General features: G+C 35.7%; 100 protein-coding genes, 4 tRNA genes and 1 riboswitch (1 of these 105 only partly in view). Of the genes, 28 read left to right on the top strand and 76 right to left on the bottom strand.

Annotation, left to right across the window (positions count from 1 at the left end):
* The 3 genes from N2Z72_06215 to N2Z72_06205 all read right to left on the bottom strand — a co-directional run.
* Positions 1–597, bottom strand: a 597-nt coding sequence (locus tag N2Z72_06215) for a Plug domain-containing protein (GenBank protein ID MCX7697272.1), incomplete at its 3' end; no start/stop codon positions are given.
* A complete protein-coding gene (locus N2Z72_06210) occupies positions 594–1553 on the bottom strand; it encodes a T9SS type A sorting domain-containing protein (protein ID MCX7697271.1) in 960 nt (319 codons plus the stop codon). The genes N2Z72_06215 and N2Z72_06210, both read right to left, overlap by 4 nt.
* The gene (locus tag N2Z72_06205) at positions 1550–2299 is read right to left on the bottom strand and encodes a hypothetical protein (protein MCX7697270.1); all 750 of its coding nucleotides are present in this window, start codon (positions 2297–2299) and stop codon (positions 1550–1552) included. The genes N2Z72_06210 and N2Z72_06205 overlap by 4 nt, the downstream gene beginning before the upstream one ends.
* Positions 2300–2350: 51 nt before the next feature.
* Positions 2351–2553: riboswitch (cobalamin riboswitch) on the bottom strand.
* A gap of 143 nt (positions 2554–2696) precedes the next feature.
* Between N2Z72_06205 and N2Z72_06200 the strand changes: the two genes are divergently transcribed.
* Positions 2697–3059, top strand: a complete 363-nt coding sequence (locus N2Z72_06200; protein MCX7697269.1) for a CoA-binding protein — start codon at positions 2697–2699, stop codon at positions 3057–3059.
* On the opposite strand, the gene rpe is transcribed toward N2Z72_06200, so the two are convergent.
* The 15 genes from rpe to rbfA form a co-directional block, all read right to left on the bottom strand.
* Positions 3045–3701 (bottom strand): ribulose-phosphate 3-epimerase, encoded by a 657-nt coding sequence (gene rpe, locus N2Z72_06195; protein ID MCX7697268.1) that lies wholly within the window; start codon positions 3699–3701, stop codon positions 3045–3047. The genes N2Z72_06200 and rpe overlap by 15 nt on opposite strands.
* Positions 3698–4351, bottom strand: a complete 654-nt coding sequence (gene elbB, locus N2Z72_06190) for an isoprenoid biosynthesis glyoxalase ElbB (GenBank protein MCX7697267.1) — start codon at positions 4349–4351, stop codon at positions 3698–3700. Before elbB ends, rpe begins: the two co-directional genes overlap by 4 nt.
* 117 nt (positions 4352–4468) lie before the next feature.
* Positions 4469–4909 carry a lipocalin family protein gene (locus tag N2Z72_06185; protein ID MCX7697266.1) on the bottom strand — a complete coding sequence of 147 codons (441 nt, stop codon included), beginning with the start codon at positions 4907–4909 and terminating at the stop codon, positions 4469–4471.
* Positions 4910–4946: 37 nt separating this feature from the next.
* Positions 4947–5384, bottom strand: a complete 438-nt coding sequence (locus N2Z72_06180) for a lipocalin family protein (GenBank protein MCX7697265.1) — start codon at positions 5382–5384, stop codon at positions 4947–4949.
* 71 nt (positions 5385–5455) lie between these two features.
* Complete coding sequence (locus N2Z72_06175) at positions 5456–6400, bottom strand: DMT family transporter (protein MCX7697264.1); 945 nt, start codon at positions 6398–6400, stop codon at positions 5456–5458.
* Positions 6372–7796 carry a DUF5106 domain-containing protein gene (locus N2Z72_06170; GenBank protein ID MCX7697263.1) on the bottom strand — a complete coding sequence of 475 codons (1425 nt, stop codon included), beginning with the start codon at positions 7794–7796 and terminating at the stop codon, positions 6372–6374. Before N2Z72_06170 ends, N2Z72_06175 begins: the two co-directional genes overlap by 29 nt.
* Before the next feature lie 10 nt (positions 7797–7806).
* On the bottom strand, positions 7807–8325 hold the full coding sequence (locus N2Z72_06165; GenBank protein MCX7697262.1) for a DUF5063 domain-containing protein: 519 nt from the start codon (positions 8323–8325) through the stop codon (positions 7807–7809).
* Entirely contained in the window at positions 8312–9475 is a 1164-nt protein-coding gene (locus N2Z72_06160) for a CapA family protein (protein MCX7697261.1), read from the bottom strand. The genes N2Z72_06165 and N2Z72_06160 overlap by 14 nt, the downstream gene beginning before the upstream one ends.
* Positions 9472–10899 carry a T9SS type A sorting domain-containing protein gene (locus tag N2Z72_06155; GenBank protein MCX7697260.1) on the bottom strand — a complete coding sequence of 476 codons (1428 nt, stop codon included), beginning with the start codon at positions 10897–10899 and terminating at the stop codon, positions 9472–9474. The genes N2Z72_06160 and N2Z72_06155 overlap by 4 nt, the downstream gene beginning before the upstream one ends.
* 10 nt (positions 10900–10909) lie before the next feature.
* The gene (locus tag N2Z72_06150; protein ID MCX7697259.1) at positions 10910–12073 is read right to left on the bottom strand and encodes a hypothetical protein; all 1164 of its coding nucleotides are present in this window, start codon (positions 12071–12073) and stop codon (positions 10910–10912) included.
* The gene (locus tag N2Z72_06145; GenBank protein MCX7697258.1) at positions 12070–13605 is read right to left on the bottom strand and encodes a hypothetical protein; all 1536 of its coding nucleotides are present in this window, start codon (positions 13603–13605) and stop codon (positions 12070–12072) included. Before N2Z72_06145 ends, N2Z72_06150 begins: the two co-directional genes overlap by 4 nt.
* A gap of 92 nt (positions 13606–13697) precedes the next feature.
* Positions 13698–15029 (bottom strand): flippase, encoded by a 1332-nt coding sequence (locus N2Z72_06140; protein MCX7697257.1) that lies wholly within the window; start codon positions 15027–15029, stop codon positions 13698–13700.
* Positions 15030–15097: 68 nt separating this feature from the next.
* Positions 15098–15526 carry a 23S rRNA (pseudouridine(1915)-N(3))-methyltransferase RlmH gene (locus N2Z72_06135; protein ID MCX7697256.1) on the bottom strand — a complete coding sequence of 143 codons (429 nt, stop codon included), beginning with the start codon at positions 15524–15526 and terminating at the stop codon, positions 15098–15100.
* Between the two features lie 13 nt (positions 15527–15539).
* Entirely contained in the window at positions 15540–16787 is a 1248-nt protein-coding gene (locus N2Z72_06130) for an FtsX-like permease family protein (protein MCX7697255.1), read from the bottom strand.
* Positions 16784–17125 carry a 30S ribosome-binding factor RbfA gene (gene rbfA / locus N2Z72_06125; GenBank protein MCX7697254.1) on the bottom strand — a complete coding sequence of 114 codons (342 nt, stop codon included), beginning with the start codon at positions 17123–17125 and terminating at the stop codon, positions 16784–16786. Before rbfA ends, N2Z72_06130 begins: the two co-directional genes overlap by 4 nt.
* A 96-nt stretch (positions 17126–17221) precedes the next feature.
* Here rbfA and N2Z72_06120 point away from each other — a divergent pair, with 96 nt between their 5' ends.
* The 3 genes from N2Z72_06120 to N2Z72_06110 all read left to right on the top strand — a co-directional run bounded on the left by N2Z72_06120 (position 17222) and on the right by N2Z72_06110 (position 20052).
* Complete coding sequence (locus N2Z72_06120; protein ID MCX7697253.1) at positions 17222–18355, top strand: DoxX family protein; 1134 nt, start codon at positions 17222–17224, stop codon at positions 18353–18355.
* Positions 18352–19419 carry an ABC transporter permease gene (locus N2Z72_06115; protein ID MCX7697252.1) on the top strand — a complete coding sequence of 356 codons (1068 nt, stop codon included), beginning with the start codon at positions 18352–18354 and terminating at the stop codon, positions 19417–19419. Before N2Z72_06120 ends, N2Z72_06115 begins: the two co-directional genes overlap by 4 nt.
* Before the next feature lie 300 nt (positions 19420–19719).
* Positions 19720–20052: a DUF6150 family protein gene (locus N2Z72_06110; protein ID MCX7697251.1), complete on the top strand. Its 333-nt coding sequence runs from the start codon at positions 19720–19722 to the stop codon at positions 20050–20052.
* Between the two features lie 2 nt (positions 20053–20054).
* Here N2Z72_06110 and N2Z72_06105 read toward each other — a convergent pair whose 3' ends face one another.
* From N2Z72_06105 to N2Z72_06095, 3 genes are read right to left on the bottom strand one after another with little or no spacing between them, the layout of a single operon-like run.
* Entirely contained in the window at positions 20055–21062 is a 1008-nt protein-coding gene (locus N2Z72_06105) for a DUF4837 family protein (GenBank protein ID MCX7697250.1), read from the bottom strand.
* Entirely contained in the window at positions 21059–22552 is a 1494-nt protein-coding gene (locus tag N2Z72_06100) for a LysM peptidoglycan-binding domain-containing protein (GenBank protein MCX7697249.1), read from the bottom strand. The genes N2Z72_06105 and N2Z72_06100 overlap by 4 nt, the downstream gene beginning before the upstream one ends.
* Entirely contained in the window at positions 22549–24249 is a 1701-nt protein-coding gene (locus N2Z72_06095) for a glutamine--tRNA ligase/YqeY domain fusion protein (GenBank protein MCX7697248.1), read from the bottom strand. The genes N2Z72_06100 and N2Z72_06095 overlap by 4 nt, the downstream gene beginning before the upstream one ends.
* Before the next feature lie 27 nt (positions 24250–24276).
* On the opposite strand from N2Z72_06095, the gene N2Z72_06090 reads away from it, so the two are divergent.
* Positions 24277–24645, top strand: a complete 369-nt coding sequence (locus tag N2Z72_06090) for a dihydroneopterin aldolase (protein MCX7697247.1) — start codon at positions 24277–24279, stop codon at positions 24643–24645.
* Here N2Z72_06090 and N2Z72_06085 read toward each other — a convergent pair.
* From N2Z72_06085 to N2Z72_06055, 7 genes are all read right to left on the bottom strand, one after another.
* Positions 24632–26458: an ABC transporter ATP-binding protein/permease gene (locus N2Z72_06085; GenBank protein ID MCX7697246.1), complete on the bottom strand. Its 1827-nt coding sequence runs from the start codon at positions 26456–26458 to the stop codon at positions 24632–24634. The two genes, N2Z72_06090 and N2Z72_06085, sit on opposite strands and share 14 nt — an antisense overlap.
* 3 nt (positions 26459–26461) lie before the next feature.
* Entirely contained in the window at positions 26462–27025 is a 564-nt protein-coding gene (gene frr / locus N2Z72_06080) for a ribosome recycling factor (GenBank protein MCX7697245.1), read from the bottom strand.
* The gene (locus N2Z72_06075; GenBank protein ID MCX7697244.1) at positions 27022–27303 is read right to left on the bottom strand and encodes a 2TM domain-containing protein; all 282 of its coding nucleotides are present in this window, start codon (positions 27301–27303) and stop codon (positions 27022–27024) included. Before N2Z72_06075 ends, frr begins: the two co-directional genes overlap by 4 nt.
* 52 nt (positions 27304–27355) lie before the next feature.
* Complete coding sequence (locus N2Z72_06070; GenBank protein ID MCX7697243.1) at positions 27356–27715, bottom strand: hypothetical protein; 360 nt, start codon at positions 27713–27715, stop codon at positions 27356–27358.
* 61 nt (positions 27716–27776) lie between these two features.
* Complete coding sequence (locus tag N2Z72_06065) at positions 27777–28223, bottom strand: hypothetical protein (protein ID MCX7697242.1); 447 nt, start codon at positions 28221–28223, stop codon at positions 27777–27779.
* Positions 28224–28250: 27 nt separating this feature from the next.
* Complete coding sequence (locus tag N2Z72_06060) at positions 28251–30281, bottom strand: OmpA family protein (GenBank protein MCX7697241.1); 2031 nt, start codon at positions 30279–30281, stop codon at positions 28251–28253.
* A gap of 12 nt (positions 30282–30293) precedes the next feature.
* On the bottom strand, positions 30294–31349 hold the full coding sequence (locus tag N2Z72_06055; protein MCX7697240.1) for a tetratricopeptide repeat protein: 1056 nt from the start codon (positions 31347–31349) through the stop codon (positions 30294–30296).
* An 84-nt stretch (positions 31350–31433) separates the two neighbouring features.
* Here N2Z72_06055 and amrB point away from each other — a divergent pair, with 84 nt between their 5' ends.
* Complete coding sequence (gene amrB, locus N2Z72_06050; GenBank protein ID MCX7697239.1) at positions 31434–32912, top strand: AmmeMemoRadiSam system protein B; 1479 nt, start codon at positions 31434–31436, stop codon at positions 32910–32912.
* Here the strand turns inward: amrB and rnc are convergent.
* The 5 genes from rnc to N2Z72_06025 all read right to left on the bottom strand — a co-directional run bounded on the left by rnc (position 32904) and on the right by N2Z72_06025 (position 40920).
* Positions 32904–33599 (bottom strand): ribonuclease III, encoded by a 696-nt coding sequence (gene rnc / locus N2Z72_06045; GenBank protein ID MCX7697238.1) that lies wholly within the window; start codon positions 33597–33599, stop codon positions 32904–32906. The genes amrB and rnc overlap by 9 nt on opposite strands.
* Positions 33600–34847, bottom strand: coding sequence for a beta-ketoacyl-ACP synthase II (gene fabF, locus N2Z72_06040; GenBank protein ID MCX7697237.1), 1248 nt, complete (start codon positions 34845–34847; stop codon positions 33600–33602).
* An 8-nt stretch (positions 34848–34855) separates the two neighbouring features.
* Positions 34856–35098 (bottom strand): acyl carrier protein, encoded by a 243-nt coding sequence (locus N2Z72_06035; protein MCX7697236.1) that lies wholly within the window; start codon positions 35096–35098, stop codon positions 34856–34858.
* Between the two features lie 65 nt (positions 35099–35163).
* Positions 35164–36696: a glutamine synthetase family protein gene (locus N2Z72_06030; protein ID MCX7697235.1), complete on the bottom strand. Its 1533-nt coding sequence runs from the start codon at positions 36694–36696 to the stop codon at positions 35164–35166.
* 213 nt (positions 36697–36909) lie between these two features.
* Entirely contained in the window at positions 36910–40920 is a 4011-nt protein-coding gene (locus N2Z72_06025) for a gliding motility-associated C-terminal domain-containing protein (protein ID MCX7697234.1), read from the bottom strand.
* 133 nt (positions 40921–41053) lie between these two features.
* Between N2Z72_06025 and rho the strand changes: the two genes are divergently transcribed.
* Genes rho through N2Z72_06010 form a run of 3 tightly spaced genes read left to right on the top strand, consistent with a single transcriptional unit; the run spans position 41054 to position 44398 of the window.
* Entirely contained in the window at positions 41054–42661 is a 1608-nt protein-coding gene (rho, locus tag N2Z72_06020; GenBank protein ID MCX7697233.1) for a transcription termination factor Rho, read from the top strand.
* Between the two features lie 31 nt (positions 42662–42692).
* Positions 42693–43802 carry a glycosyltransferase gene (locus tag N2Z72_06015; GenBank protein MCX7697232.1) on the top strand — a complete coding sequence of 370 codons (1110 nt, stop codon included), beginning with the start codon at positions 42693–42695 and terminating at the stop codon, positions 43800–43802.
* Positions 43793–44398, top strand: a complete 606-nt coding sequence (locus N2Z72_06010; protein MCX7697231.1) for a sigma-70 family RNA polymerase sigma factor — start codon at positions 43793–43795, stop codon at positions 44396–44398. Before N2Z72_06015 ends, N2Z72_06010 begins: the two co-directional genes overlap by 10 nt.
* On the opposite strand, the gene N2Z72_06005 is transcribed toward N2Z72_06010, so the two are convergent.
* From N2Z72_06005 to N2Z72_05985, 5 genes are read right to left on the bottom strand one after another with little or no spacing between them, the layout of a single operon-like run.
* Positions 44395–45432 (bottom strand): type I asparaginase, encoded by a 1038-nt coding sequence (locus tag N2Z72_06005; protein ID MCX7697230.1) that lies wholly within the window; start codon positions 45430–45432, stop codon positions 44395–44397. The genes N2Z72_06010 and N2Z72_06005 overlap by 4 nt on opposite strands.
* Positions 45425–46195, bottom strand: a complete 771-nt coding sequence (locus tag N2Z72_06000) for a TatD family hydrolase (protein ID MCX7697229.1) — start codon at positions 46193–46195, stop codon at positions 45425–45427. The genes N2Z72_06005 and N2Z72_06000 overlap by 8 nt, the downstream gene beginning before the upstream one ends.
* Positions 46182–47009 carry an alpha/beta fold hydrolase gene (locus N2Z72_05995; GenBank protein ID MCX7697228.1) on the bottom strand — a complete coding sequence of 276 codons (828 nt, stop codon included), beginning with the start codon at positions 47007–47009 and terminating at the stop codon, positions 46182–46184. Before N2Z72_05995 ends, N2Z72_06000 begins: the two co-directional genes overlap by 14 nt.
* A 41-nt stretch (positions 47010–47050) precedes the next feature.
* On the bottom strand, positions 47051–48679 hold the full coding sequence (gene groL / locus N2Z72_05990) for a chaperonin GroEL (protein ID MCX7697227.1): 1629 nt from the start codon (positions 48677–48679) through the stop codon (positions 47051–47053).
* 26 nt (positions 48680–48705) lie between these two features.
* Positions 48706–48975 carry a co-chaperone GroES gene (locus tag N2Z72_05985; GenBank protein ID MCX7697226.1) on the bottom strand — a complete coding sequence of 90 codons (270 nt, stop codon included), beginning with the start codon at positions 48973–48975 and terminating at the stop codon, positions 48706–48708.
* A 139-nt stretch (positions 48976–49114) separates the two neighbouring features.
* On the opposite strand from N2Z72_05985, the gene N2Z72_05980 reads away from it, so the two are divergent.
* The 5 genes from N2Z72_05980 to ahcY all read left to right on the top strand — a co-directional run bounded on the left by N2Z72_05980 (position 49115) and on the right by ahcY (position 54133).
* On the top strand, positions 49115–49369 hold the full coding sequence (locus N2Z72_05980) for a DUF2007 domain-containing protein (GenBank protein ID MCX7697225.1): 255 nt from the start codon (positions 49115–49117) through the stop codon (positions 49367–49369).
* Positions 49359–50108 (top strand): biotin--[acetyl-CoA-carboxylase] ligase, encoded by a 750-nt coding sequence (locus tag N2Z72_05975; protein ID MCX7697224.1) that lies wholly within the window; start codon positions 49359–49361, stop codon positions 50106–50108. The genes N2Z72_05980 and N2Z72_05975 overlap by 11 nt, the downstream gene beginning before the upstream one ends.
* A 63-nt stretch (positions 50109–50171) precedes the next feature.
* Positions 50172–52307 (top strand): elongation factor G, encoded by a 2136-nt coding sequence (locus tag N2Z72_05970; GenBank protein MCX7697223.1) that lies wholly within the window; start codon positions 50172–50174, stop codon positions 52305–52307.
* A gap of 18 nt (positions 52308–52325) precedes the next feature.
* A complete protein-coding gene (locus N2Z72_05965; GenBank protein ID MCX7697222.1) occupies positions 52326–52709 on the top strand; it encodes a VOC family protein in 384 nt (127 codons plus the stop codon).
* Positions 52710–52720: 11 nt separating this feature from the next.
* Positions 52721–54133, top strand: coding sequence for an adenosylhomocysteinase (gene ahcY, locus N2Z72_05960; GenBank protein ID MCX7697221.1), 1413 nt, complete (start codon positions 52721–52723; stop codon positions 54131–54133).
* Here ahcY and N2Z72_05955 read toward each other — a convergent pair.
* The 22 genes from N2Z72_05955 to N2Z72_05850 all read right to left on the bottom strand — a co-directional run bounded on the left by N2Z72_05955 (position 54108) and on the right by N2Z72_05850 (position 79064).
* The gene (locus N2Z72_05955) at positions 54108–54713 is read right to left on the bottom strand and encodes a sugar transferase (GenBank protein ID MCX7697220.1); all 606 of its coding nucleotides are present in this window, start codon (positions 54711–54713) and stop codon (positions 54108–54110) included. The two genes, ahcY and N2Z72_05955, sit on opposite strands and share 26 nt — an antisense overlap.
* On the bottom strand, positions 54697–55917 hold the full coding sequence (locus tag N2Z72_05950; protein MCX7697219.1) for a DegT/DnrJ/EryC1/StrS family aminotransferase: 1221 nt from the start codon (positions 55915–55917) through the stop codon (positions 54697–54699). The genes N2Z72_05955 and N2Z72_05950 overlap by 17 nt, the downstream gene beginning before the upstream one ends.
* Before the next feature lie 42 nt (positions 55918–55959).
* Positions 55960–56436 (bottom strand): hypothetical protein, encoded by a 477-nt coding sequence (locus tag N2Z72_05945; GenBank protein MCX7697218.1) that lies wholly within the window; start codon positions 56434–56436, stop codon positions 55960–55962.
* A gap of 20 nt (positions 56437–56456) precedes the next feature.
* Complete coding sequence (locus N2Z72_05940; GenBank protein MCX7697217.1) at positions 56457–57173, bottom strand: hypothetical protein; 717 nt, start codon at positions 57171–57173, stop codon at positions 56457–56459.
* A 335-nt stretch (positions 57174–57508) separates the two neighbouring features.
* Entirely contained in the window at positions 57509–58888 is a 1380-nt protein-coding gene (rlmD, locus tag N2Z72_05935; protein ID MCX7697216.1) for a 23S rRNA (uracil(1939)-C(5))-methyltransferase RlmD, read from the bottom strand.
* Between the two features lie 3 nt (positions 58889–58891).
* Entirely contained in the window at positions 58892–59677 is a 786-nt protein-coding gene (gene cdaA / locus N2Z72_05930) for a diadenylate cyclase CdaA (GenBank protein ID MCX7697215.1), read from the bottom strand.
* 69 nt (positions 59678–59746) lie between these two features.
* A complete protein-coding gene (locus tag N2Z72_05925) occupies positions 59747–62272 on the bottom strand; it encodes an adenosylcobalamin-dependent ribonucleoside-diphosphate reductase (protein ID MCX7697214.1) in 2526 nt (841 codons plus the stop codon).
* A gap of 237 nt (positions 62273–62509) precedes the next feature.
* Positions 62510–62944: a pyridoxamine 5'-phosphate oxidase family protein gene (locus tag N2Z72_05920; protein MCX7697213.1), complete on the bottom strand. Its 435-nt coding sequence runs from the start codon at positions 62942–62944 to the stop codon at positions 62510–62512.
* A complete protein-coding gene (locus N2Z72_05915) occupies positions 62937–63803 on the bottom strand; it encodes an RNA polymerase sigma factor RpoD/SigA (protein ID MCX7697212.1) in 867 nt (288 codons plus the stop codon). The genes N2Z72_05920 and N2Z72_05915 overlap by 8 nt, the downstream gene beginning before the upstream one ends.
* A gap of 51 nt (positions 63804–63854) precedes the next feature.
* Positions 63855–65981 carry a polyribonucleotide nucleotidyltransferase gene (gene pnp / locus N2Z72_05910; GenBank protein MCX7697211.1) on the bottom strand — a complete coding sequence of 709 codons (2127 nt, stop codon included), beginning with the start codon at positions 65979–65981 and terminating at the stop codon, positions 63855–63857.
* A gap of 36 nt (positions 65982–66017) precedes the next feature.
* Complete coding sequence (gene rpsO / locus N2Z72_05905; GenBank protein ID MCX7697210.1) at positions 66018–66287, bottom strand: 30S ribosomal protein S15; 270 nt, start codon at positions 66285–66287, stop codon at positions 66018–66020.
* A gap of 95 nt (positions 66288–66382) precedes the next feature.
* On the bottom strand, positions 66383–66976 hold the full coding sequence (locus N2Z72_05900; GenBank protein ID MCX7697209.1) for a DUF4294 domain-containing protein: 594 nt from the start codon (positions 66974–66976) through the stop codon (positions 66383–66385).
* A gap of 16 nt (positions 66977–66992) precedes the next feature.
* Positions 66993–68213, bottom strand: coding sequence for an ATP-dependent Clp protease ATP-binding subunit ClpX (gene clpX, locus N2Z72_05895; GenBank protein ID MCX7697208.1), 1221 nt, complete (start codon positions 68211–68213; stop codon positions 66993–66995).
* Complete coding sequence (clpP, locus tag N2Z72_05890; protein MCX7697207.1) at positions 68210–68890, bottom strand: ATP-dependent Clp endopeptidase proteolytic subunit ClpP; 681 nt, start codon at positions 68888–68890, stop codon at positions 68210–68212. Before clpP ends, clpX begins: the two co-directional genes overlap by 4 nt.
* Positions 68887–70236 (bottom strand): trigger factor, encoded by a 1350-nt coding sequence (locus N2Z72_05885; GenBank protein MCX7697206.1) that lies wholly within the window; start codon positions 70234–70236, stop codon positions 68887–68889. Before N2Z72_05885 ends, clpP begins: the two co-directional genes overlap by 4 nt.
* A gap of 13 nt (positions 70237–70249) precedes the next feature.
* Positions 70250–70334 (bottom strand) — tRNA-Leu (locus tag N2Z72_05880).
* A 15-nt stretch (positions 70335–70349) separates the two neighbouring features.
* Positions 70350–71015, bottom strand: coding sequence for a putative DNA binding domain-containing protein (locus N2Z72_05875; GenBank protein ID MCX7697205.1), 666 nt, complete (start codon positions 71013–71015; stop codon positions 70350–70352).
* Positions 71016–71059: 44 nt separating this feature from the next.
* Positions 71060–72520, bottom strand: a complete 1461-nt coding sequence (locus N2Z72_05870) for a T9SS type A sorting domain-containing protein (protein ID MCX7697204.1) — start codon at positions 72518–72520, stop codon at positions 71060–71062.
* 12 nt (positions 72521–72532) lie between these two features.
* On the bottom strand, positions 72533–75307 hold the full coding sequence (locus tag N2Z72_05865; protein ID MCX7697203.1) for a T9SS type A sorting domain-containing protein: 2775 nt from the start codon (positions 75305–75307) through the stop codon (positions 72533–72535).
* Positions 75308–75372: 65 nt separating this feature from the next.
* The gene (locus tag N2Z72_05860; GenBank protein ID MCX7697202.1) at positions 75373–77043 is read right to left on the bottom strand and encodes a C69 family dipeptidase; all 1671 of its coding nucleotides are present in this window, start codon (positions 77041–77043) and stop codon (positions 75373–75375) included.
* A gap of 39 nt (positions 77044–77082) precedes the next feature.
* Positions 77083–77169, bottom strand: a tRNA-Ser gene (locus N2Z72_05855).
* A gap of 38 nt (positions 77170–77207) precedes the next feature.
* A complete protein-coding gene (locus N2Z72_05850) occupies positions 77208–79064 on the bottom strand; it encodes a polysaccharide biosynthesis protein (GenBank protein ID MCX7697201.1) in 1857 nt (618 codons plus the stop codon).
* Positions 79065–79126: 62 nt separating this feature from the next.
* On the opposite strand from N2Z72_05850, the gene gcvT reads away from it, so the two are divergent.
* Entirely contained in the window at positions 79127–80233 is a 1107-nt protein-coding gene (gene gcvT, locus N2Z72_05845; GenBank protein MCX7697200.1) for a glycine cleavage system aminomethyltransferase GcvT, read from the top strand.
* 122 nt (positions 80234–80355) lie between these two features.
* On the opposite strand, the gene lipB is transcribed toward gcvT, so the two are convergent.
* The 4 genes from lipB to N2Z72_05825 form a co-directional block, all read right to left on the bottom strand.
* Positions 80356–81060: a lipoyl(octanoyl) transferase LipB gene (lipB, locus tag N2Z72_05840; protein ID MCX7697199.1), complete on the bottom strand. Its 705-nt coding sequence runs from the start codon at positions 81058–81060 to the stop codon at positions 80356–80358.
* A gap of 1 nt (position 81061) precedes the next feature.
* Positions 81062–81136 (bottom strand) — tRNA-Thr (locus tag N2Z72_05835).
* A 3-nt stretch (positions 81137–81139) separates the two neighbouring features.
* Positions 81140–81212, bottom strand: a tRNA-Pro gene (locus N2Z72_05830).
* Positions 81213–81236: 24 nt separating this feature from the next.
* Positions 81237–81665, bottom strand: a complete 429-nt coding sequence (locus tag N2Z72_05825; GenBank protein ID MCX7697198.1) for a DUF2141 domain-containing protein — start codon at positions 81663–81665, stop codon at positions 81237–81239.
* 61 nt (positions 81666–81726) lie between these two features.
* On the opposite strand from N2Z72_05825, the gene N2Z72_05820 reads away from it, so the two are divergent.
* On the top strand, positions 81727–83424 hold the full coding sequence (locus N2Z72_05820; GenBank protein MCX7697197.1) for a C10 family peptidase: 1698 nt from the start codon (positions 81727–81729) through the stop codon (positions 83422–83424).
* On the opposite strand, the gene N2Z72_05815 is transcribed toward N2Z72_05820, so the two are convergent.
* The gene (locus N2Z72_05815) at positions 83421–83813 is read right to left on the bottom strand and encodes a DUF4296 domain-containing protein (protein MCX7697196.1); all 393 of its coding nucleotides are present in this window, start codon (positions 83811–83813) and stop codon (positions 83421–83423) included. The two genes, N2Z72_05820 and N2Z72_05815, sit on opposite strands and share 4 nt — an antisense overlap.
* A gap of 88 nt (positions 83814–83901) precedes the next feature.
* On the opposite strand from N2Z72_05815, the gene gatE reads away from it, so the two are divergent.
* The 5 genes from gatE to ychF are packed head-to-tail and all read left to right on the top strand — an operon-like array spanning position 83902 to position 90800.
* A complete protein-coding gene (gene gatE / locus N2Z72_05810; protein ID MCX7697195.1) occupies positions 83902–85884 on the top strand; it encodes a Glu-tRNA(Gln) amidotransferase subunit GatE in 1983 nt (660 codons plus the stop codon).
* Complete coding sequence (gatD, locus tag N2Z72_05805) at positions 85877–87262, top strand: Glu-tRNA(Gln) amidotransferase subunit GatD (protein ID MCX7697194.1); 1386 nt, start codon at positions 85877–85879, stop codon at positions 87260–87262. The genes gatE and gatD overlap by 8 nt, the downstream gene beginning before the upstream one ends.
* A gap of 4 nt (positions 87263–87266) precedes the next feature.
* On the top strand, positions 87267–87917 hold the full coding sequence (locus N2Z72_05800) for a hypothetical protein (protein ID MCX7697193.1): 651 nt from the start codon (positions 87267–87269) through the stop codon (positions 87915–87917).
* Entirely contained in the window at positions 87904–89700 is a 1797-nt protein-coding gene (locus tag N2Z72_05795) for a putative porin (GenBank protein MCX7697192.1), read from the top strand. Before N2Z72_05800 ends, N2Z72_05795 begins: the two co-directional genes overlap by 14 nt.
* 5 nt (positions 89701–89705) lie before the next feature.
* On the top strand, positions 89706–90800 hold the full coding sequence (gene ychF, locus N2Z72_05790) for a redox-regulated ATPase YchF (protein MCX7697191.1): 1095 nt from the start codon (positions 89706–89708) through the stop codon (positions 90798–90800).
* On the opposite strand, the gene N2Z72_05785 is transcribed toward ychF, so the two are convergent.
* Genes N2Z72_05785 through N2Z72_05770 form a run of 4 tightly spaced genes read right to left on the bottom strand, consistent with a single transcriptional unit; the run spans position 90797 to position 94486 of the window.
* Positions 90797–92065, bottom strand: coding sequence for a replication-associated recombination protein A (locus N2Z72_05785; protein ID MCX7697190.1), 1269 nt, complete (start codon positions 92063–92065; stop codon positions 90797–90799). The genes ychF and N2Z72_05785 overlap by 4 nt on opposite strands.
* Before the next feature lie 2 nt (positions 92066–92067).
* The gene (locus N2Z72_05780) at positions 92068–93066 is read right to left on the bottom strand and encodes an OmpA family protein (GenBank protein MCX7697189.1); all 999 of its coding nucleotides are present in this window, start codon (positions 93064–93066) and stop codon (positions 92068–92070) included.
* Between the two features lie 53 nt (positions 93067–93119).
* Positions 93120–93872, bottom strand: coding sequence for a 3-deoxy-manno-octulosonate cytidylyltransferase (gene kdsB / locus N2Z72_05775; GenBank protein ID MCX7697188.1), 753 nt, complete (start codon positions 93870–93872; stop codon positions 93120–93122).
* Positions 93869–94486 carry a deoxynucleoside kinase gene (locus N2Z72_05770; protein ID MCX7697187.1) on the bottom strand — a complete coding sequence of 206 codons (618 nt, stop codon included), beginning with the start codon at positions 94484–94486 and terminating at the stop codon, positions 93869–93871. Before N2Z72_05770 ends, kdsB begins: the two co-directional genes overlap by 4 nt.
* Positions 94487–94601: 115 nt before the next feature.
* On the opposite strand from N2Z72_05770, the gene N2Z72_05765 reads away from it, so the two are divergent.
* Positions 94602–96368: a hypothetical protein gene (locus N2Z72_05765; protein MCX7697186.1), complete on the top strand. Its 1767-nt coding sequence runs from the start codon at positions 94602–94604 to the stop codon at positions 96366–96368.
* Between the two features lie 28 nt (positions 96369–96396).
* On the opposite strand, the gene N2Z72_05760 is transcribed toward N2Z72_05765, so the two are convergent.
* Positions 96397–97071 (bottom strand): hypothetical protein, encoded by a 675-nt coding sequence (locus N2Z72_05760; protein ID MCX7697185.1) that lies wholly within the window; start codon positions 97069–97071, stop codon positions 96397–96399.
* A 40-nt stretch (positions 97072–97111) separates the two neighbouring features.
* On the opposite strand from N2Z72_05760, the gene N2Z72_05755 reads away from it, so the two are divergent.
* The 3 genes from N2Z72_05755 to N2Z72_05745 are packed head-to-tail and all read left to right on the top strand — an operon-like array spanning position 97112 to position 99923.
* Positions 97112–97834: a (Fe-S)-binding protein gene (locus tag N2Z72_05755; protein MCX7697184.1), complete on the top strand. Its 723-nt coding sequence runs from the start codon at positions 97112–97114 to the stop codon at positions 97832–97834.
* A gap of 22 nt (positions 97835–97856) precedes the next feature.
* Entirely contained in the window at positions 97857–98897 is a 1041-nt protein-coding gene (locus tag N2Z72_05750; protein ID MCX7697183.1) for a hypothetical protein, read from the top strand.
* A 9-nt stretch (positions 98898–98906) separates the two neighbouring features.
* Positions 98907–99923, top strand: coding sequence for a CNNM domain-containing protein (locus N2Z72_05745; protein MCX7697182.1), 1017 nt, complete (start codon positions 98907–98909; stop codon positions 99921–99923).
* A gap of 23 nt (positions 99924–99946) precedes the next feature.
* Here the strand turns inward: N2Z72_05745 and N2Z72_05740 are convergent, their stop codons facing one another.
* The 4 genes from N2Z72_05740 to N2Z72_05725 all read right to left on the bottom strand — a co-directional run bounded on the left by N2Z72_05740 (position 99947) and on the right by N2Z72_05725 (position 105315).
* The gene (locus N2Z72_05740; protein MCX7697181.1) at positions 99947–100429 is read right to left on the bottom strand and encodes a ferritin; all 483 of its coding nucleotides are present in this window, start codon (positions 100427–100429) and stop codon (positions 99947–99949) included.
* Between the two features lie 70 nt (positions 100430–100499).
* Complete coding sequence (locus N2Z72_05735) at positions 100500–101699, bottom strand: mechanosensitive ion channel family protein (GenBank protein MCX7697180.1); 1200 nt, start codon at positions 101697–101699, stop codon at positions 100500–100502.
* A 10-nt stretch (positions 101700–101709) separates the two neighbouring features.
* The gene (locus N2Z72_05730) at positions 101710–103086 is read right to left on the bottom strand and encodes a C1 family peptidase (protein MCX7697179.1); all 1377 of its coding nucleotides are present in this window, start codon (positions 103084–103086) and stop codon (positions 101710–101712) included.
* An 87-nt stretch (positions 103087–103173) separates the two neighbouring features.
* Positions 103174–105315: a SurA N-terminal domain-containing protein gene (locus N2Z72_05725; protein ID MCX7697178.1), complete on the bottom strand. Its 2142-nt coding sequence runs from the start codon at positions 105313–105315 to the stop codon at positions 103174–103176.
* A gap of 131 nt (positions 105316–105446) precedes the next feature.
* Here N2Z72_05725 and N2Z72_05720 point away from each other — a divergent pair, with 131 nt between their 5' ends.
* Both N2Z72_05720 and N2Z72_05715 read left to right on the top strand, forming a co-directional pair.
* Positions 105447–106334 (top strand): hypothetical protein, encoded by an 888-nt coding sequence (locus tag N2Z72_05720; GenBank protein ID MCX7697177.1) that lies wholly within the window; start codon positions 105447–105449, stop codon positions 106332–106334.
* Between the two features lie 66 nt (positions 106335–106400).
* Positions 106401–107609, top strand: coding sequence for a methyltransferase domain-containing protein (locus N2Z72_05715; GenBank protein ID MCX7697176.1), 1209 nt, complete (start codon positions 106401–106403; stop codon positions 107607–107609).
* A 6-nt stretch (positions 107610–107615) separates the two neighbouring features.
* Here N2Z72_05715 and N2Z72_05710 read toward each other — a convergent pair whose 3' ends face one another.
* Together N2Z72_05710 and N2Z72_05705 are read right to left on the bottom strand one after the other, a co-directional pair.
* Positions 107616–108878 (bottom strand): nucleoside permease, encoded by a 1263-nt coding sequence (locus N2Z72_05710; GenBank protein ID MCX7697175.1) that lies wholly within the window; start codon positions 108876–108878, stop codon positions 107616–107618.
* Positions 108879–108884: 6 nt separating this feature from the next.
* Positions 108885–109478 carry a bifunctional nuclease family protein gene (locus N2Z72_05705; protein ID MCX7697174.1) on the bottom strand — a complete coding sequence of 198 codons (594 nt, stop codon included), beginning with the start codon at positions 109476–109478 and terminating at the stop codon, positions 108885–108887.
* A gap of 184 nt (positions 109479–109662) precedes the next feature.
* Here N2Z72_05705 and N2Z72_05700 point away from each other — a divergent pair, with 184 nt between their 5' ends.
* Positions 109663–109976, top strand: partial view of a YaaA family protein gene (locus N2Z72_05700; protein MCX7697173.1) — the 5' end (the start) only. The gene runs 466 nt beyond the window's last position; 314 of the gene's 780 nt are visible here — the first part of the coding sequence; it begins with the start codon at positions 109663–109665; its stop codon lies off the right edge, out of view.

The raw sequence follows: 109976 nt of genomic DNA, 5'->3' as shown, positions 1-109976 counted from the left end.
ATTGGGATCACCAAAAGCATTATTGATGAAATGATAGTCGTTATTAGATCGAGAAAAACTAAATGAAGGTGCTGTACGATGTTTTTTCCACTTATTTTCCCATTTGAGTAAAGTTCTCATCGTTTTATATGAGCCATACTCTATTACAAAAGCTTTTTTAGTTGAACTTCTTTCATCTAATGCTAATATAGCTCCAGGTCCTCCGGGGAAAATGGCAGCCGATAATGAACCTGGAAACAATGCAGATTTTCCTACTTCTAAAAGCCCTAAACCATAAATCAAAGGTTGACCCAAAAAGGAAGAATTAATGGGAAAACCATTCCATAGCATAAGAGTGTGATTACTACCTAGGCCATGAAAGGAAAAAGACACGTTCCCTCCTGGATTATATGTCTTTAAGTGCATGGGCGATGAAAGTTCAAGCTGTTGAGTAAGAAGAACATTGCTTGTGGTATCAGTTGGTTGTATGTTCCACATACCAATTTTAGACTTTGCTTCAATGATATTAATTTCAGGTAATATGAAACTGGTATCTTTTTGGGAAAAGCATTGACAGTAAATTACAAGAAAAACGGTAAAAAAACAAATTTTTTTCATTTTTTTATAAGCAAAGTTGACACTTGATCATTAATTTGCATAATGTAGGTTCCGGGCAAAAGCTTAGAAAGATCAATTCGACTAGGAGGTTGGGAGTAAACAATTTCTATTCTGCCAGTTAAATCAAAAAGTTCTATTTTTTCCGTGTTGATTTTTAAAAATATATAATCTGTGACAGGATTTGGATAAAAAAGAGTAGAAGTATTTATTTCAGGCAAAAAGGCGAAGCCATGAATAATTCCTAAGGCATCGAGGTCAAAACCACAGGAAGCGAAGGGGGTAGGAAAAGGATCATTGATCAAATTACCGAAGGCATCTTTTGTTCCAAAAGAAGAATCTATAGATCCACCTACATCAATAATTCGAACGTATTTGATATGTTGTTTTTCGTCTCTGGGCATATCGGTAAGATCCGATAGGTCAAATGGAGTACCATAGAGAGCTCTGTATTTGCCAGCCAAGTTGTTGATAAGTCTAGCGTCCAGGGTGTCGAAAGGCCCCACCTGGGTGATAGTTTGGGTGAGAGAGTGCGCAGGAAAACGATAAAAATGTTCACCATCTGAGCTTACTTCAACCAATGCAAGTTCTAAAAAACTGTTCGAAAAACCATTTTCAAAAATGGCAAAGTCAAATCCTGGTCCATCAAAAATCTCAAAAGGGTAAAAAGTCAAAATAGCCACACCTTTATCACCCAAACTCACCACTTGGTTGTCGGCTTTCCCAAGAGCGTTTTCGGGCGTTCCGTAAGATGCTCGATTAGAGCCATTGGCAGTCGTTGTTGTATCATTTATGTTGATATAACCTCGTAACACCTGACATGAGGTTGCCCACCCAATAAAAATAGATGAATCTGCATGAATGGCTGTTGATCCTAATTCACCAGCTGGTGGTGGATATTGTGCCCTGCCACCCTGGGCAACCCACCAACAAAAAACAAAAAGTACGATTTTTTTCATTTTTGAATTAAAATCAATTCACTGTAAGGAACTTTTCCTTCTATCCATCGAAAAATAACGGGTCCAGTTTCAAAATTTTCGATGTCAAAAACATGATTGTTAGGATAAATTTCCCCGATTTTTCTTCCATCTAAAGAAAAAACATCAATTCTGGACACATTGTGCTTAATAAAGCCTTTTTCTTTTAAAGGATTAGGATGAATATAGGATCGAGGTACTTTGAAGCTTACAAGGGAAGCAGGATTATTTGCAGGTACTGGGTTTTCTGGAAGGTAAACCGGTAAAAAATTTGAGTCCCATGGTGTGAAAGAAGCGCCAAACCATAGAGAATCCTTAAGAATTTCACTCAAACCACTGTTCATAATCCAATTACCAAAAACCTTGGGTGAATTGAAAGTAGCAAAGTAATAATTGTTGGTACCTCCGATGGCTTGATGCGAACCGTAATAGGCAGACATAAGAAATCCGCCTTGAATGATAAAACTCAGTCCCGCATCTACAGAGTCGATGTCATGGAACATGTCTTCAGCGTCTGTGTTAGTAGTGTCATTAAATCGATAACCCCATACAAAACATTCAGGTTGGAGATTGTCATTAAAGTCTACAACAAGAGCTGCTTTGTATGGCCCGTTGCCTATCCAGAAGGTGATATCACTAAAACTAAAATTGTTTTGAGAAAAGAATTTGTGGGGCATTGTAAAAAATAAAATGCCTACCATACGTACGAGAAAAATGCTTTTTTTCATAGTTAAAAATTTTTTTGATTGACTTTTCTGTACCTTTTGACCCCGAAAGGTAGCAGACGAACATGAGCTGGCAGGTCTTCTGGCTTGTCCCAGCTTAGACGCCTTCCCGTTCTTACGAACAGTGGCAAGGAGAATTTGCCTAAGCTACGTTTAGGGACTCACAGCAGCGGGCACTGCTCGGGATTTTCACCCGATTCCCTCTTAGCTCTCCTTCCTTGATAAAGAAGAAGAGAACCAACCCGTGCAAAAATAAAAAAAATTGATATCATTAGAAGTAAACGGAAATAATTCTTTTGTATAGATATTACATTTTTTTAAAAACTAATATACATATTTGACTAACAAGATCAATTTGCATAAAGGCCTTGAATTTATTATATTTACAAAAAGAGGGGAGATGGAAAAAGTTACAGTGATCATTGGCGCCAGTCCCAATCCTGATCGATATTCTTATATTGCAACTTTGCTTTGCATACAGTATGGCATACCTATTTACCCTGTAGGTGTTAGAGACGGAATCATTGGAAATATACCTATTGTGACTTGTAAAACAAAATTTGAAAAAGTTCACACCGTATCCTTGTATATATCTGAAGAAAAACAGAAAGAATGGTATGAATACATCTTTTCCCTTGAACCCCAGAGAATTATATTCAATCCTGGTACTTATAATCCCGAACTTGAAAAACTAGCCTACTCCAAAGGCATAGAGTGCGTGTTAAATTGTATGATAACCATGCTTCATTCAGGTACTTACTAGAGTTTTAATAGCTTGAATATATTGAGCTTTATTTTTTTGAGTAAAAAGAGCATTGCCTATTACCAAGATGTCAGCTCCATGTTGTACGAGCAAGGAAACATTTTCTTTACTGATTCCTCCGTCTACTTCAATGAGGGTGGATGTTTTTAGATCATCGATGAGATTACGAAGCTGTTTGACTTTTGTAAGTGAATGGGGAATAAATTGTTGACCTCCAAAACCTGGATTGACCGACATGACAAGAACCATATCAGCATCGCAAAGAGTAGATTCTAAAACAGAAACCGGTGTATGAGGATTGATTACCACACCAGCCTTGGTTCCATTTTTTTTAATGAGCTCTATTACTCTGTGCAGATGGTCTTGTCCTTCGTAGTGAATACTAATGAAAGCTGGTTTGTATTCTAAAAATTTTTCAATGTAACGTTCAGGTTTGTAAATCATGAGATGAATATCGAGAGGTTTTTTGGCTACGTTAGCAATAGCATCAATGACTGGAAAACCTAAAGAAATGTTGGGCACAAAAAGCCCATCCATTACATCGATATGAATGAAATCAACTTCGCTCTGGTTTAATTCTTCGATTTCTTCTTCTAATCGGAGAAAATTTGCTGAAAGAATAGATGCAGAAATTTGTATCATGACATAAGCTCAAATAATTCTTTTATGGCCTTGTAAGCTCCTTCATATATTTCACTAATGCGAGAAGCTAACATGTAGCAAGGTGTGGTTACTATTTTATGGTTCTTATCAACTACAACACCAGTGGCATTAGTTTCGACGTGTTTTGCTCCAAATTGATTGATGTGACCAGCAGTATTTTGATCGGAACCTATGGTAACTTGAACATCTTGTCCAATGATTTTGGCAATAACTACGGGTGCGATACATAAGGCTGCAATAGGTTTTTTAGCTTTGTAAAAAGCTTTAACTATGTTTTCAAAAACTGGATCCACAGAGAAGTTTTCGCCTTTAAAAGCGTAATCTGATAGGTTTTTGGCAACACCATAACCACCGGGAATGACCAGGGCGTCAAAGTCGTTTGCACTTAGATTTTCCAAAGGTTGGATCTTTCCTCTAGCAATACGAGCTGCTTCGACCAGTACATTTCGTGTTTCTTTACTTATTTCTCCGTTCAAGTGATCAATAACGTGTGCTTGATTTTTGTTAGGTGCAAAGAGGGTGTATTCACCTCCCAGTTGATCAATGGCTAACATAGACATGATGGCTTCATGAATTTCTGAGCCGTCAAATACTCCACAACCTGATAAGATAACTGCTACTCTTTTCATGGTTTTTTTGTATAAAATTAAATAAGAATTAATAATTGGAATTGATTTTGTGTCAAAACATACTATAACGGAATAAAAAAACCCGCCAATAGGCGGGTAAAAAAGTTCATTATTGTTTTAATAACTTACATAATATTCCTTGTAACGATTGTTGTTCTCGTCTTTGTATTCGATCCATAATTCATTGTTCTTTAATCTCAAAATAGTGAAAGTTGTCTCATAAGAGTAAGGTACTCCCATGTAAACGCCTGTGTACTTAACTTTAACCTGAGAATAATTGTCGATTTCTTCCCATGTACCTGTTAATGTAAATGATACAGATCCATCATAAGAAACACTTTCGAATGTGTTGTCTTTCTTAAATTCAATGTATCCCTTCTTTTCATCTTCGGAAAGAGTCTGTTCTTGATCGTTGAAGAAATGCTTCTCAATTTTCCACTTATTAACTAATCTAGCCTTCTTAGGGAGAAAGCTGATAGCAGGGCCTTCTTCGTATTTACCACAAGAAACCAGGGTAAATAGGATCATAATTGTTACGATAGACAAATAATTTTTCATGTTATTATTTTTTTGTATTACAAAGGTAGAAAATTTTTTAATAGGTTACCAAATGATATTCATAAGTCTCGTTATTTTTCACTTGTTTAACCCATAGTTCATTGTTTGTTAGCCTTAGGATGATGTATTCATCTTCTAGTGTGACGGGAAAGCCCAAGAAGGTTCCACTAACTTTAATTCTGACTTTATTATAATGATCTACTTCTTCCCATGTTCCTGTAAAGGTATATGTTAAACTACCCGAGTAAGAAACTACTTCAGCTGTATTATCGTTTTTTAAATTCCAGTATCCTTTTTTCTCATCTTCACTCAAAGTTTGTTCTTGGTCGTTTATAAATTTCTTTTCCATTTTCCATTTATTGACGAGGCGAACCTTCCTGGGAATAAGACTTACAGCCGGTCCATCTTCGTAGCTGCTACACGAAAAAAATGTACATAAAACTAATGCTAATGAAATAAACACTTTCTTATTCATAATTTTTTTTTGATAAGCAAAAATAAAAAAATTCGAAGAATTATCTTAATTTTTTGTGATGAAAAGAGTTTTTAAGAACCGTTTTTATTTGGATCATAGTATTTATTTTTCATAGAAATGAAAAGGAAACCAATGATAGTAAGGAGGCCACCTATTGTTTGATGAACCAGGGGAAGTTTATGTAAAAAAATAAAAGAAGCAATAAGGACAAACAAAGAACGAACTGATGAGAGAAAGGAATACGTACTCATTTTGAGCAAAGAGAGAGCTTTATATCCAGCAATGGTAGCAAGAAAAGGGCCAAAAAAAGAAGCTAAGAAGATCAAGAAAGCTTGTTCGAAAGGAATTGAAAGGTTATATTTTTTTGGCTCTAGCATCAAAAAGATGATAACAAAGCTCAACAGAAAGAAAAGTCTATTAACAGCGAAAGCTACTGGATGGAAAGAACTTATCCTATACTTTAAAATGGTTTTACCAGCTTGACTTATAAGTGAAGAAATTAAAATTATTCCAGCATTCTCAAACATAAACCCATGAACAGTTATATTTTTCTGGTAGGAAATCATAATAAGACCGGCAAAAGTAATGACCATTCCTATAACTTCAAGCAATTTGAAACGCTCTTTATGAAAGATATATCCTAAAATCAAGGCATAAATTGGACTCACGTTGGTCATAAAAGATACGATGCTGGGATTAGGAGTAGATTCAATAGCTTTGAACCACATAACAGTTGCCACAGCGTCTAAAAATCCAATCGAGAACATAAAAAGTGGAAAACGAAAAATATCTATGATTGATTGATAAGTCTTTGGATCAAAAAAAACGATGAGTAAATTCCAAAAAAAACCTGAAAGGAACCAGTAGAAACCAAATACAGGGAAAGATAAATTGTTTAGCAAAAGCTTGGTCGATAGATATACGACTGTAAGAGAAAGTATCTCTATAAAAACAAAAAACACACCAACTTGTGAATAAGGTAATGCGTCAATCTTTGAAAAGAGGCTTTTTTTCATAGAATTTCAGAAAAGAATCAATCTGTTCTACAGGTATTCGTTTAGCTATAATACGCTTTCTATGATCAAGAATATATACGACAGGAGTTGAATAAATATCATAAGATTCGTGAAAATTACCATACGCTGTTCGAGTCCCATTAACATTGATAAAATCACCCATTTTTTTCTCGATAATGCCTTTTTTCCAGCGGGTGAGGCTTGAATCGGTACATACCGCATAAACTTTGATATTCAAACTGTCTTTAATTCTTTGAAAATATTCAATAAGTTTTGGTGTTTCCTTTGCACAATGACCACATTGGGGATCCCAAAAATATAGAATCACATATTTGGCTTTGATTGAGTGCAAAGATACGAGATTGTTGTTGGTATCGATTAGAATCAATTCAGGAGCAATTTTACCAATTAAGTTGGGTTTTATTTTATCAGCTTTTTCAATCATTTTTTTAGTTGTTTTCTCAGAAACCCAATAGGCAAGACCTGGCCTATAAATTTTATCAACCAAATAAACAAAAACAGCATCCATACCCATAACCTGGGATGTTTCTGAGGTATAGGTAAGATACCAAACAGTATATTTGAACAATTCTTTGTTACTTTTTACCTTTTCAATAAATGCATCTGCCTCCTTGATGATTGTGTCGGGGATTTGAGGTATGACTTTGGTAAAATATGTTTCCAACTTGTTGTGAAAAATGGGAGTTCGCAATAGTCTATCATCTGCTAGATCTACGTTGTCCCAAAAATGTTTACGATAATACATGTAAATGAAAAGAGAATCTTTTTTGCCGTTTTCAAGAACAGGTACATTTTTAGGTTCTTCAGGGTCCTTCGATGCTATAAGTGTTTTAGTAAGTAGGCTTTGAGGATATTTTTTAATCAAATCAGTCTTGTAATTAATGACTTCTTCATTGAGCTTTTTGATTTTTTCTTCAAGCAATTTCAAACTATCTGATTGAGAATTTCTTTCTTTCAAAGATTTGTATTTTTTAGATAAATTCTCCGCATCTTTTGCTTTGCTAGTAACATAACGTTGGTAGTTATTAAATACTATGTTGTCTTCAGATCCTTTGATTTTAAGAGTATTAATAAAATCTGACGTATCGGCTTCGAAACGAATGTTTCTATCTTTATCGAGAATAAACTCAAAATACTTTTTGTCAGGAAACACAAAGAAATAAATGCCGCCTTTGACAGTATCTTTTTTCTCGAACGTAGCAAGACCTGTTTTGTCGGCTCGGGCAGTATCAAGTACGTACTGATACTTACCATAATAGTATCCGATCAAAATGTTGGTATCTTTCCAGTTGGTTTTAAGATAGATTTTGTATCCCTGTGCACTTAACTGCAAAGTAAACATAAACCCAATCAAGAGATAAATTATCTTTTTCATATGTTTTGTATTATACTTCACGCTGATAAGTATTAACGTACCATTGATGAAAGGCTGGCAAAACCTGTACAATTCGCGTGCCAATTCGTTCTATGAACCAAAGATGAGCATATTTTTCTACTGAGATTTTTTCATGGGTCAATCCTCGGTTAAAGGCTAAAAGTAAATCCTTGATATCTTGGTAAATGTCAGTCAATGCTTCAGCTATGGATATTTTTTCTGGCTCTTTTAACTCAGGATTGTAAATGTAATGAGGTTCAAGTGTTTGGACTTTTTCACGTACTTCGTTGAAAACAATCTCATAATCTTCTTCGCTGACATATCGCTGAATAAAATCGTCGTCAGTAAGTTCAGAAAAGGGTATCATACTTGCTTTAATGTAAAGGTAAGGCAGAATTTTCCTTACATAGTCCAGAACATCATGGACTTCTCTAGAAGATATTTTTTCTAAAAAGAAACAGTATTCTTTGCCTACGAAAAGAAATTCTTCCAGTTCGGGGAATACGATTTCGTTATTAATTTCCTTCATGAGTGTATTCGCTTATATTTTCAGTTAAAGTTTGTCGTCGTATGTATTCTATGACATGATAAAATGTTTTTTTGTCTTCATATGTAAAACCGTATTGGTTTAATTGATTGCTATCTGCAAAGGAAGGAATCAGGTAATAACCGGGAGGAATCTTATTTTTAAATCGCCACAGGGGAAGCACCTGGACTTTTCCAATTTTTGCTTGGTTGTTGGGATAAAAATATATTGTAGCAAATAGCAACATGGCTCCATCGGTGTATATAGATTTTTGATTAGAGATAAAATTACCCATAGACCAAGCTACTAAGTGTTTTTCCATATCACCAGGAGGAATGAAAAACTCAACGGGTTGGATTACGTGAGGGTGACTGCCAATAATGATGTTAACACCATGTTTAAGCAAAAAGGCAGCAATTTGCTTTTGATTTTCATTAGGTTGGATCTGATATTCTTCGCCCCAGTGGATAGCGCATATGATCAAAGCAGGATTAGCTTGTTTAGCTTTTATAATGTCATTCAATATTTGAAAAGTGTCGATGTAATTCACCACATATCCGGCAGGTGGATTTATTTTATTCGTGCCGTACGTGTAGTTCAATATTGCAATTTTCCATTGACGAAAAGGTATAATGAGAGGATATTTTTTGTTTCGTTCTTCAGAACTTTTGTAAATGCCAGCATAATAAAGCCTATTTGATTCAGCATAATTGATGTTTCCATCCAATCCAACTTTACCTTTATCACATGCATGGTTGTTAGCATATACAAAAATGTTAAATCCAGTACGTCGGATAGCATCAGCAAATTCAATGGGTGCACTGAATCTGGGAAATCCAGAATAAGGTTCGCCACCCAGAGTGGTTTCAAAATTGACCATAGCAAGATGGGCAGATTTGACGAGAGGTCTGATCAAGCTAAAACAGGAATCAAAACGAATGGTACCAGTCAATGGATCTGTAGCCATCTTAAGCTGTGGGAGATGCATCATGGCATCTCCTGTGGCTACGAAGATTAAACTGTCTTGAATTTCGTTTAAATAGCCAATAGATGTCTGATGATCTTGCTCAGAAAAATGTTTGAAGACCCATCCTCCTGCAAACAGAGCAAGAATAGAAGGTATAGAAAAAACGAGAAATTTTGTTTTCTTCATTTCTGCAAAACTATTGAAAAGTGATGAATTTGTTTGCCACAGAATAAATTAGCAAAATACAAACCATTGGGGAGTTCATGAATTTGAAGAGTGTACAAAGAATTGTTTATATTGGATCGATATACGGAATGGCCATATATATCATAAAGAACAAGTTCACCTTCTTCGCACCCCGAGAAGTGTATAGTTCCATTTGTGGGATTAGGAAAACAAAAGATATTTTGGGTCGAAATAGAATAAGGCTGTAAAGATGTATAATGTTGATGGTCAAGGTCATTGTACGAAAGAATGGTCTTGTGTAGTTTGATAAGTATGATGGAACGAACAGTAGGAAAGTAGTTTTCGGTGCTTCCGACCATGACCACAGCGTTGTCTGGACTTAGATCAATGGCATAACCCCAGTCGTATTGGAGAGCCCCGTAATAACCCATACGATCATAGGGAACAGAATCAACCCACAAAGCAACATCATAATTACCGAAACCGAAACTTTTGATGGTGTGCCCGACAATGTAAGAATTATTAGTTGTTCTGTCAATAACCCCATCGTTTGCAGTAATCATATAATAATCCCAAAACATAATATTTGAATTACTTGTATTTAAATTTAACCGCCCAATAAAAAACCTTGTTTCATTTAAGTAATATTTTTGGTGAAATCCATAGAGAACAAGCAAATTGAGGGTATCGATTACAAAGCCGTTCAAGTGAATTTGCATGGTGTCGGATGAGTAATTGATGGTTCGGACAGAATCAAGATTTTGTAATAATTGAACAATATGACTTGAGTAACCCAATGAGTCACTGGTAACCATACAAATACCAAGCGTATAATCATATAAAGTATCTATGAATGTTGCTTCTTGTTTTTCTTGCCAAGCAAAGCGTCGATGTTTAATTGGCAAACCATCATCACCAGAAAGTTTAACAATCATGACATCTTGAGTGAGAGAATCATTTCCCAACATGGTAAATGCAGCGTATACATAACCGTCTTTTCCTTCACAAACAGTATTTCCTTCGTTCCACTCATAGGTGATGTGATCATAATTCCATATGATCTGCCCTGAAGGTGACATTTTATAAACAAATCCTGAGTATTGATTGTTTTTAAGACCTGTCCCTATCACCAAAAAATTCCCATCTTTAGTCTTTCGAAGCTCGGATACACTACTGAGGTTATATTGATCGATATATTTTTCCCAAATAATTTTTCCTAGGCTATCCACTTTGAATATCCATGCCCATGAGTAACCTTGAGGAGATACTCTGTTTCCGGCTATGATGTAAGTTGTATCAGGTAAAGCCAAAATGTCAACACCTTCATTATTAAACCCGCTTATTCCGTATGTTCGAACGTATGGGTGTTGCCCGAATACCATTAAAGCCATTAACTTTGATAAAATCCAAATCTTGAATTTCATGCGATTATTTTTAATTGAATATGTATTGAAATCCAAGGGAAAAGGCATAACCAAGATACGAGGTCTTAAACATTTGAGAAAGAGTAGGAAGTGAAAGGTTTAATCTAAGTTTATTTTTAAAAACAATTTGCGAAGTCATACCTACTGTAAAATTATTAAACCCCCCATATCTGATGATTGGACCCAAGGAAACCCATTCAACAGGTTTCAAAGAGTAAGAAACAGATATTTGAGGGATAAAGGAAGGAATCGGAGTGTAAAACATCTGAACTTTTAACTGGCCATTGAATAAATACTGCTGAAAATAACCATGAAGTATAAAAGGAAGAATTTTTACTTTAAAGCCAGTATCATGTTTTACTGTAAGTATTTCATCTATAGAAGATGGTAAGGAATCTTCCTGATTAGCTAAAGCTTTGATGTCATCATAAGTAAATCCGTAAAAATGAAGAGCACTGTCGAAATAATGTATTTTGGCTTGTCTAAAAAGCAAAGCGGGTCCTATATTAAAAATACTGATACCAGCTTGTTCTGAGGCATTGTCCCAGGTTAATGATATATCCATTCCCAAACCCATCCCTTTGAATGTTGCGTTTGATGAGGTAGTTTCTATAAAACCGTCAATTCTAGCAAATATTGTGTCGATATTTTCAGAAAAAGAAAGTTTAGTTCTTGAGAAGTCAGCAGAAGTTGCGTTTAGGATAAAACTTAACACCCCACCAGTTTGCAAGGTAAATGAACCTTTTCGGACAATTTTACCTCCTCCAATTGAAGTAAGATGCATATAATATTGGGCAGTGCTATTTAGGGTAAAGGCTGAATCTTCAAAAGATTTATTACCAATAAAGATCAGTTCAAAAAGATTTTTATTGAATTGTAAGCTTCCTCCAAGTTGATGGGAAAATAAAAAATATAGTGAAGAAGAATCCTTCAAAGGAAATAGTGCATTGACTCTGGAATATGCATATGCACCAATAGTGTTGAATGTTCCCATTTTTTTCAAAGTTTTTTGTTTCAGAACAGAATCCAGATATTGTCCTTGATAAAAAGCATTAAAGAAGTTTTTAGAAAGCCAGCGGCTTCCAAGATCCATGTGGTTGTATAAACCCACCTCTGCTTGAGCTATGAGAAATGTAAGCGAAGTAAAAAAAGAAAACAATGAAAATATTTTCATTCCACACGCAATTTTACCAACAATTTGATTTTAATATCAATATAACTTTCAGGAGTGATATGAACTTTGTTGTAGCCTTGACACGTAGAAAAGATTGCTTTAAGCATTAATTTACTGCCATTCAATAAGTGTTCTATCTTTTCTTCAGGAACTGATATAATAGAGAGGCTATGTTGGGGGGCGACTACAAATCCACTGGAATTGGTAAAGGCTCCTGAAATTGATGTAGAAGTTATCAGGCTATCCATCAATTGATTTTGTGAATCGAGAATGTACATGTTTAAGAAAGCATCGATCGGAAAACTATTCCAGCAATTCAAAACGAGCTTGAGTTCTTCAATATTAAATCTGTCGAGTTTTGGCATTTTGAAGTCGAATGTATCTTTAAGGGTAAGATTGGAAAAAGCCAGGTTAAGAGGTATTTCTGCATTTAAGTGAAACTTAAGTCCATTACCATAATAGACGAAATCGTTTCCATTTGAAATGTTACCGAGCGGATTAACGTGACCTCGTACTCTGAATAGTATTTGAGAAGGTAAATTTTCGATGAATTCCTCTAAGTTACCTTGCGATAAGTCGATCGTAAATTCACTTGGGATCACCTGCCCAGAAAAAGGAGGATTTTCCAGAGCGCGAGCCAAATGAATAGGTTTACCTAACCAGTCGTTTTGAAGGGATATGGTTTGCTTTCCAATACCTGTCATATAGTCAATAGAGAAAATTGCGTCGGCACCGATGTAATTTGAAAGAGTTAGTTTCATCTTAACATTACTCAGGTCTAAAAAATCTACACCAAGGTCTTTAAAAAAAGAAAAATAGGAGCTTTCTATAATGTCTATTTGAGTTGAGCCAAAATATCCTCTGGCATAATCAATAATTATATCACGAAATTCAATTAGAATGTTAATGCTATCTCCATAATTGACTACGACATTAGTGTCTGCATACGGATTGGCATAAATTTTTATAGTAGACCTGATGGAATTTTTATGCCTATAGGACTGGGTTAAATCTAAGAATGTACCATCTATGGGAATGTACTTTTCGAGATATTTCCCCGTTAGTGGATAGCTAGGCATGAGACCTGTTAATTTAACAGGGGAGCCGTTTTTGTTAGAACTTTCAATGGTATACTCAATTAATGCTTGATCATGTACATAATTATAGGCACGGATATACAATTTTCCACTCTTGATACGAAGTTGGGTGAGTTCGGGCCCTCCAAGATCGTAGTATTTACTTTCTGTTTTCTGAAGCACTAGTGTGTTTGGTGGTACTACGACACCAATGGGTAGAACATATTTTAAATAAAACAACGAATCAGGAAGGGAAATGAAACTATCAGTAGTTATAGAAATTAAATCCTTATCAATGACAAGAATAGCGGTATGATTTGTGTCTTCGTCAATAAGAGAATCTACTACCAAATCTGAAAGAGTTAGTTTATCATTGAAAAGAGGAATTTCATATTCAGTATGCCAAGACGGGTCTTTTCGACATGAAGAAAGAATTAAAATATATAATACAAACATGATTTTAACAATAAACGAAAAAATATTTTTCATATACACCTTCGTCTCACATTTCATTTACAAAATTATAATTAAAGAACAGATAAACATGCTTATAAATGTTTCCTTTTAAAAAGCAAACTTTTTATTTGATAAAAGTCTTTCAGAGAAATGAAAAAAACATTTATTTTTTTTAACTTACCTACGCACATCAAACTTATAAAAACCACCAAAAAAATAACCAAATAAGTCAACAAAGTTGCAAAAGCAGCACCCTTTAATTGATATTGACGAACTAGAATGACACTTAGAAAGACATTTGTAACTAAGCCAATAATAGTTCCATATAAATTATATTTAGATTGATTAATAGAAAGTAGGAATGTGGCCATAATTTTTGTTTGTGCTGAAAAAACCATCCCCCAAATAAGAATGTTGAAAATTTGTACTGATGGGATAAACTCACTTCCATACAAAAAAGGAATTAGTAATGATGAAACACAAAAAACCAGCAATGCTATGGGTAGAACAAGTGAAAAATGTAATCGTGCAAATAAAACGAAAACATCATTTTTTTCAGCTATATTTTCTTTGTTGCTCAAGTATGGAAAAAGCACCTGTGATAATGGATTTGACAAGAAGGTAGCAAGAATACCTAACCCCAAAGCAAGAGAAAAATATCCCACTTCTTCAGGTGTTAAATAGTATGAAACAATCCAGATAATCAGTCGATAGTTAAAAAAATTAATTACGATGGAAATGTGATTTGTTAACAAATATGTAAAAAAGTCTTTGAAATGGATGTCTCTTCGAAAGTCTGCTTTAACTTCAGGCAAAAAAATGTTTTTAAAAAAGTAAACGTTGAGGAAGAAAATCAATAAATTAATACATACACTTATAAGGATAACTTCAAAAAATTTAATTTGAATGTTGTAATTCTTAAATAAAACATAAGCCGTAAGGTAACATATGAAATTCAAAAAGCTATTAATTAATGTTATTTTATTTACGGCATTAAAATTTTGTATACCTTGAAAATATGCAGTATAAACAGTGTTTAATTGAGTTAGAATTAAGACAACAAAAAAAGCAAAATAGATTTCTACATCGAAATCTTTATGAAAAATGATATGTAGGAAAGGGGTAAGATTCAGTATTAAAAAAGCAATCAAACTCAAAATCAAGGTAGTTGCTGTAAAGATTAAACTGTATTTGTTAATTTTTCTGAAAGAAACATTTTGAGCTATAAAATAAATAAGAGCAAGATTGACACTAAATCCTAAAATTGTTGTGAATAATCCAACGTCTGATTGGAATATAGCATAAAGACCTCTATCGTAAGGACCTAAAAGTCGTGTTAAGAAAATGCCTGCCAAGATCGAGATAATTTGAGAAATGACCTGGGTTATGAATGTATAGAAAGAGTTTTTAAATAATGAGATCATTCAACAAAATTATTAATTAAATGATTTCATTCTTTATTCGTAGCTACTATAAGAAACAGTTTGGTGGCTTAGTGATGATAGGGGTGATGATGCAAAATGGTAAGTGCCCGATAAATTTGTTCAATTAATATGAGTAAGGCTAAATGTTGATTGAAAGTAAGCAAAGAAAGAGATAGTAAAGGATAGTTTTTTTTTATTTTTTCACTGAAGCCATAAGCATTACCTACTACAAAAATGAGATTTTTCTTGCCAGAGTTGAACCAATATTGAATCTTTTGAGCGAAACATTTTGAGTCCATGAGTTCTCCGTCTTCACTCAAAAGTACCACCTGGCAATTCTTTTCTTTCATTTTATCGAGAATTTTTTCTTCGTCGTCATCTGAACGCAAGTTATGTTCTTTTACTTCTATTGGAAAATATGCCTTGATTCGTTTAATATAAATATTTAGTCCGTTCTGAATATAATCTGGTGGTTTCGAGCCAAAATTTATTATCATGATTTTCATAATTCTACGATGCTGGCGTACGAAGCTGAAAGTCTTTTACATTGATTTGCTTGCTTGCTAGATAGGATAAAATAAAGCCAATAAACATTACAATACCGGAAATATAAAAATAATCATGTAGGTAAATTTTGACTGGATAGACATTTGAAGCAAAGGTATCACTAGTAGTGCTAAAGGTGACGAAGCCATATTGTTGTTGTAGCATCAAAATAATTGATCCTGTGATCAAACCAACTGACAATCCGAAGATTGTAATGATAAGTCCTTCGAGAAAGAAAAGTTGTCTGATCTTTTGAATGGTTGCTCCCATGGCCCACAAGATAGAAATGTCCTTCATCTTGGTGAGGATGGTTAGTGTTATAGCAGTGATCAGGGTAAATGAAGTAATTAAAACTATAAAAGAAAGGAGTAATGATACAAATATTTTTTCGGTTTGAATAATTTTAAAAATTGCTTCTTCCTGTTCAAAGCGCGTTTTTACGATCCATCGATCCCCCAATTTTGATTGAAAAAACTTTTTGGCTTTAGTTTCAGTAACATCAGGTGAGATGAAAATTTCGATAGCAGTACACGTGGAGGGACGTTCGAATAATTGAATTGTAAATGAATATGGAGCGATTATGTAGAGACGATCATATGTTTGCTGAGCTGAAAAAACGGCCACAGGTAAAATTCTTAAGCTCTTAAAATCGGTTGTAAAAAGAGATGATGGAGAAGTCTTGGGGTGGGGAGCAAAAAGTGTTAAGGAGTTAGAATAGTGAGTTAATGATATGTTTAATTGATAAAAGAGATCAAGACCAACCCAACAGAAGTTTAATGAATCTCCTTGTAGAATGGGAAGACCATCTAAAAGAAGATCTTTAAAATTCTCTTCATATCCCTGATTGGGCCTTACACCTTTAATCACGACCACTTTCTGATATTCACCGTATTGGGCAATAGCCATGTCTTCATAAACAGGACTCCAGCTGCTACAATAGGAAGATGTAAAAAGAGAAGTATCAATTTCTGATAATGTAAAATATTTGCCTTCTTTAGGTTCTATTCGTAAGGATGCATGAAATTGTTTGATCGAAGTAGTGATGAGGTTTTCCAGGCCATTAAAAGCAGAAAGAATAATAATCAATGCAGCACTACTTATAGCAATTCCCCAGAAAGAGATCGATTGAACGATCTGAATGATGCTATGTGCTTTACGTGCTTTCCAAAACTTAAATGCTAGCCACCATGTCCACAAGAAAAATTTTTTCATTTCTTTTTCAAAGCTTCATCTATGCGTTCTATGAAGTCTAAGCTGTCATCTATATAAAAGCGCAACTCGGGAATAATTCGGAGATGCTTAGCTAGGCGTAATCCTAATTCTTTTCGTATTTCTGAAGTATAGATTTTAATATCCTCGAGGACGGAGTTTTTATCTGTTGTATTGTAAATGCTTACGTAAATTTTAGCGATGCTCAAATCAGCGGTCATCCTGACGACAGTCAAAGTCACCATGGCATTGCCAAACCAGTTTTTTCCCTTTTTCATGAAGATGTTGGCTAGTTCTTGTTGGACTAGTCGAGCTACACGCTTCTGACGAATAGATTCCATGTTTTTTTGCAAAAGTAATACAAAACTATTAAAGGATTCCTGAGGTGGATTTGAAAAGTACAAAATCTCCCCAAAATTTATATTTTTGAAAAAAAAATGCGTATACAAATAGCCAGAATTAGTAGATTTTTGTTGGGTTTGGTGTTTATATTTTCGGGTTTTGTAAAGGCTGTCGATCCATGGGGATCGCAATTCAAGTTAGAAGATTACTTTTTTGCGTTTGGATGGGATTGGGCTGTACCTTATGCGTTAGTATTAGGAATTACTTTAAGCATGGTGGAATTTTTGATAGGCATATGTTTTGTCTTTGGGTTAAGACCAAAACTATCGCTATTAGGTGCCATTTTACTTATGCTAATTTTTCTACCACTCACTCTTTATCTTGCTATAACTAACGTGGTTACAGATTGTGGTTGTTTTGGTGATGCTATTAAAATGACCAATTGGCAAACTTTTATTAAAAATGTGGTTTTCACCATTATGCTTATACCCATTTATCTTGAGAGAAAAAGATTAAAACCTGTATTACATTCACGCATTCAATGGGTTATTATTGTAATTTTTGGTTTTTTTATTCTGGGAATTTCTGTATACTCTTTGAGACATTTACCACTTATAGATTTTCTGCCATACAAAGCTGGTTTATCTTTGAAACCAGATTCAACTGTCAAAGATCAATATTTTGTAACTTATAAAAACAAAAAAACAGGTCAAATAAAAGAATACCCTGCTGATAATTTCCCGTGGAACGATAGTGTTTGGATGTCAGAGCACGAATTTGTAAGTCAACGTATTGTTCCTGGGAAAAAACCACCATATATGTTTAGTGTTTTTAATGATATGGACCTTGATGTGAGTAATCAGGTTATTAGCTATCCTGATTATCAATTCATGATTGTAAGTTATGATTTAAGAAAGGTTCCCAAGAAAGCTGTAGAAAAGATCGAGCTATTCATCCATACATCTGAATCTAAAAACATTGCTACTTGTATTTTGACAGCAAATGAAAAATCTGAAGCCGATTCCCTTAAACATGAATATCAGTGGGAAGCACCCACGTATTTTTCCGATGATGTTGTATTGAAAATGATGGTGAGAAGCAATCCTGGAATTGTTTTAATGTATGATGGAGTTATTCTGAAGAAATGGGCTTGGAGAGACGCTCCAGATTTGAACAAGTTGGACATAATTTCTCTTAAAGATAAGTACATAAAGTCCAAATCTCCATGAGGTTTTTTCTGAAACAATCGATTCAGGGATTACTCATTTTATGGGGAACAGCGACGATCCTTTTTTTCATATTTCACGCTTTACCTTCCGATCCAGCTAGGTTACTCTTAGGGCAAAGGTCCGATCTCAAGACTGAAATGGCGATAAGAAAAGAATTAGGTCTGGATTTGCCTTTATGGAAACAGTATATTTTATATTTGAACGATTTGTCTTTTCTTGGATTTAGTTCGGTTGACGAAAATTCCCAATTATTTCGGGTTAAAGAGGATGAGATTTTTATTCTTTTGAAACTAGGAAAGCTAAATTTCATTTTAAAAAAAATAAATTTAAAAAATTCGTATCAAACAGGCCGTCCTGTTTTAAATACTATTTTAAATTTTTTTCCTGCAACGTTATGGCTTGCTGTTTTTTCGCTTACGCTTGCATTTCTCATAGGTGTTCTGTTAGGCGTTCTTGCTGCATACAACAAAGATACGTGGATGGATCGTACTATTATTGCTCTAAGCGTGACAGGTATGAGTGTTCCGTCTTTTTTTGCAGCCTTGCTCATATTGTACGTTTTTGCATATGTGTTAGGAGACATCACTGGTCTTCCCATGTTTGGTAATTTGTATGAAATAGATTTGGCGACTGGAGAATCTCGTCTGTCATTGTTGCATATAATTTTGCCAGGAATCACACTTGCTATTCGTCCTCTTGCTATTTTTGTATCTCTTACGCGGAATGCAGTTCTCGAACAAATGCCCCTAGATTATGTAATATATGCACGTTCTAGAGGTCTCTCTGAGCGAACTATTTTTTGGAGGCATATTTTGAAAAACTCGCTTAATCCGGTGTTGACTCATGCAACGGGATGGTTTGCTTCTATATTAGCAGGATCAATTTTTGTCGAATATGTTTTCGATTACAAAGGAATTGGTTTTTTGATAGTTCAAAGTTTGGAAAAATATGATCTTCCTTTGCTTATGGGCTGTTTGCTTTTTGTTTCTTTTTTTATGATCCTGATTAACTTTGCAATGGATTTGGTGTATCGTGCTCTGGATCCCAGAATAGAATTGAAATAATAGAAATATGCTTTTACGGATTTTATTGATAATTGTGGGCTTATATGTTTTTTTTCTCGTTTCGCTAAAGTGGATATTCCCATGGCTGATCCGTATGTATGTAAAAAAATCTTTATCTAAAATGGGTCTAAATAATCCATCACAAAAGCAATACAAACGCGTTTTTATTTCCTTTAGAAAAAAGAATCGCTTTAATTTTTCAATAAAAAATAATGAAAATATCGTCGACGTCGATTACGAAGAAGTAAAAGATTAGTATTTTTTTGGCATAATCATTGCTCTCTACGAAAAACTTTTAATATGAAAAATTTAATTGTTGTCCTTATTACGTGTTTTGTAATCCATGTTTTTCCTCAGAAAATTTTTATCGTTGACTCTAAATTCGATGCTGATTTTAAGGTCTATGTCGTAAATAGTAAATTTGATGCAGATTTGCTGGTTTTCAAGTGTGAATCAAAATTTGATGCAAAAGAAAACAAAGGTTTATGGTTTTTTGTTGATTCAAAGTTTGATGCTGATAAGAAAATTTACTTTGTTGACTCCAAATTTGATGCTGATTTAACGATTTACTTTGTGAATAGCAAGTTTGATGCAGGATGGAGAAATAGAAGCAAAATGCATTTGCTCTATTAGGGCTACTCCTTGTCTGCAAGTGTGAAAGATTTGAGAATGGCTTCAATTTGTAACATGAGTTCTCTTTTATCATGGTTCGGATAATAAGCATATCCCTCGATAGTAATGATCGTTGACTTTGAAGAGTCGAGAAATGTATAGCTAAGAAAAGGTCCGCCCATGTAATCATTAACAGTTTTCCATAAATGACGTATTTCAATGGCTTGAATATTTTTAAATTTAACCGTGCAAACTTCAGGTTCGAATTGGTCTTCTGTACTCATGTAGGATCCTTCAAGTTGGCCAGGAATATGCTTTTTTGTCATCAGGTTTCTATATGAAATGATGCTATCAGAAGTAAGTTGAGAACTGTCTTTAAAGTCTCTTGTATAAACCAGAATTCCTATGGAATAGTCTCGAGGTTCAAATCTAAGCCAGGCAAAATTATTGCTTGTTTTAGCTATGTAAAAACTTTCTTGCATAGTGAGGTAAAAGCCAAATTGATCAGATAGCTGCTTTTTGATCTTTACGTTCATGTGCTCCTTGAAGACTTCTTGAAGGCGCGTTATTTCAGTTTCTTGAAAACTTGTTATGATTTTTTGCCCGAATTGTTTGATGGATTCGATGGCACTAGTGTCGTCGGTTGCATATACGTCAACTAAAAGTTGAGGATGTGAGTGGAGGTCTTTTATGAAGAGAATTCTGTTTTTTTTGACTGTGTCGGCAATCGTAACACGAAGGATTTTTCTGAAAGTTAGATAAATGCCATCAAATTTTTGAGGTTCGATATGACGTGGAATAAATATGGGTTCTGAAGCGTTAAGACCTTTGAAGTCTTGTTGTAACAGGTTTTTAACAAAAGAACCCACTTGTGAATTCCATAAAGATCCTGGCATAATGACAAGAACTTCTGCCATAGTTCCAGTACTTACTGGAAGTTTTTTTTCCGAAGGTTGATTACATGCAAGTAAGAGAAGAAATATCACTAATGCTTTAAATGTAAAAAAAAATATTTTTCTTAAAGATTTCATGGCTTAACTATTTTTAACTTTTGTCCAACTTGAAGTTGATCAGAGCTAAGATTATTAACTTTTTTTATATCAGCAACTGAAACACCGTAAAGCTGAGAAATCTTCCATAATGTTTCTCCCTTTTGAACTGTATGATAAGTGATTTTGCCTGTAGAAATTTTGATGGAGGGTTGGTTTTGGGAAACATAAGTTGTCGTTGGTTCATAGTTGGAATAAATAATTAGTTTCTGACCGGGATAAATGTAGTTGGAAGTCAGATTGTTCCAGCTTTTAATTTGGCTAGTTGTAACTCGGTATTTTGTGGCAATCATACTCAATGTTTCACCTTTGCTTACTGTATGAGTTCTTTTTTTACCAGTAGGAATAGATGAAGAAAGATCTTTTTCAAATGGCTTAAGATTTTCGACCAGGTCGGTGTCATTGAGCTTAAGTTTGTTAATGCTGTCGTATAATTTAGCTTCTTTTTCTACGAAAAGAAGAGAAGCTTGGCGTGGAATTCTAACGATGAGAGGTACATAAGATGAGCCAGGGATTACACCTTTAACGTACTGGGGATTCAGAAAAGTTAAATCTTCTTCGTCAACTCCAAGAAAATATGAAAGCAAGGAAAAAGTAACTTTTTCGCGAATAGTAATGGTATCAATGTTTTGATCTGTATATTTAGGCTGAAGAGGAGTGATTCCATGCTCTCTATAATAGGTCATAACGTAGCTAGCTGCTATGAACGCTGGAACATATTGTCTGGTTTCACGTGGAAGAAGATGCTTGATTTTCCAATAATTTGTTTCACCACCTGCTTTAAGGATAGCTCGATTGATGGATGCGGGGCCTGCGTTATAGGCAGCTAAAACCAAAGCCCAATCTTGGTATATGGTATACAAGTCTTTTAAATGCCTCGCAGCTGCATCTGTGGCTTTAATGGGATCAAATCTTTCATCGACGTAAGAAGTAACATTAAGGTCGTATAAAATACCAGTTTTATACATAAATTGCCATAATCCGGCAGCACCAGCTCTTGATTTTGCCACAGGATTAAGTGCAGATTCAACAATAGCAAGATGTTTTAATTCAAGGGGAATTCCGTATTTATCGAAGGTTTCCTCAAATAAAGGATAGTACAGTAAGGATAATCCCAGCAAACGGCTAATGAAATAAGGTTTTGATAAGTAAAAATCTATCCATTTCCTTACATCTTCTCCATATTTGTATTCAAAAGGTGAATGTAAATTTAAATACTTAATTCTTTCAATGATGATACTATCATTGTAGGGAATGATTTCTGTCATTGAGTTTGATGGCTGACGTGAGGGAAAGAAGAATTTTTCGTTAACCATTCGTTCAAAGAAATAAGCAACATTGGTATTTTCAGGATTTATAGAATCTTTCTCCTGAGCAAATGTCATTAAGAAAAAAAAGAAAAACAAGAAAAAAAAATAATACCTCCTCATTTCGAGATTAAAAATAATAAAAAAATTTATACTCGTTCTCATGAAGTAATTTTGGCGATAATTTTCTTCCAGCTATCTTTTAAAGTAACAGTGCGGTTAAAAACAAGATGATTAGGCCTTGAGTCAGGGTCAAGGAAAAAATATCCTATTCTTTCAAATTGATAATATGTTTCTGGCTGAAAAATAGCATTTTGCAATGAGGGCTCAGCAAAAGCAGTCTGAATAATAAGACTATGAGGATTAAGATAATCTAAAAATGTTTTTCCTTCTTCCTGAATGTCGGCGGGATTAGGTACAGTAAATAACATATCATATAGTCGGGTTTCTATGGGAATGGCATGAGCAGCACTTACCCAATGAATAGTTCCTTTTACTTTGCGACCGTCGGGACTACTTCCTCCTTTCGATGCTGGATCGTACGTGGCATAAACCTCAATAACTTTATCATTTTCATCTTTTTTAAAGCCAGTACACTTTATAAAATAACCATATCGAAGCCTGACCTCTTGACCTGGAGAAAGACGAAAATAATCTTTCGGTGGATTTTCCATAAAGTCTTCTGCTTCTATAAGCAATTCACGTGAAAACGGGACCTCTCGTCTTGTGCTGTTTGGATCCTCGGGATTGTTGATAGCAGGAAGCCATTCCACCTGATCAGCTGGATAGTTGATAATGATGAGCTTGATAGGATTCATGACAACCATCCGTCTTTCACTGATCTTATTAAGTTCTTCGCGAACACAGTGTTCTAGGAAAGAGAGTTCAATAATATTTTCGCGTTTAGCAACTCCAACTTTTTCGGCAAAAGAACGTATAGCTGTTGGTGGATACCCACGTCTGCGCATGCCTCGAATGGTAGGCATTCGTGGATCGTCCCAGCCATTAACTATTTTTTGCTGAACAAGTTGGAGTAACATGCGCTTACTCATTACGGTGTAACTTAAATTGAGTCTAGCAAATTCAATTTGTTGAGGGGCATGTATGTTTAATTGTTGAATAAACCATTCGTATAAAGGTCTATGAACTTCGAATTCAAGGGTGCATATAGAATGTGTTATTCCTTCAATAGAATCAGACTGACCATGAGCCCAATCGTACGTGGGGTAAATGCACCATTTGTTTCCCTGACGATGATGAGGTGCGTGAATGATTCGATACATGATGGGATCGCGCATGTGCATGTTAGGACTATTCATGTCTATTTTAGCTCTCAAAACCATGCTTCCGTCAGGGAACTCTCCTTTGCGCATTCTGCGGAAAAGGTCAAGGTTTTCTTCTATGCTTCGGCTACGATGTTCGCAAACTATGCCAGGTTCGGTGGGAGTAGTACGGTTGCGACTAATAATTTCCTGAGAACATTCACAGACATAAGCTTTGCCATCTTTGATAAGTTTTTCAGCCCATTCATATAGTTGTTCAAAATAGTCGGATGCATAATATTCTCCATCCCACTGAAAACCAAGCCATCTAATGTCTTCTTTGATAGCTTCTACGTATTCGACATCTTCGGTGAGAGGATTAGTATCGTCGTACCGAAGATTGCACTTACCATGATATTTCTTGGCAATGCCAAAATTTAAACATATACTTTTGGCATGTCCAATATGCAAGTAGCCATTAGGTTCTGGAGGAAACCTTGTATGAACGTATGAAAATCTTCCTGTTTTTAAATGTTCATCGATAATTTCTTCAATAGAATTTTTTGTATCCTTTTTTTCTTCTTCTTTTTCAACGTACATACGTATTTTTGCACAAAGATACAATATATGACAGAACTTGCCTTACAAGGTATGAAATTCAGGGCTCCTGTAGGTTGTTTTCCTGAAGAAAAAATGATTTTTTCTAATATCGAAGTTGATCTGATCATTACATACGATGCAGAAAAGGCTATGCAAACTGATGAATTAAAATATGCTCTAAATTACCAGGACATATATATTGAAGTTTCTCACATCGTCGAGAAATCTTACAATTTACTAGAAAGGCTTTTGTTTCAAATTGGAGAGAGTTTATTAAATAAATTCACTCAAATAAGCAACATTGAAGTAATTGTGAAGAAGAACCATCCTTCTTTGGGCGGAGAAATAGAAAGCGTTTCAGTCAAAAAAGCCTTTTCGAGAACTATTCGTTTATGAAAAATTGAGTATCATAAAGTTTTTTGTAATAACCATTTTTGTCTAAAAGCTCAGCGTGAGTTCCTTTTTCAACAATTTTACCTTGATGTAAGACCACTATTTCATCAGCATGGACAATTGATGAAAGTCTGTGAGCAATCACGATAGATGTCCTGTTCTTCATGATATTTTTTAGTGCTTCCTGAATAATTTTTTCACTTTCCGAATCCAGTGATGATGTGGCCTCATCTAAAATAAGAATGGGAGGATTGGCTAGCACAGCACGTGCAATGCTTATTCGTTGCTTTTGACCACCACTCAGTTTGTTACCTCCTTCGCCGATGTTGGTGTAATAGCCAAATTGTGTTTCCATAATGAAATCATGGGCATAAGCAATTTTAGCTGATTCAATAACTTCTTCCATAGTTGCATCAGGTTTTCCGATGGCTATGTTGTTAAAAAAAGTGTCGTTAAAAAGAATAGGTTCCTGGCTAACTATGCCAAAAAGTCTTCTGAGAGAAGTAATGGTAATTTTTTTTATGGGAATGCCATCTATGAGAATTTCACCGCTGGTTACATCGAAAAAACGAGGAAGAAGGTCAACCAATGTTGTTTTTCCTGCTCCTGAGTGACCTACAATGGCAATGGTTTTGCCACGTTCGATGGTAAGATTAATATCTTCCAAAGTAGTATCCTGATTGTATTTAAAATAAACGTGAACAAATTCGATTTTGTCTTTAAATTCTTTTATATCAATGGCATCTGGAGAGTCGGTAATAACTTCCGGTGTTTGGATCAGTTGTTCTATTCTATTAAAGGAGGCCATACCCTTTTGAACTGAGTACATAGATGTAGTAAAATTCTTAGCTGGGGGGATGATTTGAGAAAAAATCATGATGTAGGCAATAAAAGATTCAGGAGAAAACGCTGAAGGTTGATGGAGAACCATAAGAGAACCAATATAGAGAATAACCACGAAAACGAGTGTAGCAAGAAATTCGGTCAGCGGCTGAGCAAGGCTTCGACGTCTGAAAATTTTGTTCATGATTTGAGTATATGCTTGGTTAATTTTAATGTTTTTGGCATAAGCATGATCTTCTGCTGTAAAGCTTTTGATAATTCGTATACCGCTTAGTGTTTCTTCTACTTGGGATATGAGTAAGCCTAATTTTTCTTGCCCCACGCGAGATTTACGTTTGAGAGATTTTCCAATATTTCCAAGAATAATACCTATAAAAGGAAGAGCAATGAGAATGATTAGCGTGAGTTTATAATTCATAAAAAACAGAGCAGAAAGATAAACAAGAATGGTAATAGGATCTTTGAGAAAAGCTTGTAAGGAAGCCATGATAGTGTTATCTACTTCTTGAACATCGTTAGAAACTTTACTCAAAATATCACCTTTTCTCTCGTTGGTGAAGAAAGAAAGAGGAAGATTGAGTATTTTCTGATACATTTGATTTCGGAGATCTCTGATTACACCATTTCGTAAAGGAGCAATGAAATGAAGTGAAAGATAGGAAAAGCTGTTGCGAAAAAAAAATAAACACACAATCATCATGCTGATAATGAACAAAGTGTTTTCGTTTCCGTAATTTTGAATTAGAAAGGAAATAAAATAGTTGAGGTTGTGTTGAATAGATGAGAGCGAAAACTGAAGTGGAACAGGATTGGAAACAATTTGTTCCAATCCGAAAAGTATTCTCAGAAAAGGGATGACCATCGTAATTGAAAAAAGAGATGAAATAACGGATAAAAGATTGAACAAGAAATACAACAAAAGCTCCTTCCAATATGGAAGGATAAGGCGAATGAGTTTTTTGAAACTGGACATGGATTAAACGCTCATGATTTCTTTTTCCTTGGCAGCAATTATCTCGTCAATTTTGGCAATTGATTTATCCGTAATTTGTTGAATTTCTTTTTCTACCTGTTTTGTTTCATCTTCGGGGACGCCGTCTTTGGTGAGTTTTTTAACTTTTTCAAGAATAGAACGTCGAATGTTACGAATGGCAATCTTTGCTTCTTCGCCTTCTGTTTTGACTTTTTTGCTCAGCTCTTTTCGGCGTTCTTCTGTAAGGGGTGGAACTGATATACGAATAACCTCACCGTTGTTGACAGGAGTAAAGCCAAGATTTGCATTGAGAATAGCTTTTTCAATTTCTTTTAGAATAGTTCTGTCCCATGGTTGTATGACAATGGTACGAGCATCGGGTATATTAATATTCCCCAACTGAGGAAGAGGAGTTGGCTTTCCGTAGTATTCAATTTTTATATTATCGAAAATAGATGGATGAACTTTGCCCGCACGGATTTTTATCAGTTCTTTTTCCAAAAAAGCAATCGCTTGATTCATGGAATCTTTGGCTTCTGCTATTAATTTGCTGGATTCTCCTGTCATATGTTTTTATTTTTGAATTCGCTTTGTTCTTTAACAAGTTTTTGATATTCTTTTTCAACCCATTTTTCGTTCCATTTGAATACGACAAAATAGTGAAATCCAAGAGCAATTGACCATATCAGCGTAGGGAAGATAGCCCATGGAAAAGTAAAGTCAAAAAGAAAAAAAAACAAAAAATATAAAACCCAAAGTAACAAATTACCCAGAATATATATAATTAAATGCACCTTAAAACCTACTCTTTTACGAGCAATTTTTAATAAGTCTTCTTCACCCATAAGAAGAATCTTTATGCAAACTTAATGAAAAAATTTTTTCAAGGATTGATGTTTAGTCGGTGTTTAAACAAATAATTTCAAACCTCCCCATATCTCTAAGTTGATCATCAATATAATACTGATATTGACCTCTTTTTTTCGATGTAAATTTCAAGTAAAATTCATATTTATTTTCATAATCCAAATATCGAATTACCCCCATATTTTTATTAGTTTTTTCATAAGTTCCTAAATATTTTAAAAAAGATTCTGAAAAAAAGATTTCTATGAATTTATCATTATAATATTCGCAAAAAATAGTATATGAGGGAGAAGGAGATAAGCCTCGCACATATTTTGGATAAAAATTTATCTGAAAATTGTCAAATGCATAAAACTCATCTTGCGTTGGTGATTCTTTGGTGCAAGACATGTTTATGACTAAAAAAACAAAGAAAAATTTATTTGCAAAATGAAAAATGGATTTCATCACATCAATTATTGGAATCATTAAAATATTTGATTTTATCTTTGTGAATCCAAAACTTACCTTTATCAGAAAAATCTCCACTTAACTCATAAGTTTTACTATTAAAATAGAAAGTAAAAAAGTAATCAAAAGAGTAAGCTCCATTAGAGCCTTTAAAAGAAATATCTGCTTTATTGGAATATTTAATATAACTTCCCTTTCCAAACATATTGTGACGAGAAAAGCTAAAGTAAAATTCATTCACATAATATTCAGGTGGTGCTTGGCTAGGTATAACAAGTAGAAAATCAGAGCATGCTCTGCCGCATGCTTTATCTTCTTCGGAAAGTAATTCAAAAGTTATTGCTACTTTTTTGTTATATAGATCGTCGGGATCAGGGGCTTCTTTATGACAAGATATCAATAGCAGAAAAAATACAATTACTATTTTCTTGGTCCTATTAATATGCATTTTAAAATTATTAAAACACATTATAAATTACTTGCTTAAAATTTTAAATTCAGTTCTTCTATTAAGCTGACGTCCTTCTTCTGTTGTATTAGGAGCAATGGGACGATCGAAGCCATAACCTGCATACGTAAGTCGATCAGCAGAAATTCCAGCTTGTATGAGATAATCTACGACAGCTTTGGCTCTTTGTTCGGAAAGACGTTTATTGTATTCTGCAGAGCCTACGTTATCGGTATGACCTGAAATTTCGATTTTTAGAGTTGGATTTTCTTTCATGAGCTGAACCAGTCGATCTAGCTCTGCTTTTGATTCGGGGCGAAGGGTGGCTTTAGCAAAATCGAAGAAAATATTTCTTAAAACAATAGCTTCTCCGACCTTGACTTTTTTCAGGTATATATCTTTTTCAATTTCTTGATAAGTTGCATTGGCTGGAATATTAAAGTTTTCAGAGTGGAAAAGGTAACCTTCTGCTTTGACAGCAATACCATAATTTTTACCGCTGGGCAACGAAATAAGAAACTTACCAGTAGCACTGTTAGATGTGAACGTAGCAAGTTCTTCTCCGGTTTCATTGTTAGTAAGAATAATGGTGGCTTCTACTGGTTGTTTGGTTTCGTCATCCAGTGTACGTCCTTTGAAGAGTGTGAGAGAGGCAAGATTCACAGCCACCGTTTTTTCTACTACTGTTTCACTGATAGGTTCAATCCTCCATGCTATGAGGTTGTCTTCGCTACTAGTGATAACAGGTTTTTCTGTAATGAAAGTAACAAGATAAAGATCCTGATCGCCAAAACCGCCAGGTCTTGCTGAACTCATGTAAGCATGAATCCCATTAGCAGCGATGGTAAAAAAAACATCGTCATCAGCAGTATTGATGGGGTAACCTAAATTAACAGGCTTACTCCAGTGCCCTCCCTCATATACAGTTTTAAAAATATCATAACCCCCCATGGTATTGTGACCTTTGGAACTAAAATAAAGAGTTTTTCCATCAGGATGGATGAATAACGCTTCTTCATCGTAGGGAGTATTAATTTCTCGTAAGTTTATGGGAGGACCCCAATTTCCTTTTTTATCCATGTAGGAAACCCATATATCTCTATTGCCTAACCCACCAGGCCTATCGGAAACAAAATACAGAGTTCTTCCATCTGGTCCCATCGAAACAGAACTTTCGTGTAATTTGGTGTTAATATTTTTGTTCATTCGCTCAGGCTTGCTCCATTCCTTACCTTTCAATTTGGACATATAGATGTCACCCCCATTGTCACCTTTGTAAACAAAAAGGATTTGACCATCAGGACTGAGTCCAGCAGTGGCATCATGAAAATCGCTATTAATTGGTTTCCCAGGATTTTTGACTGTCCATACATCGTTATATTTTTCAGCGATAAAAATATCTTCATAATACATGTTATCTTGAGGATCGATTTTTCCACCGGTAGTTTTGTCTGAGCGGGAAGTAAATATCATCATGGTTTCATCTGCGTTTACGATAGGGTTGATCTCCCTATACATAGTATTAACCTCAGGACCTAAATTTTCGATGAAAACTTTGACTGGTTTTTTAATTAATTCGATACCGTTTTCGCATTCTTGGATGTGCTTATTGATAATAGGAGAAAATTCGCTGTAATCACGAGGAGATAATCCGTTCTTATATCTTTTATAATACTCAATAGCTTCGTTGAATTGATGATTGAGATGATATGCTCTTGCGACATAAAACAACAATTGGGGGTCACAACGAGGATTTAGTTGCTCAGCTTTTTTAATAAGTTCAAGGGCTTTTTCAGGATTATACTTTAGATAGCTTACACCTAAACGAAAATTGAGAGTTGAATTATTAGGATTTAAGTTATATGCTTTGGTGTATTCGTCTATAGCTTTCAAATAATCTTTTTTCCCAAAATATAGATTACCGTTATCAAAAGCCTTTTTAGCTTCTTTAAATGTTTTTCCGTCTGAAAAGTATTTTTTTTCAAAAGGGACATCCTGACTCCAAGCGCATATGCTAAAGCTCAGGATAATAATAATATAGAATAATCTTGCTTTCATAGCTTTTTTATCTTATTTGAATTTTGAACAGAATTGTTTATAATATAATTGGGCATTCTGAATACCTAGTTCACCAGCTTTTTTCCAATCTTGACAAGCATTCTCTAATTTTTTAGATAATTCGTAGGCATTACCTCTGTTCAGATAAGCGGCGGCATAGTTTGGATTTATTTCAATGGCTTTGGAAAAGTCTTCAATGGCCTTGTCGTACATTTCTTTTTTGTAATATGCAGCGCCTCGATTATTGTATGCAATGACATATTTTGAATTAAGTTGAATGGCCTTAGAAAAGTCCTTAATAGCTTCGTCATATTTGTTTTGATCCATATAAGCCAACCCACGGTTGTTGTAAGCTAAAACATAATCCGGATCAGCATCGATAGCTTTGGAGAATTGCAAGATAGCATCATCTAGCTGACCGGTTTTTCGTAAAACACTACCCAAATTATTATAAGCTATAGCAAATTTTGGGTTAATTCTAATCGCTTCTTTGTAGCATCGTATAGCATCTTCGTATTGTTCGAGCATTTTGTAAGCACTACCCATGTCATTGTAAGCGTAAGCGTATTCACGATTCAAAGCCACAGCTTTTTTATAATCTTCAATGGCATCCTGGAAATTATTTTCATCAAAGAAAATACTACCACGATAATAATACAGTTGAGGATGCATGTTATCAACTTCTAAGCCTTTATTAAAATCCAATTTTGCTCCTTCTCTGTCGTTTCTTTCATATTTTATTTTTCCCCTTAAAAAATATGCATTAGCTGAGGGTTCAATTTCGACACTTTTCGTAAAGTCAGCAATAGCACCGTCGTAATTTTTTAGTTCATATTTAGCAACGCCGCGATTATAATAGGCTTTGCTAAAATCCGGTTTCATTGATATGGCTTCATCAAATTTTTTAATAGCCTCAGCATATTTCTTTTTGTCCAATAAAGTCGTACCTTCATTGTATATTCGTTCAGCCATCTGTGGATCTTCAATTTTAATTTTAATAGTATCACTTTGGGAACGTAATATTAGAAAAGCACTAATCATTGTTATGAATGACAACCACTTTTTCATGAATATAAATTTTTGCAAATTTAATTTAATTTTTTATTTTTACCGTGTATAATATTTATCATGAAAAAATAATAACTTTACTTCATGATACGATTAACAAGTGGAGTGATTATGTTTTATTTCGTTTCTTTTTCAATGGGTCAGATCAGAAATCCATATGTTGCTGGAAAATTTTATCCGGCAGATGAAAAGAATCTACGAACTTATCTTACTCAAACTTTTGAGGAAGTTCGGATTCAACCATATTCTGAAAGAATTAGAGCCCTCATTGTGCCACATGCAGGTTACGTATACAGTGGAAAAGTGGCTGCCTATGCTTACTCTGTCTTAAAGAAACAAAAGCCATATCGAAATGTTTTTATCATTGGAACAAGTCATGTTTCATCTTTTGGGGGAGCTTCAGCATATCTAGGAGATGGCTTCAGAACACCTTTAGGCGTTGTTCCCATTAATAAACAGATTGTCGAACAGCTGAGGAAAAATCCTGTTTTTGGTTTTAATAACTCACCTCACGAAGAGGAACATTCCCTAGAAGTTCAACTTCCTTTTTTGCAATTTGTTCTAGATAGTTTTAGTATCATCCCTATCAGTATAGGAACAAAAAATAAATCTGCATTGATTGAAATAAGTAATGCCCTGAAACCGTATTTTACAGAGGAAAATTTGTTTGTTATCAGCACCGATCTAGCTCACTATCCCCCATACAAGGAAGCTGTAAATTTAGATTCTCTTGTGATTCAAGCTATTTTATCCTCCGATCCAGGACAATTTGAAAAACAGGTAAAAGAAAATGAATCTAAAGCAATTCCAAATTATTACACGGCGATTTGTGGTTACAGTGGCGTTTACGTATTACTGAACTTGATAGATAAAGAAGGATACCAGATAGAAAAACTGTATTATGCCAATTCTGGTGATGTTTCCTCTGATTTTACTCGTGTAGTTGGCTATGTCTCGATGGTAGTTCACCAGAAAAAAACTTCTTCCAGAGTAAGTAATACATTCCTTTTTTCAGATGAAGAAAAAAAACTCATGTTTGATATAGCCCGGAAAGCAATAGAAGAAAGGCTTTTTCAAAGGCCTTTTCCAAATTATTCAACACAAATAACACCACGCTTACAAGAAAAATGCGGTGTTTTCGTAACGTTGAAAATAAAAGGTCAGCTCAGAGGATGCATTGGTACATTTAGACAAGATAGAATGTTGTGGCTAAATATTAAAGAAATGGCCGTTGCTGCTGCTTTTCAAGATAACAGATTCAAACCTCTAACAAAAGAAGAATATCCTGATGTTGAAATTGAAATATCGGTTCTGACGCCGATGAGGAAAATTTCTTCTGTGGATGAGATTGAATTAGGTAAGCATGGCATATATATCAAAAAAGGGTTTTGGGGTGGAACTCTTTTGCCACAGGTAGCAATAGAACAACAATGGACTAAAGAAGAGTTCCTCGGGCATTGTGCCCGCGATAAAGCTGGCATTGGTTGGGATGGTTGGAAAGATAAAGATGCAGAAATCTACGTTTACGAAGCCATTGTACTGGAAGAAAAAGAATTAAAGTAAATTGAGTTTTTCAAGAGTTTCTTTAGCTGCTTTCTGCTGTGCAGCTTTTATGCTCATGTCGATACCTCTTCCCTGGGGTAAATCATTAATATAAACTTCTACAACAAAGTTTTTTTTTCCATGGTCAAAGAATTCCTGCAATAATTTGAAATCATAAGAAAATTTGTTTTTCTGGCACCATTCAATAAGTTTGCTTTTGTAATTAGTTTCCTGAGAAATAATATTATCAATGTTTAGCTTTGAAAAAATGTTATTTGTGATAATTTTTTCTGTTTTTTTATATCCCTTGTCAAGGTATAGAGCAGCTATGAAAGCCTCTAAAGCATTGCCAATAAAGTTTTGATTTTCTGAATTGGTTTCGGATTGAAGAAGTTGAGTAAGTCCAATCTGATGGCCAATGAGATTCAAAGTTTGTCTATTTATTAGTCTATTTTTCATGATGGTTAGTTCCCCTTCTGTAGCTCGGGGAAAACGTTTGAAAAGATAAGTACTTACAATAGAGTTAAGAATGGAATCTCCCAAAAATTCGAGTCTTTCATTAGAAATGGTAAACCCAAATCGTTGGGTTTTTGCGTGTTTTTTTAATAAAGCTTGCTCGTATAAAAAAAGATTACTTGGTACGAAACCGAATAATCTTCTTATTTCTTTTTTAAGAGGAGTAGTTAAAATTTTTCGCTGGAAAAACACTTACTCAAATTTGGCAAATGCCAGACAAACATTATGACCGCCAAAACCAAAAGTGTTACTTAATGCATAACGAATTTTTCTTTCTCTAGCCTTGTTGAAAGTAAAATCAAGAGGTGGTATTTCAGGATCATCAGTAAAGTGATTGATCGTAGGTGGAATAATGCCATGGTATATAGTTAAAGCAACAGCCACAGCTTCTATAGCGCCAGCTGCACCTAAAAGATGGCCATGCATAGATTTAGTTGAGTTTATTGAGATTTTCATTGCATGATCGCCAAATAAGCGTACTATCGCTTTTGGTTCAACTTCGTCTCCAACAGGAGTGCTTGTTCCATGAGTGTTGATGTGATCAACATCAGTTAATTGAATGTTAGCATCTTGAACAGCATTTCTCATAGCTATAAGTGCTCCTTCTCCTTCAGGATGTGGGGCAGTAAGATGATAAGCATCGGCGGATAAGCCAAAACCGGCTAATTCAGCATATATACGAGCTCCTCGTGCCAAAGCAAAATTAAGCTCTTCGAGAACCATTCCAGCTCCACCTTCACCCATGACGAAGCCATCTCGATCTTTGTCAAAAGGTCTAGAAGCTGTGGCAGGATCGTCGTTTCGGGTAGATAGAGCTTGCATAGCATTAAATCCTCCAATTCCTGTTGGAGTGATTGATGCTTCTGAACCTCCAACTATCATGACATCTGCATATCCATGCCTGATGAGCATCAGTGCATCAGCAATTGCATTAGCAGATGAAGCACATGCTGAGACAGCTGCATAATTTGGACCCATTAATCCATGAATCATGCTAATGTAACCAGCCGTAATATCGGGGATCATCTTAGGGATTAAAAAAGGATTGAAACGTGGTACCTGATCACTCAAATAAAAAGATTTAATTTCCTCTTCGAGTGTAATGATCCCACCAATACCAGAAGACCATATAACCCCGATTCTGGTTTTGTCTAAACTAGCAAAGTTAATACCACTATCCTCTACGGCCTGATTTGCAGCAACAATACCGAATTGGGAAACACGATCATATTTTCGAAGATCCTTTCTATCAAAAAACTGTAAAGGATCAAAATTTTTTACTTCACAGGCAAATTGGGTTTTGAATTTAGAAGTATCAAACTTGGTAATGGGTTGAGCACCACTTACTCCCTGAATAAGTGCTTGCCAAAAATCAGATACACAATTTCCCAGTGGAGTAATGGCTCCCAACCCAGTGATCACCACGCGCCTTCTTTCCATTGATCGACTTATTTTTGAGCGAGCTTTTCTTCCAGAACTTTAATGGCTTCACCAACTGTGTTTATTTTGTTGGCTTCTTCATCAGGAATCTGAATACCGAAAACTTTTTCAAACTCCATAATGAGTTCTACTTGATCAAGAGAATCGGCGCCCAGATCATTGGTGAAACTTGACTCCATCTTAACTTCAGATGGATCAACACCTAATTTGTCAACAATGATTGAAATAACCTTTTCAGTAATTTCTGACATATTCGTACTTTTTTGGATTTGGGTTGCAAATAAACAAAATTTTTTTGAATTAAAAAAATGGCTCTTTATCCAACGTCTATATATGCACGTACGATGTTTCTTAATATCTTGTTTCTTTCTTCTTCAGAAAGTTTAGTTAATTGATCTCTCCAATCTTGGTCTTGGTATGAACGCAGTTGATTGATGACATGATTGATAACATTTTCAGGAAAAACATTTCCTTTGATAAATATAGATTTGCTATTTTCAAGAGCAGATGCTGATTCATAACATGAGGTAGGAAGACGATCAAGACTATTGGCAATATTTGAAAATTCATCTTTAAAAATGTTAACATTCACATAAGTTTTTTCAGCCAATTGAAGAGATTGGTCGTCTTCGAAACCTTCACGAGCGGCAGTAGCTATACCTGCCATTAACAAAAAAACGTTGGCAGCACCATCAGGAACACGGTATTCAAATGTAGCTTTGGAATATGTATTGAGATCACTCAAAGATTTATTTTGGGGATTGCAAAGTGTGATCATTTTTTCGGGTTGTTGAGTCCATGAAAGAGGAACACGTATCAATGCAGATCGATTAAAATCTCCCCAGCAAATTTTGGTGGGTGCTTCTTGGTGTGGAACAAGTCGTAAATAACTTAAGGGAATAGGATTGCCAAAAGCTGTTAATGCTGGGGAATATTTTAAAATGCCAGCTATTGCTTTTTTTGATTCATCTGAAATATGGTCATCATTCATTACAATATTTTTCCCGTCTTGGTTGAGTAGTTGCAGATGAATGTGAAGACCACTACCAGCTTTTCCCAGAGAAATTTTGGGTGAAAAACTTACTTGGATGTCGTATTTATAAGCAAGTTGCCTCAATATCATTTTTGCGAGTAATAAGCTATAAGCTGCTTTTTCGAGTGAGGTTGGTCTGAATTCAATTTCATTTTGTTCATAAGTAAACTGTTCGTCGGAAAAATTTCCTACTTCACTGTGCCCATATTTTATTTCTGCACCAGCATGGGATAAATGAAGCATAACTTCCTTTCTAATGCTTTCCCATTTAACAAAAGGAGCCGATTCATGATAACCTTTTTGATTTGTAGCTATGTAAAGTTGTTGTCGTGGATAAATGATGTAGTATTCAAGTTCACCCATGCCCCAAATATCATATCCCGATGCTTCTTTGAAAGAGAAGACAGCTTTCGAGAGAATGTTATCTGGGCTGTATTCAAAAGGTTCCCCTTGTTGATTAAAATAACGACAGAAAATCCCAATGGCCGGTTCATCTGTAAATGTTTTCAAAAAAGCAGTGGAATATTGAGGGATAACGTATAAATCACTTCGGCCAGCTTCTAAAAAAGGGAAAAGGCTTGAACCATCTACTCGTTCACCTAAATAAAGTAGCTGTTCTAGTTGATCTTTAGTTTGAGCTACGAAGTTGAGTGTTTTAAGCCTTCCGTCACCTCCTACATAATGGAAATCAAGAAATTTTATGTTATTCTTTTTAATGTAGCGTAAGATATCTTTGCAAGTAAAATCTTCTGGATTTTTGTCAAGAAAATGAGCTATTGCATTAGATGTTGACAACTTTGAATAAAATTTTTCCATATGAAAGTTTTAGCAAACATACCAATTTTTTGTTACATCGGAACCTATCAACTAAAATTTATAATTTTGAATTATGAAAAAAATTTACTTTTTCATTTTTCTTTGCTTGCTATGTTTATTCGTGTTCTCTTGCTATTCGCAAAAGAATAAAAAATATAATCCTAAAAAATGCCAAACTTGCCCTTCTTTTCGATAAACCTTAAAGCATAAATCTTATCGTACTACTCTTATATCACCGGCTTTTTTAAGTTGGGAATCGTCAATAAAAGTGACTTGTAGATAGTAGAAATAAACTCCCTCAACTACAGGCGTTCCATGGTAAGTGCCATCCCATCCTTCATTTTGAGATGTTGTTTCAAATATTTTTGTGCCATATCTATCAAAGATAGCCAAGTACATCGATTTAATAAACGCACTCTGCACATAAAAAACATCATTTATTCCGTCGTTATTTGGGCTAAAAATGGTTGGGACGAAAACATCTATCTCACCACACAGGTATAATCCTTCAGGTATGTTAACTGTTTGAGAAGAAGAACTACACCCATGTTGATCAACTACGTATATTGCATAACTACCAGGAGCTAGATTTTTTATTTCACTTTGATGTTGTGAGTTATCTACATAATAAACATAAGGAGCTGTACCACCAAAAGCTGAAATTATGATTTTTCCATCATGGGCACCTTTACAACTTTCTTCTGTTACTTGTGTAGTAAAAGAAGGAATGGAGTAAATTTCTAAAGTAATAGAGTCCTTAGACGTACACTGATTGCTGTCTACATAAACATACCTCAAAATATATACACCTGGAGTAAGTGAGGAAGGATCGAATGATCCTGTAGATGGATTAGTTATTCCTGGCCCGTTCCATGTACCCCCAGAAGGATTGGCGTGCAAGATAATGGGGAGAGTGTTATTGCATAAACCAGATGGATTACCCTGCAAAGACAAAGGTGGTGTGGCAAAGTTTAAAACATAAACACTATCTTTATATACACAACCTAATGAGTTGGTATAGGTGACATAATATAATCCAACCTGGGAAACATAAATGGTTTGATTAGACTGACCTGTACTCCACAAATAGGTTCCTGCGTGTGGATATGAGAGAGAGACACTATGTTCTTTACATTTATAAACCTGAGAACCATTGAAAACAGAAGGCCTGACACTTCGTGTAATGGTGTGTTGGACAGGCATACTTATACAACCGTATGCATCTTTAACGGTTAATTGAATAATTTGCTGACCCGTATCAGCATGAAAGGTAAAACATGAAAAGGTAGAATCTATGTTTGTATTTGGAACGTTCCAGAAATAGTATACTCCACCATTTCCACAGATTTGTGCCGTATCAACGTAACATAAAATTGAGGGGGCTGTGATCGATGCCACAGGAGGAGTGACAACATAAATAGAAAAATATGCAGTATCCTTACACCCAGCGTTAGAAGTACCAATAACCTGAATGGTATAATTTCCGTTGGTAGTGAATGAATACCATGCTGTATCATGGCTTGTTCCATTATCCCAGGAGTAAGTTGATGCTCCTTGTGCAATATAAGAATAGCTTATGTTTGGACAAATACTATCCTTGCCACTTATGGTTACATTGGGCAGGGGTAAAGCTTGGATGTTGACGTAGCTTGTGTCTTTGCAGTTATAAGAATTAGTCACAATCACATATAAAGAAGAATCGCTGGTAACGAGTACACTTGTTGAAGAACTATTAGAACCATTTGACCATATATATGAGGTTCCTCCACTGGCTGTTAGATTAGCTACTTGATTTAAACATACCTGCAGGGATGTGGATGGGGAAATGACAATATTAGGTAATGGGTAGTTGAGTATGGTGACCGTATCTCTTTCAATGCAACCCCAACTATTGGTGGCAGTTACTCGATAAGTAGTATCATGTTGCATCAGAAAATGAATGGTATCACTTGTACTACCATTATTCCACAAATACGTGGTACCACCGGTGGCATAGATGGTTCCGATAGAATTATTACAAACGCCAGCTGGAGCAGTAATGGTATTGAAGTTTTTAGGACAAGGTTTGAAAGCTACGAGGATAGCATCCTGACTTCCTCCGAGAGTATTATCAAAATAACTCGTTCCGGGGTTCAAATCTTTAAGAGGAAAAAGACTGGAACTTTGTGTAAAGCCAGTGATGTAAAGAACTCCATTGGAAATAGTACTACTTCTAAAACGATCTGTTGAATTACCTCCAAAAAAAGTAGACCATACTGGCCTCATGGTAGAGTCAAATTGTGTTACAAAAGCTTCGTATAAATTAGGAGAACCTTTGTAATATGAGCCGTCGTTAGGATTGACACTTGGTACCAACCCACTTCCTTGTGTATAGCCCAATACGTACAAATACCTATTAGTAGGATCATAGCTTAATGATAGTCCGGCATCAATAGAGTTTGTTCCTATACCTGTACTATAAATCATTCTGCCAGTAGGATTAATCACTGTCAAATAAGCATCTGCATTCCCAGCATATGATCTAAAGAATGGGAAACTATATACATTTGCGGTTGGAAAAGTGGTTAAGGAATACGTAGCTCCAGTTAAATACCATAAGCTATCAGCAAAAATGACATCGTAAGCAAAATCGTTTTGGTCCCCACAAATATAACTACCCCATGCTATTTGCATAGAATTATTAAAAAGAATAGCATAGCTGTCAACCGCTCCGCATAAGGTAACGTTTTGCTGATAACTGTTTGCATTGTATGGTATAACAGGTAAATTATTGGATGTGGTTTGAAAATGAAACATTTTCGATCCATTGGGTGCTACATCAAAATAGGCATATCGATCTGTTTCATCGCCTCCAAAATAAGTGCTATAAGTCAAAGTAAGAAAACTATTAAATCTTTGAATAAATATGTCCCAATCAGCTGCATCGGGAGACGTGCCTTGGTAATAGTAGGGAGGAAAATTAACGACGGGTATGTTATTGGATAAGGTTGACCCCCCCACCCATAAAAGATTGGTAGAGGTTTCAATGAAAACATCATTATATTCATCGTCACTTGTGCCACCCATATAAGTAGCCCATACTCTTACTTCATTAGGGCCAAATACTACTATAAATGCGTCCCTCCCGCCAGCATTATTAGCTTGAAAATAATTACCTATTCCAGGATTAAATGTGGGTATGTTGGTAGAGGTAGTATAACCCACCACAGCTAGTACCCCGTTTCCGTAAGAGGCTGAAATGAAAGCATCATCGTTTGCTCCACCGTAAAAAGTTGCCCATTGAAGAGTACCATTCAAGGAGAATTTAGCAATAGATCCATCCAAATTGGCTATATAGGTGCCTAAATAATATGATGGTGGACCTGGATTGAAAACAGGAAAATCCGTAGATCTCGTTTGAAAAACAGCATAAATTGCATTCGGAGAAGCAACAATTTTGTATCCATCGTCTATACCACTTCCTCCGTAGTAGGTTGACCATATAAGAGGGGGATCAATGATCATTTCTTCTTTGATGTAATTAGATGAGTTTAAAACAATAAAACCTACGCGATTCGGAGAAATTTGATTGTATTGTACTTGGATTTTTTTGTTATCTCTTGAAGTAAAAGCCATGAGAGGTCCTTCTTTGAGAATTCCAAATTCAGAAACAATCAATATAGTAGTGCTGTCAATAATTAACTCTTTAGCTCCCATGATATCAAGCTGTATGTTTTCAATATTGGCTCCTGGATGAAGTAAAAAGTTATACTTTAACATTTCATTATCGACTATCCATTCCAAATCAATATTGGGGTAAATGTTTTTAAAAACAATTTTTTTATAAGTTGGTCTATGTTCTAATCCTTCAGGTACAAATTCATTATAGAAGCTTATTGTCGGAAAAGCATTTGTTTCAACATATGCGTTTTCGTCTGTAATATGAGCTCCGACAAAATCGATATCCACACGGTGCCAGTGAACTATCGGAATAACATCTTCAGTACCATTAAATTCGCGCGGATGCACATTTTCAAATTGTTTGAAAACGTAAGATATTCCCTTGCGAGTAATGAAAAAATCCAAAGAAGGAGTTTGCATGTAGTAAAGAACTTCGTGAGCTTGGGTTCCGGTAGTTGTTCTTAATTGTCCTTCATTTTTTATTAAAAGAGGAGGAAAATTGATTAAATCTTTTGAAAAACCGTGCAAGATAAAGCATAATAATATAATCAAAACTTTTTTCATCTCTTATAACTTTTGTGAATTAGACGTTTTTTTTTTAGCAAAGTTAAGTGTTTAGTTAAAAATAATGTTTATCTTTGCCTTCTGAAATTGTTCTTGTCGAGCATATTATATTCACCAGTAATTTTTAGATAAAATGAAAAGTTCAGAATTAGAAAATTTACATGTGGGAACTTTGCGTTCCAAAGCTAAGGAATTGGGCATAGAAAATGTAAAAAATTTAAATAAGAAGGAATTGATTGAAAAAATTCTCGAAATTTTTGAAAGAGAGGAAAAGAAATCTGAAAAAAGTTCTGATGAAGAACAAGTAATAAAACCAAAGCGACCAAGAATAAAGAAAATACAGCAAAAAGAACTTGCTGAGGTTGAAGAAAAAAACCAGGTTAAAACCCTTAAAGAATTGGTTGAAAAAAAGGAAAGTAAAGAAATTCAAGCTGAGAAAATCCAAGATAAACCCATTCTTCAGGATGAGTTAGCAACGCTAGAGGAAGAGTCTCTGGAACTGCCTAGTGTCGAAGAAGAAAGCGAAGAAAAGATGGTGTCAGAAGCAACAGAAGAAACCATAGTTTCTCCTCCAGAAGAAGAAACTTTGCCATCACGAACAAGTTTGCAGTTTCTTTTTGAGCAAGAAGGAATAATTGAAGCAGAAGGTGTTTTAGAACTCATCTCAGAAGGCTATGGTTTTTTACGCTCATCCGATTACAATTACCTTAATTCTCCGGATGATATTTTTATTGCACATCAATTCATACGGACCTATGGATTAAAAACTGGCGACACGATAACATGTCGTATACGTCCTCCAAAAGAAAATGAGAAGTATTATACTGCTGTCAATATTTTGGAAATCAATGGTCTTGAAGCTGAAAAAATTCGAGACAGAATATCTTTCGACTACCTCACACCTCTTTTTCCTATCAAGAAGTTCAAACTTGTTGGGCATCCACATGAAACTTTGACAAGCAGAATTATTGATCTTTTTTCTCCTATTGGCAAAGGACAACGAGGACTTATAGTAGCTCAGCCCAAAACTGGAAAGACTATGATCTTAAAGGAAATTGCAAATGCCATAGCTTATAATCATCCTGAAGTATATCTTATCATTCTTTTGATCGATGAGCGACCTGAAGAGGTGACAGATATGCAGCGAAGCGTCAGAGCAGAAGTTATTTCATCTACTTTTGATGAACCAGCCGAGAAGCATGTTCGTATTGCTTCAATCGTTCTAGAAAAAGCAAAGAGATTAGTTGAATGTGGTCATGATGTGGTTATTTTATTAGATTCCATCACACGTCTTGCACGTGCCCACAATACCATCTCTCCTGCCAGTGGTAAGGTATTATCTGGTGGAGTTGAATCAAGTGCTCTACAAAAACCTAAGCGATTCTTTGGTGCAGCACGTCAAATCGAAAACGGAGGATCACTCACCATTATTGCCACAGCTCTCATAGATACAGGATCTAAAATGGATGAAGTGATTTTTGAGGAATTCAAAGGAACAGGCAACATGGAACTTCAACTCGATAGAAAGCTAGCTAATAAACGAATTTTTCCAGCTATCGATATTGTTGCAAGTGGTACTCGAAGAGATGATCTGCTGGTAAGCAAAGACGTTTTGCAACGTGTGTGGATTTTACGAAATCATTTGGCTGATATGACTCCTGTCGAAGCCATGGAGTTTCTTAAAGATAAAATGAGTAAAACTAAAACCAATGAAGAATTTTTATCTATCATGAATAGTTAAAATTGATTTACTTTTGCGAAGAATCTTTGCAATGTTTGCAATATATATTTTAGGAGTGGTATTTTTTCTACTATTAATTTATTACGTTCTTTTTTTATTGTTACTTTTCCATAAATCAAGAACTAACCAGGCTGAGTCAATGCCACCTGTATCAGTAATTATTTGTGTTCAGAATGTAGAAAGTCATATCGAAGAAAGCCTTTTTCCGTTTCTGAAACAAGAATACCCTCAATATGAAGTGGTTGTAGTAAATGACCACAGCACAGATGCTACTGCAGAAAGATTAATGTGGATGAAGCATCGCTTTCCTCATTTGAAAGTGGTGAATTTGACCCATGGTAATAAGATTTATCCCGGTAAAAAGTTTGCTCTTTCAGTTGGAATAAAAGAAGCAACTTACGAACGTATTTTGCTATCGGACATTGATTGTAAACCTGCTTCTTCGAGGTGGATTGAAAAAATGATGTTGTCAAATGAAGGCAATAAAGAGATTATACTAGGAGTAGGTCTTTATGAAAGAAAAAAGAATTTGCTGAACATGTTTGTTCGTTTTGATGCTTTTCAAATAGCATTATTATATCTTTCAGCTGCAAAAATAGGTCTTCCATACATGGGAATAGGCAGAAATCTCTCTTATACTCGTTCTCTTTTTTTTAAGCATCATGGTTTTAGTCGGCACCTTCATATAGCTTCTGGAGACGATGATTTGTTTATTCAACAAGTTGCAAGGCGAAATAATACGGCTATATGCACAGATCCAGAAGGATTTGTCTATTCTACTTCACCTTCTTCCTGGAAGAAATGGTTTCTTAAAAAAAGCCGGCATTTTACAACGAGCGATTTCTATAATTTAAAAGCCACTCTATTTTCTGGTTTATATACGATTTTGCAATTATTTTTTTTTATTTTTTCGGTAATATTCATTTTTATTTTTTTTGATGAGGATAAAGTTCTCTTGGTGTTTACAGCATGTTTGGTGACTGCTAAAATACTTTTTCAAAGTGTGGTATATGGTTTGATTGCAAAAAAATGGAAAGAAAAGCCTTATACTTATGCTATACCTTTTTTGGAAATTTTCCTTATTTTGATACTTTGGCTGCCTTATATAAATAGGAAAAAATTTTTACATCAATGGAGCTAGAACATGATCATTTGACGGAAAAAGCAAAACGAGATCTAAAATTAATAGAACGTGCTTTAAAAGACAACGATCAGGCAGCATATGCAGAGCTTTTAAGTTTATATAAGGATTCCGTATATTATTTAATGTATAAAATGACGGGGGATCACAATGATGCTTATGACTTAACTATAGAAGCATTTGGTAAAGCTTTTCGTTATCTACGTCAATATTCCACTCAGTATGCTTTCAGTACTTGGCTCTATAAGATAGCTTCCAATAATGCTATCGATTACATACGAAGAAAAAAATTTTATTACACATCACTCGATGAAGAGAAAGAAGATGAAGAACAAATGTTCATTCGTCATACTTTAAAAGATACTTGCCCGAACCCGGAAGAACTTTTTATAAAAAAACAAAGGAAGAAGTTAGTAAAGAAAATTTTAGAACAACTTAAACCAGATTATCGCGAAATCATTGAACTTCGTTTTTACAACGAATTGAGCTATGAGGAAATAGCTGAATATTTAAATATTCCTATTGGAACTGTCAAAGCTAAATTGTTCAGAGCCAGAGAGTTATTATATCAAATTTTAAAAAATAAAAACATTTAATTTTCTGGTGCAGGAGTAATTTCACCTCGTAAATTTTTGTTTAATAGTTCTTTAATTTTGTCTTTGTTTTCCAGATTTCCAAGCAGAAACATAGATTTGGTAATGGCTGCTTCGAGTGTAATGTCATAACCAGAAATTACTCCCAAATCAAGCAATTGTTTGCTGGCTTCGTATTTTCCCATTAGAACAGAACCTCCTTTACATTGAGTGACGTTAAATATTATTTTACCATGAAGTATAGCTTCCTTAAGAAGAGTTAAAAAATCTGGGTTGGTTGGAGCATTGCCTGAGCCATAACTTTCAAGTATAATGATATCTAATTCTTGATGTAAGAGTAAGCTTTGGGCGTAGTTAAGCGACATGCCTGGAAAAAGTTTCAGAACTCCTACGCGTTCCTTAAATCTATCTAAGAGTTTGAGTTTTTTAAACGAGGGTTTAGCTATGGCAGTTTTGTTGAATTTGATATGTACACCGATTTCAGCTAGTAATGGATAATTAGGAGATAAGAAAGCATCGAAATTTTCCGCATTAATTTTGGCCGTGCGGTTTCCTCGAAAAAGCTTGTTTTCGAAGCAAATGGCAACTTCAGGAACCACAGGTGTATCGTCTTCATAGGTGGCAGCTATTTCGATGGAATTGATAAGGTTTTCACGTGCGTCACTGCGAATCATGCCAATGGGAAGTTGTGAACCAGTTAAAATGACAGGTTTATTTAAATTTTCCAGCATGAAACTCAAAGCTGAGGCAGTATAAGCCATCGTGTCTGAACCGTGTAAAATTACAAAGCCATCATATTGTTCATAATGATCATAAAGGAGTTGTCCTATTTCTCTCCAAAAATCAGGGTTCATGTCTGATGAGTCAATCACTTTCGGCAAGGAGATAAATGAAATATCAATGGGATAGTTTTCAAGTACTGGCATATGAACATAAAATTTATCGAAGTCAAGAGGTTTTAATGAACCATCTCGTGGATTTTTTACCATTCCGATAGTTCCACCCGTATAAATAATCAAAACAGATCTTCTATTCATAATAAAATAATTTTTTGCTATTTTGATATGTAATTCTAGCAACTTCTTCGATGGAATGGCCAGTAAGGGAGGAAATTTTTTCGGCTATGATAGGTAAAAAGGCAGGTTCGTTTCTTTTTCCTCGAAGCGGAGCGGGAGAAAGATAAGGGGCGTCTGTTTCTAGAACAAGAGCAGATAATCCTACGTTTTTTACCACTTCAGCTATTTGACTATTTTTGTAAGTAACAACACCACCAATTCCTAAATAAAAACCTATATTAACGGCTTTTTTTGCTTGTTCAACGTTCCCACTAAAACAGTGTAAAATCCCAGTGATTTTCCCATTGAAATGTTGAAGAATATCGAGTACGAGTTCGATCGAATTACGTTGATGTATACTCACTGGTAGATTAAACTTTTGAGCAAGATGCAATTGATATTCGAAAACTTCAATTTGCTCTTTTTTGTATGTAATATCCCAGTAAAGATCAATACCAATTTCGCCAATGCCGCATGGATTTGGATAATTATTAAAGGATTCTTCCAATTTAAGAATCTCCTCACGATAATTACTTTTGACGGAGGTTGGATGTATCCCTAACATAAAAGAAAAAAAGTGAGGATCAGTTCTAAAAACATTGATCATCTTTTCTCTTTCGGTGCTATCCAAGTCGGGTAGAATTACTTTTTCAACATCATTCAATTTTGCTCGCTCAACGACATGGTAAAAATCATGGTTGAATTCTTTTAAGTAAAGATGAGCATGTGTGTCAATCCATGACATAGGGATAATGTTTTGGATATTTTTTTTGAATGACCTTTATTAGAAAATGATTACAAATATTAAAAAAAAGATCTGGCTGATCGACGTGAACCCAATGGCCTGCATTGGGAATAGTTACAATCTGATTTTGAGGAAAATATTGATGAATAATAGGAACGTGGTTTTCAGTTAAATAGGAAGACAATGAACCTCTTATGAATAAGGTAGGAACAGAAGATTGTGTGACAGGAATTGGAAAATCAGAGAATTCTTTTTCAAATGAAAGCAAAGATGAAAGGTTAAATTTCCACTCAAAACGGCTAGTAATGGGGTTTTTCCTTATGTTCTTAAGTAGTAATTGAACATACTTTTCTTCTATACCTTGCAAGACAAAAGTTTGATAAATTTCAGTCAAATTTGGATAATGCTGTGGAGCGAAATGGTTTACGATGTAAAAAATTTTTTTAAACTCTTGACTAAGTTCCTCGTATTTTACAGGAGCCATATCTACAACGACAAGAGAATCAAGCAGTGAAGGATATTTAAAGGCTAATACCATAGCTACTTTACCTCCCATGCTATGCCCAATCACATGAGCCGATGGAATTTTGTTAGATGAAAAAAGCTCAACTATATCGTCAACCATTGCTTCATAAGAAGAATTGTCAACATGGGGACTTCGCCCGTGATTGCGAAGATCAGGAGCTAAAACAAAAAAATTTTTTTCCCACTTGTTTATTAGTGGGATCCAAAAATCCGACATTCCCAATAAACCATGAAGAAGTATTAATGCTGGATTTTGAGGATTTCCTCGAGAAATACAATAAAGTTTCATACTGCAAAAATAAAAAAGCCGCCTTAAGGCGGCTTGAGATTTTAGTACATATCCATTCCACCACCACCAGGCATAGGAGGATTGTTCTTTTCTTCTTTGATTTCGTAGATAATGGCTTCAGTGGTAAGAAGCATGCTTGCTACAGATGCAGCATTTTCCAGAGCTACGCGTACAACTTTGGTGGGATCGATAACTCCAGATTCGTACAAATTTTCAAAACGTTCAGTGCGAGCATTAAAACCATAATCGCCTTTACCTTCTTTGACTTTCTGAGCAATGACGCTTCCGTCGAAACCAGCATTTTCAGCAATCTGACGAAGTGGTTCTTCAATGGCACGGCGAATAATTTCCACGCCAGTTTTTTCATCTTCATTCTCAACTTTCACATTGTTGAGGGCTTCAAGAGCTCTAATGTATGCTACGCCACCGCCTGGAACAATACCTTCCTCTACTGCAGCCCTCGTAGCATGTAGTGCGTCATTATATCTATCTTTCTTTTCTTTAAGTTCAACTTCGGATGCAGCACCAACTTTAATAACAGCAACACCACCAGCAAGCTTTGCAAGACGTTCTTGCAATTTTTCTTTATCATAATCGCTTGTAGCCTGTTCTATTTGAGCTTTAATTTGCTTTACACGAGCCTGAATGGCTTCGGGGGAACCGGCTCCTTTGATAATGGTAGTATTTTCTTTGTCGATAAGTATTTTTTCAGCTTGACCGAGGTAATCTAACTGAGCATCTTCAAGCTTATATCCCTTTTCTTCGCTAATAACAACGCCACCGGTTAATATTGCTATATCTTCAAGCATTTCCTTGCGGCGATCACCAAAACCAGGAGCCTTAACGGCAGCTACACGAAGTGAACCTCTTAATTTATTCACCACTAATGTTGCTAAAGCATCGCCTTCAAGATCTTCGGCAATGATCAACAATGGACGGTTGGTTTTAAAGACTTGTTCAAGTATAGGGAGAAGTTCCTTCATGCTATTGATTTTCTTCTCGTGTATAAGTATATAAGCATTTTCGAAGTTTACAGTCATCTTTTCAGTATCAGTTACAAAGTAAGGAGAAAGATAACCACGGTCGAAACGCATGCCTTCAACAACTTCTACGGTGGTTTCAAGACCTTTTGCTTCTTCAATAGTGATGACCCCTTCTTTTTTAACTTTCTGCATTGCGTCGGCTATTTTCTTACCTATTTCAGGGTCATTGTTAGCAGAAATGGCAGCTACTTGTTCGATTTTTTCATAACTATCTCCAATGGTTTGTGATTGCCCTTTGATGTGTTCAACAACTGCTGCTACAGCTTTATCAATGCCACGCTTCAGGTCGATAGGATTAGATCCAGCTTCAACACTTTTAAGTCCAGCGTTAAATATAGCTTGAGCAAGAACAGTGGCAGTAGTTGTACCGTCACCAGCAACTTCATTGGTTTTGCTGGCTACTTCTTTTACCATTTGTGCTCCCATGTTATGCTCTTTTTCGGGAAGCTCGATTTCTTTAGCAACAGTAACTCCATCTTTTGTGACGATAGGAGCACCGTATGTTTTCTCAATGCAAACGTTTCGTCCTTGAGGACCTAAGGTGACTTTTACTGCATTGGCAAGGGTGTCTACACCCCTTTTTAACTCCCTGCGTGCTTCAGCACCAAATAAGATTTTCTTTGCCATATCTTTCTCTTTTTTTTATTTGTTTTTTAAATAATTGCTAAAATGTCGGATTCTTTCATAATGAGGTAATCTTCCCCATCAATGGTAATCTCAGTACCTGCGTACTTACTATAAAGAACCATGTCGCCCACCTTTACTGATAGAGGTTCATCTTTTTTTCCTATTCCAACAGCCACAACTTTTCCTCTCTGAGGTTTTTCTTTTGCTGTGTCGGGAATAATAATTCCACTACTTGTTCTTGATTCTGCTGGTTCAGGTTTAATAACAACCCGATCTGCCAATGGTTTAATCTTTATTTCGCCCATAGTCTAAATTTTTGCCCTTCCTTTTCATGTTTTATGCCAAATTAGAACTGCTGTCATTTTTTCCACAAAAGCTGACAAAAAAGTCATGTCTGTCATATAATTTCTGTAAAAAAATTATGTTTGCACAGTAATGGAAGATTGGAAATTGTTACACGTTTTTTCATATTATCACGAAGCTTTGCTTTTTATTGCCAAACTAGAGGCTTATGAAATTCCTCATGTTGTTCAGGATTATAATACTATCACCATCCAGCCTTTTTATTCTCAAGCCATCGGGGGAATAAAAGTATGGGTGAAAAACCAGGATTTGGAAGTGGCTCAACAACTTTTGCAAGAGTATCTTGATCCCAATAAATCTGTAAATTCATCGTTAGATGATTTATGATATTTGGTATTTTGATGAACTTGAATCTACCAATGATTATGCATGGAAACACGTACAACATTTTAATCCTGAGATCATCACAGTAATTCAAGCCGGTTTTCAAACAAGGGGAAGAGGACAAGGAGATCATCAATGGTTCTCAGAAAAGGATAAAAATCTTTTGTTTACCATTTGCATACCTTTAAATGGTGAAATTAAGTTTCCTATTTTTTCGTTACACCACATGATTTCTTTATCGGTTTGGGAATATGTTACACAGGTGACTTCTGCGAATGATGTTCGTATAAAGTGGCCCAACGATATTTTAGTTGGCAATAAAAAAATCTCTGGTATTTTAGTTGAAAATCTTTATACAGGAAGGGTTTTAAAATGGGTTTTTATTGGTGTTGGTATTAACATTAACCAACTTGTTTTTCCTCCTGAAATTGTCCAAAAGGCAACGTCGATTTATCTGATTACCGGTAAGGCAAGAGATATTCGTAAAGAAACAACCGCTTTCATGACATTTTTTAGCAAATATTTTCAAAAATGGGCACAGAGAAAATTTATAGAGCTAAGGGAAAATTATGTAGATATGCTTTGGAAAAAAAACCAATGGATTGATTTGTTAATTAAAGAAAAAAAAGAAATTTTTCGAGCTAAGTTTGAAGATGTTTCACAAGAAGGGCAAATCGTCGTGAGCGATCAGTGGGGATTTGTTAGGTTATTTTATCATCACGAAATAGAATGGATATTTTAATGCTTTTTAAACTTCTTAAATTAGAAATTGCTACTTTTGCAAAAAATTTAATAACAGCAAGTTATGAAGGTATATCAGACAAAGGAGATTCGAAACATTGCACTGGTAGGTGGAGCAAAATCTGGTAAGACCACCCTTGCAGAGTGTATGTTGTTTGAGGGAGGTGTCATTAACCGACGTGGTACCATCGAAGATAAAAATACGGTATCCGACTATCGTGAAATAGAAATTGAAAAACAAAGTTCCATTTTTTCAACTGTGCTTTTTGCTCAGTACGGTGGGAAAAAAATAAATATTATAGATACACCTGGTTTTGATGAATTTGTTGGTGAAGTGTTAGCAGCTTTGACAGTATCTGACGTGGCAATCATGCTTATCAATGCTCAGAACGGAATTGAGGTAACTACGGAAATAAGCTGGCGAAACATTACTCGAATGAGGAAACCTGTAGTTTTTTTTCTTAATCAACTAGATCACGAAAAAGCTCAATTTGAAGAAGTGGTTAAAGACCTTCAAAATACTTTCGGAAACAAAGTTATCCCAGTTCAATATCCTTTACAAGTGGGTCATGGGTTTAATGCTTTAGTTGATGTGTTAAGCATGAAACTCTTGACTTTTCCCAGTGGTGGAGGAAAACCTGAAGTAAAGGACCTACCTGATTCGGAAAAAACTAAAGCAGAAGCTTACAGAAACCAACTAATTGAAGCTGCAGCTGAAAGTAACGAATCCTTAATGGAGAAATTTTTCGAGCAAGGTGATTTATCGCCCGAAGATTTTCATGAAGGTCTTATGCAAAGCATTATTCAACGAAATATTTATCCTTTGTTATGTGGAAGTTCAAAGTTGAATATAGGGACAACATCTTTAATGGAATTCATTATTAATTACCTTCCGGCACCTGACCAAGTAGAACCTCTCAAAACAGAAGATGGGAAAGAGTTGCTTATTAAAGCAGATGAGCCATTCGTGGGTTTCGTATTTAAGACAACCATTGAACAACATTTAGGTGAAATTTCATTTTTCAAGATTCTACAGGGAGAAATAACAGAAGGAGTCGATGTTATCAATGCATCCAATAGTGGGAAGGAAAGGATCTCTCAAATTTTAGTAACTGCAGGAAAGATTCGAGAGAAAGTGGAAAGGGCTGTCGCCGGTGACATCGTGGCTACTGTAAAGCTTAAGAGTACAGGCACCAACGATACACTATATCATCCTAAACGTTCAGAAATAAAGATTGCTCCTATTGCCTACCCTGATCCCAAATTCAGAACTGCAGTAAAGGCTCAGAATACTGCGGACGATGAAAAGTTAGGTGAAGTTTTGGCTAAGTTAAGAAAAATGGATCCAACCATTCTGGTTGAGTATTCGAAGGAACTTAAACAAATTATTGTTTCGGGACAGGGTGAAATGCATATAAATGCAGCCAGATGGCACATTGAAACCATTGAAAAAATACCCATAGAATTTCTTCCACCTAAAATACCGTATCGTGAAACCATTACTAAAGCTTCGAAAGCTTCCTATCGTCATAAGAAACAATCAGGTGGTGCAGGTCAGTTCGGCGAAGTGCATATGATGATAGAACCTTATCGGGAAGGCATGTCTTATTCAACAGAATTTCCAATTCGTGGAACGGAAGAATATAATCTGCCATGGGGTGGGAAACTTGTTTTTCATAATTGTATTGTGGGTGGAGCTATTGATGCACGTTTTATGCCTGCCATTTTGAAAGGTATAATGGAAAAAATGGAAGAAGGACCGTTGACAGGTTCCTATGCTCGAGATATCGTTGTCTATATTTACGATGGAAAAATGCATCCTGTAGATTCAAATGAAATTTCATTTCGATTAGCAGGACGAAATGCTTTCAAGGAAGCTTTTAAAAATGCTGCTCCTAAAATCTTAGAGCCCATTTATGAAGTGGAAGTTATAGTACCGTCAGATCGGATGGGCGATGTCATGACCGATCTTCAAAATAGGAGAGGAGTTGTTCTTGGCATGGAAGGAGAAGGACATTATCAGAAAATCAGAGCAAGGGTTCCATTGGCAGAAATGACTCGCTATTCTACCGCCCTCAGCTCTCTTACTTCCGGTAAAGCAACCTATACAATGAAATTTAGCGATTACCAGCAAGTACCTGCTGAAATTCAAGCTCAATTACTTAAAGCATATGAAGAACAAGCGAAAGAAGAGGAATAATAACAATACTTTCCCTCTATGCTTCGGCACATAGGAGTACATATTTTTGAAGAAAGTGAAGTCCATGACTTTTATGAGCAAGTCTTAGGTTTTACGAAGATCAAAACTTACATTTTTTATCCAGATGCTGCATTAAAATTATTTGGAGAGGAAAGATTAATACCTATCCATCGCATGCAGAGGTTCGAAGTTATTCTGGAGCTCTTCGTATGTCCTGTCCCATTTACTCCTGGCGTATCTCATATGGCTTTGGAATATTGGCAGGCTAACCAAATCATCGAAAAAGCTAGAAAAGCTAATTATACTGTCGTAGAATTTGAAAAAAGGACTGGTAAAAAAGGGTATTTTATCAAGGATAAAGCGGGAAATATCTTTGAAATTAAAGAAATAAATTTGGTTTAAAATTGGAAGTTATGTTTAACATAAAGGAAAAGTTGGATTATAAAGTGAAAGATATCTCACTGGCAGAGTGGGGAAGAAAAGAAATCGAAATCGCCGAAAAAGAGATGCCAGGGTTAATGGCCTTGCGTCAGAAATATGGGGATTCCAAGCCTTTGAAAGGAGCAAGGATATCTGGCTCACTTCATATGACTGTTCAAACTGCTGTGCTCATTGAAACTCTTAGACATTTGGGAGCAGAGGTTCGATGGGCCAGTTGCAATATTTTTTCAACTCAAGATCATGCTGCTGCAGCTATTGCTAAGGCAGGTATTCCCGTTTTTGCATGGAAAGGTGAAACACTAGATGAATACTGGTGGGCAACCTTTATGGCTTTGAACCATGATGGCAAGGGGCCACATCTAGTTGTTGACGATGGAGGGGATGCAACTTTAATGATTCATCTGGGGTATCAAGTTGAAAACGATCCAACTATACTTGACAGAGAACCCACTTCGGAAGATGAAGCTGCTCTCTTAAGAATGTTAAAGAAAATTTACATCGAAGATCCATCGTGGTGGCATAGAGTGGTAAGTGAGTGGAGGGGAGTTTCCGAAGAAACCACAACGGGAGTTCATCGTTTATATAAATTGCATGAGAAAGGGGAACTTTTAGTGCCAGCTATTAACGTCAACGATAGCGTAACCAAGTCGAAGTTTGATAACTTATACGGATGCAGAGAATCCCTGGCTGACGGGATAAAACGAGCCACCAATGTTATGATTGCTGGAAAAGTAGCGGTGGTTTGCGGTTTTGGAGATGTAGGAAAAGGATCTGCACGTTCACTTAGAGGTTTTGGAGCACGTGTATTGGTTACGGAAATAGATCCTATTTGTGCTTTGCAAGCAGCTATGGAAGGTTTTGAAGTCACTACCGTCGAAGATGCCTTGCCCATTGCTAATATTTATGTTACAGCCACCGGTAACCGTGATGTGATTCGAATCGAACATATGGAAAAAATGAAAGATGGTTCTATCGTTTGCAACATCGGACATTTTGACAATGAAATCCAAGTTTCTGCTCTTGAAAATTATCCAGGCATTCGGAAAATCAACATCAAACCCCAAGTTGATAAGTATATTTTTCCAGATGGACATTCCATCATTCTTTTATCAGAAGGCAGACTTGTCAATCTTGGTAATGCTAATGGTCATCCTTCTTTTGTGATGAGTAATTCCTTTACTAATCAGACGCTAGCTCAAATAGAATTGTGGCAAAATCAATATGAAATAGGAGTTTATCGTTTACCTAAAAAGCTAGATGAAGAAGTTGCACGTTTGCATCTTGATTTTCTTGGTGTTAAATTAACAAAACTAACACCCGAACAAGCTGCTTACATAGGTGTGCCCATAGATGGTCCCTTTAAACCTGAGCATTATCGTTATTGAGAATTTGCTTGATTGTTTTCCAAATGATCTTAAAATCCGTTATCAGATTTTGATCGTGAATATATTGAAGACTAAGTTCTAATTTAGCGGGCATGATTTGTTCTATGTAAAATTTTTCTGGATCCTCGGCCTGGGCAAGAATTTTGTTTTCGTGAATATAGGCAAGAGAAGCGTAATCGGTAAGACCAGGTCGAACGGTAAGAATTTTTTTTTGTTTTTCTGTATACAATTCGACGTATTTAGGAACTTCTGGTCTAGGACCTACAAAGCTCATATGTCCTAAGAGAATGTTAAACAGTTGAGGAAGTTCATCTAATTTGGTTTTTCTTAAAAAAAAGCCTACGGGAGTTATTCGTGGATCTCGCATCCCGACTGTCAGAAGGCCTTTTTGATCACTTTTTTTGTACATCGTACGGAATTTGATGATCTTAAAAAGTTTCCCATATCTACCTACTCGTGTTTGCAAATAAAAAGGCCCTCCTTTCGATGTTGCTATAATAAGAATTGAAATAATCAAAAAAACTGGTAAAAGAAGAATAATAGCTATAAGAGAAACAACAAAATCAAAAAATCTTTTCATATTGTTCAACTGTTTCACGAACAACTTTAGCAATAGTGTAAATCTGATCATCGGTAAGTTGGTAGTATACAGGAAGTGTAATTTCTTTTTTGTAGTGTTCATAAGCGTGGGGATAATCATCTATCCGATAGCCGAGTTGATGATAAGCTGTCATAAGAGGTAGGGGTTTGAAATGGACATTTACTGAAACTCCCTTCTGAAAAATTTGCTGAATAATTTCATTGCGTATCTTTTCATCAGCAAAAGATATTTGAATCTGGTAGAGATGATAAGATGTTTCTCGAAAATGATCTTTGTAAAGCGGAAGTTTTATTGATCCTTGTCCTTCTAAGAGTTCGTCATAAGTTTTGAAAATATATTTTCGTTTGCTCAACATGTCCGAATCGTATCTCTCGAGTTCTATCAGACCCATTGCGGCTTGAATATCGGTCATGTTGTACTTATAACCCGGAAGAAGAATGTCGTATTCCCAGTTGCCAGGTTTAAGTTTAGTCATAGCATCTTTGTCTTGGCCGTGGAGAGATAGAAGTTTTAGTTCTCGATATACTTGGTCAACATCAAAATTTTCAGGAAGTTGAATGCTGATGGCACCTCCTTCGGCTGTGGTTAGGTTTTTAACTGCATGAAAAGAAAAGACAGTGAAGTCGGCTAATGTTCCAGTTTTTCTACCTTTATAAATTGCTCCAAGGCTATGAGCTGCATCAGAAAGGATAAGAATTCGACCAAGTTGCCGTTGCTTATCAGTGGCAGGTTGGAATTTTTGTTGAATTAAAGAAGATGTTACTATTTCATAAATTCTATCGTAGTCGCAAGGAAAGCCACCAATATCTACTGGGATAATGGCTTTTGTTCTTTCAGTGATGAGCTTCTCGAGAGTTTCTATATCCAAATTGTAATCCTCTGGGGAAGAATCAATGAAAACAGGCCTCGCTCCGCAATGTAAAATGACATTGGCGCTAGCAGCATAGGTATATGCAGGTACAATTACTTCATCACCACGACCTATGCCAAACCATCGTAGCACTAGCTCAAGCCCTGCTGTAGCACTACCCACACACACTACTTTTTGTGCTTCCGTGTATTTTTGCAATTTTTCTTCGAAAGCATAAGTCTTTGGCCCTGTTGTAATCCACCCCGAACGCAATACTTCAACAACAGCTTCAATTATTTTTTCGTCTATGCGTGGGGGGGAAAAAGGAATCATTTTTTTGCAAAAATAGACAAAATGCAACTAAATAAGTAGATATTATATTTTTTCCAAAATCCATTTCTCTTTTTCATATTTATCAACTATTTCCAATTCTTTTTTGCTTGTGAATTTATATGTAAAATGTAATTGTTCCGCAGCGTCGAGATACTTTTTTATCATAAGTTTATTTTCGCCTAAGAGGCGCCAGTAGAATTGTTCGTAATAACTTGGAAATGAAACTACACACCAAAATGATGGAGAATTGATAAAGAGATGAGAATATGGAGGAGGATAAAGTATGAGTAATTTACAGCTGTCGTCATAATGTTGGAATAAATCTTCGAGAGCATCGTAGAAAATAAAACGTCCTGTGTCTTTCAATATAGTGATCCACTGACCTGAATCGTTTTTCAACTGATAAGTTTTGATTTTCCATACCCCATAGAATTTTTCATAATAACTAAAAGGTGGGATTACATGATGGCAAGCATATACAAGTAATGATAAAACAAAATATAAAATTGTTTTTTTCATAACTTTTATAGTTTTTTGTTTTACAAAGGGATACAAAAAGTAACGTCAATTCCTACATGGTTGTATCGATTATAAAAATGGGCCATATCAACAGAAAGAAGAGAAGTGAAAGGTTCCATAGAAACATAAGGTTTAATTTGCAGCAAGGGTTTTTCTTTTAGTGGAACTTGCAGTAATAAACTAAACTCCCAACCCTGAATTTCCCGTTGGGTTTTGGTTATATTTTCATAAGGTGTGATTCCTCCTTTTTTCACGGTTTGAGTAAATTTTTGAGTTAAATGTGCTAACTCTATTCCAGCCAAACCAAAATAAAATACATGCGGAATTAAACACAAGTAAATATTGAGGCCCAAAGAGGTATAGTAGATGCTATATTTTGCCGTAATGTCATAAATATGAGAGTTAGTATGATCGTATAAAGCATGTGATTGTCCTTTTGCATAAAAAACGGAACGTTGATGTTTTAAATAAACTACCACCAAAGGTGAAAAATCATCATCTTCATCAAAAAGGGCTCCTGTCTTAATGGAGTAATTTTCGTAAAAACGATGATATTTAAATGGTTTTTCTAATTCAGGATAAAGGTAATTAAAAAATTCCATGTCGTTTTTTATGTTTGGAAATCCAAAAGTATACTTTCCCCTCCCATAAGAAAAACCAACACACTGAAACTGACATGTGGCTTCAAGAAAAAAAATCATTAAAAATGTTAATATAAAGCAAAGCTTATATTTCATCCTAATTTTTTGCAATTTTAGAAAAAAGTCATTATTTTTTTTTGTAATATTTTTTCGTTAAAGATGCAAAAAATTGTAATTAAATAAAAAAATTTTTTGATTTGTTTGTTAACATCAACAATAAAAAATTCAACATCGGATATTGTTATTCTTCAGTGTCTCTGTTCCTTTTGGTAAAAAATATTTTCGAAAAAACTCGTGAATTTGGTGTATGAAGTGATATTTGAACAAATCTCAGATGAGAAATGTTGATGAATAAATTTGTGGAGAAAAACTATAAATTTTTTTAAATATAGTTGTAAAGACGATCAATACCGACAAAAATTAGGAAGTAATTATTGAGGAGTGGAAACAGAAGAGTTTTTGAGAATTAATAAAGCTATATTTTCTACATGTGCCGTTTGTGGAAACATGTCAAAAGGTTGAATTTTATGCAATTCGTAAAGTTCGGAGAGCATGCTAATATCTCTAGCTTGTGTGCCAGGGTTGCAACTCACATATATAATCCGTTCAGGTCGTTTTTTTAATAGTTGCTTAATTACTTGTGGGTGCACACCGCTTCGTGGAGGATCAAGGATAACTACATTTGGACGACCATGTTCTTCAATCAAAGAATCGTTAAAACCTTTAGCGACATCTGAAAAGACAAACACAGAATTACAAACAGAGTTATTCCGGGCATTTTCTTGAGCATCTTGAATAGCCTGCGAAGAGTTGTCTATTCCGATAACTTTTTTTACGAATGGAGAAATGGAAAGAGCAATTGTCCCAGTTCCCGTGTAAAGGTCATACACCACATCTTCCTTTTTGAAAGCTCCCCATTGAACAACCTTACTATACAATTTTTCTGCTTGGTTCTTATTGACCTGAAAAAACGAGAGAGGTCTAATTTTAAATTGAATTTGCAAAATGGTTTCTTCCAAATAGGGCATCCCGTAAAAAAGAATTGGGTCTAAATCGTGCAAAGAATCGTTTTTTTTCTGGTTTACCACGTAATTCCAAGATATTACTTGAGGAAATAAAGGAATGATTTTTTCAAAGATGTGATGAATAATCTCTTTTTTATCTTCAGTTACAACTAAGATAATCATCCATTCATCTTTCGAGTTTTTTCGAATAATTAGATTGCGTAAAAAACCCTCGTGTGTTTTTCTGTTGTAAGGACTTAAATTTAAAGACAAGATAATTTCATAAAGATGGTGTCGAAGGACATTATGAAAATCGTTTTGAAGAAAACATTTTTCGACGTGAAAAACACGATTAAATTTTCCTGGTAAATGGAAACCAAGAACTGGTTTTTCTGGACATGAATCGCTCGGAGAAAAACTGAATTCCATTTTGTTGCGGTAATAAAATGGTTGATGGGAGGGAACGATAGGGTATGTTTCATGAGGGATAATTTTTGCAATTCTTTCAAAAGCATCCACGACAAATTGTTGTTTCCATTCTAATTGTGTCTTGTAAGAAAGATGTTGCCACTTACATCCACCACACGTTCCAAAATGCTGACATAAAGGCTCAATACGTATCGAAGATGGTTTTACAATTTTTAAAAATTGAGCATAATTGTAATTTCTTTTGATTTGTATAAGTTCTGCTTCAACTTCATCACCAGGAGCGGTGAAAGGTATGAAAGTCACCTTGCCATCCAAGTAGGCAATTCCATATCCTTCCGATGCAAGACTTTCAACGTATAGATGAACAATTTTACTCATTTTTTAAGCGTAATACAAATGTAGTAAATCCTTTAATTGTTGAACAGAAATGACAGGGTGAAGTTGACCGTTTGCAGCCAAGGAGATATTACCGGTTTGTTCCGATACCACAATCGCCAGAGCGTCGGAGTTTTCAGTTACACCAATGGCTGCACGATGTCTCATTCCCCATTGATTGGTAAGTGGTGTATCCGTAGGAAGAGGTAATGTACAACGAGCTGCTATAATTTTATTATTTCGGATTACCACGGCACCATCATGAAGTGGTGAATTTTTGAAAAAAATGCTTTGTAAAAGTAAGCTCTTAATTTCTGCATCAAACATATAACCAGTGAGGATGACATCCATCAGTGGAGCATGACGGGTCAGTACGATTAGAGCTCCTATCTTTTGAGATGACATTGATGCACATGCGTCTACGATTTCCTCTACGTTTAAATTGAAAGATGAGGGTTTATTATAGTGCCAAAAAAGGAATTTGCCTCGGTGACGAGAAATAAAAGTCTGAGATCCCATGTAAAGTAAAAATTTTCGTATTTCTGGTTGAAAGACAATGATAAGAAGAAGAACACCAACATTGATGAAATTTCCAATAATTTCTCCAAGCAAATTAAAACCAAGAAAAGAAACAATTTTCCATGTAAGGTAAAGAACAGTGATGCCAAGAAGTATCTTGATAGCATTAGTATCTTTAAATATCTTAAAAATTTGATAAATTAAAAGCGAAACCAGCAATATATCAAAGACATCAATCCAAGACACGGAAAAAATCTGATGAAAATAATCCATCTTATGTAGATGATTCTTGCAAAGGTAAAAAGAAAGAACTCAGGAAATTTTAAAAAATAGATTAAATTTTTAGCCACATTTTGAATAGCCACAACTTGAACAAGTCAAGCATCCTTCTTGATAAGCAAGTGTTTCTTGACCACACTGAGGGCAGGATCCTTTAGCTTTGGTGCCGTTGGGTATAAATTGTTTAAGAGCTCGAACAACACCTGTTCGCCAAGTATTGATGCTTTCGTTGTCGAAGCGAAGGTTTTCCACAAGATCGATTACCTTTGGCAAAGGCATACCATGTCGTAATACACCAGAAATGAGCTTGGCATAATTCCAATATTCAGGTTTGAATGTTCTTGAAAGTCCCCTCATCGTAATGAGATATCCATCTTTGTCAATGTATTCAAAATCGTAACGAGCTTTCTCTCCTGGTTTTTTTTCTTTGATGACCCAACCATTTTTTACGTAGGTGGGGATGATAAAATTATCGGCTTTACCCGTAAAAATTTCGTAAGGTCTGTTGTTAAGCAATCCAACAACAGCAATCCACTCTTCGTTTTCATTCAGAAAACGAACAACAGCAGCTTCCAATTTTTTTGGCCTTTTTGGTGCTTTGGTTTCAATAAAAGCGTCTTCTTGTTTTTTACTAGAACTTACAAGTACGCCGCTGCGTGAACCTTCACGGTAAACAGTTACTCCTTTGCATCCACTTTCCCATGCAGTTCTGTATAATGTGTCAACAAGTTCTTCACTAACATGTTCAGGAAGATTGATGGTTACACTGATGCTATGATCGACCCATTTCTGAATAACACCTTGCATTTTTACTTTAGCTACCCAATCTACATCTGCAGCTGTAGCCTGATGATAAGGTGATTTTTCAATCAATTCTTTAATCAATTCAGGTGAAAAATTCTGTTTAATTTTTTCTACGTCATAGTTATTTACTTGTAGCCAAGTTAGAAATTTAGGATGAAAAACCAAATATTCTTCCCAATGATCCCCAACTTCATCGGTAAATGTAATGCGGACATTTTTATCATTGGGATTTACTTTGCGCCGTCTTGTGTAGACTGGAAGAAAAACAGGTTCAATACCACTGGTAGTTTGAGTTAATATGCTTACACTACCTGTTGGGGCTATCGTTAGCAAGGAGATATTTCTCCTACCATATTTTTGCATGACCTCTTTCAGAGATGGGTCGGCATCGAATAACCTATTGAGAAATGGATTGTTTTTTTCACGTTCAAAGTCAAAGATGGGGAAGGGACCTCTTTCAGCTGCGAGCATAATGCTTGAGCGATAAGCTTCGACAGCAAGGGTTTTGTGAACTTTTTCACTAAAAGCAATAGCAGCATCAGATCCATAACGCAAGCCCAGTGCTGCTAACATATCTCCTTCTGCTGTTACGCCAATACCAGTTCGCCGTCCTTGAATGGCTTTATCTTTAATTTTTAGCCAAAGATTACGTTCTGTTTGTTTAAGTTCATCTGGCTCAGGGTCACTATCAATCTTTTGCAGAATGGCGTCGATTTTTTCAAGTTCGAGGTCGATAATGTCATCCATGATACGTTGTGCGAGAGCAACGTGTTTTTTAAACAAAGTAAAATTGAAGTATGCGTTTGAAGTAAAGGGTTTTTCAACGTAACTGTATAAGTTTATAGCAAGCAAGCGGCAACTATCGTATGGGCAGAGAGGAATTTCTCCACAAGGGTTTGTAGATACTGTCTTAAAACCCAAATCAGCGTAACAATCAGGTATAGATTCACGGATGATAGTATCCCAGAAAAGAATCCCCGGTTCAGCAGATTTCCATGCATTATGAATAATTTTTTTCCATAACTCTATGGCACGAATGGTTCGCGTGAATTTAGGGTTATTGCTGTCGATAGGATATTTTTGGATGTATTCAGTATCATTTAGAACTGCACGCATGAATTCATCATCAATTTTAACTGAAATATTAGCTCCGGTAATTTTACCTTGTTCAACTTTAGCATCAATGAAACTTTCGGCATCTGGATGTTTAATAGAAATGGTCAGCATCAAAGCTCCACGGCGACCATCTTGGGCTACTTCGCGAGTAGAATTGCTGTAACGTTCCATAAAAGGAACCACACCGGTTGAAGTTAGTGCACTGTTTTTAACAGGCGAACCTTTTGGGCGAATGTGACTCAAATCATGACCAACACCACCCCTTCGTTTCATCAATTGCACCTGTTCTTCATCTATTTTTAAAATTCCTCCGTATGAATCAGCATTTTCATATCCGATGACAAAACAATTAGAAAGGCTTACTACTTGGAAAGGATTTCCAATCCCTGCCATTGGACTGCCTTGAGGAATGATGTATTTAAAATCTTTAAGAACTTCATAAATTTCTTCCACAGACAATGGGTGAGGATATTTTTTTTCAATTCGATGGATTTCTCGTGCGATTCGCCAGTGCATTTCGTCGGGTGTAGATTCGTAAATATTTCCTTCACTGTCCTTTAAGGCATATTTATTTACCCACACACTGGCAGCTAACTGATCACCATGAAAATATTCAATTGCTTTAGCTAGTGCTTCTTCGAATGTATAGATTTTTTTGTTTTTATTCATGTCGTCATGGCCTTTCATTCTGGTAAAAGATAAAGTTTTGTTTTTAGTCGATGTTAAAATATTTTCTTCCATATTACATTATTTTTTTGATAAAAAACAATTTTTTATAAAAATCTTCATCTCATGCAAGGGATGGCAAAGTTAATTTAAATCTTTTATGATATGAGGAGAAATTTTTAACAAAAGGAGGTATTTTTAAACCGACAAAATTATTAATTGATTTTAGTTAAAGATGGATCAACGTTCCCAAATCAGTTTATTTCCTAGTCCAAAACGATTATCTGTCATTTTGACGCTCATGATATCCAATCTCCAAAAAGTAGAGGGGGGATAAAGTAAAGCTTCTGGAAAACGCTTGAAATAAATTAATTTAGCATATGTCAGTTCTTCATTTTTAAGCAAATGAGCATAAGCTTTGATTTGCACACCTTGAATTTTTTTTATTATCCGGGTTTCAAGGGCAATACCCACGGAAACAGAAGGATTCTTCAACATGTGTTGCCCATGAATAGTGTTTAAATCGCTTGCTATAATTAGGGAAATATTTTTTGGTTCAAAAGCGTAATAACAATGAGCAACCCATGGTTCTTCGTTTAATGAAGTTGATAAAGTTAAAACATGGTGTTTTTTTATGAATCTTTCAACGGATGAGGGAAGCGTTAAATTATCCAAGATATGTTTTCAGATTTTTGCTTTTATTGCCATTTTTTAAGCGACGGATAGCTTTTTCCTTGATTTGGCGAACCCGTTCACGTGTTAAACCAAACTTGTTACCAATTTCATCCATAGTAAGTTGTGGAGCACCATCCAAACCGTAATAATATTTTAATACCTCACGTTCTCTGTGAGTTAACGTACTCATTGCACGACGAATTTCTATGCGTAACGATTCGATGTAAAGATTTTTATCAGGGCGATCATTTTCATCTGGACTTATGTAAAGGTCGTAAAGATTAGTGTCTTCTTCAGTAGTTACTGGGGCATCCATGGAAACATGACGTCCTGTGTGGCGAAGACTTTCTTTGATTTCATGTTCTGCCATATCTAGTACTTCGGACAACTCTTCAGCATAAGGTTCACGTTCATATTTCTGTTCTAAAAGAGCGTATGCTTTGTTGACTTTGTTGATAGTGCCGATTTTATTAAGTGGTAGGCGTACAATACGACTTTGTTCTGCCAATGCTTGCAAAATAGATTGTCGAATCCACCAAACAGCATATGAAATAAATTTGAATCCACGAGTTTCATCAAATCGCTCAGCAGCTTTAATGAGTCCTAAATTCCCTTCATTGATTAAATCTGGTAAACTGAGCCCTTGGTTTTGGTATTGCTTGGCAACAGATACAACAAAACGCAAGTTAGCACGAACCAATTTTTCTAAGGCTTGCCTGTCACCTTGACGTATCCGTTGTGCAAGAATGACTTCATCGTTGGCTGTAATGAGTTCTTCCCGACCAATTTCTTGCAAATATTTATCCAGTGATGCGGTTTCTCGATTAGTAACTTGTTTACTTATTTTTAGTTGTCTCATACTCATATGTTTTACCCTTTATACTCTTAAACCATAAATAAATGTTGCAAATTATGATTGATTTTTTGGTAAAATGGCTTTTCTCGAGAGTTTAAGTTTTCCTGTTTTTTCTTCAATGTCAATGAGTTTTACTTTAACTTTGTCCCCTACATTGAAGTAGTCTCGAACATTAGTGACTTTTTTCCAATCAAATTCAGAAATGTGTAACAAACCAGCTTTTCCTGGTAAAATTTCTACGAAAACTCCGTATGGCTGTATAGATTTTACTACAGCATCGTAAACCTTGCCTATTTCAGGAATAGCTGCAATGCGTTGAATTTCATCCTTTGCTTTTTCCATATTTTCGCGGTTGGTTGCATAAATTTCAACCAACCCGTAATCTCCTTGTTCTTCGATAACAATGGTAGTTTCGGTTTCACGTTGTAGATCTTGGATAATTTTACCGCCCGGACCGATTACAGCACCTATCATGTCTCGTGGTATTTTGATGCGGACAACACGAGGAGCATGAGGCTTATAATCTTCACGTGGAGCTGAAATGACTTTGTTCATTATGCTTAAGATATGAAGACGGCCTTTTTTTGCTTGTTGCAATGCTTCAGCAAGAATTTGATAAGATAATCCTTTGATCTTAATATCCATCTGACAAGCGGTAATGCCGTCAACAGTACCTGCTACTTTAAAATCCATGTCTCCTAAATGATCTTCGTCCCCGAGAATGTCGCTAAGTATGGCGTATCTATTTGTTTCATTGTCCATTATAAGTCCCATCGCAATGCCGGCAACAGCTTTTTTAATTTTTACGCCAGCATCCATGAGAGCCAATGAGCCAGCACATACGGTAGCCATGGATGAACTACCGTTGGATTCAAGAATATCACTAACTACCCTGATAGTATAAGGATTATCATCGTCCCAAACGATCATATTTTTTAAAGCTCTCTGAGCTAAATTGCCATGACCTATTTCACGTCTGGAAGTTCCACGGATGGGCTTAACTTCACCGGTAGAAAATGGAGGAAAATTGTAATGTAAGATGAATTTACTAGATCCTTCAATAACGGCTCCGTCTATAGTTTGTTCGTCAAGTTTAGTTCCTAAAGTTACTGTTGTTAAGCTTTGGGTTTCTCCTCGTGTAAAAAGAGAACTTCCGTGAGCTGAAGGCAAGTAATCTACTGCACACCAAATAGGTCTGATTTCATCAAGCTTTCTTCCATCAATTCTAACTTTTTCATTCAGGATTAGATCCCGCATAGCTTTTCGCTGAATGTCATGAAAATATCGAGCAGCTAAGCTTTTTTTGGATTCTCTGATTTCTTCGGGGATTGATAGAAGAAATTCATCTAAAATAGCAGCAAATGCTTTTTTTCTTTCTTTTTTTGAAGAGATAAACTGTTTGGATATAGTATAAATTTTGGGATAACAATAATCTTCAATTTGTTTTTTTAACTCTTCATCTTGTTCGACATGGTGATAAGTTCTTTTATTTCTAGCTTTATCAACTTTTTCAGCCAGTCGCTTTTGGGCTTCTATTTGGATTTTGATGGCTTGATGGGCAATTTTGAGAGCTTCAAGAAGTTCTTCTTCACTAACTTCTTTCATTTCACCTTCGACCATGTTAATATCGTCGTAGTTTCCACCTACGATAATATCGAGAGTAGCATTTTCTAGCTCACTAAAAGAAGGATTGATTACATATTTTTCATTAATTTTAGCTACTCTCACTTCAGAAATAGGAGTGGTAAAGGGTATGTCTGAAACAATGAGAGCGGTAGAGGCAGCAAGAGCTGCGTATGCATCAGGGGGTGTGTTCTTGTCGGCCGATACAAGATATATTAACACTTGAGTTTCTGCTCTAAAATCTTCAGGAAAAAGTGGACGTAGGGCCCTATCTACAAGTCGAGCAATTAGAATTTCATGTTCGCTGGGTTTGGTTTCTCTTTTAATAAAGCCACCAGGAAAACGACCTGTTGAAGCATATTTTTCTTGGTATTCAACAGTAAGAGGCATAAAGTCAACACCTTCAACAGGTTCATCTTTAGCTACAGCAGTAGCAAATATCATCGTGTCACCAACTTTCACCATTGCTGCACCATCTGCTTGGCGGGCAAGTAAGCCTGTTTCTATAATGATTTTTCGTCCATCATACCATTCAATCTCTTCGCGAATGCCTTCCATAAGATCATGCTACTTTTTCCGAACCTGCAAAGAAATTTATTTACGCAAGTTCAATTTTTTAACAATATCCCTATATCTTTCAATATCTTTGTCCTTGAGATACTGAAGTAATCTTTTTCTTTTACCTACTAGTTTTAAAAGGCTTCTTTCTGTGACAAAATCCTTTTTATTGTTTTTCAGGTGCTCAGTGAGTTCTTTGATTCTTTGTGTAAAAATGGCAATTTGAACTTCTGGTGAACCACAATCGCCAGGTTTTTTTCCGAACTGTTCAATCAGCAATTGTTTTTCTTCTTTTGAAATGCTCATAATTATTTTTTTGAGTTTGCAAAATTAATATATTATTTTGAAAAACAAAGGGTTTGCAATGAATTTCTTTTCAAGTCAAGTCTTTTTTTTTCATATTATAATTTTCCATCTTCAATGAGAATGACAATGTTTTCTATTTCACGGTCACGACCGTTAGGATCATAAGTTACTTTTAAATCATAGCCAAAAAGTTTTGCGAACGATTGCCAAAAAAAAGCTACAATGCTGCCACGGTAATCTTCTATAAGATGATAAGTTGTTCGAGAAGTTTCTCTGTATATGAGTTTAATAAGAATTTTACCTTGACTAAAAGTGAGAGCCATCACCTGATCTTGATATTGATCTCTGAGTTCTTTCTCAAGTCGATTGAGTTCTTTTTTTCTTACTCTTTCGTTGGGGATGGTATTTAAATAGGCATTAATTTCGTTGACCTTGGTTCCTACAAGTTTGGCAAGGGGGTATACTTTTTTCACATTTCGCACAAGTCGGGTATATTCAATAGCTTCTGTTTTATTTTTAAAAATACGAGTTCCATAGATTTTTACCGTAGGTAACCAGAAAAGAGGTATGGTATCACCTTCGTAAATGATAGCTCTGGTTAAAATGCCTTTGGGTTCTTGTGAATAAACATGCAACGACATAAAACATAATAAAAAACTCAAAAATAATATGCGAAAGTAAATATTCATAAGGTATATATCATTTTCATGATGCTTTGGTTAAGGTTTTAGTTTCACTTACTTCTTCAATTTTTTCTTTGACATATTTAGCTGTAATCAGAATATATTCTTTATGCTGGGATGGATATTCAAACATAATGTCTGTCATGACTTTCTCAAGAATCGAACGAAGACCACGAGCCCCTAGTTTGCTGCTAAGAGCATATTCTGCAATACAATCAATGGCTTTTGGTTCAAATTCAAGTTCTATATTGTCTAACTTGAGAAGGGCTTTGTATTGCTTTATAAGTGCGTTTTTAGGTTCAAGAAGGATCCGCTTTAATGTTTTTTTGTTCAATGGCTCAAGGTAGGCGATGACAGGAAGCCGGCCAACTAATTCTGGAATAAGACCAAATTTTCGCAAGTCTTCACTAGTGATGTGTTGAATGAGATGTTGTTTAATTGGTTTGTTGATGGTTTCGCCCTTAAAGCCAATGGTAGAAGTCTGTAAACGACGTGCGATAATTTTTTCAATTCCTTCAAAAGCACCACCACATATGAAAAGTATGTTTTGTGTATTAACCTGAATCATGTGCTGTTCGGGATGCTTTCTGCCACCCTGAGGAGGAACGTTCACAATTGATCCTTCAAGCATTTTTAGCAATGCTTGTTGTACACCTTCGCCACTTACATCTCGAGTAATACTAGGATTGTCACTTTTTCGTGCAATTTTATCGATTTCATCAATAAAAACAATACCTTTTTCTGCTGCTTCTACATCGTAATTAGAGGCCTGAAGAAGTCGGGTGAGAATATTTTCTACATCTTCTCCTACGTAACCTGCTTCAGTGAGTGCTGTGGCATCAGCAATGGCAAAAGGTACGTCAAGAAATTTTGCAATAGTCCGTGCTAATAAAGTTTTCCCAGTACCTGTTTCACCTACGAGTACAATATTACTTTTTTCAATTTCAACGTCTTGGTTTGGATTTAAAATTCTTTTGTAATGGTTGTATACAGCAACTGAAAGAATTTTTTTGGCATACTCTTGACCTACTACATACTGATTTAAAAACTCATAAATTTCTTTTGGAATTTTAACTTGTAAGTTGAATTTCTTTGGCTTTTGAAGCTTAAGGTCATGTTGCAAAATATCGTGAGCTTGTTCAATACAGTGATTACAGATAGCAACATTGATACCTGTAATCAATGCTTGTACTTCCTTAGCAGATCTTCCACAAAAAGAGCAAACATTTAATTTACTTGTCATTTTTTGTTTTTATCACGTACGAGTATTTCATCAATCATACCATATTCTAGAGCTTCGTCAGCGCGCATCCAATAGTCGCGATCACCGTCTTTTTCTACTTTTTCAAAAGGTTGACCGGTGTGGAGTGAGATGATTTGATACAATTCATCTTTAAGCTTTTTAATTTCTCTTGCTACAATTTCGATATCCGTGGCTTGCCCTTCAGCTCCTCCCATGGGCTGATGAATCATAATACGACTATGAGGAAGAGCTGAGCGCATACCTTTCGTTCCTGCACAAAGAAGAACAGCTCCCATGGAAGCAGCTATACCGGTGCATATGGTAGCTATTCGGGGCGCTACATATTGCATGGTGTCGTATATCCCTAAACCAGCGTAAACAGAACCCCCTGGCGTGTTCAAATAGAGATAAATGTCCTTTTCAGCATCAGTAGATTCCAAAAACAGCAATTGAGCTTCAACAATATTGGCAACATAATCGTCTATGGGTACTCCCAAAAATATGATTCTGTCCATCATAAGTCTGGAAAAGACGTCCATGGTTGCCACATTGAGCTGACGTTCTTCAATGATAGTAGGACTTATATAGCCACTCGTGATTCGCATATAGTCATCCATTACTAGTGAATTGATACCTCTATGTTTTACGGCAAATGAATAAAATTCATCTCTTTTCATGATTTGTGGTTTTGGGATTGTAAAATGTGATGAAATTCCTTGATGTTGATTTCCTTGGAAATAACAGGGTATTTTTCCATAAATTTCTTTACCAATAGTTCATGCTTGACATCATCGAGCAAATTTTTATACGTTTTATTGTCTTGCTGAAGGCTATACATGATCGTTTGTATTTTTCTCTCAAAGTCCTCCTGTTCTTTGTTGAGCATAAAATAACGAGCAATATAATCTTTGATGTGATGGTCTTCAACGGTCAAATTAAGTTCAGCTATTAATTTTTCTTCTATAACGATTTTATTGAAAGCCTTCTTTATTTCTTCGTTCAATTCTCCATTGGATTGTTTTTTTGTTATGCTTTCATACAAATGGTAGTAAATTTCATCTGAATAATGGATGGGATATGTTGGCAATATGGTAGAAATAAGAGTTTGGACAAAATGATAATTGGCTTCTCTCTGATAATGAAAATTCAGAGATGATAAGATTCTATTTCTGAAAGCTTCTTCTGTCTCAATATTTTCATTTGGGAATACCTTATTGAACAAATCGGCATTGATAGGAGCAGGTTCTTGGACATAAGTTTCCATGATGGTCAAATCTACCTGTTCTTCCCACAACTGAGCAAGGTCGTTTTCTTTTACACGTAGTATAGGCTCAGCTTCCTGTAGATTAGAGAACATCTCCTTAACTTTCAAGGTTTCGGTAGTTCCCTTCTCTTTGTCTTTCAGTAGTTGTATGAGTTGGGGAGCTGAAGCTTTACTGACAAGAGGCATCAGATAAGCTTGTTTTGAAGCAAGAGGCAAATGTTCTGGTACTTTGATTTGGATGAATACTATGCTGTCTTCTTGGACGGGTCTTGATGTAATAAGCTTACCAAATTCTTTTTGCCATCTCACTACTTCTTCGTTAATGTTTTCTTCGGTAACGAGGATATGGTAGTATTCAGGTAAAACGATTTCGTTAAGTGGTAAATTCTCTGCAGGAATTAAAGGGATTTTAAAAGTAAATGTAAGAACAGGAGATTCTTTTTCAGAGCTGATCGATTCTAGCGAAGGCACATGTGTTAGAATGGGATAATAAAAATATTGGATATTATTTTCTTTAATAAAATCAAAAATCTTATCCTCTACCAGTTGAGTCGATTGAGAAAGAACAGTTGATGAATAGAATCTTTTTCGGATGATGGTCATAGGCACATGTCCTGGACGGAAACCAGGTAGAACATATTGTTGCTTATATTTTTTAAGTTGTTTTTCAACTTCTTCGCTATAATCATTGGCTTCTACGGTAACATCCATGATGGCAACGTGCAAAAATTCTGGATCAGTTTTAAGTTCGTACTTCATAGATATAAATTAATGGTGCGGATGGAGGGACTCGAACCCACACGCCTTTCGGCACCAGATCCTAAGTCTGGCGCGGCTACCAATTACGCCACATCCGCAGTTGGAAAACAAAGTTATAATTTTTTATCATTTTGTAATGTGGTTCGCTTATATTTCATTCCTTCATCGGTAAGGTAAAACTCAACAAAACCAGATAAAATCAAAGATTCAAGGATTTTTATTGTAGCAGATCGGGAAAAAGAAACTGATTCTAAAATTTCTTCAAGAAAAAATGCTTGAGCTTTTTTTTCAAAAAAATTCAGAAGTTCTAAATGAGAAGGCAAAAGCGTGATATTATTAATGTAAGAGCTACGACTTTTTTCCCATATGCGTTCATAAATAGGACCAGCTACATGATTGGAGGATCGATATCGTAGATAGGCAACATATTGGCCTTCTTCATTGGGAGCACGAGTTAATTGAACATCGGCCAATGGGGGTATAATTAATTCAAGTATTTCTTTTTTTTCCAATTCGTAGAGAATAGTTTCAATAGGAACAGGGGGATTACAGAAATGTTCTGCTATATGCTGAGCATAATAGATGTCTTCTTCCGAACGAATACCACCAATTTTGCCGTTATCTTTTACTCCAACAAGTATGGATCCCCCTTGTGTGTTTGCAAAAGCAGAAATGGTGCGTGCGATTTTAGGACCATCAGCTATTGAAAATTTAAAATCCAATGTTTCATTTTCTCCTTGATAAATGCGTTTAAACAATAAGTACTGATGCTTTTCCATGGATAAAAAATAAGCCGCACAAAGCGGCTCATTTTAAGAATTTCTCATTGTTTGGTGAATTTTAATTGATATATGCCCTTTTGACCCCTAATTTCTAGAAAATAAATTCCTCTGGTCAAGCTGGACAGGTTGATTTTTTGTATATTATTGTTTTCTTGAGGTGAAAAAGTTTGCACAACGTTGCCCAAAACATCTCTAATCATGATTTCTATAATTTGATCACCAGAATGGGCCAAATTTATGAAATCTGAAGTAGGATTTGGGTATAAAGAAAAAGAAATTTGTTTGTTTTCATCAAAACCAACACCAAAACCAGTTGTAAAGGACCATACATTAAACTGTGGTGTGGTATCATTCAATGTAATACCCCAAACACGCCAATAATATGTTTTTAGTTTTTTAAGATAACCAGAGGCAGGTCCTGTATAATTAGTATCACTGATGGTAATCGTAGTTGAAGTTGAGAACGTTGAAAGTGTATCAAATTCAAGTATATATTTAACACAGCCGGGTAAGGTCTTCCATGAAAGTGATGTGTTGCAAGCAACATTAGTGGATCCGTCAGCAGGAGATTTCAAGACGACTTTGTTCACTGTATTGAATGAAATAACATTAGACCATTTACTGGTATCAAATTTGCTAATACATCTAAATTTCATGTACTTAGAATCAAAAGGAATGGTATCGAGCACATATTCTGCTACTGTATCTCCTGAACTGATTTTAATTTTAGTGCTGTCCCAATAAAAAATAAAGGGATTTGGAAAAGTATTGCTATTATCAACCCAGAACTCATATTTTTTTGTACCTAAAATGGATTTAACCTTGCAAGCATTAATAGGTGTAACTGAATTGCTTCCGTTGACTGGAATGAGAATGGGTACGGAATCACGTGTTTTGAATGAGAATGCATTAGCCCAATCTGATGTATCTAAGGAATGGTATGCCTTTACACGCCATGAGTAGCTTTGACCATACCGCAATAGGTGTACAACCGCTGATGGGGAAGTAGATGTTCCTTCTATGAGAAGGGGGCTAGAGAAAGAAAGAGAGGTGTCTATCTGATAAATATAACCAGTAGCGCCGCTGATGGCATTCCATGATAAATTTGTCACTATGTGAGGTGGCTTAGAACCCAATGAGGGATATTTAAGAGTAGGTTTGCTCAAGGTTGACAATGACCAAGTAGTTGACCAAGCTGATGTGTCGTTATTTATAGAGATTGCTCTAACTTTCCAAAAATAGGTTGTGTTAAATAATAAATTGGTAACCGTCAGGGCTGTGTTAGTAGTAGAAAATTTGAGGGGAGATATAAAAGTAGAAGAAGTGTCGATCCACAATTCGTATTTCATGGCTGCTGCTACAGGGTTCCAGTCCAACAATACTGATGGATGGATATTTGTAGCACCATTGGCAGGAGATGCCAGAGTTGGAGCGTAGGTTTTTTCCTGTGCAGTTACAAATAGAACAAAACCAATTCCTATGAAAAAATGCAAAAGTTTCATATGAATCATTTTTTAATTTTTAACGAATTTACCAGTCAAAGTTTTTCCTTTGATCTTAATTTGCACGGTGTATAAACCCTCAGGTAAGTGATTCACGGGTAATAGTATCATTGTGTTCCCGGCCCCTGTTCTAAATATTTTATTCATGACTAGTTGGCCTGTCACGTTATAAGTGATAACTTCCACGATGGTTTCTTCAGAGGTAGGAAATGAAATTCTTACGTTTTCATGTGCTGGATTAGGAAAGATGGTTAAAACATCAGGAGAGATTTGGGTAGGTTGGTCATTAAGAGAAACGAACTGTTCACATTTGAAAGCGCCACGACCATGGGTTCCAGCATAAATAACTCCGTAATTGGTTGCACCAGGATAGTTCCATGTCTGCTGTTTAAGGGAATAAACAGGAACTCGACCTAAACCATTGTTGGCTTCTTCCCAAGTAGGAGAAGAAGCATTGATGTTAGTGGTGACAAAAACTCCTAATTCTGTACCCAACATAACATAATTGCTGTTATGCATTTCGATCAAACTTGCGTACACTGGCATCTTAGGAAGATTTCCTGTTTTATTGGTGAAAGTTGGGGTTTGACTCAATGCATTAGTAGAATAGAATACATACTGATTTTCACCGTATTTACCGAGTGTATATAATAGTTTATTTGGATCGGATGGATCTGAGGCAATAGAAGTAATGGCTCTATTGGTATGGGAAGCAATTTCTTTAGTTTCTACTACGCAATAAGGACTGCTAATATCCCCATTAATAGAATCTTTCACGAAAAGTAAGTTCGAAATTCGATATAACTTACCTTCAGAAGTACCTACGAACAAGTAATTTCCATCACTACTTATGGCCATACTTTGAGGATAACCTGATACAGAAGCAATTTGTATCCATTTAGGTGCACGTCCAAAATTATGTATTTCTTTGGTCATCCAGACAGCATTTTTTAAACCAATATAGAAACGAGCAGTCACTATGTCCTGTACTAGTATACTATCCCCCGCATTAAGGGATATTGGTAAAACATAAGGAAAAGGATAGTTATTATTTTTACTTTTGACTGTCACTGTATCACCCGCATGGTAATTAGTATCAGCTTTGAAATAAACACTGTCTTGACTATAAAAATCCCAGAGTTTTTCATCTAGGAGAAGGGGTGTTACAAACGAAGCATAACCAGGATTACCTGGTTTAGGGCTAATATTAGACAGTTTGGTATCGTAAATAGAACGAGGATTGGTTCCAAATTCATCATCCCGATAGGCATCTCCGTAATACATGGTACCCACGATAACTTCTGGGTTGATGTAAGACATTGCTGCCCACCCACCATCTCCACCTATATAATCAAATGCTTGCTTTGTATTTGAAGGATAATTAGGCATCAATAAAGTGCCGTTATCTTGTGTGCCACCAAGTAGCTGATTAAAGCAATTAGCTGTAAGATAATAGAACTGAATGGTTGAGTAATTTCGATTTCTTGTTTGCCATGTGTTACCACCATCTGTGCTTATACTTACACCCCCATCGCTAGCATGATATACAATGTTGGGGTTGGTAGGATGAAACTTAATATCGTGATGGTCTGCATGAAGATAATAAGGACTGGCTTCAGATAAGTACCACAATGTCTTTTGAATCCAGTTCCCATTGTATTCATATACCCATAAATCAATGCCACCAACAAGAATCTTGTTTTTATTGTTGGGATATACCACAACAGTATTATCCCACCGGCCTTGGTTATTACTACCGAAAAGATTAAAATTTTGACTTCCCCCAGGGCCTATGAGTTCCCATGTAGTACCAGCATCAGTCGTGCGATAAACCCCTTTAAGGCTACCATTGGTTGCGGCAACTACTGCATACACGTAATTGGGATCGGAAGGAGCCACAGCTATTTCAATTCGGCTGGAATTTCCAAGATTTGGAATAGTAATGTTAGAAAAGGTGTTTACGTCTCCACTAGTAGAAAAGAAAATTTTACCCCCTACGACAGCATAAACATACCCGTTCGAAGCTACTTCTACGTCTTGAGCTTCAGCTACGTAAGGCGAAGAACCTGGATAATATACTATATTTTCCCATGTTTGCCCACCGTCATCACTTTTATAAAGACCTTTATATGTGGCTGCATAAATACGAGTAGAATTAGTGCTGGTAGCTAGTTCGTTAACATAAATCCATGGAGAAGTAAGTGATGTTGGAGTTGTGGAAGATAGATGTACAAAAGATGTTCCAGTTGCATCGGTGGATTTGTAAATACCATTTCCGATAAAACTTGTTCCGCCATTTGCAGAACCTGAAACTACACCAAAGCCCTCTCCAGTTCCCACATAGATAATACCATTAATATCTTGTGCTAAAGCAGAAATGGCGTAATTTTCTGCAGTGGGGAAAATTAAAGTCCAACTGGCTCCACCATCGGTCGATCGCCACAAACCTCCAGATACACCTCCAGCATAAATGATATTTGGATTGTTTCTGTCTATTAAAATAGCACGTGTTCGTCCTGCTTTATTATTTGGCCCCAGTTCATTCCAAGTGAGAGATTTAGAAGAATTGAGTAAGTCGGCTTGCTTATGAGCATTCCAAATAAGCTCGGGAGTGGGCGTTCCTCTTACCAATTCGTAATATTCAAGTGCTCCAGCTGCAAGTTTTTTGGGAGTAGTTGTAGTTTGATTATCTCGCGGAGTGTACTTTTTTTCGTGTCTTTGTTGAGCATTTAAGGTAAATGCCCACAAGATTGTACCAATCAAAATAAAATTGATGTATCTTTTCATAACGATATTATTGTTTTCAATTTTTTTGCAAATTAAATCTTTTTTAAAAAATCATAAAACATTTCTTATTCATCTGAACCCAAAACTTTCAATTTATCTCCAGTTTCTCTTATAATTCTTCTGTACCAATCTTCACCATAACCAGGTTGATTAACTTTGGGGTTTTTTTCACCTGGGACGGGAGTCTTAATATTACCGTCCATATATTTCATGAAAAGATACTGGTAGAACTTTTTCCAGTAGTACACCAACTCATTAGCATTTTGCACTGAAAAATCTGATAGAATCTTAACCGCCTGTATTTTATCCTGTGAGTAAATTTGCAGAGCTTTTTCATCCATTTGCTTTACTCTCTGTAAATAAAGGTTTTCTAGTGAATCTTGCTTTGCTTGGATTTCAGGATGAATGTAACTATAACGTGTATATGCCCAATTAGATACTTGATTAAAAACCCAGAAAGCAGCATTATCACTCCACTGCATCATGGAACCGTTGCCTTCAGCGTAAGTTTCAGGAATTTGTCTTGAACATGAGTATATTGGTGTAAATACAGTGCTTGCCACGTCATCTACAGAAAACCAGTAAACTCCACCGATTTCGTCAGGCAACCAAGATCGGGCTTGAGCAACAAAGCAAAAACCAGTCTGCTGAGTAGCAGTAGCTCTTTCATTGAGGTATTCTTTACCATCGACTTTGAAAGTCAAAGGTCTCCAGCGGTAAGGGCATTTAAAAGGCCCTGCACCCATATCTTGAGTCATATCAAAGGGTGTCCCTTCGAGATGATCGCGCATAAAATTCATCACGTCACGAACAGAAATTTTTCTATCAGGTTTGATGTAGAGAGGCATACGATTTTTTAAATTTTCTCCACGCACATAGTCTAGATACTTGTCCATCTCTTTGTTTACTTGACGGAACATACTCCAAACACGAATTTCACAAAAACGAGCTCCTCCAAAAGTTAATGGATTGTACGTATCAGAAAAACTAAATTCATTATCTTTTCCTTCAAAAAATTTTTTCTTTCTGGCAAATTCGATAACATCATGTGAATAAATACATTCAATAGCTGGATTAAATAATTTATCCCATTGCTTGTTGGTGATGGATTTTTTTCCATCAGCTAAGGGGAATGTACGGATGCGTGCCTGATTGGCATGCCCAGATATGTAACCATCAGGAATACGCACAGCAACCCAAACAGCACCCTTTTCACCAGGACCTTTGCCTATCATTTCGAGTATCCATGCTTCATTTTTGTCTATAATTGAAAAAGATTCTCCACTGCTTGCGTAACCATACTCTTCAACAAGTTCTGCCATAATTTTAATAGCTTCTCTAGCATTTTTTGCTCTTTGGAGGGTTACATAAATTAGACTTCCATAATCTAAAATAGCACCGGGTTGCTCATGAAGCTCTTTTCTCCCTCCAAACGTTGTTTCACCGATAGCTAACTGAAATTCGTTCATGTTTCCTACTACATTATAAGTTCTTTTGGCTTGCTTGATCTTACCTAAGTATTTCCCGGTATCCCATTCATAAATGTCCATCATCGTTCCATCAGGATAAACTCCCGGGGCCCAGTAGTATAGTTCACCATACAACACGTGACTATCTGCAGAATAAGATAAAATGACAGACCCGTCGGTTGATGCCCCTTTGGTAATAATGAAATTGGTACAAGGAAAAACTGAAAAACTCGTAAACAAGAATAGAAAAGCTAACAATTTTTTCATAGTATATTTTTTTGAAAAAAAAAAGGGACTAAAGCCCTGCGGAGAGGGGGGGATTCGAACCCCCGGTACCCTTACAGGTACGACAGTTTAGCAAACTGTTGGTTTCAGCCACTCACCCACCTCTCCAATTATTGCAAAAATAGAAATTTTTGTAAAAACAAATATTAATTATTATGACTTTCGTTGTTTTGATTAAATTCAGGTATCCATTCCCGTATTTTGTTGTAGATATGTTGCTCATTTAATTCTGAAAGAAGATATTCAAGTTCAGAAATATGCTTTTTAATTTGTTCGTGGTCAGTTTGACGATGTTGTGCTATGACTATGCTTTCATGATAGGTGGGTATGGATTTTTCTTTATCGGCTAATAATTCTTCATGTAATTTTTCTCCAGGACGAAGGCCAGTAATCTGAATTTGAATGTCCTTTCCAAGTTCTAAACCACTGAGTTTAATCATTTTTTTAGCAAGATCAATAATTTTTATAGGTTCACCCATGTTCAACATAAAAATTTCTCCTCCTTTTCCCATCGTAACTGCTTCGAGAACTAATAAACACGCTTCTGGAATGGTCATAAAATAACGAGTTGCTTCAGGATCAGTTATGGTTATAGGCCCTCCAGATTCAATTTGCTTCCTGAATAACGGTATGACGGAACCATTGGAACCAAGAACATTTCCAAATCGGACAGACATAAAAAGGGTTTTTCCTGCGTTGTTAAGAGCTTGAATGTACATTTCAGCCATTCGCTTTGAAGCACCCATAACTGACACAGGATTTACTGCCTTGTCGGTTGAAATGAAGACAAATTTTTCTACATTAACCTTCAGCGCAAGGTCAGCAATAATTTTAGTACCCAGTACATTTACCTTAAAAGCTTCGTAAGGAGCTTCTTCCATCAGTGGAACATGCTTGTATGCTGCTGCATGAAAAACAATATGGGGTTGATATTTTTCAAAAATATAGTACATTTTATTTTCGTCAAGGATGTTCGCAAGTATAAACTCACATTTTTGAAATGCTGTACTTTTTTTCAGCTCATCTTGAAGGTAAAACATGGGAGTTTCAGCTATATCGACACATACCACACGTTTGGGATCAAATTTTAAAACTTGCCGGACGAGTTCACTGCCAATGGAACCTGCAGCTCCAGTGATGAGTATGGTTTTGCGATTTAATTCCAAATAGACTTTAGCATTCGATATTTTTATTTCGTCACGCTCCAGCAATTCTTCGATGGGAATTTTTTTAATTTGCTTAAAGGACAATTCTCCATTGATCCATGTTGATATAGGAGGAACGATAAGAACTTTTGTATTATGTTGAAGAGCTATTTCTGTAATTAATTTTTTTTTGCTTGGTTTCAAATCTTGGATAGCAATGATAATGAATTTAATTTCATTATGTGAAAGGATTTCGCTTAATTTTTCCAAAGGATATACCAAAATACCTTCAATTTTATTTCCAATCTTTTTTTTGTCTTCATCTAAAAAACCAAATATTTTAAATTTTGTTCCTGCATCTCTTTCAATGGCTCTTTTAGCAATAACACCACTTTCGCCTGCTCCAAAAATCAATACTGATTGTTTTTCTCTGGTAGGGATTTTATTTTCTAAATATGCCATTTTAAGAACGATACGATATCCGAGTAAAAAAACTAGCGAGATGTTGAATTCAATTAAAATGATGGAATACGGGATTAAATTGAAGTGAAAAAAATAATACCAAATGAGATTAAGTAAAGCCATGAGCAATGAACCAGTTAGAAGACTAAGTCCAATAAGCAAGGCATCTTGAGTACTGGTGTAACGTACCACATACCGGTAAGTTCCGAAAAGAGCAAACATAGAAGCTCGAATCAGTAGAATCAGAACAACACTATAGTAAATTAATGGATATTCTTGTGAAGGTATATTGAAGTTAAATCTACTCAGATAAGCTACGACTATGGAAAAAAAAACAATAAAAATATCAAAAAGAAATAATGCCCATCGGGGTATAAATGATTTGAAAAAAAACATTTAAGCGAATTTTATATGCAAAAGTAAACTAAATGAACAAAATCCATACTTTTGTAAAAAAAATGAAAAAAACAGCACTTGCTCATGTTCACGAAAAATTAGGAGCTAAAATGGTTGAATTTGCCGGATTTTACATGCCCATTCAATATACAAGTATCACTGAAGAACATCAAATTGTTCGCGAAAGAGCTGGAGTTTTCGATGTTTCTCACATGGGAGAAATATGGGTAAAGGGTGAAAAAGCTCTTGATTTTCTTCAATATGTTACTTCCAACGATGTATCGGTTTTATACGATGGCAAAGTTCAGTATTCTTGTCTTCCCAATGGCCAGGGAGGAATTGTCGATGATTTACTAGTATATCGGATTGACCAAGAAACTTATCTTCTCGTGGTCAATGCTGCCAATATCACCAAAGATTGGAATTGGCTTATTGAACAAGCCAAAAAATTTAATCTTGAACCCGGGAAAAATCTGATCAATGCTTCGGATGAGACCAGCCAACTAGCCATTCAAGGACCTTTAGCCTTACGAATTGTGCAGAAATTGACAACAACTCCTATCATCGATATGCCCTATTACACCTGGAAATATGTTGAACTAGCTGGTGTGGAAAATGTCTTACTTTCGACTACGGGTTATACTGGTTCTGGAGGATGCGAAATTTATTTTCCTAACGATGTAGCTGAAAAAATTTGGAACGCAGTTTTTGAAGCTGGTAAAGAAGAGGGTATTGCTCCTATAGGTCTTGGTGCCCGCGACACCCTTCGCCTTGAAATGGGTTTTTGCCTTTATGGTCATGAGATTGACGATACCACATCCCCAATCGAAGCAGGTCTTGGCTGGATTACCAAATTCGTGGAACACAAGAACTTCATTGATAAAGATTATCTTTGGAAACAAAAGACAGAGGGAGTTCAACGAAAATTAGTGGGTTTTGAACTCATTGATCGTGGCATTCCTCGTCAAGGTTATGACATCTGCGATAGTGAAGGAAATACTATTGGACGTGTAACTTCAGGTACTTTAAGTCCTACTCTTCAAAAGTACATTGGGATGGGTTATGTACAAGTTGCATTTGCTAAAGAAGGATCTGAAATATACGTAAAGATTCGTGAAAAACTTTTAAAGGCTCAAGTTGTCAAATTGCCTTTTTACAAAAAAGTATAAGCATTACTTTATTTGTGTCTAACGCATCGTATATATTGGCAAGGTGGAATTAACCAAAATCTAACATAATCTAACTTGTTCGTTGTTAATTTCAAGTAAATTTTCTTATTTCTTTGTTTTTGTTAAATCTGTGGAAAGATATCTGCTATATTATCTAATATATTTTTAAATTCCTTAAAAATCATAAGTTTTATTTGAGTCATGTCTTGTGGAGCTTGAAGTTCTTTTTGGAGAGAGGTAACACCCATGTTAGCTAAGCCACAAGGATGGATAAAAGAAAAGTAATTTAAATCGGTGTTAACATTAAAAGCAAAACCATGCATGGTGATACCGTGGGATATACGAATACCTATGGCACATATTTTTCGGGCTTTGGTTGGTTGAGAAGTATCAAGCCAAACTCCTGTCGCTCCATGAAGTCTTTCACTTTTAATGCCAAAATGTGAAAGTACACGTATGATGGTTTCTTCGAGAATGAAAACATACATTTTGGCTCCGATCGATAGTTTCTTCAGATCCAAAATAGGATAACCTACTACCTGACCAGGTCCATGGTAAGTAATATCACCTCCGCGGTTGGTCTGAACAAACTCTATCCCTTTTTTTTGAAGTTCATAAGAAGATAGTAAAAGATTGCTTAATTTACCATTTTTCCCAAGGGTATATACATGGGGATGTTCCACCACATAGAACCATCCAGCAAAATCTTGCTTTTTTTGGTCTTCTCTTAATTTCAATAAACTTTGAAGCTGTTTTTCTTGAAACTTCCAAGTTGTAAGATAGGCCTGTAAACCTAGGTCGATGTACTCAATTTTTTTTTGCAGCATTTGGAGCCTCTCATGGGATTCGAACCCACGACCTGCTCATTACGAGTGAGCTGCTCTACCGCTGAGCTAAAGAGGCATGTCGGGATGACTGGACTCGAACCAGCGACCTCTTCGTCCCGAACGAAGCGCGCTTCCAACTGCGCCACATCCCGTCAACGGAAGCAAATTTAATATTTTTAAAAAACATAGTTCATCTCAATGGTAAACTTGTTCAGCCCTTTACGAATGTTCACAGCAAATTCCGAAAAAGAAGGTTTGCTTAAAAAAAAGGTATTTCCTGAAAAACCATACCCTTCTTTGGGTACACCTAATAAGTTGTAATTCATCTTTCCATCTTCGTTTTCATCATCAAGAACAGCAAAACCATATTTACCAGGTGGTAAATCAAATTTGACAACAAGTTTTCCATTTAAAACGGATTTCTTAGGAAATATTTTGCCATCATAGGGGGTTTCCTTGTCAAAACTTTCCTGATCTTTGAAAATCCCGATTCTGATCACACCTTTGGAGTTGCGAATGTTGGTGATAGTTATTTCAACCTGTTGAGAGATCATGTTATCATATAGGAACCACATGAACATAAAAGCAAGAACTATTTTTCCCATGGAATTGAATTTAGATGCTAATTTATGTAAATGTGATAATTTTGTTGCAAAAGTGAGGGAAATGAAAACTTTTATTTTGTTATTTATGTTTATTGCTTTTGGATTAAGTGCTCAAGATGTTTCTCTATTTCAGATTGAGGCAGGCGCAGAGAAATTTTTCAAGGCAAAGAATATAGAGTTTATTCCACAGATTTGTACCAATTTTCAGCAGGAATACCCGGATCTTGTTTTTATTCAGAATAAAATAGGCAAAGGGTTTATAGTAACCACAAAGGATAAGATGTTTGATCCCATCGTAGCCTACAGCGAAGAATCTGATTTAGGAGTAATGCCTCCTTCCGTTAAATGGTATTTTAACTTCGTACAACAACAAATAGAGTTGGAAAAAAATAGAAAAAGCTCGAGCGATGGTGCTCGTGAAGCATGGTCTTTGTTTTTGAGGGATGGGAAGTTGTTTGAGTCAAATAAACTGGCAGTTGCTCCTTTACTAGCGACAAAATGGAATCAAGATTGTTATTACAATGAACTTTGTCCGGAACATGTGGATGGCCCATGCGGTCATTGTTATGCGGGTTGCGTGGCAACTGCTATGGGACAGGTTATGAAATTTCATGCATATCCTGTGCAGGGACAAGGAAGTCACATCTATGGCACATATCTCTATCCAAATCTTTCAGCTAATTTTGGAGCAACTACATATCTTTGGGATAGCATGCCAAGTCAGCTTACTACTAACAACATCCCAGTAGCAACTTTGTTATTTCACTGTGGTGTCTCTGTCAATATGGATTACGGGCCGACTGGTTCAGGATCTAGTTTGTCTCTTGCTGCCGAAGCATTCAAAACATATTTTAAATACGCAAACTATGCCACATTAATTGAACGAAACGGAATTGACGATGCCACGTGGGCAGAAATCATGCAGAACGAATTACTTGCCCGTAGGCCTCTTGTTTATGCTGGATGTGGTAACGGGGGATGCCATGCTTTTGTGGTTGATGGGATTGATGCTTCTGGTCGTTTTCATATTAATTGGGGATGGGGAGGAGCTTACGATGGGTATTATTCCCTTTCCAATTTTAATCCTGGAAGTATCAATTTTAATTCTGATCAGAGGTTAATTGTAGGTTTAGAACCTGCTGAAACCGATTTCATATATTGCCCCTCGATGCAGGTTTATACCAATTTGACGGATACTATTGAAGATGGTAGCGGATCTGAACGTTATGGAAACAATAGCCAATGTGCTTGGCTCATTCAACCTCCAGGAGCAGGGTTGATCTACATTCATTTTACTAAACTTGCTACAGAAAAAGATGCCGATGAAATCAAAATCTATCAGGGGACCAATACTAACGCACAACTAGTAGCAACAATATCTGGATATGAAATACCAACGCAACCTATCCTGGTATGGGGTAATGCTGCTTATATAACCTTTTCGTCAGATGATATCTTGCGTTCAGATGGTTTTTCCTTTTATTATACCACCAGCTTTGTGGATCTTCAAGAATATGCACGGGATAAGATACATGTTTACCCTAATCCTGCCAACGATGAGTTTTTTGTGGATATTCCATCTGAAATAATTAATGAAGGAATAAAAATTGAACTTTATAATTCATTGTTTCAAAAAGTCTATGAAACAATGGCTAACCAAACCCATATTTCGTTGAAACTGCATAATGCAGGAACTTTCTTCGTGAAGATTTATGGAGACCATTTTTCCATCACAGAAAAAATCATGGTTTTCGATTAAAAGGGTTGATTTTGATCTGGTTTTATTTCAACATCTGAAAATTCTTCATTTATAATACGTGTAAGAATCTTTATCCACTGATCTTCGTGGGCAATGTAAAATTTTATTGAAGCATTCACACGATGGGTGTCGAGATGATATTTTGTAAGCAAAAGTTTGTAGAAAAAATAGGAAACATCAGCAGGGTTGTTTCCTTTGGCTGAAGACCACCTGATGTAAGACTCAGTTAAGTACATATCTCTCATAAGCAATTCCATTGTGTCAGGTGGAATGATTTTAACATCTATGGGGGGGGAGTCCTGACGAATTGATTCTTTCTTAGAGCAATCAAATAGAACATTGATCATTATTAAGATAAAAATAAGTAATAAGAATGATTTGTTTTTCATATAGCAAAGATGCTTGTTTTTTTAAAATTAGAACCTCATGAAAAAGCATGAAAAAATATGTTACTTTTGAAAAAATTTTACATTTTTTATGCTAGGAAATTTCGATTCACGCGCTAATTATGAAAAAACATTGAAGGAAGCTGGCTACGTATCTCGCTTAGAAGCAACCCAAGAAACTTATGATCGAATAGGTTTTATGAGTGGGCTGGAAGTTCACCAACAACTTCTTACAACAAAAAAACTTTTTTGTCATTGTCCAGCAGGTATTTACCATGATGATGACGAATTTGATGCTGAAATCATACGCCACATGAGACCTACCCTCAGTGAGTTGGGTGAATACGATGGGACTGCTTTGATGGAGTTTAAAACCAGAAAAGAAATCATTTATCGAATAAAAAATATCACCACTTGTACGTATGAAATTGATGATACTCCTCCATTTCCTATTAATCGTGAAGCCCTTGAAATTTCAATCAAGCTTGCACTTATGTGTAAGATGAATATCGTGGGAGAGGTACATATTACACGTAAACAATATCTGGATGGAAGTATACCAACTGGGTTTCAACGTACGGCTATTGTAGGGGTGGGTGGAGAAATTCCATTAAAAAATCGTAAGGTTCGCCTCATGCAACTTAGTGTAGAAGAAGATAGCTGCAGGGAAATCTCTGATATAGGTCATGTAAGAGTTTACAAAACCGATCGATTGGGAATGCCATTGATCGAAACGGTGACTTACCCCGACATGAAAAATCCCAATGAAGTGAAGGAAGCATGTGATTACATCCGTTTTCTAAACAGAAGTTCAGGTCTGGTTAGAACAGGGATAGGAGCTTCTCGTCAGGATGTAAATGTAAGCTGTCGTGGTGGAACAAGAGTTGAAATCAAAGGAGTAAGTCATACCAAATGGATACCGGAATTGACCCACAATGAAGTTTTCAGGCAATGGTCGCTTTTGCTCATACGCAATAAGCTACTTCAATCTGTGCAACAACCAGATTTGTGGAAAATAGAAGAGGTACAGGTAAAAAACGACGATATTTCAGCTTTATTTCCTGATTTGGCACATTTTGCTCAGCAAGGTTTTCAGTTTCATGCTATTCGCTTGCCTGGCTTTAGAGGAATATTGAGTCATTTTACTCAACCAGGCCGTGTGTTTGCAGATGAAATAAGTGATAGACTAAAAGTCATTGCTTGCATTGAAAAGCCCAATATGCAGCATGCTGAAGAAATATTTCATCCCATGACGCTTGAACAAATCCGCTATTTAGAGAGCATTTTAAAAATTGGCGAGCAGGATAGTTTTTTACTTTTATGGGGTCCGCAGGATGATATTCCTACAGCTTTAGAAACTGTCGAAGAACGTTGCAAATTGGCTTTCAAAGGTGTTCCTCCTGAGACTCGTAAAAGTTTCCCTAACGGCACTACCATGTTTGAACGTGTGCTACCGGGACCTGATCGCATGTATCCAGACACTGATAGTGCTCCCATTCCATTGAGTTCAGCTTATATTGAATCTTTAAAAAAGGATCTTCCAGAGGATGTTTTCGAAAGAATGAAAAAAATGAAAGAATGGGGCATTGGAGAACACTTGTTTACTTACATTTTAAGTAAAAATCTTTTCCCTTTGTTAGAGGAAATCAGTAACTTGTTATCTATTCCACCCAAATGGATCGGACATTTTTTGGGTCAATTTCTCAAGTACGTAGAAGGGCATTATAAGAAAGGTTTCGGATTTAATTATCATAAAATAAAAGAGTTGTTTGTTTTCCTTCGAAATGAAAAAATAGATGAGGAATTGGCATATAAAATACTTCCCGTGTTGTATGAACATCCTCAGATGGATTTTCATTCCATACTAACTACCATAGGTTTTAAACGTACTTCCCAAGATGAACTGATGGAAAAAATTCGCATACTAATCGGTAAATTTCATCCTAGCAAGAGAGCATCAGCTGAGGACAAAGTCAACTGGGTTTTAGGTCAAATTAGATATCAGGCCCTTGGGAATGTGAAGTTAACATTGCTAGCAAAGACAGTTATAAAAGAAATTTTAGGTCATGAATGAGGATTTATTTCAAGGTTATAAAGGTAGGGCACTGGAATTACTGAAAAAATTTCAGGTTCGTGTTTGGGGGCAAGCAAAAATTCAAACAACCCGAGGGGAGTTTTTTGGAACAGTGTTGCCAAGAGCTGAAAACGACGATGATTTACATATAGTACTTAAAATCCAAACAGGCTACAATATAGGTCTTGATATTCAGACTATTACTCACATGGAGGAGGTCGGTTATAAGAAAGCACACTACAAGATACCAGAGAAAGAATTTCCGATGAAGCCTGGTTTGCCAAAAGTTAAGCTTTTTGGCACAGGGGGCACCATCGCATCCAGACTCGATTATCGTACAGGTGCTGTCATACCTGCTTTTACTCCCGGTGAATTGTATGGAGCAGTACCAGAACTAGCAGACATTTGTAACTTGACCACCGAAAAATTGTTTGCTGTATTTAGTGAAAACATGGGACCAGAGCAATATAAGAAATTAGCTATTGCTATTGGGCAGGAAATTGAAAAAGGCATTGATGGTATTGTTATTGGTCATGGAACAGACACTCTTTCTCACACTGCCGCTGCTTTAACTTTCATGGTACAGAATCCACCAGTGCCGATTGTATTAGTTGGTTCACAGCGGAGTTCCGACAGACCTAGTTCTGATGCCGCTCTCAACTTGATTCATGCTATGGTAGCCGCAGGACATGGTGAAATAGCTGAAATCATGGTCTGTATGTTTGGCCCCACTTCTGACGAATACGGTTTTCTGCATCGTGGAACTCGTGTGCGTAAAATGCATTCATCTTATCGTTCTACTTTTAGAACCATTGGTGATATACCTTTGGCAAAAGTAACACGAAAGGGAGTTTTCCCTATGAAAGAAAATTTTAAAAAACGACGTAAAGATAAAGATGTTAGAATTTTACCTTATTTTGAAGAAAAAGTAGCCATTGTTTACTATTATCCCAACATGCAACCTGACATCATAGATAGCCTTGTGGAAAATGGCTATAGGGGAATAGTTTTTGCGGGTACTGGCCTAGGTCATGTCAATAAACCTTTGTATCCCGCCATTGAACGGGCTCATAAAAAAGGAGTACATATGTTCATGACTGTTCAAACTTTATGGGGATATGCTCATATGTTTGTATATGATACAGGACGAGATTTAATGGCAAAAGGAATTATTCCTGCAGGGAACATGCTGCCAGAAACAGCTTACATTAAACTAGGTTGGGTATTAGGACAAACAGATGATCCTGAGAAAGTTAAAGAACTTATGCTCACACCAATCAATGATGAAATCACTGAACGTGAGCCTTACAATGGTTATATCATCTTGCAAGGAGGAGTGCCAGAAGTAGAGGAATTTTTAAAAAAATACCACAAGTAAGCTTATGAAACCGCAGGTAAATCAGATCAACGGAAACAATGGTTCTAAGAAAAAAAGAAATTTTCTTAAATCATGGTCCCTTACTTATCATCAATTGAAAAGAACAGGTTTTTTTAAATACGTTGGAAAACCTCTTCTTAAACTTTTGATAATTTTCATTGTTATTGTGGTTTTATTGTATCTCTTGGGAAATAGCTTGTTCGACATCGATGCTTTTTTTGATATGATGGTTACCTATGTTCCTTTCGGATGGGTGATGGTGATTTTTTTCATTCTGGAAGCAGCTTTACCAATTTTGCCAGTGGATTTATTTATTTTTTGGACAAATAGTTTAGAAAATCCTTGGTTGTGTTTAACCGTTCTTGCTCTCATATCGTACTTTGCATCTTTAACGGCCTATGCAATAGGAAGAATGATACGAAAAATTCCTTCTGTTAATACATATTTTTTATTGAGGTTTGACAGATATGTCAAAAATTCTAAAAAATGGGGAGGGTACCTAATTGCAGCTGCAGCTCTTACACCGCTTCCATATACTTTTGTTGTAATTTCCATGGGCCTTATACGATATCCTTTTCCCCTTCTTGCTTTCTGGGCAACGATGAGGATTCTACACTTCTACCTCTATGCATTAGTTATTTATGGAATTATTTAAGCTTGTTTGGAGAAATTTATTATTGAGCTACACCTTGATATTGCTTTCCCAAGAGAAAACGGATTCTACTTTTTTTTCGAGTCATGAGAAAAAAGATGATGGTCTATTTATTCAAACGTATTATATAAAACATTGGCTTAATCAATGGTTAGACACCAATCTCGAATTTTATCACAGAATAGGACCTGCAGAAAGTATGTATCAGTATTTGTACTTTGCCGATGTAGTAGAAAGGATGCCTAAAAAATTTGATTCTTTCTTACAAAATTTTGAACATTTCGTTTGTCTTGATACATCGTTTTCTTTTCTTTTCAAACCAAAACATGAACCTTACTCTATAACGTCTTATAGCCAGGGATCGAAACGCGAACAACAATTTTCCTTCTGGTTTTATTTTCCTTGGGGAAAACAAGTAGATGTTCTCTTAAATTATCACTTAGTAGGCTCTGCAGGCTGGTATAAGAACCAGAAAATCAGTCTAAGTAATTTTTTTTCGAAGATTAATTTTCACTCGAAAAACTATCGTTTTCGAACTTTATTCCTCCTACAAGACAATTACTTTCGTTTTCAAGAAAATGGAGGAATTAAGTATGCAGAAGATTTTCTTGACACATCCATTTATGATCGAGCTTTATGTCAGATTTTGTTAAGTAAAGCTTCGCGTCATGTAAGATTTACTCGTTTTTCATGGAATAGTTCTTATGCTATCATTCAAAAACCTTTCCTTGAAATTCGATTATTTCCTCTTAATATTGAATTAGAGAAAAAATATAACCGATTCAAAGATGAATTTCCCGGATCAGGTTACTATCAGAATATTTATTTGGATAGTTCCATCACACTTGATTCACTTCATGTTCTGACTTATCGTGTAGCTACGGCATTAAATGGAAAATTGAAAAATATTTTTTTTCAACTCTCGATGTGGCAAGAATGGAACCGTTTTTCTTCTATGTTTAATTTCGATACGATGTCGACTATGTCATATTTTAAATGGAACTGGACCTCCCGGAATGAAAAGCTTTTGTGGGTTGGTAAAACGAGTAAAGGTATAGTCGGGGCCAATAGGTCTTTACTTGAAATACAGCATCGATTGATGATCAAGGTTCTATCATCTGGAAAATTATATCTTACTCAAGAGATTTATTCTTTTCATCCATCGTTGTTGTATGAACGGTATCGAGGAAATCATTTACAGTATGACCATTCTCTTTCTGATGTTGTTGTTTTATTACATCGTGTAGGTTTGAAAAGCAAATTTATGACTCTCGAGGTGTATGGAGCTGATGTTAGAAACATGCCTGTTTTTTATCAAAATATGTTTACTTCATTAGGTCAAATAGGAGTAGGTGGTGTGAGTTGCTATTTTAACGCAAATTTCAAGAACTTTTTTATACTGAATCGCATGATTTTACAGAGGTCTACGTCAGAATTGCTGTCATTACCTTTGTTTGGAATACGGGGAGAAATCTTCTACCGAACGTGGTTTTTTCAGCGAAAACTACTTGGCGAAGTGGGCATGAAGTATTTTTATAATAGTTCCTATTTTGCTGATGCTTATTACCCATACTTGGGAATTTTTTATCCTCAACAAGATATACAAACAGATGGATTTTGGTACCCCACTTTTTTTATAAGATCTCAAATTAAAAGGGCAGTTTTTTTTGTTGAAATCTATAATTTTGCAGCCGGGTTGTTTCCCGTGCGTTACTGGCAGGTGCCAGCTTATCCTTTACCTGACCGTGGTGTACGTTGGGGTATAAGTTGGATATTTTTTAACTAGTTCATATGGCAATTAAGGTTAGCTTAATGGGGATAACAAATTCAGGAAAAAGTACCATATTTAACAGCATGACTGGCTCAAACGTAGAAACTTCTCCTGCATTGTATACTACCACACGAGTCAATATCTGTACGGCTCCTATCTTCGATCCACGATTGGAAAAAATTCATCAGTTTGTATCAGCTCAGAAAATAACTTATGCCACATTAGAACTTTACGACTTACCTGGCATATCAAAGGTTAATCTTAACTCTCGAGAAGCCCAAGAATTTTTTAATCATCTCAGACTAACACAAGTTTTCATTCATGTGTTGCGTTGTTTCGGTGATCCAGCTATTGTTCATCCACACGATAACCTCCTGCCACTTAAAGATCTCGAGTGGTTAGAATTTGAACTTCAAATTCGTGATCTCGATCAAATTCAAAAAAAATTAGCCAAAATAGAAAAGAGTTATAAATCAGGTGATATTCAACAGAAAATCACCTATGAAATCTTGTTGAAATTTAAAGATGTACTAGAAAACATGCAAAGTTTACGAATACTTCGCCCTTTCTCAGACGAGGAAAATCGGCTTGCTCAAGAAATGGGCCTTCTTACCATAAAACCTGTTGTTTACCTTCTTAATGTAGACGAAAAAACACTGACAGAGACAGATGATACAATCAGAGAAATCGTATCTTACCTGCAAGAGAATAATCAAAAGTTCGTGATGGTCTGTGGGAAACTGGAAGAGGAAATTATGCAACTTCCTCTGGAGGAGCAGAAGGAATTTCTACTGAGTTATGGTGTTGAAGAGCCTGTCATTAAACAAGTTTCATTAGCTGCTTTTGAAATGTTGGATCTAATTACTTTTTACACCGTTGGCGGGAAAGAAAATCGGGCATGGTTAATTCCTCGTGGTACAACGGCATCCAAAGCTGCAGGAGTCATTCATAGTGATCTTGAAAAAGGTTTTATTCGGGCGGAAGTGTATAATGTTGATGATTTACTATATCATAAAAGCGAACTAAAAGTAAAAGAAGCAGGTAAAATCAGACTTGAGGGAAAAACCTATGTCGTGCAGGATGGGGATATTTTACACATTCGCTTTAATATTTAACTTTCATTAAGATCGTACTTGTCTTTCCAGCAATTGAGTAAATAAGTTTTGAGTTCATTTTCACGAGGATTGGACGCAGGGATATAAATGGTAGTTCCTTTAAGCTTTTCTGGAAAATATTCTTGGAGAATAAAATGGTGTGGAAATTGGTGGGGATAAAGATATTCTTTTCCGTAATGCAGTGATTGCATAAGAGAAGTAGGTGCATTTCGCAAATGAAGAGGTACAGGTTGTTCGCAAGTATTTTTAGCCAACTGTAGTGCTTTTTCTATGGCAAGGTAAGCAGAATTACTTTTAGGAGATGCAGCAAGATAAATGGTACATTCAGCTAACGGAATACGCGCCTCGGGCATGCCAATTTTGTGTACCACGTCGAAGGTAGCGTTAGCAAGCAAAATTGCGTTGGGATTAGCAAGTCCAATATCTTCAGCAGCCAAGATAATAAGTCTTCGAGCTATGAAGAGAGGATCTTCTCCGGCATCCAACATCCGAGCAAGCCAATATAATGCAGCATGGGGATCACTTCCACGGACCGATTTTATAAATGCTGAAATAGTGTCGTAATGTTGATCTCCAGCTTTATCGAAACGAGCAAATTTTTTCAAAACGATTTCTTCGACAAGTTGATTGGTAATCTCGGCTACTTGGCTGGGATTAGCTTCCACCGACAACTCAATGATATTGTAAAGTTTTCTAGCATCGCCAGCCGAAAAATAGAATAAAGCATCTTTTTCTTTGATATTTAAAGTAATACCATGTTGATGATAGTAGTTTTTAGCTCGGTCTAGCAGAAGAGAGAGACTTTTGATATCGAGATTTTGTAAAACGTACACTTGACATCGAGAGAGAAGAGGTGGCACCACCTCAAAAGAAGGATTTTCTGTGGTGGCACCTATTAAAACAACATTTCCTTTTTCGACCGCATGCAATATGTATTCCTGTTGAGCCTTATTGAATCGATGAATTTCATCAATGAATAAAATGGTTCCTTTTTTTTTCTCGGCAATTTTGATAATCTCCCGTACTTCTTTAACACCAGCTTCGACAGCACTCAAAAAGAAAGATGGTCTTTCAAGAGCTTTAGCAAGTACGTATGCCAGTGTCGTCTTTCCACAACCAGGGGGACCCCAGAAAATAAGGGATGGTAAAAAACTTTTTTCGATAAACTTACGAATAGGTCCATCTTTACCTAACAGATGATCCTGACCCACTATTTCATCGAGAGAAGATGGGCGAAGAATTTCTGCTAAGGGAGTGTATTTCATGATTAATTATCTTCCAAAATTTTCAGCAGTTCATCCAGTTTTGGTGTAAGAATAATTTCAGTTCTTCGGTTTTTTTGACGGGCTTCGCTAGTATTGGAGGGATCAATAGGCACGTATTCACTTCTTCCAGCAGCTATGATGCGTGCTGGGTTAATTTTTCCGTTTTCAAGAAGTATTTTCACAACACTTGTAGAACGCATCACACTTAAATCCCAATTATCTTTTATTGGACCACTGCCTCGATAGGGAACATTATCTGTGTGTCCCTCCACCATGATGTTAATGTCGGGATTTTCTTCAAGAACTTTTGCCAATTTAGCAAGAGCTTCTCTTCCTTTGGCATTTACATTCCATGACCCAGAAGCAAAAAGTAATGATTCTTCGAGCGAAACATAAATTTTACCATTTTTTTCTACGATCGTAAGCCCATTATTTTCAAAACCTTTGAGAGCAAACTTAAGTTTTTCTTTGAGGGCTTTGACCTCGCTATCTTTTTTGGAAAGCATGCTTTCCAGTTCGTTGATTCGTTTTTCTTTATTGATCAAATCATTTTGTAACTTTTCTAAATTGGCTTTTTTCTCATTCAATTCGTTTTCAAGTTTTCTTAATTCTTCTTGTTTCTTGCTGAGTTGTTCCTGGGTTAATTGAAGCTCGGTACTAATTTTTTGTGTTTCGCTAACATTGAGAGATAGAAGTTCTTGGTATTTTCGATTAAGTTCTTCGTATAATTTATTTACTTTATCGTATTGTGCGGTCATTTTCCTTAGGCTGGTACCAGTGATGTTGGTATCACGTTCTAAAGCTGCAATTTGTTTTTCCATCGTGCGAATTTTTTCTCCCATTTCAGTGTTGGTGGCTTGAAGCTGATCATATTTTGCTTTAAGGTCTATGAGTTCTTTTTCTGCTTTTTCTCTACGGGCTTTCTCATCTTGAAATTGTCGCGCTGGAACACATGAAATTAGCAACATAATGGCTACAAAAATTCCTGATATTGTTCTCATTTTTTTTGTAAAATTATGAAAAACTTGAAAAGTTATTTGTTAGAAGATATATATCACTGATTAGACGCTATCAATTGGTGGATGATTTTAATATCCTCAGGCGTGTCTACTGCGTGTGATTCATAGTTGGTTTCTATAGCATAAATTTCATAGCCGTGTTCAAGCCATCTCAATTGTTCTAGTTTTTCAGTTTTCTCAAGTTCGGTGGGTGGAAGCTTAACGATTTTTTCGAGAACAGTGAAACGATAAGCGTATATTCCAATGTGAATGTAGAAAGGAAAGAGTAGAGTATTTTCTGCATCTCGGCAAAAGGGTATGTTAGATCTGCTGAAGTACAAGATTTTATTGTTTAAATTTTTGACAACTTTTACTTCGTGAGGACAATGTTCGGAGATTTTTTTAAAAACTTTCCTAATAGGGGTAACTATTTGAATTGATGGATCCTTAAAAGCTGAAATGATATGATTTATGAGTTCAGGATCAATAAGAGGTTCATCTCCTTGAATATTAATGACAATGGTATTCTCTATATCTTGAGGTGAAATATATAGTGAGGCTGCTTCGTAAACGCGTTCAGTTCCGGTTTCGTGAGATGGAGATGTCATCAAAGCTTTACCGCCTGCCATGGATACAGTCGTAAATATCTTTTCGTCGTCAGTAGCAACTATGAGATCCGTAAGTTGGGTGGCTTTTTTTGCACGTTCGTACACCCAAAGAATCATGGGTTTTCCGGCAATGAGCGCAAGTGGTTTACCGGGAAACCGACTTGAATGATAACGTGCAGGTATGATACCAATACTTTTCATCTGAATAAACCAAATAATTCAGCATTTATCAAATCAATAACATATCCCAGATCTTCCTTGTTTTCTTCAAAACGGATTTTATTTACATCAATGATGAGTAATCGCCCTTCCTTATAAGAAGAAATCCAGTTTTCATATTTATCGTTGAGACTTTTTAAGTAATCAAGACGGATTGAGGTTTCATAATGGCGACCCCTCTTTTGAATTTGCTTAACTAACAACGAAACATCTGCTCTTAAATAAATAAGAAGATCTGGAGGTGAAATAAAACTGGTCATCAGAGCAAAAAGTTCACGATATGTTTCAAAATCTCTCGAACTCATCAGTCCCATTTCATGCAAATTTGGAGCAAATATGTAAGCATCTTCGTAAATGGTTCTGTCTTGAATAACATTTTCTTTGTTTCGTTGTATCTGGATAATTTGGCGAAAGCGACTATTAAGAAAGTAAATTTGAAGATTAAAAGACCATCTTTTCATGTCTTCGTAGAAGCTTTCTAAGTATGGGTTATCATCAACAGATTCATAAAGAGCCTTGAATTGGTAATGATCTGCAAGTAAACTTGTCAATGTTGTTTTTCCGCTTCCGATGTTGCCAGCAATAGCGATATGCATTTTTTTTACAAATATGCGTATTTTTTCCTTAATTATGATCATGGATTAAACTTGACTTTTACTTTTTCTTTTTAGTCTTTTAGTTTTTTAATATTTTTGCAATAAAGGGAAATTTATGAAAAGAGTAATTTTATTCATTAGCTTTTTAAATGCGTTTATAGCATGGGGTCAAAATGTTGGGATCTCAGATAACCCCATTATTCCTGATCCTTCAGCAATGTTGGAAATCCAAGCAAGTTCCAAAGGTCTTTTAATACCTCGTGTTTCTTTGACACAGACCAGTTCACCTTCACCTATTACAGCACCTGCTATCAGTTTGCTAGTATACAATACAGCTACTGTAAATGATGTAACTCCCGGTTACTATTATTGGGATGGAATTAAATGGATTAGAGTGATGGATGCAAACAGTACAACACCTGGTTGGTTGCTCACTGGCAATGTGGCAAATGCTAGTAATTTTATAGGTACTACCAATCCTGTCGATTTCAGAATTTATACAGATAATACGGAGCGAATGCGGGTAAGTAGTAACGGAAATGTTGGTATTGGAACTACTACACCGACAGAAAAATTGCATGTCTCTACGAATTTGAATGCTCATAAAAGTGCTGTATTTGGTTTTGCTACGCAAACATCTACCACAACTGATTTTCGTAGTGTGGGTGTACTTGGCAGTGCTGTAGGTGCAAATTCAACATGGGGATATGCCGTCGGTGTATTGGGGGTGGCAGATAAAACAAATAGTTGGAGAGCAGTAGGAGTGTATGCAACTCTTGATCCAAATCTACCGACTTTATTTACTACATGTGCTTTATATGCTAACGGTAACAACATTGCTCCGTCAGGAATCTTTATGGGAGGAAACGTAGGAATTAACACTACTTACCCTTCTTATACCTTACATGTTCAAGGTAAGGCAAGAGTTGATACATTTTTGCTGGTGGGTAATCCTTCAACTTCTGCTATTACTCGTAGGGGCATGAAAACCTTTTATTTAACATCAACTTTAAGTGTTCAAAATGGATATGCCCAATCAGCATCTTTAGGAACTCTTGATGTGCCTACTGGTGCGTCAAGTTTTACTGTTACCAAAGTTGTCTATGCTATTAACGGCTATCATCAAGATGGAGACGAACAACACGGAGTCATGGTTCGTATAGGAAGCACTGATTTCGGGTCCATTTACGAAACAGCTAATAATGGGTATGTTGCCGTGGATTGGATTAACACAAGTTCCCATTCAAATGTTTTTACTTCTTCGCAGAATGTATATTTCCGGATTTATGATGCATCAGATCTTATCGACGATTATTTCTATATATTGAATGGATTTATTACCATTTATTATGAATACTCACTTGCTCCTCAGCGAGGAGATATAGTAGCTTCTGGTAGAGTCTATTCACGTGAAATTTATTCTATGAGTGAATATGGTGATCTGGCAGAGCATTATCAAGTCATTGCCCCTGCTAACTTTGCGATTGAGCCTGGAATGTTGGTTAGTTTTATACCTGGCAGTAATGCTAATTTTACTCTTGCGACGTGGGAGAATGTTTACCATTTAGCCGGGGTAATTTCAGAAAATCCCACGTTTGTTTTAAACAATCCCTCTCAAGGTTATCCTATAGCTTTTGTAGGTAGAGTTAAAGTAAAATTGGTACCTTCTTCAGAACTCATTCGCAGTGGAGATTTTCTGACTGTATCTGATGTACCAGGATTAGCTCAGAAAGCTAGTAAACCAGGTCCCATCATCGGTTACGCCATTACCAATCAAAATCCAGGGGAATCTTTTGTAGAAATTCTTCTTCAGCCTGGAAGATACATAGATCATATTCCTGAAAACTCTCCTAAAAAACCAGGAAAAGTTATCGAAAAATAGCTGATAAGGCTGTTATTGGAGATGGTATTTAGGAAGCTTCTTTAACAAGGTCACGAATATCTTTGGTTTGTTTTTCAAGTGTGATTCTTACTTTCCTGAAGACATCCACTGGCCATCCTTGCCATAGTACGTAATTCCCGTAATTGTCTTTGGTGTTGTAGACGGCTTTGGTTCGATTGTCAAATGTCCAATACATTTTATTGTAATCCTCCGAAAAATCAATGTGGACATCCATAAATTTATGGTAAATCACCACATCGAGATAGTCATTACCAATACCAATCATTTCAAGCAACATAGTTAAAGCTTTTTGTCCAGGAAGTCCTTCCAATTTCATTTCAATCGTGAAGCTTTTCTGAACTCCACCACCCACAAAAAATTCTCCGCCGTTGAAATCTAAGCTTGCATAATTAAATACCTGATCGATCTTGCTTGCAATCTGAGTATACTTGTTTTCTCCGTAAACGATATACATAAAAAGTGGGCCTGCTGTTGAAATGATGGTTCCATCACTGCTTAAGTGAAATGCAGTAATAGGAAAATTGATCATATTTGTGATATCCTTACCACTTTCCTGATCAACAACCCGGGTTACCTTCCACACACCTTCCATGCTACTTTTAGTAGGTGGCTCTTCTTCAAGCAATAAGTCACAAGAACTCATCAAAAAAATCATTAAAAATGAAACTAAAACATTTTTCATGTGAAAAAATTTTGAGTAAAATTGCAAAAATTATTCCATATTGTCAACAAAAAAAATTTATCTATTTGTCCCTTGTTATGTTGATCACCTTTTTCCTGAACAGGCCGACAAAGCTTGTCATATCTTAGAACATCTGGGATATGATGTAGAAATATTGCCCGATCAGCCTTGCTGTGGCCAAATTGCTTACAACAGTGGTTATTTTGATGAAGCTCGGTTATTTGCCAAACATTGGCAGAACTTTTTCCCTTCCAGTGTACACGTGGTAGTTTTAGGGGCATCCTGCACCCACATGGTAAAAAATGTTTATCCTACCTTATTTAATGATAATAAATATTCTTTGCTTTTTTTTGTTGAAGACTTTTCGTCTTTTATCATAAAACATCGTCTCGAGGATTATTTTTCACCCAAAATACAAGGAAGGGTGGCCATTCATCAAAGCTGTACAGGATTGAGAAAATTATATAAAGGGAAAAATCTCACCTTTGAAGTTCTTGTCCAATTTCCAAACTTAGAATTGATAAAAACGAATGTGGATTATCATTGTTGCGGATTCGGAGGAACATTTTCCGTTAAATATCCAGAAATAAGTGTCGACATGGGATTATTCAAACTTGAGAAAACATGTGTAGAAGGTGCTGAATATCTTATTGTATCGGATGTTTCATGCTACATGCACTTAAGCGCTATTCAAGCAAAGAACAGCTTTCCCATTCAAATTTGGACTCTTATCGATTTTTTTTATCAAAGCATCAGAAAATAGTTATTTTTGTTCAAAAATATAGATGCACAAAAAAATAATTCTTTTAGGGATAATCATCACATTATTAGAATCCTGTTCAACAGAGGTGGATATTACAGGGAAAGCTGACCATAAGCCTGTCATTTATGCCATATTAGATGTAACTTCACCTACTCAGTACATTAAGATACATCGTACTTTTCTTGCGGATGGTAACGTGTACCATTACACTCAGTTGTACGACAGTATTTTTTATCCTTATTTATTGAAAGTCAAATTGCAATCGTTAACATCTGGTGGCAATGTGTTGAGTGAATATTACGCCGATACAGTTCATTTTTTCACGAGTGGCGATAAATTCTTTACTGGACAACACCCTTATTACCGCTTGAAAATTCCCACATTTTATCAGGTTGTTAAAACAGATACCTTTTGGTTTAATCCAGCATATTCATACAAACTGGTTGTTGAGGATACAGTTAATGAAAGAATTTACGAAGCAATAGCAAAACCTCTTCAGAATTTTGAAGTCGTTAAACCCAGCTTTTACCAAACTTCTATAGGCTTTCTTCCCTCAACAAGTTCAGTAATTGAATGGAAATCTACTCCCAATGGCAGGATTTATGAAGTCAAATTTATTTTCGACTATTTCGAAATATATAACATGCATCCGCAGGACACCATAGCAAAATCGATAGAATGGCATCTGGGTAGTTTACAATCTTCTTTTTTGAATGGAGGAGAAACTATGGCCATTAACTACAACGGTTCAACATTTTATGATTTACTTCAACGAAACATACCTGTTGTGAACGATGTTAAGCGTTATTTTGGCCATGTTTGGTTAGTTATTACCGTTGGAAATGATGACTTTGCCACTTATATTCGAGCAAGTAGCCCCTCAAATACCATTGTTCAAGATAAATTGACATATACCAATATTTCCGATGCTCTAGGTTTATTTGCTTTCCGTTTGAGAAAAACTCTAAAATTTAAGTTAAATTCCCAGACTCAAGAAGAAATTCTTGAGAATGATAAAACAAAAAATTTGAATTTCTTTGGCTATTTCCCTAATTTTGAGTAGGAGAAAATTATGCTTTCTCTTTTTTTGATTTTCGTGGCAACGGTACTTATTTCCTTTACTTGTAGTTTTATTGAGTCTTCATTGTTGTCGTCGCAAATATCTTATTTGGTTCAAATGAGAGAAGATGGCGCAAATTGGGCTAATAAAGCACTGGAATTCAAAAGACAAACATCAGTTCCTATCACAGCTATCGTTACATTAAACACCATTGCTAATACAGCGGGAGCTACTCTTATAGGTGCATTGGCTAGCATACACTTTGAAAATATATCCTATGGCCTCATTTCGGCAATTCTTACCATAACTATTTTAATTTTTTCGGAAATTATCCCCAAAACTTTGGGAAGCTTGTATTGGAAAAAGACCATGGCTATTACTGTTGCAATTATTATCGGTGTGATCTATCTTACTTATCCTTTTGTCCAAATAACACTTTTTTTAACACGGCGATTAAATACCGAAAACACCAAAAAAACAACCTTAGATAGGAAAGAAATTTATGCTCTTGCCAAAAAGGGAGAAGAAGAAGGATTATTCAATCCCCAGGAAACTCACATTATTCAACATTTTATTTCTTGTTATCATCATCCAGTCTTTTCGGTTATGACACCTAGGAAAGCTGCATTTATTGTACATTATAAAACCCCCTGTGGAGGAATGACCCAATATAAAGAATTCGAGCAATTTTCTCGAATACCTCTGTTCCTTGATAAGAAAAAGCATCGTGTTTATTCATATGTTCTTAAATCGGATGTCTTAAAAGAAATTGTAGAAAAGAGAGAAGCTACGCCTGTTTATAAAATTTCTCGTCCAGCTATTGTAACTTTTGAATACTATCCCCTCCATCAGGTTTTTAACAAAATGCTCCAGAAAAAAGAACATATTGCTGTCGTGGTAGATGAATACGGTATTTTTAGTGGCATTATCACCCTAGAAGATATACTCGAAGCTTTGCTAGGATTAAAAATTATTGACGAAAAAGATATACACCCCGATTTTCGAGAAAAGATTAGGGGTCAAGCCTGAAAAACGTGAAAAGCGATTTGGTATTAACTGCGTTTTTTTAGTTCTTTGTCTAACATGAGAAGTCCGGTGTTCCCTTCAATCATATTGAGATGTTGGAGTATTTCGTTGACAGAAGCTTCTTCCTCAACTTGTTCTGCTATAAACCATTGGAGAAAATTCTGGGTAGCGTAGTCTTTTTCTTCGATAGCTAATTCGAGAATTTTGTTAATTCTGTCGGAAATGTAGCATTCATGTTTGTAAGCATCCTCAAAAGCTTGCTTTGGAGATGACCAATCTTTAGGGGGTTGTTGGATGGAAAGAAGTTCTACTCGTTGATTTCTTTCGTTGAGATAATCAAATATTCTCATGGCATGCCCATATTCTTCTTGAGCTTGTATTTTCATCCAGTGAGAAAAACCATTCAAATTAGCATCTGCAAAATAGGCTGCCATGGAAAGATACAAATATGAAGAATACAATTCAGCTTGGATTTGATCGTTTAAGGCTTTAACAACTTTTGAATTCATAATTAAATATTTTTACAAAGTTACGAATTTTCAGCTTTGTTGTTAACCATACTGATAATTATTAAAAAAATTAATTCATCGGGTTGCGAGGTATATTTTCTGAAAGTTTGATTTCAAAAATGGGTAAAAGAGAAAATATCAATTCCATAAGTTCATTGTTAATTTCATTAAATTCTTTCCATTCTGTAGTTCGAGTAAAAGCATAATAAAAAAGAGGAAGACCAAATGGTTCAACATCACGAACATAAACCATAGTCAATTGTTGATGATCAAAACGATCATCTTGTTCCAGATAAGATTGTAAAAGCATTCGAAATAGTTGCAAGTTGGTTATAGACTCACTTATATTGACAGGAAAGTAAGATTGTAAATGAGAAGGAAGATTATCTTTGATGAGTAGAGATTGCTCTTTCGTTAGTAGTTTTACGGATGATGGTTGGATATAGATTTTTCGAAAAGCTCGTCGGCATTTATTTTCATATATTCCTCTGTTGTTAATGAAGGGACTGGTGAGCAGTGAATAGGTTGGATAATATGAGTAAGTGAGATCAAAATTTTTGATTTTAACCGAAGATAGGGTAATTTCTTCAACTTCTCCATCAATGTTGGAACTTGGAATGGAAATCCAGTCGCCTTTCTGAATCATTTTATTACTTGTCAGTTGAATGGATGAGGTAAAACCCAGCAAGGGATCTTTGAAAACAAGAAGAAGCACAGCACTCAATGCTCCAAGTCCTCCGATGAGCACAGCAGGACTCTTACTCAGCAAAATAGACAAAATAACAATGCCACCCATCAAGCCAATTACTAACTTGAATACTTGTACATAACCTTTGATGGGTTGAAAGTGGGTATTTTCTATCGAATCGTAAATTTTGTAAAATGCATCTGCTAGAGCATACAAAGCTAGAATGAGAAAAAAAACAATAAAAATCTTGGTGGCATTTTGAAGTAAGGATATCCAACCAACATAATGTGGCAAGGTGTAAGGAGTGAGTTTGTAAATGATGATTAAAGGAATAATAAAAGAGGCACGTTTAAGAAAACGTGTATCACTAAATGCATCATCTAATAGTGTTTTAGTACGCTTAGTAATTCTTCTAATGATGCGAATAGCAAAAAATTTGGTGATGTAATAAACCAAAAAACTGATAAGTAAGAGAAAACCAAGATTGACGAAAATGATAATTTGATGTTCAATGTGAGCAAAAATCTGATTTTTTTCCAGTAAATTTTTTACAAAATCATATAAAGCAAATTTATTTTGCATATGAAGTGCTTTACTCGTCCATAGAAAACATAGGATCCCATGGAGGAAGAAGAATGGGTTTTTCTTTCCATATTTTCAAGATATCTTCAGGGACAAATTCTTTGGGAATAACAATTCTGAAAGTATACTCATTAAACCAAGCATCAGTGATAAGAAGATTTCCATTTTTTCCTGTGCTTCCCCAGCTATTTTCTACCAACCATTTGACAGGTTTATTGTCTAAGATATCGACTGCAATTAGATTCATGCCGTGCGTACTACCACTTTCAAAAGTAATGATTCGTTGTTTTTTATCCATTATAAAGGGTATGCCGTACAATGAAAAATAATCGTAATTGTTAAGATCAAGAAGACCTTCATTTTTGTCGATTTGCTTACCAACATCACAAGAATAATAAAGGCTTACGTTGTTTTTCAAAGCCTCAATGGCCATTTTTTTAATTTCTTCTATGGGAAGATTAATATATTTCCAATTAAATCCTTCGTAGATGTTTCTGTCAAGGTCAATTTCATAGAGTTTAAAATATGGACGGGAGGGATCATTCATGAACATGATGTAATCTTGAGCTTTAAAGTTTGGTAAAACTTCATCTCGGAAGCTAATTGGATCGTAGCTTTTCAGAGAAGATGCTTTTCCATCTTTGTCAATAAAACGATAAGTGAAATTTTTTGGGGGTTCACCAAGATGATAGGCAAGAATTTTGTATACGTTGGATAAAGCAAGTATTTTTGCTTTTTGAATATCATCTTTTTTTGCTTTTTTTTCGGCCATCTCTCTGAGAGATAGTGCTTCCTGTCGAAGATACGTTGAAAGAATGGAGATAAGACCTCTTGTGTTATTAGACGAAAAATTTTCTGGCATGATCTCAGCTGGAATAAGTCCATATTTTTCAATAAGATGGGCAAGGCCTGCCCATGTGCCACCATCGGAAATAGGATTTTTTAATAACCATTCAACTTTTTTATCATCGAGAGGTTTGTCTGAAGTTTGAATGATACTTTCTAAAAATAGATTTGCTTTTTCCAACAAATCATAAAAAAATAGAAAGTTGTAGGAAAATTCAAAATTTTTTAGGTTGTATTTTTCGATTACGCGAGGACGCAATGTGTTTAAACCTGCAAACATCCAACAACGACCTGAGCTTTTTTGATCAGTTATACCATATGTTTTTACTTTATAGGTAAAATAGTCATCAGGTTTAGCCCTGTTTTTTTGGTTAACGACAATTTTGTTAAGTTCGTTGGAGTAAAGAGCATTAATTAACCCCTGATTGGGTGATGATTGTTCGTATTTTTTTCTAATTTCTTGCAAAATCTCATTTGTTAAATGTTGAGAAAACAATGTAATATGCAAGAAAACCACCCAAATATACGGAAGTTGCTTCATTTTATTTCAAATTTAATTTGACACATTTGTTTATGTTGCTTGCATTAAAATCGAATGGAAGTAGGTGGACATGTAGAAAATAGATAATTAATAGTATTCTATTCGATTATCTTTTAAATTGCCAAGTTTTTGCAAAGCTTTGAAGAGTTGGCCATTCACTTTGGATTGATAATGATAAAATTTTTGTTTAAAAAAGTCATCGTATTTTAAACTATCGGGCTTAGTTTCGTCAATGATTTCATATGCATAAACACCACCTTCTCCTTTAACAGGTCCTACCAATTTACCTTTGGTTGTGGCGTACATTTTTCCAATTAGTTTGGATTCAGGCCCGTATCCAGGTAATGAATAGGTGAAGAAATTAATATCAAAAGTGTCCGGATTTTCTTTGAGTTTGCTAGCAAGATCGAACACAGATTTACACCCTTCCATTTTTGTTTTAAGTTCTTTTTCAAGCATTTCTGCTTTTTTTTCTTTAATAACCATAGGTTTAATCAGGTCTTTAATTTGTTCGAGAGGTGCTGGACCAGATTCATATTTGTTTTTCACTATGGCTACTACGTATTTGTTTTCGGTAGATAGGTCGAAAAGATTTACAGTTTCACGTGGTTTTGTTTCTTTATAAAAAGACCATCGAATGATTTCTCGCCCATTTTCTAGACCAGCAATGGTATAATCTGTTTTTCGTACTTTTTCTGCTACGTTTTTGATATATCCCTTTTCGGAAAGGATTTTTTCGAAATCTTCATAGTTTTTTGTTTCAGCGGCAATGACACTTGCTAGATTATAAATCGAGTCAGTCGTTTGTTTACTTACTGGCACAGATATTTTAACAGTAGCTATTTTAACCTTGGGAGTTGGCTTTGATTTTGCTAATAGTTTGATCACGTGAAATCCGTATGGAGTTTCTACTACCATGAATTCTCCAGGTTTGGCATGAAGACAGGCATTATTAAATTCGGGGACCATGGTTCCTTCTTTGAACCATCCAAGAAAACCATTGTTTTGCTGGGCTGAGGGGTCGTTACTCATTTCTTTAGCTATTTTTGCAAAAGTGGAGCTGTCCTTACCTTTTACAAGATTCAATATACTATCGGCTCTAGCTTTAGCTTGTTCTTTGGTACGTGTTATAGTATCCTGAGCAAACATGGCTCCTTGATATGAAACTAGAATATGTGCTGCTTTCATTGAATCAGGCAGCTCTTTGCGATCAATGAGTCTATGCATAAAAAAGCTAAATCCCTCGAGATATGGCTTGACATAAGAACCAATTTTTGCATTAAACAATGTATCTTGGTAATATGACAATTCTTCTTTTGCAAGATAGGATGAATCCCACGTGTAATCCAAATCACTATTTCTGACGATAAACTCGGGTAATTTTTCAATTGGTGTGTTGATAAAGGAAGTAAAGGTTGTATCTACTTTGGTTTTCGTCATACGCATGTCGATCTGAGAAGGCTTGATATGAAAAATGACATAATCAATATCTGTTAGTTCTTCTTCGTAAGTGTACAAATATTTGTTTTCTGCATAATATTTTTCGAAATCCTTGTCGGTAACCTGAATAGCGGAATCTTTTAAAGAACCATAATGTAAGGCTACATACACCACCTTTTTCTTAACGGTTCTTTCCTTATTTTCTTTCTCAGCAAAACGTTTGGGAAAGTAAAAAGATTTGGTGATAAGGTTGATGTATTTATTTGTGAAAAGTTCATCAATAATAATTTTTTCATACATTTTCCATATTTTTTGTTCTCGTTCAGGTCTTTGTTCCAAGTTGTTGATAAAATTATAAACCAGTGTTTGATTAAATTCACCTGTTTGGGGATTGGTGAATAATTGTTTTACGATAGGATGAGTCAGCTGTCCGGTAATATATTCGTAGATTTCTGCATCAGTTAATTTTAATCCTGTTTTTTCGTATTCAATCTGGATTAATATGTTTTTTATCAGTTGATCGAATACAGAGTTTTTTATCTGAAATTCTTCTGCTCCAGAAAATGTCATATCTTCACCATATTGCATTTTGTATTGTTCTTTGGTACTTTCATACCTGCTCAGAAATTCATTATAAGTGATATTTTCGTCGAAAACTTTAGCGAGAGGAGGAATGGTGGGACGCTTATTTTTGAAAAAAAGGTCACTCATAACAAAAAGTACCATAGCACCTCCTATGGCTATGAGAAGCAAGCCGGAGCGTTTTCTTATTTTACTTATGGTTCCCATGAATGCGAATTTGTTTGCAAAAGTACACTTTTTATTTTTTTATTGGTGTCGAAGATTTTTGTGGATAAGGATTATATCACTCATTTTAGTTTATCATTTTTTTTTTATTTTTGCTAAGCAAAAAGAAAAATATGAAGCGACTATCGTTATTTTCAATTATTTTGATAGTGATTTCTTCTCTTCTTGATGGGCAAGAATTGGTCACTAAAAAAGGTTTTAAAATTTTACCTGAACAAGGCGATTATGCTTTAGGTTTTAATGCTGTACCAGTAATTGATTTTGCTTTAAATGCTGTTAACATTATGGTCAACACTGGTCAAACAGCCGCACATCCTTCGTATGTTACTGGTTTCAATCAAAACCTCGTTGGAAAATATTTTCTTGATGAGAAGAAAGCAATACGTGGTATTTTTGGCATTAATGCTGGATCAGCTACCAATCGTCAGTTCGCTAAAAGTCCGCATGATCAATTAGCAAACCCTGGTAATCCAGACGCATGGAAAGAAGTAGAGGACGTTAAGGTGGTTAGAAATTCAAATGTTGTTCTTGGAGGAGGAATTGAATTCAGAAGAGGTCATAACAGACTTCAAGGATTTTATGGCGGTGAAGCACTGGTTGGTTTTTTAAGAACCACCAACGTCAATACGTGGGGGGTTGTCATGGATACGATAGCCATTAATAATAACTTTACTAATCTAGATGGGTCAGCTTTGAATGGAAGAATTCTGAAGAACGTAGGTGGATTAACTGTTCGTATGGGATTGAGAGGTTTTGCCGGCGTAGAATATTTTATTCTTCCTAAAATATCTATCGGTGCTGAATTCGGATGGTCGTTTGGAATAGGTTTTACCGGTCGTGGCGAAGTAACCACTGAAAATTGGGACAATACCAATCGTGTTCCAAAGGAAGTAACTACTAAAGGAAATGCCAGCACAAGTTTCTGGGGTTTTAATGTTGACAATGGAATTGCAAACAATTTAGGAAGTTCAGCAGCTTTGAATTTAATATTTCATTTTTAATGAGCTATGCCTAAACACATATGAGCTGCCTTCGGGCAGCTTTTTTAATTTATAACTTTGCAAAAAATGACTTTTCACCAACATTGGTTTAGAGGTTTAGAAGAGATTCTTTTACGAGTTTTTGCTTATCAAGAGTATAGCGACAAAGCCATCCAACAAATTTTTCAGAAACACAAAAAATGGGGAGCCCGCGATAGAGCTTTTGTAGCTGAAAATGCTTATGAAATCATCAGGTGGAATAAAAAGTTGCGCTTTGCTATGGGATTGACTACAGATGATTTTTTTAAAAATGAAGCAAATTTGATAATTCCTAAAATCATCGTTGCTCATATATTTTTAAAATACGGTGAAATTCCATCTTTTTATCAAATGAACATTGACGAGGAAAAAGTAAAAGATAGATGGCTTAACCCTCCTTCGCCCGAAATAGATAAGTCGGTATCGAGTTGGTTATGGAAAAAAGGCTACGAACAACTTGGAATGAGGTGGGCAATTGAGTTAGATAGTATGAACATGATGGCACCTGTCTACCTGAGGGTAAACAGTCATTTAATAAGTCGAGAAAATTTACTAGATGCCCTAAGAGCTGAGGGAGTTGAAGCTAGGGAAGTTGAATCACTACCACATGGTCTTGTTCTTGAAAAGAGGTTGAATGTTTTTAGGATAGGAGCCTTTAGGAAAGGTTTTTTTGAAGTTCAGGATGGAGGTTCTCAGCTAATAGCTCCTTTTCTTGAAGTAGAACCAGGGATGAGAGTCATCGATGCATGCGCAGGAGCTGGAGGAAAAACTCTTCACATGGCTTCTTTGATGATGAACAAAGGACATATTATTGCCATGGATGTCGTATATCCAAAGCTTGAGGAACTTCGTAAACGTGCGAGGAGACTTAAGCTTTACAACATCGAGACGAGACTTATCAATTCCAAAGAAATTAAACGTTTAAAAGAATCTGCTGATCGTTTGTTACTGGATGTACCTTGCACGGGAACAGGAGTTTTAAGGAGAAATCCAGATGCCAAGTGGCGAATTAACCAGAAATTGCTCGATGATGTAAAAGAAAAGCAACGAGAAATATTAGAATCTTATGTTCGTATGTTAAGAAAAGGCGGGAAGATGGTATATGCTACTTGTACCCTTTTTCCGGTAGAAAATGAAAATCAAATACATCATTTTCTTTTGAACAACGATACGTTTGAACTTGAAGATATGAAATATATATATCCTTCGGAAACTGGTTTTGACGGTTTTTTTATGGCTCGCTTAAGGAAAAAATAACAAAGCTTACGGATGTTGAACAGTTTTGAATTCTTCTGGATTATGCTTATGTCTAAAAAGGATTGTAAAAAGAATAGCTACGATAAGAGCATAGCTAGCAAAAGAAATCCAAATGTTTTGCCATTGGAATGAGCCATCAGGTAAAGTAAAATAAGTATCAATCATCCATCCACTGATAGTACTTCCTAGAAAAGCTCCTAATCCGTTGGTCATTAACATGAATAAACCTTGAGAACTTGCTCTAATTTCCGGTTTAACCTGTGTTTCGACAAAAAGAGAGCCAGATATGTTGAAAAAATCAAATGCCATTCCATATATAATACATGAAAGCACAAGCATCCAAAGACCACCGCTTAAAGCTGGATCTCCATAAGCAAATAGACCAAAACGTAAAACCCACGCTATCATACTAATAAGCATGACTTTTTTGATACCGAAACGTTTCAAGAATAGAGGAATGGTAAGAATAAAGAGAGTCTCTGAGATTTGGGATATACTCATAAGAATGGCTGGGTATTGAACAGCTATTTCATTTTTGTATTTGTCGATTTTAGCAAAATCATGAATAAATGTATCTCCATATGCATTGGTTAGCTGGAGAGCTGCTCCGAGTAACATGGCAAAAATGAAGAAAAGAGCCATTTTATATTGTTTAAAAAGCGTAAAAGCTCGAATGCCAAGAGCATCGACAAGATTAGTCTTCTTGCCCTTGTTAGGAGGAGGACAAGTAGGCAGGGTAAGGGCATACATAGCAAGAAGAAATGATGTCCCCGAAGCAATGTAGAATTGCAAGGGGGAAGTTTCCAATTTTAATAATGAAACAGTCCATAGAGCAACAATAAAACCAATTGTTCCAAAAACACGTATGGGAGGGTAAGTGGAAATGATATCAAAATTGTATTTTTTAAGAGCAGTATAAGCTACAGTTATAGAAAGTGCTATGGTAGGCATATAACAGCACATATTCAGAAGCATGATCCAAAAGAAGACATCGGGATTGTTAATTTGTGGAAGTATGAAAAGAAAAATTCCCCCTAAGAAGTGAAAAAGAGCATATAATTTTTCCGCGTTGATAAAACGATCAGCCAAAATGCCGGCGATAGCAGGCATAAAAAGTGATGCTATCCCCATGGTGCTAAACACTTGACCAAAATCCGTTCCTGTCCACTTTTTGGTTTGAAACCAAAAAGCACCAATAGTCAATAGCCATGAACCCCAAATGAAGAATTGTAAGAAATTCATCAGGATAAGTCTTGCACGAATGTTCATATGATTTTATTTAGCTTTTTTGCGTTTGATTTCATCACGTATTTTGGAAGCAAGTTCGTAGTTTTCATTTTGTACGGCTTCTTCGAGCATTTTTTCAAGTTCCTCAAGAGTATAAAAATGCAAAGGAGGGTCCCCTTCATCTTGAGAAGCTTCTTCATGAGTTTCTTGCGCAAAGAGCTTTTCTTCTGTTTCAGAAAGAATAAAACCTGTTTCATCAAGAATTTGTGGGGTGGTATAAATAGGGCAATTGAACCTAAGTGCTAAGGCAACAGCGTCACTGGGTCGAGAATCTACTTGATATATCTTGTTGTCTTTTTCTAAAATGAGCAGGGCGTAATATGTCCCTTCTTTGAAGTCATGAATGATAACTTCATTAAGTTTAATATTAAAATTTTTAATAACATTTTTTAGCAAGTCGTGAGTAAGAGGTCGAGGTGGTTTAATGCTTTGCATTTCCATAGCTATTGCTTGGGCTTCGAATTGTCCTATCAAAATAGGGAGTTTTCTTTTTCCATCTATTTCGCCTAAAATAAGAACATATGCCCCACTTTGAGATTGACTATAGGTAATAGCTACAATTTCTAATTCAACCTTTACCATAAATCGAGCTTAAAATTAAAACTTTTTTGTCATTTTGTTTATTTTGGCTTAATTTTTCTCTTTGATTAAATACTTCAACAAATGAATCTTTATCATGTTTTCGAGTAATACAATATTTATGTAAAAATAGTTAAAATATTTTTTTCTTATTTTTGCACAGAATTCATAAAAAAATCTTAGGTAAATGATATTTCTCATTTCTTCTTCCAAAAGATTAAGAAAAAATTGTTTACGAAAAGGGGAAGGAACGCTCCCTTTTTTCTTAGAGGAAATTAAAACCCTTCATTCCATCATCAAAGGTTTTCATTTCATGCAACTTAAAACCATGCTTAAGGTAAATCCACGCATGGCTGAGCGCATTCAAAAAATATATTATGCGTGGAATCCAACAAAGCTACAAAATGGATGTTGGGCATTGGAATTATACCATGGTACAACTTATTTGGCCATGAATACTGATGAGTGGAAGGAAGAGGAATGGAACTTTGCACAGGAACA

The organism is Bacteroidales bacterium (assembly GCA_026418905.1).
GTDB lineage: Bacteria > Bacteroidota > Bacteroidia > Bacteroidales > DTU049 > JAOAAK01.
Note: the sequence above shows the minus strand (reverse complement) of the source record. Positions and strands in the feature narration are given on the sequence as shown.

Coding starts and splice junctions, on each gene's coding strand:
- N2Z72_06210 (MCX7697271.1), bottom strand. CDS start 1,553: ATGAAAAAAATCGTACTTTTTGTTTTTTGTTGGTGGGTTGCCCAGGGT.
- N2Z72_06205 (MCX7697270.1), bottom strand. CDS start 2,299: ATGAAAAAAAGCATTTTTCTCGTACGTATGGTAGGCATTTTATTTTTT.
- N2Z72_06200 (MCX7697269.1), top strand. CDS start 2,697: ATGGAAAAAGTTACAGTGATCATTGGCGCCAGTCCCAATCCTGATCGA.
- rpe (MCX7697268.1), bottom strand. CDS start 3,701: ATGATACAAATTTCTGCATCTATTCTTTCAGCAAATTTTCTCCGATTA.
- elbB (MCX7697267.1), bottom strand. CDS start 4,351: ATGAAAAGAGTAGCAGTTATCTTATCAGGTTGTGGAGTATTTGACGGC.
- N2Z72_06185 (MCX7697266.1), bottom strand. CDS start 4,909: ATGAAAAATTATTTGTCTATCGTAACAATTATGATCCTATTTACCCTG.
- N2Z72_06180 (MCX7697265.1), bottom strand. CDS start 5,384: ATGAATAAGAAAGTGTTTATTTCATTAGCATTAGTTTTATGTACATTT.
- N2Z72_06175 (MCX7697264.1), bottom strand. CDS start 6,400: ATGAAAAAAAGCCTCTTTTCAAAGATTGACGCATTACCTTATTCACAA.
- N2Z72_06170 (MCX7697263.1), bottom strand. CDS start 7,796: ATGAAAAAGATAATTTATCTCTTGATTGGGTTTATGTTTACTTTGCAG.
- N2Z72_06165 (MCX7697262.1), bottom strand. CDS start 8,325: ATGAAGGAAATTAATAACGAAATCGTATTCCCCGAACTGGAAGAATTT.
- N2Z72_06160 (MCX7697261.1), bottom strand. CDS start 9,475: ATGAAGAAAACAAAATTTCTCGTTTTTTCTATACCTTCTATTCTTGCT.
- N2Z72_06155 (MCX7697260.1), bottom strand. CDS start 10,899: ATGAAATTCAAGATTTGGATTTTATCAAAGTTAATGGCTTTAATGGTA.
- N2Z72_06150 (MCX7697259.1), bottom strand. CDS start 12,073: ATGAAAATATTTTCATTGTTTTCTTTTTTTACTTCGCTTACATTTCTC.
- N2Z72_06145 (MCX7697258.1), bottom strand. CDS start 13,605: ATGTTTGTATTATATATTTTAATTCTTTCTTCATGTCGAAAAGACCCG.
- N2Z72_06140 (MCX7697257.1), bottom strand. CDS start 15,029: ATGATCTCATTATTTAAAAACTCTTTCTATACATTCATAACCCAGGTC.
- N2Z72_06135 (MCX7697256.1), bottom strand. CDS start 15,526: ATGATAATAAATTTTGGCTCGAAACCACCAGATTATATTCAGAACGGA.
- N2Z72_06130 (MCX7697255.1), bottom strand. CDS start 16,787: ATGAAAAAATTTTTCTTGTGGACATGGTGGCTAGCATTTAAGTTTTGG.
- rbfA (MCX7697254.1), bottom strand. CDS start 17,125: ATGGAATCTATTCGTCAGAAGCGTGTAGCTCGACTAGTCCAACAAGAA.
- N2Z72_06120 (MCX7697253.1), top strand. CDS start 17,222: ATGCGTATACAAATAGCCAGAATTAGTAGATTTTTGTTGGGTTTGGTG.
- N2Z72_06115 (MCX7697252.1), top strand. CDS start 18,352: ATGAGGTTTTTTCTGAAACAATCGATTCAGGGATTACTCATTTTATGG.
- N2Z72_06110 (MCX7697251.1), top strand. CDS start 19,720: ATGAAAAATTTAATTGTTGTCCTTATTACGTGTTTTGTAATCCATGTT.
- N2Z72_06105 (MCX7697250.1), bottom strand. CDS start 21,062: ATGAAATCTTTAAGAAAAATATTTTTTTTTACATTTAAAGCATTAGTG.
- N2Z72_06100 (MCX7697249.1), bottom strand. CDS start 22,552: ATGAGAACGAGTATAAATTTTTTTATTATTTTTAATCTCGAAATGAGG.
- N2Z72_06095 (MCX7697248.1), bottom strand. CDS start 24,249: ATGTACGTTGAAAAAGAAGAAGAAAAAAAGGATACAAAAAATTCTATT.
- N2Z72_06090 (MCX7697247.1), top strand. CDS start 24,277: ATGACAGAACTTGCCTTACAAGGTATGAAATTCAGGGCTCCTGTAGGT.
- N2Z72_06085 (MCX7697246.1), bottom strand. CDS start 26,458: ATGTCCAGTTTCAAAAAACTCATTCGCCTTATCCTTCCATATTGGAAG.
- frr (MCX7697245.1), bottom strand. CDS start 27,025: ATGACAGGAGAATCCAGCAAATTAATAGCAGAAGCCAAAGATTCCATG.
- N2Z72_06075 (MCX7697244.1), bottom strand. CDS start 27,303: ATGGGTGAAGAAGACTTATTAAAAATTGCTCGTAAAAGAGTAGGTTTT.
- N2Z72_06070 (MCX7697243.1), bottom strand. CDS start 27,715: ATGTCTTGCACCAAAGAATCACCAACGCAAGATGAGTTTTATGCATTT.
- N2Z72_06065 (MCX7697242.1), bottom strand. CDS start 28,223: ATGCATATTAATAGGACCAAGAAAATAGTAATTGTATTTTTTCTGCTA.
- N2Z72_06060 (MCX7697241.1), bottom strand. CDS start 30,281: ATGAAAGCAAGATTATTCTATATTATTATTATCCTGAGCTTTAGCATA.
- N2Z72_06055 (MCX7697240.1), bottom strand. CDS start 31,349: ATGAAAAAGTGGTTGTCATTCATAACAATGATTAGTGCTTTTCTAATA.
- amrB (MCX7697239.1), top strand. CDS start 31,434: ATGATACGATTAACAAGTGGAGTGATTATGTTTTATTTCGTTTCTTTT.
- fabF (MCX7697237.1), bottom strand. CDS start 34,847: ATGGAAAGAAGGCGCGTGGTGATCACTGGGTTGGGAGCCATTACTCCA.
- N2Z72_06035 (MCX7697236.1), bottom strand. CDS start 35,098: ATGTCAGAAATTACTGAAAAGGTTATTTCAATCATTGTTGACAAATTA.
- N2Z72_06030 (MCX7697235.1), bottom strand. CDS start 36,696: ATGGAAAAATTTTATTCAAAGTTGTCAACATCTAATGCAATAGCTCAT.
- N2Z72_06025 (MCX7697234.1), bottom strand. CDS start 40,920: ATGAAAAAAGTTTTGATTATATTATTATGCTTTATCTTGCACGGTTTT.
- rho (MCX7697233.1), top strand. CDS start 41,054: ATGAAAAGTTCAGAATTAGAAAATTTACATGTGGGAACTTTGCGTTCC.
- N2Z72_06015 (MCX7697232.1), top strand. CDS start 42,693: ATGTTTGCAATATATATTTTAGGAGTGGTATTTTTTCTACTATTAATT.
- N2Z72_06010 (MCX7697231.1), top strand. CDS start 43,793: ATGGAGCTAGAACATGATCATTTGACGGAAAAAGCAAAACGAGATCTA.
- N2Z72_06005 (MCX7697230.1), bottom strand. CDS start 45,432: ATGAATAGAAGATCTGTTTTGATTATTTATACGGGTGGAACTATCGGA.
- N2Z72_06000 (MCX7697229.1), bottom strand. CDS start 46,195: ATGTCATGGATTGACACACATGCTCATCTTTACTTAAAAGAATTCAAC.
- N2Z72_05995 (MCX7697228.1), bottom strand. CDS start 47,009: ATGAAACTTTATTGTATTTCTCGAGGAAATCCTCAAAATCCAGCATTA.
- groL (MCX7697227.1), bottom strand. CDS start 48,679: ATGGCAAAGAAAATCTTATTTGGTGCTGAAGCACGCAGGGAGTTAAAA.
- N2Z72_05980 (MCX7697225.1), top strand. CDS start 49,115: ATGGAAGATTGGAAATTGTTACACGTTTTTTCATATTATCACGAAGCT.
- N2Z72_05975 (MCX7697224.1), top strand. CDS start 49,359: ATGATTTATGATATTTGGTATTTTGATGAACTTGAATCTACCAATGAT.
- N2Z72_05970 (MCX7697223.1), top strand. CDS start 50,172: ATGAAGGTATATCAGACAAAGGAGATTCGAAACATTGCACTGGTAGGT.
- N2Z72_05965 (MCX7697222.1), top strand. CDS start 52,326: ATGCTTCGGCACATAGGAGTACATATTTTTGAAGAAAGTGAAGTCCAT.
- ahcY (MCX7697221.1), top strand. CDS start 52,721: ATGTTTAACATAAAGGAAAAGTTGGATTATAAAGTGAAAGATATCTCA.
- N2Z72_05955 (MCX7697220.1), bottom strand. CDS start 54,713: ATGAAAAGATTTTTTGATTTTGTTGTTTCTCTTATAGCTATTATTCTT.
- N2Z72_05950 (MCX7697219.1), bottom strand. CDS start 55,917: ATGATTCCTTTTTCCCCCCCACGCATAGACGAAAAAATAATTGAAGCT.
- N2Z72_05945 (MCX7697218.1), bottom strand. CDS start 56,436: ATGAAAAAAACAATTTTATATTTTGTTTTATCATTACTTGTATATGCT.
- N2Z72_05940 (MCX7697217.1), bottom strand. CDS start 57,173: ATGAAATATAAGCTTTGCTTTATATTAACATTTTTAATGATTTTTTTT.
- rlmD (MCX7697216.1), bottom strand. CDS start 58,888: ATGAGTAAAATTGTTCATCTATACGTTGAAAGTCTTGCATCGGAAGGA.
- cdaA (MCX7697215.1), bottom strand. CDS start 59,677: ATGGATTATTTTCATCAGATTTTTTCCGTGTCTTGGATTGATGTCTTT.
- N2Z72_05925 (MCX7697214.1), bottom strand. CDS start 62,272: ATGAATAAAAACAAAAAAATCTATACATTCGAAGAAGCACTAGCTAAA.
- N2Z72_05915 (MCX7697212.1), bottom strand. CDS start 63,803: ATGAGACAACTAAAAATAAGTAAACAAGTTACTAATCGAGAAACCGCA.
- pnp (MCX7697211.1), bottom strand. CDS start 65,981: ATGGAAGGCATTCGCGAAGAGATTGAATGGTATGATGGACGAAAAATC.
- rpsO (MCX7697210.1), bottom strand. CDS start 66,287: ATGAGCATTTCAAAAGAAGAAAAACAATTGCTGATTGAACAGTTCGGA.
- N2Z72_05900 (MCX7697209.1), bottom strand. CDS start 66,976: ATGAATATTTACTTTCGCATATTATTTTTGAGTTTTTTATTATGTTTT.
- clpX (MCX7697208.1), bottom strand. CDS start 68,213: ATGACAAGTAAATTAAATGTTTGCTCTTTTTGTGGAAGATCTGCTAAG.
- clpP (MCX7697207.1), bottom strand. CDS start 68,890: ATGAAAAGAGATGAATTTTATTCATTTGCCGTAAAACATAGAGGTATC.
- N2Z72_05885 (MCX7697206.1), bottom strand. CDS start 70,236: ATGAAGTACGAACTTAAAACTGATCCAGAATTTTTGCACGTTGCCATC.
- N2Z72_05875 (MCX7697205.1), bottom strand. CDS start 71,015: ATGGAAAAGCATCAGTACTTATTGTTTAAACGCATTTATCAAGGAGAA.
- N2Z72_05870 (MCX7697204.1), bottom strand. CDS start 72,520: ATGAAACTTTTGCATTTTTTCATAGGAATTGGTTTTGTTCTATTTGTA.
- N2Z72_05865 (MCX7697203.1), bottom strand. CDS start 75,307: ATGAAAAGATACATCAATTTTATTTTGATTGGTACAATCTTGTGGGCA.
- N2Z72_05860 (MCX7697202.1), bottom strand. CDS start 77,043: ATGAAAAAATTGTTAGCTTTTCTATTCTTGTTTACGAGTTTTTCAGTT.
- N2Z72_05850 (MCX7697201.1), bottom strand. CDS start 79,064: ATGTTTTTTTTCAAATCATTTATACCCCGATGGGCATTATTTCTTTTT.
- gcvT (MCX7697200.1), top strand. CDS start 79,127: ATGAAAAAAACAGCACTTGCTCATGTTCACGAAAAATTAGGAGCTAAA.
- lipB (MCX7697199.1), bottom strand. CDS start 81,060: ATGCTGCAAAAAAAAATTGAGTACATCGACCTAGGTTTACAGGCCTAT.
- N2Z72_05825 (MCX7697198.1), bottom strand. CDS start 81,665: ATGGGAAAAATAGTTCTTGCTTTTATGTTCATGTGGTTCCTATATGAT.
- N2Z72_05820 (MCX7697197.1), top strand. CDS start 81,727: ATGAAAACTTTTATTTTGTTATTTATGTTTATTGCTTTTGGATTAAGT.
- N2Z72_05815 (MCX7697196.1), bottom strand. CDS start 83,813: ATGAAAAACAAATCATTCTTATTACTTATTTTTATCTTAATAATGATC.
- gatE (MCX7697195.1), top strand. CDS start 83,902: ATGCTAGGAAATTTCGATTCACGCGCTAATTATGAAAAAACATTGAAG.
- gatD (MCX7697194.1), top strand. CDS start 85,877: ATGAATGAGGATTTATTTCAAGGTTATAAAGGTAGGGCACTGGAATTA.
- N2Z72_05800 (MCX7697193.1), top strand. CDS start 87,267: ATGAAACCGCAGGTAAATCAGATCAACGGAAACAATGGTTCTAAGAAA.
- N2Z72_05795 (MCX7697192.1), top strand. CDS start 87,904: ATGGAATTATTTAAGCTTGTTTGGAGAAATTTATTATTGAGCTACACC.
- ychF (MCX7697191.1), top strand. CDS start 89,706: ATGGCAATTAAGGTTAGCTTAATGGGGATAACAAATTCAGGAAAAAGT.
- N2Z72_05785 (MCX7697190.1), bottom strand. CDS start 92,065: ATGAAATACACTCCCTTAGCAGAAATTCTTCGCCCATCTTCTCTCGAT.
- N2Z72_05780 (MCX7697189.1), bottom strand. CDS start 93,066: ATGAGAACAATATCAGGAATTTTTGTAGCCATTATGTTGCTAATTTCA.
- kdsB (MCX7697188.1), bottom strand. CDS start 93,872: ATGAAAAGTATTGGTATCATACCTGCACGTTATCATTCAAGTCGGTTT.
- N2Z72_05770 (MCX7697187.1), bottom strand. CDS start 94,486: ATGCATATCGCTATTGCTGGCAACATCGGAAGCGGAAAAACAACATTG.
- N2Z72_05765 (MCX7697186.1), top strand. CDS start 94,602: ATGAAAAGAGTAATTTTATTCATTAGCTTTTTAAATGCGTTTATAGCA.
- N2Z72_05760 (MCX7697185.1), bottom strand. CDS start 97,071: ATGAAAAATGTTTTAGTTTCATTTTTAATGATTTTTTTGATGAGTTCT.
- N2Z72_05750 (MCX7697183.1), top strand. CDS start 97,857: ATGCACAAAAAAATAATTCTTTTAGGGATAATCATCACATTATTAGAA.
- N2Z72_05745 (MCX7697182.1), top strand. CDS start 98,907: ATGCTTTCTCTTTTTTTGATTTTCGTGGCAACGGTACTTATTTCCTTT.
- N2Z72_05740 (MCX7697181.1), bottom strand. CDS start 100,429: ATGAATTCAAAAGTTGTTAAAGCCTTAAACGATCAAATCCAAGCTGAA.
- N2Z72_05735 (MCX7697180.1), bottom strand. CDS start 101,699: ATGCAAAATAAATTTGCTTTATATGATTTTGTAAAAAATTTACTGGAA.
- N2Z72_05730 (MCX7697179.1), bottom strand. CDS start 103,086: ATGAAGCAACTTCCGTATATTTGGGTGGTTTTCTTGCATATTACATTG.
- N2Z72_05725 (MCX7697178.1), bottom strand. CDS start 105,315: ATGGGAACCATAAGTAAAATAAGAAAACGCTCCGGCTTGCTTCTCATA.
- N2Z72_05720 (MCX7697177.1), top strand. CDS start 105,447: ATGAAGCGACTATCGTTATTTTCAATTATTTTGATAGTGATTTCTTCT.
- N2Z72_05715 (MCX7697176.1), top strand. CDS start 106,401: ATGACTTTTCACCAACATTGGTTTAGAGGTTTAGAAGAGATTCTTTTA.
- N2Z72_05710 (MCX7697175.1), bottom strand. CDS start 108,878: ATGAACATTCGTGCAAGACTTATCCTGATGAATTTCTTACAATTCTTC.
- N2Z72_05705 (MCX7697174.1), bottom strand. CDS start 109,478: ATGGTAAAGGTTGAATTAGAAATTGTAGCTATTACCTATAGTCAATCT.